The following is a 113,389-nucleotide window of genomic DNA, read 5'->3' as shown; positions in this document are numbered from 1 at the left end:
TCTTGGCCAGATGGCGGGCATAAAGCGTTTTTATGCCCGGAGTAGACGCAGAAGCTTCACGGTCGCCTGAGTGCACGGCTTGCCTCATTGTTGTTCGGGCTGCAGAGTCATGCGGATGCGTTGGGACTCCTGTCCTTCCACATCGGCGCGAGCCTGGATGACCTCTCGATCGATGAAGTATTCCAGGCGTCCCCCGGTGAAGCGGTCTCCGCCCTGAATCAGTTCGGCTTTATCGATCAGTTCCACCCGGCGTTCGGCCACGTGAAAGATGATCGTGCGGGCATAACCTTCCAGAGGTTGATCCTGGTCTTCCGGGTGGTGACGGAGATAGGCGCGATCTCCGGTGGCGATAGCACGCGACAGTTCGCCTGCCGCGTTACGCTGAATTTTGACACGATCGCCTCTCAGGCGCATTTCGCCCTGACGAACTTCAACGTTACCGGCATATACCGCAGTACCGGTACGTTGATCCAGATCAAGACGGTCTGCCTCCACTTCGACCGGTGGGGGCGCTTGCTGGCCAAGTGCCACTGCCGGCAACAGGGCCAGGCTCAGCAGCGTGGCTTGCAGAAACGTTTTCATGGGGTTTCCTCTTGCTCGTGCGTTGCCGCTGGGTGGTAGCCTTGCACATCGCCGGTCAGGCGAACCTGGCTATCATTCAACCAGGTATCCATGCGCAAGGCGCGCATATGCTGGGGGGGATGTTGCAGCACCACCGGGGCGTCACTCCAGGCGTGAGCCTGACGGCTGTCATAATGCAACACTTCGCTATCCAGTTGCCAGCCGCTCTCAGGAGCGACCAGCCGAGCCGAGCCGCTGAGGGTCAAGTGATGAGAGGCGATGTCGACAGTGCCGCTGTCGGCGCTGGCTAGCCATTCACGCCTTTGTTCGTCGAACAGCCTGGCTCTTGGCATCTCGACCTGGGTCAGGGAATCCTGGGGAATATGCACCAGATGGGGAGTGCGGATGGACTGCTGGATAAGCCCGTCGGCACCGAACAAGGTCATGTCGGCGCCTTCCAGTACATGGTTGGGTTCCTCGGCCTGGGCGGCGGGGTCCACCGCGACTTCCTGGGGCGCGCGAGGGTCCAGATAAACCAGCAACCCGCCGAGCAGGGCCACCATCCCGGCTATCCATAGCCAGCGCGGCAACAATGCTTGACGGATCATCTCAGCGACGGCCGTGCAGGTAGGTGTCGATGACTGCACCCCAGTGCCCCTGCGCCTCGAGCAGGGTGTCGCAGACCTCGCGCACTGCACCATGCCCTCCGTGGCGTTCGGTTACCCAGTCGGCATGTGACTGAATATAGGCAGGCGCGTGGGGTACGGTAATTCCGATGCCGGAACGTTTGATTGCCGCCAGGTCAGGCAGATCATCGCCACAGTAAGCTGCCTGATCGAGTTCGATCCCAAGGCGTTGGCAGAGGTGGCGCAAGGTGGCGAGCTTATCCTCGCATCCTTGGAACACATGAGAAATTCCCAAGGCGGCTGCACGCTGGCTGACCATTGGCGAATCGCGTCCGGTAATCAGGGCGACATGAATGCCTGCGCGCTTGAGCAGTTTGAGGCCATGCCCATCCTGGGTATGAAAGGCCTTGATTTCGATACCATCGGCCTGAAAGTAGAGCCGGCCATCGGTCAGAACGCCATCCACATCCAGAGCGAGCAAGCGCACGCGGCGCAGATGGTCGAGTAAAGCAGGCGATAGGGCCATGGAACCTCCGATTGAAACGCTTCCAGGTTGAAGCGCCTTTGAGTGAAAAAACCTTGTTTAAATCACACCGCTGGCTAGAAGGTCGTGCATATGCAATGCGCCTACAGGATGTTCATGCTGGTCGACGACGGCCAAGGCCGTGATGCGGTTGTCTTCCATGATACGTACGGCTTCGGCGGCCAGCAGGTCAGGTGAAATGCGTTTGCCCGGGCGGGTCATAACATCCTCCACGTTCAAGTTGCGCAGATCATGGTGTTGATCCAGAGTGCGACGTAAATCACCGTCGGTATAGACGCCGGCCAACCGACCTTCCTTGTCTACCACGCAGGTAAATCCCAGCCCTTGTCGGGTGATTTCAAGCAGAGCGTCACGCAGGGGGCTGCCCAGCGGCACCTGGGGTAAACGCGAACCGGCGTGCATCAAGTCCTTGACCCTGAGCAGGAGTCGCTTGCCCAGACTTCCGCCTGGGTGGGAAAGGGCAAAATCCTCGGCGGTGAAGCCACGGGCTTCGAGTAAAGCCACGGCAAGTGCATCGCCCAGGGCCAATGCCGCTGTGGTGGAACTGGTGGGAGCGAGATCCAGCGGGCAAGCTTCTCGTTCCACGCCGCTGTCCAGATGGGCGTCGGCATGCCGTGCAAGGGTGGAGCCGGGGCGCCCGGTCATGCTGATCAAGGGCGCGCCCATGCGCTTGAGCAAGGGCAGCAGAGCGGTCACTTCGCTGGTTTCACCGGAATTGGACAGGGCCAGTACGACATCACCACGGGTGATCATGCCTAGATCCCCATGGCTGGCTTCACCGGGATGAACGAAAAAAGCCGGGGTGCCTGTGCTGGCGAGAGTGGCGGCAATCTTGCCGGCGATATGCCCGGACTTGCCCATGCCGGTTACCACTACGCGTCCGGTACACGCCAGAATCAACTGACATGCCTGATCGAATCCGGTATCCAGTTTGCCGATCAAGGCACCGATAGCCGCCTGCTCCACCATCAGGGTGCGCACAGCGCTTTCGCGTAGCAAGGAAGTGAGGGGGACGGGCTGATTCATGGCGGATGGCTCAAGCAAGGGAATGAACGTCTGTGCACAGAATAACATCCTCGAGGTGTGATGCCCGAGACGTAATAGCCGGATGTTTATCGCTTGACGCTAGCTATAAGGGTTAGGATACGATGTTCGATAATGTTTTTGAAACTGATAGCGAGCGGTTTTCTCATGCGCAACTCTCTATTGTCGCCCTCGGGAACCGTCTATTGTCGACCTCAACTGCGCCACTTTCCGATAATGAGTCACCATGACTGACGTTCCTTTTGTTGAAATTGAAGACCTACACTTCACGTTCGGTGGGCGTGAAGTTTTTCGCGGCATCAACATGGCCATTCCCTACGGGCGTATTACCGCCATCATGGGGCCGAGCGGGACCGGCAAAACCACCTTGCTCAAATTGATCGGAGGACAGCTGACGCCGGATAGTGGGCGGGTGCTGATAGATGGCCAGGATGTACACCGCTTGTCACGCAAGGCCCTGTTCGAGCTGCGCAAGCGTATGGGCATGTTGTTTCAGAGCGGGGCACTATTTTCCGATCTGGACGTGTTCGAAAACGTGGCTTTCCCGCTACGGGTACATACGGATTTGCCTGAGCCAATGATCCGTGACCTGGTACTGCTGAAGCTTCAGTCGGTAGGCTTGCGTGGTGCCCGTACCTTGACTCCCGCTGAACTGTCGGGCGGCATGGCGCGTCGGGTCGCCTTGGCGCGGGCCGTGGCGCTGGACCCGGAATTGATTCTCTACGATGAGCCTTTTGTCGGTCAGGACCCCATTTCCATGGGGGTATTGGTGGAGTTGATCCGTCGGCTTAGTCAAGCGCTTGAACTGACGTCCATTGTGGTGTCTCACGACATCAAGGAAACCCTGTCGATCGCTGATTACGTTTACCTGATTTCCGATGGCAAGGTGGTGGCTGAAGGAACACCCAAGTCGCTGGATACTCACGCCGACCCTCGAGTGAGTCAGTTCGTGCATGGTGAACCCGATGGGCCGGTGCCGTTTCATTATCCGGCACCGGATTTCTATAGTGATATTCTTGACGATGCGACGGCATCTGGAGGCCATCCTTGAGTGAAAGTGGAATGACGAAAGGCATCGAAAGCCTTGCTCGCTGGGGTCGCAAGGGGTGTGATGCCTCCGAGTCGCTGGGCCGCGCGGGGATTTTTCTCGCCCAGTCGGCAGTGGCTGTGCCTTCGCGTGAGGGGCTGCGCCTATGGCTGCATCAAGTATATTTCGTCGGTGTATTGTCGTTGGCGATTGTGCTGGTGTCGGGGTTATTCATTGGCATGGTGTTGGCATTGCAGGGGTATACCATCCTGGTGGATTTTGGTGCCGAACAGGCGCTGGGGCAAATGGTGGCGCTGTCCTTGCTGAGGGAGTTGGCGCCTGTGGTCGCGGCGTTGCTGTTTGCCGGGCGAGCAGGGTCGGCCTTGACGGCGGAAATCGGCTTGATGAAAGCCACCGAGCAGCTCACCAGCATGGAGATGATCGGTGTCGACCCACTACGGCGTATCGTGGCTCCCCGATTGTGGGCCGGGTTCGTATCGCTACCCATACTTACCGTCGGCTTCAGTGTGGTCGGAATCTGGGGCGGATATTTGGTCGGGGTGGAATGGCTAGGCGTATTTGAAGGCTCTTATTGGAGCAATATGCAGGCCAGCGTTTCATTTCTTGATGATGTCGGCAACGGCATCATCAAAAGCCTGGTGTTTGCCTTGGTGGTGACCTGGATTGCCGTGTTTCAGGGCTACGATCTTGTGCCTACCTCTGAGGGTATTTCACGCGCGACGACACGTACCGTGGTGTATTCCTCACTGGCGGTACTGGGCCTCGATTTTGTGTTGACCGTGGTGATGTTCGGTGGTCTTTCTTGATTTTTTGGAGCATTTTTCAATGAAGCGCAGCAAGACAATGGAGTTAGGCGTGGGACTTTTCATGCTGGCCGGTATCCTTGGGTTAGTGTTTCTGGGGTTGCGCGTCAGTGGCGTGACGCTCTCCGCACCTGCCGAGTCCTTTCAATTGGAAGCCAACTTCGCCAATGTCGGCGGGTTGCGCCCGCGCGCACGCGTCACCATGGCAGGAGTGACCGTGGGCAGGGTCGAAGCTATCGAACTGGATACCGAATGGTTCGATGCGCGAGTGACATTGCGTCTGGATGGCGAGCTCGAGGGGCAGTTATCCCGTGATACCACTGCCGCCATACTCACTGCAGGCTTGCTGGGGGAGCAGTACGTGGGGCTGAGTGTGGGCGGCGACCCCGAAGTGCTGGAAGCCGGCGATACCATTACCGATACGCAGTCTGCGCTGGTGCTTGAAGAACTAATTCAACAATTTATATCCAATATGGTCAGTGGTTGAAATTACCTTGTTTGATTAGCTTGTGCCCAGGAGGGCTTATGAACATGAAACGTCATTTTTTGACCTTGCTCGCGATATTGCTGCTGGTAGTGCCATTGCACCTTCAGGCGCAAACGCCGAACCAGAGCCCGGAAGCATTGATTCGTGAAAATATTAACGATTTCATGAGCGAGCTAGAGGAACGAGAAGATTATTACGCTGACAATATCGATGAACTCAAGGAGTTGGTTGAATCGAGTCTCGAAGAAGTGGCGGATTTCCGCTATATCGGGGCCAGCGTGATGGGTAGGTATTATCAGAACGCCACACCAGAACAGCGCAGGCGCTTTGCCGACATCTTTCGTCAGACATTGATTGATACCTACACCAAGGGCTTGGTGACATTCGATTATGATGAGCTACGAGTGCTGGATACCCAGCAGCCGCAACGCCAAGAGGATCTGGCCAGCGTGGCAATGGAAATCGTGGCTACTGATGGCTCAGTATACCCGGTCAGCTACAGCCTGCGGCTTTCGAATGGCGAATGGCGTGTGGTGAATGTGATCGTCAATGGCATCAACCTAGGGTTAACATTCCGTAATCAGTTCGACCAAGCCATGCGTGACCATAATCGTGACTACGATGCGGTTATCAACAACTGGGCGCCTGAGCTTGCCGTGGAAGAGCTTGAAGAAGGGAGAGGTGCGTGAGCTTGCTTCTTGAAGAGCCCGCATTTCGCTTGAACGCACAAGGCAATACCTTGTGCGTTCAAGGTGAGGTTGATGTTTCGGTGGCAGCGCGATTGGCTACTGCTGGAAGTCAATGGTTGAGGCAGCAAGCAGCCGGTACTGAAGTTAGCTTCGATTTCACTCAAGTTGAAAAGGCCAGCAGTGCCGCCTTGAGCGTGTTGTTGCAATGGCTGCGAATCAGCCGTGATCAAAAGCTGCTTTTCCAGGAAGCTGCCTTGTCGCCGCCTCTGCGCCGACTGTCTGCCTTGGCTGAACTCGACAGCCTGATTGGCGTAACTGAACCGTCGGAATAATCCCGCCTGCCGGTGGCGTGGGCGGTTAATGTGGCTAACTATCCACATCGCCAAGCAAGGCGCTTTTCTTTATCATGGCCCATATTGATCTGCGGGTTCGTATTGAGCACGCAGCGTATCGTATTTTTTATTCCACCAAAGGAGTGTTGAATTCCATGCAACCCAATGAAGTCAAGTCACTGCTTGAGTCACGTCTGGATGGATGTGACGTCCACGTGCAAGGCGAGGGCTGCAACTTTCAGGTTGTAGCTGTGGGTGAGGCATTCGAAGGCCTGTCCCCGGTCAAGCGTCAGCAACTGGTTTATGCAGCGCTGAGCGATGAAATTGCTTCGGGCGCGTTACACGCCGTCAGCATCAAGACATATACACCGGCGCAATGGCAAACCGCGCCGGAAAATGCCCAATAAGGGCGGCTACCATGGATAAATTGATTATTACGGGTAGTGGCCGCGTCGACGGTGAGGTTTGGGTAAGCGGCGCCAAGAATGCCGCTTTGCCAATCTTGTGTGCCAGCTTGCTGGCTGATGGGCCGGTGGTCATCGGTAACTTGCCGCATCTTCAAGACATTACTACCACGCTTGAGTTGCTCGGACGAATGGGCGTTGAGCCGGTGATGGGCGATAAAATGACCATCCAGCTCGATGGTTCTCAGGTCAAGGATTGCCATGCACCTTATGAGCTGGTCAAGAAAATGCGCGCCTCCATCCTGGTGTTGGGGCCCTTGCTGGCGCATTTCGGCAAGGCGGATGTATCGCTGCCGGGTGGTTGTGCGATTGGCTCACGCCCGGTAGATCTGCATATTCGGGGTCTCGAGGCCATGGGCGCTGACATTCGTGTGGAAAACGGTTATATCCGCGCTCGGGTTGACGGTCGTCTTAAAGGCGCGACTATTTTCTTCGATACCGTAACGGTTACCGGTACCGAAAACCTGCTGATGGCGGCGACTCTGGCGGAAGGAACGACGGTGTTGGAAAATGCCGCTCGTGAACCTGAAATCGTCGATCTGGCGGAATGTCTGATTGCCATGGGCGCTGATATTCACGGCCATGGTAGCGATACCATTACCATCAACGGTGTCGACAAACTGCATGGCTGTGAGCATCAGGTCATGCCCGATCGTATCGAAACCGGTACCTTTCTGGTGGCGGCGGCCATGACCGGTGGGCGCGTCAAGGTTAAGCGCACGCGAGCCAATATTCTTGACGCCGTCCTCGCCAAGCTTGAAGAGGCGGGTGCCGAGATCACCACCGGAGATGATTGGATAGCGCTGGATATGCATGGTAAACGGCCTCGCGCGGTCAATATCCGTACCGCACCTTACCCGGCCTTTCCTACCGATATGCAGGCACAATTCGTCGCGATGAATGCGGTGGCCGTGGGCACCTCCCGAGTGGTCGAGACGATCTTTGAAAATCGTTTCATGCATGTTCAAGAGCTTAATCGCATGGGTGCCAATATCGCTCTGGAGGGTAATACGGCGATGATTACCGGCGTCGAGCGGTTATCCGGTGCCCCGGTGATGGCGACCGACCTACGCGCCTCGGCATCGCTGGTGATTGCCGCCATGATGGCGGAAGGCGAAACCCTGGTGGATCGCATCTATCACATTGACCGGGGCTATGAGTGCATCGAGGAAAAACTCCAACTGCTGGGTGCGCGTATTCGTCGTATTCCGGGCTGATCCGCTTTCAACCATTGGCGACGACATGAGCAAGCAACTGATTCTAGCCCTTTCCAAAGGGCGTATTCTCGACGAAACCTTGCCACTGCTGGCGGATGCCGGTATCACACCGATTGAGGACTTGGGCAAGAGTCGCAAACTGTTATTCGACACCAACTTGCCCGACGTCAAGCTGGTGGTGATCCGCGCAACCGACGTGCCGACCTATGTGCAACTGGGAGCTGCGGATATGGGCGTGGCGGGAAAGGACGTGCTGCTGGAACATGGCGCTGAAGGGTTATATGAACCCCTGGACTTGAATATTGCCCAGTGCAGGCTAATGACTGCCGGGATAGTAGGAGCGGCACCGGCCCGCGCCCGTCGCAGGGTGGCGACCAAGTTCGTCAATGTGGCGCGGCGTTATTATGCCGAGCAGGGCATCCAGGCCGAAGTTATCAAACTCTATGGTGCTATGGAGCTTGCGCCATTGATGAATCTTGCCGATGAGATCGTGGACATTGTCGATACTGGCAATACCTTGCGAGCCAATGGTATGGAACCGCGCGAGTTGATCGATATGATCAGTACGCGCCTGGTCGTCAACAAGGCGGCGATGACCATGAAACACGATAGGATCAAGCCTCTTATTGAGCGCTTGAGTGAGGCGGTAGCCAAGCGCCGGGCGTCACCCACTCCCGTTAACTGAATGATGCAAGGAGCACCTTCCCATGAGCGAGCAATTTCCCCCGGTAGCAATGACCCGTTTGGCCACCCAGGAAGCGGATTTCAATCAGCATCTTGACACGTTGTTGGCGTGGGAAGGGGTCTCCGATAGTACGGTTCAACAGCGCGTTCACGACATTCTGGCGGCAGTAAAGGAGCATGGCGACAGTGCCGTGATCGAAGCCACCAACCGTTTTGACCGCCTTGATGTAACGAGTATTGATCAACTGATGCTGTCGGCGGAACGCTTGCAGCAGGCCTACGAGGGGTTGCCGGTTGTTCAGCGGGAGGCATTGACCCAGGCAGCGGAGCGCATCCGTGTTTATCACGAACGGCAAAAACCCACGTCCTGGCAATATGAAGAGGCTGACGGCACTGTGCTGGGGCAAAAGGTGACCCCGCTGGACCGTGCCGGTATTTACGTGCCGGGAGGCAAGGCCGCTTACCCGTCATCGGTGCTGATGAATGCCATTCCCGCCCATGTTGCCGGAGTCCGTGAGATCGTCATGGTGGTGCCCACCCCGGACGGTATTCTCAATGAACTGGTGCTGGCCGCGGCTCACCTGGCAGGGGTCGATCACGTTTTCACTATTGGTGGGGCACAGGCGGTAGCCGCCCTTGCCTATGGTACCCAGACCGTACCGCGGGTGGACAAGGTGGTCGGCCCCGGCAATATCTACGTGGCCACGGCCAAGCGTGCCGTCTTCGGGCAGGTAGGCATCGACATGATCGCCGGGCCCTCGGAAATTCTCGTCGTGTCGGACGGCAAGACCAATAGCGACTGGTTGGCGATGGACCTGTTTTCCCAAGCCGAACACGATGAAGATGCACAGGCTATCCTGGTCAGTTGGGACGCCGCCCACCTGGATGCCGTGGCTGAATCGATCGAACGCTTGCTCCCTACCATGGAGCGCGAGGCAATCATACGGGAGTCCCTGGCTCGGCGGGGTGCCCTGATTCACTGCAATGACCCGGACGAGGCACTTATGCTGATCAACCGGATTGCGCCAGAGCACCTGGAGCTTTCCGTGGAAGCGCCGGAATCCTGGTTAAGCGAAGTCCGTCATGCGGGCGCAATCTTCATGGGGCGCTATACCGCCGAGGCATTGGGCGATTACTGTGCCGGCCCCAACCATGTGTTGCCGACCTCGGGGACCACGCGTTTTTCCTCGCCGTTGGGGGTGTACGATTTCCAGAAGCGCTCCTCGATTATTCATTGTTCGGCCGCAGGCGCCTCGGAACTTGGCAAGTTGGCCTCCACCTTGGCGCGTGGCGAATCGCTTACCGCCCACGCGCGCTCGGCCGAGTACCGTATTCGAAAGTAACGTAACGGCTCAGGGGGTGGACCTGTCTTGCTCCGCCCTGCGCTGTGCTCTCAGGGTGGGGACTGGGCGCTCGCCTACTTCAAGCGTTATCTGCAGGCGTTCGCCGTTACGTACCACGGTCAGTGGGAGCGTGGTGCCGGGGGGGATGGAGGCGACCTCGCTCATGGTCGTGGGGGCGTCCATGATGGGGCGACCATCCACTTCGAGCAGCACGTCCCCGGGTTGTAGGCCGGCTTCTGCGGCTGGGCCGCCTTCAACTACACTGGATACGATCACCCCCTGGGGGACGCGTAATCCGAAAGATGCAGCCAATTCGCGGGATAATGCCTGGGCTTCAATGCCCAGCCAGCCACGAATCACCCGTCCTTGAGTGACGAGTTCATCAAGAATGCTGTGGGCCAGGTTGGCCGGAATGGCGAAGCCGATACCTTGCGAGCCACCCGAGCGGGAGAAAATGGCGGTATTAATTCCGACCAGGGCTCCCTCAGCATTGACCAGAGCACCGCCGGAGTTGCCGGGGTTGATGGCCGCATCGGTCTGAATGAAGTCTTCGTAAGCGTTAAGCCCCAGATGGTTGCGCCCTGTTGCGCTGATGATTCCCATGGTCACGGTCTGACCGACCCCAAAAGGGTTGCCGATAGCCAAGGCAACGTCACCCACGGCCACTGCCGTGGAATCGGCCAATGTAATACTTGGCAAGCTCTCAAGGGGAATGCGCAACACTGCCAGGTCGCTTTCGGGGTCAGTGCCTATCACTTCGGCCAAGGTTTCTCTACCGTCACGCAGGGCCACCTGTATTTCATCGGCACCGCTGATCACGTGATGATTGGTCAATACATAACCATCTTGGCTGACGATGACGCCAGACCCAAGGCTTGACAGCATGCGTTGCTGATTAGTGGTGTCGTCACCGCCAAAAAACTGCTGGAAGAAAGGATCGGACATCAACGGATGCTGGTCGCGTTCAACGATACGTGAAGAATAGATATTGACCACCGCAGGCGCTGCCTGATTGACCGCATCGGCGTAACTAACAGGCCCTTGTATGCTGGACAGTGGTGCCGCTTGGCGGATTTCAGGAGCCGAGCGAGAAAGCTCCTGCTCCGCTGTAGGCACCAAAGAAAGCGGTGGAGACGAGGGCGTTTCGGGCCTGGTAGGGCTTAATGGCGAAGATAATTGCTCGGGAAAGGCGATAAGCAGCAGGCCGGCGAGCAGAACTCCGGCAATGACGGGCCAGATATAAGGCAGCATTAAACGTGGCATGCAACGTTTCCCTTGGTCCAGGCAATGGCTCACAGTAACCATGCCGATATTTTACAATGACGTTATCGTAACACTTTCAGTTCGACGCATTCAGATCGACGAACGTTAAACAAGAAAAGACTAACCTGAGGAGAAGGTGCATGGTGGAAAGCGCTAGGTTGGTGGCTGCCTGTGATAACGAGCTGCATATAAAGCGTTTCAAAGATTTCACTCTCAATGGGCTACAGGTGTCTGGGCGCGAGCATGTGACGCGTGTCATGACGGGAGTGACTGCCTGCCAGGCCTTGCTGGACGAGGCCGTAGCTTGGAACGCCGATATGCTGTTGGTACATCATGGATATTTTTGGAAAAACGAACCGCTGGCAATTACCGGTATGAAGCAACGACGCATCAAGACGTTGTTGACCCATGATATCAATCTGGTGGCTTACCACCTGCCTCTGGATGCTCACGCCGTTCTGGGTAATAACGCTGAATTGGCGCGTCATCTTGGCTGGCAAGTCGAGGGTTGTATTGATGCTGAGCTCGGGGAAGGTCTGTTATGGAAAGGGCGTCTGCCGCAGCCTATGACAAGCGGTGAGCTTGCGCAGCAGCTGACGCAAAAGCTAGGCCGTGAACCATTGTTGATTGAAGCATCTTCCGAACAGCCCATCGAGCGCGTGGCATGGTGCACAGGAGGTGCGCAGGACATGATCGGCGCAGCATATGAAGGCGGTGCCCAGGCGTTTATCTCCGGCGAGATATCGGAACGGACCACGCATCTGGCAAGAGAGATGGGGATTCATTATCTGGCTGCTGGGCATCACGCCACCGAACGTTACGGCATTCAGGCATTAGGCGAGTGGCTATCTCGCGAGTATGGCGTCATGCACCGTTTCGTGGACATTCCAAACCCCGCCTAAGCGGGGCTGGATAGTTTGGGGTGTCTGCTATAGATAGAAGGTGTCACGCTGGTAAGCGACGCTTGGCGCCAGACGCAAACGGCACTCGCTGTCACCGGACTCAATAGCGTGGCGGCTGTGGCGCTTCCTGGTTGTCTCTGAGGCCGAAGTCTTCGGAAAGCGTACCACTGCTGCCGTCCGCATAGTCGCGTGGCACGCTGGGCGGCGTTTCACCTGGAGTTGAGTCTGTCGGCTGAGAGCGCGCATCCTGTCCTGGTACGTCCAGGCGGGATGAAACACCTTCCAGTTGCCAGCGGCTGGCATCGTCATTGAGTTGATTTTCCAGTTGATCCGCTTCATGACGAATATTGTTGAGACGCTGTTGAATGCTGAGCAGGTTTTCCCCCATACCGCCCTTAAGTTCGGCTAGCTGGTGGTCTCGCTCCAGTAGTTTCTGCCTCATTTTCTGGATTTCACGGTGGCTTTTGCTAAATAAGCGATAGCCGACTATTCCAATCACAATACCGATTACGATGCCGATAATGGCAAACGTCAGCTGGGTGTTTGCTTCCACGTTATTCTCCCTGGCGCCTAAACATGCCGGATACTGGCGTAATGAATATCCCGATAAAAGGGCGTTAAGTAAACCCCGGCAACACCATTATAGAGGGCAGGTTGATAGTCGGGTCAATCCAATCATGCGCTTAGCATGCAGTCGGCGTATAATTACCGCCTCTTGAGGGCGCAGCCAGAGTGACTGCGCCATCTATATTTCACGCCGTCGGGGGAAGCTGGATGAACGCAACGCCAACGACCGAGCGGGGAGCGACCAGGCCCGCTACACCAGTAGAGCGCTATCGTGCCGATCTGGTGCGGGACGACTTTGCCTACGACCCAGCTCAGGAAGCTGCTGTTGCCCATTTGCAGCGATTGTACGATGAGTTGGTGGCGACGCCCGCGCCTACACCAAAATCCGTGGTGGCGACTAAAGGATTAAAGGCCCGCATGGCGGGGTTGTTGGGAAGAAAGCCTGATACGAACGGCGCTCTTTCGGAGCCCGCAATACGTGGCTTGTATTTCTGGGGAGGAGTAGGGCGGGGCAAGACCTATCTGGTGGATACTTTCTATGAAGCCTTGCCCTTTCCTGAGAAGATGCGCACGCACTTTCATCGCTTCATGCAGCGTGTGCATAATGAATTAGGCCATTATAAGGGAGAGAAGAACCCTTTGGCCTTGATTGCCGGAAAATTTGCCTCCGAGGCGCGTGTCATTTGTTTCGATGAATTTTTCGTCAAGGACATCACCGATGCAATGATTTTGGCAAATCTTCTGGAAGCATTATTCGAGCGTGGTGTGGTGCTGGTGACTACCTCCAATATCGTGCCTGATCAGCTCTACAAGGACGGCTTGCAGCGTGCCCGTTTTCTACCGGCAATCGAGCTGCTGAAGCGTCATTGCCGGGTAGTCAATGTCGACTCGGGTGTGGATTATCGGCTGCGAGCCTTGGAGAGGGCGGAAATCTTTCATTCGCCGCTGGATGAAGCGGCCGAAAAGGAATTGGCGCGCAGTTTTCGTGAAATTGCCGGTCACCCAGGGGAAGCTAATGCTCCTTTGGAAATCAATCATCGTGTTCTCACCGCGCGCTGTCTTCATGACGACGTAGTCTGGTTCGAGTTTGCCGAATTATGTGATGGGCCGCGAAGTCAAAACGACTATATCGAGCTTGCACGTGAGTTTCATACCGTACTGGTCTCCAATGTAAAACAAATGGATGCAAGCAAGGATGACCAGATACGGCGTTTCATCAATATGGTCGATGAGTTCTATGATCGGGGTGTCAAGTTGCTGATGTCGGCGGAAGTGCCGGTGGCGCAGCTATATCTGGATGGACGTTTGAAGTTCGAGTTCCAGCGTACGCTGTCGCGCTTGGAGGAGATGCAGTCCCATGAATATCTGGCTTTGGCTCACAAGCCTTGAGCGCCTCTCACCGTGACGACTGAAATGTTGCTGGTTGTGCTTAACTTGGGGAAAGGGTTGATGTAGAATGCCGCCTCGCATTACAGCATTACGTTGTTGGCTCTAATGGCGGCAAGCCAGCAGAAGTCGCAACCAAAAAAAATAGGGACGGTTTATCCTCAGTTTATCGAGGAAAGAACCCAATACACTTAATCTGGTGATTCCATCCATGAAGACGTTCAGTGCTAAGCCGCAGTCCGTCCAGCGCGACTGGTATGTTGTCGACGCTAAGGACAAGACGCTCGGTCGTCTGGCTACCGAAATTGCTCGCCGTTTGCGCGGTAAGCACAAGCCCGAATTTACCCCTCACGTTGATACTGGCGACTACATCGTCGTGATCAACGCCGAGAAAGTCCATGTGACCGGTAACAAGGCCAAGGCGAAAACCTATTATCGCCACACCGGTTATCCGGGCGGCCTGCGTTCCATGACCTTCGACAAGATGATTGCTTACGCTCCCGAGCGCGTTATCGAGTCTGCGGTCAAGGGCATGCTGCCCAAGGGCCCCATGGGCCGTGCCATGTACACCAAGCTCAAAGTATATGCCGGTGCCGAGCATCCGCATGCTGCCCAGCAGCCGCTTGAACTGAACCTCTGAGGAAAGCTTCGCCATGACTCAACAGTATTATGGTACCGGGCGCCGCAAGACTTCCACTGCCCGTGTGTTTCTGAAGCCGGGCTCCGGCAAGATCGTCGTCAATAATCACGACCTGGATTCATATTTCGGTCGGGTTACCGGTCGTATGGTGGTTCGTCAGCCGCTCGAATTGACCGACACTTTGAACCAGTTCGACGCCTACGTCACTGTCGCCGGTGGTGGTGGTTCTTCACAGGCAGGGGCTATCCGTCACGGCATAACACGTGCCTTGATGGTGTATAATGAGGACTTCCGTCCTGCCCTGCGTGAAGCTGGCTATGTAACGCGCGATGCGCGCCAGGTTGAACGTAAGAAAGTCGGCCTGCGCAAAGCGCGTCGCCGCCCGCAGTTCTCCAAGCGTTAATTTTACGCTATGCGGCAAAACGCCCGGGTCTATTTGGCCTGGGCGTTTTTGTTTTAATATCAATGAATTACGTTCTGTCTACCACCTTGGTCAAGGCTTGTTGTCCTTGTGCGAAGCGGCATGTTTTTTTAACATAGAACGCATTTGATATCCGTTGCCCCGGAACGCCTTCCTTGGGGTAATGTAACGGATAAGTTGATGGGAGAAACCTTAATGGCAGATAACGGCGTAAACAAAGGCCGGCGCCGTTTCCTCGTGGGCGCTACTACCGTGGTAGGTGCGGTAGGTGCTGTCGGGGTTGCGGTCCCCTTTGTGGCTTCCTGGCAGCCCAGTGCCAGGGCGAGAGCGGCGGGTGCGCCGGTTCGAGCAGATATTTCCAAGCTTGAGGCGGGGCAGCGGATGACCGTCGAATGGCGTGGACGTCCCATATGGGTTATCAATCGTACGCCCGAAATGCTTGAGCGTACCTTGGGTATCGAATCGGAGCGGTTGGCTGATCCAGATTCAAGTGTTCCACAGCAGCCTGCATATGCTTCTAGCGAGCTGCGCTCCATTCGTCCGGAAATCGGTGTTTTGATCGGTATCTGTACTCACTTGGGTTGCTCGCCCTTGTATCGCCCCGAACCCGAGGCGGCGGTAACCGATAACTGGCCGGGTGGTTTCTTCTGTCCATGCCATGGTTCCTACTTTGACCTGGCGGGCCGTGTGTTCGTCAATGTGCCGGCACCCACCAATCTGGAAGTGCCCCCGTACCGCTTTGAAGGCGACGACATTATCGTCGGCGAAGATGAGGAGGCTGCCTGATGGGTAACCCGAACAAAGCCAAGGCGGAAAGCGGCTTCATGCGCTGGATTGATGACCGCTTTCCCGCCACACAGATGGTTCAGGAGCACCTGACCCAGTATTACGCTCCCAAGAATTTCAATTTCTTCTATATTTTCGGTGTGTTGGCCATGGTGGTGCTGGTCAATCAGATACTCACCGGTGTCTGGTTGACCATGAGCTACAACCCTTCTGCTGAAGGCGCCTTTGCCTCCGTTGAATACATCATGCGGGATGTCGAATTCGGTTGGTTGATCCGCTATATGCATTCCACCGGGGCCACGGCATTTTTTGCAGTGATCTATCTACATATGTTTCGGGCATTGATGTATGGCTCCTACAAGGCGCCGCGTGAGTTGATCTGGATCTTCGGCATGGCAATTTACCTTGCCTTGATGGCGGAAGCTTTCATGGGTTACCTCTTGCCTTGGGGGCAGATGTCCTACTGGGGAGCCCAAGTAATCATTTCGCTGTTCTCAGCGATTCCGGTGATCGGTGGAGATCTTACCCAGTGGATACGCGGTGACTTTTTGATTTCCGGTATCACCTTGAACCGCTTCTTTGCCTTGCATGTGGTGGCGTTGCCCATCGTTATTCTGGCATTGGTAGTGCTGCACATTATTGCTTTGCATGAGGTGGGTTCCAACAACCCGGATGGGGTCAACATCAAGGCCAAGAAAGATGAAACCGGCAAGCCGCTGGATGGCATTCCTTTCCATCCTTACTACACCGTGAAGGACTTGGTGGGTATTGCCATTTTCTTGTTTGTCTTCGCTGTTGTAATCTTCTACTTTCCGGAAGGTGGGGGCTATTTCCTCGAGAAGCCTAACTTTGAACCTGCCAACCCGCTCGTGACGCCTGATCACATTGCACCAGTTTGGTACTTCACGCCTTTCTACGCCATCCTGCGCGCCATTACGTTCAGCCTGTTTGGCCTGGATGCAAAGTTCCTCGGCGTTCTCTTTATGGGTGGTGCCATTGCGGTTCTGTTCGTGCTGCCATGGCTGGACCGTAGCCCGGTTCTGTCCATTCGTTACAAAGGCTGGATGTCCAAGGTGGCGCTAGCGGTATTTGCCATCAGCTTCATCATCCTGGGAATTCTCGGGGCATTGCCGACAACAGCTGCACGCACTGTGGTGGCTCAGATTTGCACTGCCCTGTACTTCGCCTTCTTCCTGCTGATGCCTATATACACCAAGCTGGAGAAGACCAAACCCGTTCCGGAAAGGGTGACTGGCTAATGAAAAAGCAACTGTTTGTGCTGCTATTTGCCCTGATGCCTTTCATGGCATGGGGAGCTGGCGGAGAAGACGTTCCTCACTCGATGACGCCCGATCTGCAGGATCAGGATTCACTTCAGCGTGGGATGAAGCTTTATGTAAACTATTGCATGGGCTGTCATTCCTTGGAGCATCAACGCTTTGCGCGGGCTGCGGAAGATCTGGGGATGCCACAGGATCTGGTGGAAGATAATTTAATCTTCTCGTCCAGCCTGGCCTTCAATGACCAGATGCATAACGCCATGAAGAATGAAGATGGTGAAAACTGGTTTGGTGCGCCGCCGCCGGACCTGACGCTGCGCTCAAGGGTGCGAGGCACCGATTGGATTTATTCTTACCTGCTGAGTTTCTACAAGGATCCAAGCCGTCCTTTCGGGGTCAACAATTCAGTCTTCGAGTTGGTGGCCATGCCTAACGTGCTTGAACCCTTGCAGGGGGTTCAGGAGAAGGTCTGTGCCGCGGTGGATCGCCCTGTCGAAGGCGCTGAGCTTGACCCCTTGACGGGCAAGTACCAGGCCTGTGGCGTACTTCAAGTGACTCAGCCGGGCAGCATGGAGCCGGCTGAGTTCGAAGAAGTGGCCTACGACCTGACCAACTTTCTGGCTTACGTCGGTGAGCCTTCCAAGCTCCAGGCTCAAGCCTTGGCTCCTAAGGTGCTGATATTCATCTTTATTTTCGGAGTTATCGCTTATCTGCTCAAGCGCGAGTATTGGCGAGACGTACACTGATCATTGACTGATCAGATCATCAGGGCGCACGGTGAAAACCGCGCGCCCTTTGTGTTTTTATATAGAGTGAATGCTGGTACATGTCTTCGCCTAACTTGGTGTGGGCATGTTATTATCAACGCTTGATTTGATGCGAGGATGGTTTCATGGGTGTTGTGGCCAAACGGTCGTCGATGATTTTTTATTCAGGCAGTGATGATCATTTCAGTCATCGCGTGCGTATCGTGCTGGCCGAGAAAGGCGTCGCCGTGGATATTGTGGAAGTCAACGACGAACAACCGCCGGAAGAGTTGGCTGACCTGAATCCCTATAACAGTGTTCCGACACTGCTGGATCGTGATTTAGTGTTGTATGAATCCAAGGTGATGATGGAATACCTGGATGAGCGCTTCCCGCATCCTCCGCTGCTGCCGGTATACCCGGTGGCGCGAGCGCAAAGTCGTTTGTGGATGCACCGTATCGAGCGTGAGTGGTGCCCCATGGTCGAGCAGATCCGTACGGGTGGAAAAAAAGAAGCGGACAAGGCGCGCAAGGAGCTACGGGAGAGCCTGATCGGTATTTCACCTATTTTTGAAGACATGCCGTTTTTCATGAGTGAAGAATTCACTCTGGTAGATTGCTGCTTGACGCCGATCTTGTGGCGTTTGCCCGATCTCAATATCGAGTTGCCTGAAAAGCAGGTGCAGCCATTACTGAGCTACATGAAGCGCGTTTTTGAACGTGATGCCTTCAAGGCGTCGTTGAGTGAACGTGAAAAAGAAATGCGATCCTGAACCCGTCGGCCCCGGAGAGATTGGTATGAATCCGGGGCTTTCAACTCTAGGAAGGAGCGCGCGATGCATTCAAGCCGTCCTTATCTCGCCAGAGCGCTTTATCAGTGGCTACTGGACAACGAATTGACGCCTTATCTAGTGGTGGATGCGGACCTGCCCGGTGTCGAAGTGCCGCGCCAATTCGTTCAGAATGGGCAAATCGTGCTTAATGTGGCGCCTACGGCAGTGCGCGATTTCTTCATGGAAAACCAAGCCGTTGGTTTCAATGCGCGCTTTGGTGGCCAGCCGATGCAAGTGATGATACCCACTGAGGCATTGATTGCTATTTATGCGCGCGAGAATGGCGTAGGAATGGTCTTCGGTCATGAGCCGGTATTGACTCCTTCTGGCGAGACTAATGAAAGCGAGCCAGCATCTCGTGGAAACCGGCGCCCTGAGCTGAGCATTACCCAGCCGACCGAGGGGAATGAGGATCAAGAGGTACCCGAGCCTGCTGAGCCGAAGGATACGGGTAGCTCCGATAGCAAGCCTGGTTCGGATAGCAAGACATCCAGAAAACGCCCGACGTTGCGAGTTATAAAGTAATGGATGGAAGCTAGGATAGCTGAAAATAAAACGGGCCCTGGCAAACACATTGTCGGGGCCCGTTTGTTGTGCTGAGCATTATTGTCTAGTGAGGGCGCTATATCTGGAGATGTCAGTCCAGATAGTCGAATGCCTTGACGATGCGCTGAACGCCATTCACGTTCGAGACCGTCCGAACAATACGGTCCGCTTCTTCACGGCTGACAATGCCCATTAAATAAACACTGGCGTTTTCAGTGGTTACCTTAAGCTTGGAAGAGTCGATACGGTCGTTGGTGGCAAGTTGACTAATGACATTCGTGGTCAGCCAGGCATCCGTTAGCCGTTGGCTGGCCGACAGGTTGCCTGCCACAGTCAGCTCGTTGTGTACTTCATTCACACCGCGCAAGTTTCCGGTGACTTCCTCTGCGCGTTCCTTGAGTTCCTGGCTAGGTACTTGCCCTACCAGCAATACCTTGCCATTGAAGCTGTGCGGGCGGATGCGCGCATCGTCCAGGCGAGCATCGGCGCGTGCCAAGGCGCGGCCGACTTCGCGCTCCACTGTGCTGTCAATGGCTTCTACGTCCTCGCTGCGTTGGCCATAATTGGTTTGGTCGGCCATATTGGTGGCGCAGCCGCCGATCAACAGTGACAGGCAGACGCCGGCCACTGCCATCCATCTAGTACGTGATTGATAGCTCATGCATACACTCCTTGCTACAGCGATGTTCTTGGGATTTGAAGGCGGTGTGATCAACAAGCTAGTCGGTACCACCAAATAATTGTTCATCAATCAGGTCACACAGGCAGTGTATTACTAATAAATGCACTTCCTGGATGCGGGCGGTCGAGGTCGCGGGTACACGGATTTCACAGTCGTCCTGACCCAGCAAGGATGCCATGTTGCCACCATCTCTACCGGTCAAGGCAACCACCGTCATATCTCGGTCATGAGCGGCTTGAATCGCCTGAATGATGTTGCCGGAGTTGCCGCTGGTCGAGATGGCCAGCAGGACGTCGCCGGGCTGGCCCAAAGCGCGAATCTGTTTGGAAAACACCTCGTTGTAGCTGTAATCATTGGCAATCGACGTCAAGGTGGAAGAGTCGGTCGTCAGAGCCAATGCCGGAAGGCTGGGACGTTCACGCTCGAATCGGTTCAATAGCTCCGAGGAAAAATGCTGGCTGTCGCCTGCACTCCCGCCATTGCCGCAGGCGAGTATCTTGCCTTCGCTAACCAAGCTCTGCACCATCATCTGACTGGCTACTTCGATGAAAGGAGGAAGCACTTCGCTGGCGTAGGTCTTGGTATCAATGCTGGCATTGAAGTGCTCGAGTATACGTGTCTGAAAGTCCATGAGGGCTTCCTGGTCCAAAGGGGGTCAAAACGCATCGAAGGCTGCCTTGACCCAGGTAAAAGACAGGTCGGGGAGCGTGCCGGTGACGGCCAGGACATCGAAGCGGCAACCACATGATAGCTTGTTGCGCGCCAGATAAAAACGCGCTGCGCGCACCAGGCGCTGTTGCTTTCGCGGGGTGACGGTTTCCAATGGATGACCGTAACGACTAGTGACCCGATGTTTGACTTCGACAAACACCAGGGTTTCGCCGTCACGCATCACCAGGTCAAGCTCGCCGCCCTTGGCGTGCTGATTACTGGCCAGCAAGACCAAGCCTTGCTGGCCCAGCCACTGAGCGGCAATGCGTTCCATGGCCGCGCCTCGAGCGCGAGCCGTTCGTGAATCGGTTTTGGGATCAGTCGGCATGGTTCAAGCCGGGAGTCAGAATGGGGCGGGGTACGCCATTCTGGAATTTGGCCCAGGGTAGCTCACGGCGAATGCGTCCGTCAGCGGTGAGGCGCAAGGTGCCGGTGCTGCCCTGCAGGCCATTTTCCAATACGGCGGGAGTAGCAAGTCCCAAGGCGATTTCCAGGGCGTCCACTCCCATTGCCATCAAGCGAAACATGGAGGCATCGGCTTTGTCTTGCAGGCTCTGGTAGGTGTTATAAAACGGTAAGGCTTCTTTACCACCCACAGCAGCGTCCGGAATCTGCCAAGGAATATCCATGAACATCACGTCATCCAGATCTTTGTCCAGCCGTGGCTGCAGGCGGCCTTCGTGTAGATGGGATGTTGCGTAAATCGGCAGGTTTTGAGCGTAGTAATAATCCAGTGTAGGCGGTACCTGGCGGGCATACTCGGGCAGGGCGAGCAAGAACAGGATGTCGATATTGCCCAGGCGAGCGCGTTCGCCGCTGACATTCAGGGCGGTGCGTACCGCAGCGGAAACGGCATTATCGGGCTGATAGCGTATTGCATTGGTGATGTCGCCGCCTTGACGTTGCCATTGATTCCAGAAGGCTTCACCGACACGGCGCCCCCACTCATTGTCGGGGACCATGAGAGCAGCTTGGCGATGGCCGTCCTGCCAGGCGCGCTCAGCGGCTTGGCGTGCTTCGTCTTCAGCAGAAAGGCCGTATTGGAATAAACGGCGTGCCTGGTTGTGCTCGCCGCTGCCATAGTTCAATGCCAGTGTAGGCAGCGGAACGCTATCACGTTGCTCAAGCTGGCTGACTTTTTCCTTGTCGAGTGGACCGATCACCAGCTGGGCACCCATTTGGCGTGCGCGGTCATAGAGCGCATCCAAGCTTTCCCGAGAAGTATTCATGAAGCTTAACTGAACCGAGGTGTCGCTCAGCTGCTGATGGCGTTGCATGGCCATGGCAATCGTGTCGGCCACATTGGAAAGCGGGCCTGTTTCGGGTAGAAAGACCGCAATATGGCGAATTTCCTGGCCCTCTAATTCGGGCAATGCCAAGAGAGCAGGGTCTGGTTGATCCAGCACAGCTCTGGCCCAGTCTCGACGTTCAGCAAGGGTTCGTTGCTGGGCGGCACTCATAGGTAATTCATCATCCAGCACTTGCGTGGCTCTAAGAACGGCTCTGGGGTCGTCTTCGCCTCTAGCCAGTTCCGAAAACAGCAATGCCCAGCGCACGCGCGCTTGTTGGGCAAGGTTGCTTTCCTCGATGCTGTCGGCAATCTCGAGGGCCTGCTCCCGCCGGCCTTGGCGAGCGAGAATATCGGCTGCTTCCAGGCGAGTTATGGCTGCTTGCTCGGGGGCCTGCTGAGCGGCTTGTTCCAATAGCTGGTTGGGATCGCCTTCGGGAAGGCGATCTACGGGGAAGGGAGGTTGTAGGGTGCAACCGGCGACCAGCAAGGTAATTAGCGTGGTGGCCAACAGGCCACGCAATGAATGTTTCATGTATCCTTCCTCAATTCCCGTTTACGCTTTCGTTGGTAAGTCACCTGTTAGTGAGCTATTGCACAAGCATAGCGCACCGTTAGTGCAAGCCATCCACAAATCAGGAGTCATGATGACACACAAGAAGGCCGGCACATTGTACGTGGTTGCCACGCCAATTGGGAATCTGGAGGACATGACGCCCCGGGCCGCACGCATTTTGGCGGAAGTGGATCGAGTGGCAGCGGAAGACACGCGCCACAGCGGCCGGCTGTTGACGCATCTCGGTGTAAAGGTTCCCATGCTGTCGCTGCATGAGCATAACGAAGCCCAGCGTGTAGAAACATTGGATGCTTACTTGGAAGCCGGCGAAAATATCGCCTTGATCAGTGATGCCGGTACTCCATTGATCAGCGACCCGGGGTTCGTGCTGGTGCGTGAATTACGAGCGCGCAATCGTCATGTCGTGCCCCTGCCGGGTGCCTGTGCCTTGGTCACGGCACTTTCCGGGGCGGGGTTGCCTACCGACCGCTTCGTGTTCTGTGGTTTTCTTCCTGCCAAGCAAGGTGCGCGTCGCCAGCAGTTGGTCGAATGGAAAGCTCGAGCGGAAACATTGGTGTTCTATGAGTCACCGCATCGTATCCAGGCAACGTTGGAAGCCCTGCATGAACAGTTCGGGGGGCGACGCATCGTGTTGGCGCGAGAACTCACCAAGACGTTTGAAACCTTCCTGCAAGGCACCGCGAGTGAATTACTGGCAACACTCGAAGAAGATCCCAATCAGGCACGCGGCGAATTTGTAGTGATGGTCGAGGGCAACAAGGCCGAGATGGATTCGGAATGCCAGGAAATAAAGGCCCAGACGTTACTCGATGCCTTGCTTGCCGAAGGCGTTGGCGTCAAGCAGGCGGCCTCGGTGGCAGCTCGTTTGATGGGGGGGCGCAAGCAAGTCTGGTATGCGCGCCTGCAAGCAATCAAAAGCGGGGATTGAGGGTAAGCCAAGGCACTGGTATGCTTGCCGCCGGAGTTGGCCAGACAGTCGCCGCTGAGGTGTCAAAACCTCAGGGGAGGAAAGTCCGGGCTCCATAGGGCAGAGTGCCAGGTAACCCCTGGGCGGCGTGAGCCGACGGAAAGTGCAGCAGAGAGTAGACCGCCTAAGCCTTTCGAGGCCGGTAAGGGTGAAAGGGTGCGGTAAGAGCGCACCGCGCGCCTGGTAACAGTGCGTGGCATGGTAAACCCCACTCGGAGCAAGACCAAATAGGAACCCGTTGGCGTGGCCCGCGCTGGGTTCGGGTAGGTTGCTTGAGCATTGTGGTGACGCAATGCCTAGAGGAATGACTGTCCACGACAGAACCCGGCTTATCGGCCGACTCCCCCTCTTATCAGGGCTGCATGCTTGTGCACCCATTCAACCGTGTGAGATGTACATGCCTTCACCTGACGCTGAACAGGTCGTTTCCGGCTTTCGCCATGCCAGTGTGTTACTGGACGGAGCCGTGGAGGCACTGGTGAATGATCCCGAGGGTGTCTATCTGGATGGCACCTTTGGTCGTGGTGGCCATTCGCGTGCCATTCTGGCGCGCCTGGGGTCTTCCGGCCGGTTGTTGGCCATGGATCGTGACCCCCAGGCAATCGAAGAAGCACGACACCTCGATGATCCGCGTTTTTTCATTACCCAGCGCGATTTTGCCCGTTTGGGTGAGTTCGCAATGGAGCAGGGCGTGCATGGCAAGCTTGCCGGCGTGCTGCTGGATGTCGGTGTATCATCCCCCCAGTTGGATGACCCCGAACGTGGTTTCAGTTTCATGCGCGATGGCCCGCTTGATATGCGCATGGATCCCTCTCATGGGCAGAGTGCCGCTGATTTCTTGGTGCGTGCCAAGGAAGCGGAAATCGCTCAGGTATTCAAGACCTATGGTGAGGAGCGCTTTGCCAAACGCTTGGCGCGTGCGGTGGTGGAGCGCCGTAGTGAAAAGCCCTTTGAGCGTACTGTCGATCTGGCCGAGGTGTTGAAAGCCGCTCACCCGGCGTGGGAAAAGGGTAAACATCCAGCCACGCGGGCTTTCCAGGCTCTGCGCATTTATCTCAATCAAGAGCTTGAGCAGCTCGATGCCGCGCTTGAAGCCGCCCTTGAAGCGCTGGCTCCAGGCGGGCACCTTGTTGTAATCAGCTTTCATTCCCTGGAAGATCGCCGAGTAAAGCGTTTCATTCGCCGGCACGTACGTGGTGATACTGACGTGCCACGTGGCGTTCCGCTTCGCGATGATCAGCTCAACCGCCGCCTGGTAGGTCTGGGCAAAGGCCAGCGCCCCGGGCCGAGTGAAGTCGATGCCAATCCACGTGCGCGTAGTGCCGTCATGCGAGCGGCACGAAAACTGGCGTAAGCGGTCATGATGATACTTCTCCAGCCCGGACGTCTTCTTGCTTCCCTGCATAACGAGTGGCCTTTCAAGCTGCGGCTCAGTCTATGGTCGGCCATCATCACTGCCCTGTTCGTCGGCTGTATGGTGTCGGCCTTGGCAGTGGTGGCGACCAGCCATATGACGCGCACCCAATTTGCTCAATTGCAGCAACTAGAGCAGGAAAAAAATCAGTTGCAGACCGAATGGGGCCAGTTGCTGCTGGAAGAGGGGGCTTGGTCGACACCGGCACGTATCGAGCAGATCGCCACGCAGCGGCTGGGTATGCGTATTCCTGATGTCCATGATGTCGAGGTCATCAGGCCATGAGTATGTCGCGCCACAGCGTTACTTCCCGAGAGTCGTCGGTAGCGCCGCCGCTGGGCAGGGGTCGCATCATTCTGATGCTGGGGCTCATTCTGGTGGCGACAGCGGTATTGATGGGGCGTGTCGTGTTGCTGCAAGTGGTGGACCGGCCCTTCCTGCAAAGCCAGGGAGACGCTCGTACCCTGCGCCATGAAGCGATTCCCGCGCATCGCGGTATGATCACCGACCGTAACGGTGAGCCGTTGGCCATTTCCACGCCAGTGGTAACGCTCTGGGCCAATCCTCAGGAAATACCTGAGGATGCTATCCAGCGCATGATGCTGGCTCAGGCGCTGGGCATGTCACTAGAGAATCTCGATGCTCGGTTGGCACGCTATAGCGAGCATGAATTCATGTATTTGCGCCGGCAAATGACCCCCGATGATGCCCAGCGGGTGCTTAATCTACGCACGCCTGGGGTCTATCCTCAGCGTGAATACAAACGCTATTACCCGGCTGGCGAGGTGGCAGCCCAGTTGTTAGGGGTAACCAATGTCGATGATTTTGGTCAGGAAGGGCTAGAGCTTGCGTATCAATCTTACCTGGCAGGCCATGTGGGGCAGCGGCGAGTCATTAAAGATCGGCGGGGACGTCTGGTGCGCGAACTGGGCGTCGTTAAAGAAGCACAGCCGGGCGGTGAGCTGACGCTTTCCATCGATCAGCGTCTGCAATACATGGCCTATCGTGAACTGCGCTCGGCAGTGGCGGAGCATGACGCCGACGGCGGCATGCTGGTGATGATGGATGCGCACACCGGTGAAGTACTGGCGATGGCCAACCTGCCTTCCTACAACCCCAACAATCGCGCAGGGCTCGACCCGCGCGGGTTGCGTAACCAAGCCATTGTCGATGTGTTCGAACCGGGTTCGGTGGTCAAGCCTCTGGCTATGGCGGCGATTCTGGAAAGTGACGTCTTCGATCGCGACGTGGTGGTGGATACCTCACCTGGGTGGATGCGTATCGATCGGTTTACCATCCATGATATCCGTGATTACGGGGAGCTGGACTTGGCAGGCATTCTGGAAAAGTCTTCCAATATTGGCATGTCACGTCTGGCCTTGGAGTTATCCGATACCACTATCTGGGAAAAGTACAATCAACTGGGTCTTGGACAAAGCCCCGGTACCGGCTTTCCGGGTGAAGCCACGGGAAGTCTGCCGGCACCGGTGCGCTGGTCGCGCAGCGAGCGTGCTGCTCTTTCCTATGGTTACGGCTTGTCGGTGTCCGCTTTGCAACTGGCCAGTGCTTACACGGCGATAGCCAATGGTGGAGAACGTTTGCCGCCCTCTCTGTTGCGCCTGTCCCAAGCGCCTGCCGGGATACCGGCAATTGAGCCAGCGATTGCCCATGATCTCCTGCAAGTCATGGAAACCTCCGTGGGAGCTTCTTCAGGGGGGCGTCGGGCACGGGTCGATGGGTATCGGGTGGGAGGCAAGACCGGCACCGTTCGCAAGAATAACAGTCAAGGTTACGCAGAAAATGCCTACCGCAGTGTTTTCGTGGGTATCGCACCGATATCCGACCCACGCATCGTGACCGTGGTGATGATCGACAACCCCAAGGCAGGGGAATTCTATGGAGGCGCAGTGGCGGCACCGGTGTTTTCCAGTGTGACCGGCAATGCGCTTCGCTTGCTGGATGTGCCGCCGGACCAACAGACGCGTTAATATCGCTTCAGGAGAACTTATGCTGCCATCCCCTAATGACCTCTTAATCGCTTTACGCTCCCTATGGCCTACCGCCACCTTCCCTTCAACTCTTCCGCCGCTACCGGACAGGGTGCGCCTGGTGATGGATTCGCGCTGCGTTAGCCAAGGCGATGTGTTCGTTGCCGTGGCCGGCACTCAATATGACGGTCGTGAGTATATCGAGGCCGCCCTGGCGGCGGGAGCGGCATTGGTGCTGGCGCATGTGAAAAGTGGCGAGGTCAAGGTGGATGGATGCGTCATTCAGTTGCCCCATCTCGGCATGCGCCTGGGGGAGCTGGGACAGGTGCTATACAAGGTGGCCGATTCACTGGATGTCATGGCCGTCACGGGGACCAACGGGAAAAGTTCGGTCACGCATTATATCGCCGCTCTCAGCGAGCAGTTGGGCACGTCGGCGGGGGTAGTCGGTACCTTGGGTGTGGGTCGTCGGGGCGCTCTGGTAGACAGCGGATTAACGACCCCTGGTCCCTTGGCATTGCAGGCCAGGCTGGCGGAGCTTGCCGAACAGGGCGTGACACGCATCGCGCTTGAGGCTTCCTCTCATGCGCTCGATCAGCAGCGGCTCGATGCGGTGAATGTGAAAGTCGGTGTCTTCACCAACCTGAGCCGTGATCATCTTGATTATCATGGCAGCATGGCCGCCTATGCCGCCGCCAAAGCCAAGCTGTTTCGCCGCGCCGAACTGACGCTGGCGGTGGTCAATGCCGATGATCCTCTGGCGAGATTGATGCTGGCGGGCTGCTCTAAGGACGTCAGGGTGCTGGCCATCGGGCAGGACGAGGCCGTCACGCTACGGGTGTTGGACTGGCAGCCGCATGCGCTGGGTCAGCAGGCAATGGTGGCCACCCCGGAAGGCGAGATGGGGTTATCGCTCGCCTTGATGGGGCGCTTCAACCTGGATAACGTCTTGCTGGCGATGGCTACGCTTTATGGCTTGGGTGAGCCTTTGTCTTCGCTGTTTGCCGCTGCCGAAAAACTGTTGCCGGTACCCGGGCGCATGCAGTTGATATGTCAATCAGGCTCTCCTGGCGTGGTGATCGATTATGCCCACACGCCGGATGCGCTGGACAATGCCTTGCAGGCACTGCATGCCCATCTGGGTGACCAGGGCGCCTTGTGGTGTGTCTTCGGTTGCGGCGGTGAGCGTGACACGGGCAAGCGTGTGCAAATGGCCCGAGTTGTCGAGCAGTATGCTGACAAGGTAGTGGTAACCGACGATAACCCACGTGGGGAATCCGCTGCACAGATTCGCGAGCAGATCCTAGCAGGGTTCACCCCTGAGGCGCGGGAAAACGTGTTATCCATTGCCGGTCGCCGCGAGGCAATTGCTCAGGTGCTGGCTTTGGCGGCACCCGAAGACGTTGTGTTGATTGCTGGCAAAGGCCACGAAACCTATCAGGAAGTCGATGGCGTCCGTCACCCCTATTCCGATGACGAGCAAGTACAACAGGCGCTGGCTCGGCGGCGTGCATCATGAGATCGTGGACGCTTGCAGAGGTGGCTCAAGCGCTGGCTATACCACCGCCAGCGGAGGATCTGGCATTTACCGCTATCGTCACCGACACCCGCCGGGTGGTTCCTGGGTGCTTGTTCGTGGCGCTGAAAGGCGAGCGGTTTGATGCTCATGATTTCATTGCTCAAGCGCGCGAGCAGGGTGCCGCCGCCGCCCTGGTGGCAAGGCCGGTCGCAGACATATTGCCACAAATTCAGTGTAGCGATACGCAGCTGGCGCTGGGGCTATTGGGACGTTACCGGCGCGAGTGCTGGGGCAATTCGCTGGTGGCGGTGACCGGCAATAGCGGCAAGACCACGGTCAAGGAAATTCTTGCGGTACTGCTGGGCGGCCGCGAAACGACCCTGGCCACCCAGGGTAATCTCAATAATGCTATCGGCGCGCCACTGACCCTGCTGGAGCTTGATGAGTGTCATCAATCGGCGGTAGTCGAGCTGGGCGCCAATCACTTGGGGGAAATCGCCTGGACGACTGCCATGGCCAAGCCGCAGGTGGCAGTTATCACCAATGTTACCGGCGCCCATATAGGCGAGTTTGGCGGGATGGGGAATATCGCCCAGGCCAAAGGCGAGATACTCACAGGTCTCTCGGCGGATGGAGTGGCGGTGCTCAATCTGGATGATGTCTATTACCACTTCTGGGCGGCGCTTGCCGCGCCTCGCCAGGTATGGAGTTTCGGTCTGGATGAGCGTGCCCGGGTTCACGCTCGGGCGCTTTCCTGTGATGCCGTGGGACGCTATGCTTTCACGCTGGCGGCGGCGGGGTGCGAGCTTGGTCGGGTGTCATTGCCTTTATTGGGCAAGCATAATGTGAGTAATGCACTGGCCGCTTCGGCGGCTGCGCTGGCCTTGGGGGTCGAGCCCTCTCAGGTGATTTCCCGCTTGAGTCAGGTGAGCGCCTTGCCGGGCAGGCTGTGTGCGGTAGACGGGCCGCACGGTGCATGCATTCTGGATGACAGTTACAATGCCAATCCCGGCGCGATGCAAGCCGCTCTGGAAACGCTGGCAAGCCTGCCCCGCCCGCATTGGTGTGCCTTCGGCGCCATGGGTGAGCTGGGAAGCGAGGCTGAACGTCTGCACATCGAGGTCGGTGATCAGGCCCGTGCGCTGGGAATCGAGGTCCTGTTGACCTTCGGTGAGCCAGCACAGGCGGCTAGCCGGGCATTCGGCGCAGGAGGGCAACATTTCACCGATCATGCGGCGCTGGTGCGCCATGTCATTAATACTCTGCCGCCCGGAGCCAGTCTTCTGGTAAAGGGATCGCGTAGTGCGGCAATGGACACTGTCGTTGCTGCATTACGTTCGGATAAACCAAGGTAAACGCCGTTCATGTTACTTTATTTGGCGAATTTTCTAGCGCATTTTCAAAGTGCGTTTCAGGTATTCAATTATCTTACTTTGCGCGTCATTCTGGGTGCCTTGACCTCCTTGTTGATTTGCTTGTGGCTAGGGCCCTGGGTGATTCGGCGCCTGGTCGAGGGGCAGATCGGCCAAGCCGTTCGCGACGATGGTCCGCAATCGCACCTATCCAAGGCGGGAACGCCGACGATGGGCGGCGTCATGATCTTGTTGGCGATTGCCTTCAGTACGCTGATATGGGGCGACTTGAGCAATCACTATGTATGGATCGTGCTGGGCGTCACGCTCGGCTTTGGCGCAATTGGCTGGGTCGATGATTATCGCAAGGTGGTGGAGAAGAATCCCCGCGGCTTGCCGGCCCGCTGGAAGTATCTGTGGCAGTCTGTCGTGGGGTTGGGCGCTGCGGGACTGCTGTACTTTACAGCGGCAAGTCCGGTGGAAACCAGCCTGATCCTGCCGCTGTTCAAGGACTTCGTGCTACCCCTGGGGCTGTTTTATATCGTTCTGACCTATTTCGTGATCGTGGGCAGTTCCAATGCGGTCAACTTGACCGACGGCCTTGACGGCCTGGCAATCATGCCGACGGTACTGGTGGCCATGGGACTGTCGGTATTCGCCTATGTCAGCGGTAATAGCGTCTTTGCCGACTACCTGCACATGCCGTTTATTCCCGGTGCCGGCGAACTGGCGGTATTCTGCGGCACGATCGCCGGGGCCGGGCTGGGGTTTCTCTGGTTCAATACCTATCCCGCTCAGGTGTTCATGGGTGACGTAGGTGCTTTGGCGCTGGGGGCGGCGCTAGGTGTCGTGGCGGTGATCGTGCGTCAGGAAATCGTGCTGTTCATCATGGGTGGCATTTTCGTTGTGGAAACGTTGTCGGTGATACTGCAGGTGGGCTCTTACAAACTCACCGGGCGACGCATTTTCCGCATGGCCCCGCTACATCACCATTATGAACTCAAGGGCTGGCCCGAGCCTCGCGTGATCGTGCGTTTCTGGATCATCACCGTGGTACTGGTGCTGTTGGGCCTGGCGACACTCAAGCTTCGTTGAACCGCCTGTCGGGCGCCGTTCAAGGTGACAAGGAACCTTCGATGGTCAAGGTACCCAAGGGTTTGACACTGGTGGTCGGGCTTGGCATTTCCGGACGGGCGATCTGTCGCCATCTCGAACGTTGCCAGGTCGCTTTCATGGTGGCGGATACGCGGGCCACTCCGCCGGGCATTGACGATTTTCATGCCGCTCATCCCGGCGTGAAGGTGCATTGCGGCGCGCTCTCTGAACTGGATCTTTCCGAAGTGGAAGAAGTGGTGCTCAGCCCCGGCATTGACCCCATGGCACCGGGGCTGGAAATGTTGACGGAGCAAATCAATCCCGTTACCGGGGAGCCGCGTCTGGTGGGTGAAATCGCGCTGTTCGTACGCGCTGCCAAGGCGCCGATTGCGGCGATTACCGGATCCAATGCCAAGTCCACGGTGACCACCCTATTGGGAGAAATGGCGGTGGAATCCGGCATAAAGGCTGCCGTGGGCGGAAACCTGGGCACGCCGGCACTCGATCTGCTCGCCGATGAGCCCGAGGCACCGCTGTATATTCTGGAACTCTCCAGCTTTCAATTGGAAACCACGCCGCATCTGGGCGCGGCAAGCGCGGCCTTTCTCAACCTGAGTGAAGATCATCTCGACCGCCATGGGGATATGCAGGCATATCAGGCCACCAAGCAACGCATTTTTAACGGTGCCCAACATGGGGTGGTCAATGCCGATGATGCTTATACTTGGCCGTCTCGCCCGGTTGTTTCACAGGCGCGTTTTACCCTGAACCCCCCCGAGGGGAATCAATGGGGTATCGCCGACCAGGCAGGCGAGCCTTGGTTGATGCAAGGCGCCACGCCTTGGTTGTCGATAGCCGAGTTGAAAATGCCGGGACGCCATAATCAGGCCAATGCCTTGGCTTCTCTGGCGATGGGTCAGGCCCTGGGGTTCAAGCGCAATGCCATGCTCGAGGTGTTGAAGCGCTTCAAGGGGCTTGCTCATCGTACCGAGGTGGTGGGTGAGATCAACGGCGTCACTTGGATCAATGACTCCAAGGGCACGAATGTGGGCGCTACCCTGGCAGCCATCGAAGGGATCGGCGGTACTCTTTCCGGGCGGTTGATTCTCCTGGCGGGAGGCGTGGGCAAGGGGGCGGATTTCACGCCGCTTGCCGGCCCCTTGTCCCGCTGTGCTCGCTTGGTGCTGGTGTTCGGGACTGATGCAGAACATCTCTGCGCGGCCTTGAAAGACAGTGTCGTTGTTCAAAAAATGGACCAGATGCACCAGGCCATTCAAGCTGCCCATGCCGTCGCTGAGCCAGGAGATTGTGTGTTGCTGTCTCCGGCCTGTGCGAGTCTCGATCAATTTGCCAACTATCAGGAACGTGGCGATATCTTTCGCGGCGAGGTGTCCAGGTTGGCGACCCAGGCCAGCCAGCAGGAGGCGACATGAATCGCTGGAAACGTTTTTGCCAAGCGGTTTCAACCCGCCAACTTCCGTGCGATGTGTGGTTGATCTTGGCCGCGATATTGTTAGCGGGACTGGGCTGGGTGATGGTCAGTTCGGCTTCCATCGGCTTGTTGGAAGACAGTTATCACTACAGCAAGCAACATGGAGTATTCCTGGTAGTGGCCATCGGGGCGCTGTTTTTCACGCTCTGTGTTCCCCTTGAGGTCTGGCGACAGAATGCCAGCTTGTTGCTGGTCATCAGCATCGCCATGTTGCTCCTGGTCCTGGTGATCGGTCAGGAGATCAACGGCAGCAAACGTTGGATTGCCTTGCCCGGCCCACTACCCAGTTTGCAGGTCTCCGAGTTTGCCAAGGTGGGGGTGATTATCTACATGGCCGCGTTCATGTCGCGATTTGCCTATGAGCTACGCCATCGTGCCTTCAGTTTGTGGCGCCCTCTGGCGGTGCTCGCCGTACCTATAGGGCTATTGTTTCTGGCCCCGGATTTCGGGGGCATGGTGGTATTTACCGCTTGCGTGATAGGCATGTTGATGATGGCTGGCGCTTCCTTGACGTTACTATTGGGAAGCGGTGGATTTTTGGCTGCAGGCGCAGTGCTGCTGGTGGCCAATGAGCCCTATCGCTTGGCGCGTTGGACCAGTTTCCTCGACCCTTGGGCGGATCAATTCGCCACGGGGTATCAATTGACTCAGGCGCTGATTGCCTTCGGGCGTGGCCATGTGACCGGCACCGGCTTGGGTAACAGCGTACAGAAATTGCACTACCTACCCGAAGCGCATACCGACTTCATTTTCGCCGTGGTGGCCGAAGAGCTGGGTATGCTGGGGGCAATCAGCGTGGTGCTGCTTTTCGCCCTGCTGATTGTCCGGGCCATGTTGATCGGTCGGCGCGCGGAAATGGCCGGCCACCTGTTCGCCTCCTACATGAGTTACGGTATCGGTTTTATCATTGCCGCTCAGGCTTTCATCAACATGGCGGTGAGCTCAGGCCTATTACCTACCAAGGGATTGACGCTGCCGCTGGTGAGTTATGGCGGCTCGAGTCTATTGGTTACCGGCATCATGCTGGGACTTTTGCTGCGCGCCGATGCTGAAACTCGTCGTCAACCCCAGCGTGCATCCACCCCTTACAAGGCGCGTCATGAGCCTCGGCTGTCGCGGAGCGGTGTCAGGTCGCAATCGGTTCAAAGGAGCAAACAGTGATTACGACATCAGCTCGGCGCATTCTAATCATGGCGGGGGGAACCGGTGGCCATGTGATTCCCGCGCTTTCTCTGGCGCGCTCATTAAGCGCCCAGGGCGTTGAAGTGCAGTGGCTGGGAAGTCCAAAAGGGATTGAAAACCGTCTGGTGCCCGAAGCGGGTATCCCCTTGCATCATGTCGCTATCAGCGGCTTGAGAGGCAAGGGGCTGAGTGGTTGGCTCAAAGCACCACTCAATCTCAGCCGTGCGGTGTGGCAAGCGCGCCGAGTGATCACTGACTTCGACCCTCAACTGGTGGTGGGAATGGGAGGGTTCGCCAGCGGCCCCGGGGGGCTTGCCGCCTGGCTGTGTCGCAAACCGTTGGTGGTGCATGAGCAAAATGCCGTGGCCGGATTAACCAATCGCGTGTTATCACGTCTGGCTCGGCAAACCTATGCGGCTTTTCCTGACGCATTCGGTGACCGTGCAGAGGTCGTCGGTAACCCGGTGCGTGAAGACATCGCCGCATTGGGGAACAGTCCCCGTACGGTCGAGGAGATGCAGAAACGCCCCTTGCGCCTGCTGGTGGTCGGGGGGTCGCTTGGGGCGGTATCGCTAAATGAACGTCTGCCGCAGGCATTGGCCGCGCTTGCCACCGAGCAGCGCCCTGAGGTATGGCATCAGGCCGGACGTGACCGGGACGAGGATACCTTGGCGCGCTACCGGAAATATGGGATGCCGGCGAAGGTCAGCGCCTTTATCGATGATATGGCACAAGCCTACGCCTGGGCCGACCTGGTGGTGTGCCGTGCCGGTGCCTTGACGGTGGCGGAGCTGGCTGCCGCTGCCAAGCCCTCATTGCTGGTACCGTTCCCTTATGCCGTGGATGACCATCAGCGAATCAATGCCCAGGTATTGGTAAATGCCGGTGCCGCCGTCTGTGTGGTGCAATCGGCACTCTCTGAAGACGAACTCAAGAGGCAGCTGACTCAGCTGCTCAAACCAGAGACACTGGCCACCATGGCTGCCAAGGCACGCCAGGCCGCCCGCCTGGATGCCACCCAACGCCTGGCAACCGGCTGCATGGCCCTAGCATTTCAAGGAGACACCGCGTGACCGATTCTTCGATTCAGCCCCTTTCCCGGCCGATTCCCGCCACACCCCAAGGGCCGGGAATGCGCCGTATCCACCGCATTCATTTCGTGGGTATCGGCGGGGCGGGCATGTGCGGTATCGCCGAAGTTCTTGCCAACCAGGGGTATGCCGTCAGCGGCAGCGACCTCAAGGAGTCGGCGGTATTGCAGCGCCTGCGTGACTGCGCGGTTCGCGTGATGATCGGGCATGCGGAAACCCATGTCAGCGGTGCCGATGTGGTGGTGGTGTCGAGCGCGATCGATGAGAGCAATCCGGAAATACGTTGGGCCAATGAACACCGAGTGCCGGTAGTGCGCCGCGCCGAAATGCTGGCCGAACTGATGCGTTTTCGCCATGGTATCGCTGTGGCGGGAACTCATGGAAAGACCACCACGACTAGTCTGACGGCCACCTTGTTGGCGGAAGGTGGATTGGACCCGACCTTCGTGATCGGTGGCAAATTGACCAGTGCCGGGACCAATGCGCGCTTGGGAGAAGGCGATTACCTGGTGGCGGAAGCCGATGAATCGGATGCCTCCTTTCTGCATCTGCAGCCCATGATGTCGATCGTCACCAACATCGATGCCGATCACATGGCGACCTACGGCGGTGATTTCGAGCGCTTGAAAAGCACCTTCATCGAGTTTCTGCATAACCTGCCTTTCTATGGCCTGGCGGTGCTATGCATCGATGACCCCCATGTGCGCGGTCTTCGTGATCAGGTCAAGCGCCAGTTTGTTACCTATGGCTTTGACGAGGATGCCGATTATCGCATCGTTGATTTCCGCCAGGCCGGTGGCGAGGTGCAATTTACCGCCCTGCGGCCGGGGGGGGCTGCATCTCTTGACGTGCATTTGGCGATGCCGGGACGCCATAACGCCTTGAATGCCATGGCAGCGATTGTCGTGGCTACCGATGCCGGCGTGAACGACGTTGCGATCCTGCGGGGATTGGTAGGCTTTGCCGGTGTCGGCCGGCGCTTTCAGGTGCATGGAAACTTCTCCCTGCCGGGTGTCGAGGGCGAGGTCATGCTGGTGGACGACTACGGACACCACCCCCGTGAAGTGGACATGATTATCCAGGCGGTGCGCGCCGGCTGGCCGGAGCGTCGCCTGGTCATGCTGTACCAGCCTCATCGTTACAGCCGGACCCGAGATCTCTACGAAGATTTCGTGCGTGTGTTGTCGGGCGTGGATACCTTGGTACTGCTGGACGTATACAGTGCTGGAGAGGCGATGATTCCCGGCGCCGAGGGACGTACCCTGGCAGGCTCGATTCGTCAGCGTGGCGAGGTGGATCCCTTGTTTGTGGAACATAAAAACGAATTACCCCCGTTATTGGCGCGGATCTTGCGCCCGGGAGACATTCTTATCACTCAAGGCGCGGGGGATGTAGGAGGTATTGCCCAGCGCTTGGCGCAAGCGAAACTAATGATGGAGGAGGTGGTTCTGTGAGCAAATTATCGCGTTCTCAGGATTCAGGCTGGGGCGACGTCATGGTGATTTACGGCGGTCGCTCCGCCGAACGCGAGGTGTCGCTTAAAAGTGGTGCCGCAGTGCTGGAAGCGCTTCGTCGATCAGGGGTTTCAGCCTTTGGCTACGACCCGGTTGAAGGCGGCCTGGGAGGGCTGGAAACCCTGTCGCCTTCACGGGTTTTCATTGCCTTGCATGGCCGTGGCGGTGAAGACGGCACCCTTCAGGGAGCGTTGGAATTACTCGGCATTCCCTACACTGGAAGCGGTGTGCTGGCCTCCGCGCTGGGGATGGACAAGCAACGCACCAAGCAGATTTGGCAAGCACTCGGCCTGCCTACTCCGGAAAGCATCATGCTGCAGCCCGACTCGGATTGGAGCCAAGTGGTAGAGATGCTGGGCTTGCCCTTGATCGTCAAACCGGTACACGAAGGTTCCACCTTGGGAATCAGTATCGTGAAAAGCCAGGCTGCCTTGGAAGCCGCTTATCAGGATGCGGCTCGTTTCGATGCTCGAGTGATGGCCGAGCGCTTCATCCAGGGAGAGGAGTACACAGTGGCTCTGCTGGGTGATCAAGCGCTGCCGGCGATTCGAGTCGAGGTACCTGGCGGCTTCTATGATTACGAGGCCAAGTACGTTTCCAATACCACCCGTTACCACATACCCTGCGGGTTGAATGAAGCCGATGAAGCCGCGCTTGCGAGACTCTGCCAGGAGGCGTATGCCGCTACTGGCGGGGAAGGATGGGGGCGTGTGGATGTCATGCGCGATGCTCAGGGGCGCTTCTGGTTGCTGGAAGTTAATACCGTGCCGGGTATGACCGACCACAGCCTGGTGCCTCAGGCAGCCGCGCACGCCGGTATCGACTTTGATGCCTTGGTTTGTCGGATACTCGAGACAGCCGGGAAGCAGGGCGGACAATGACACGGCGTAATGCCTGGTGGGGCGTGTTATTACTGGGTCTGCTGCTAGGGGCTGGCGGCAGGGCGCTGTGGCTATGGCTGGATCGCCCGATCGAGCGAGTGTCCATTCACGGTGAATGGGAGCATGTCAGCGCAGATTATCTGCGAACCCAGCTTGCCCCCTTGGTGCAAGGGTCGACCTGGTTGTCGGTAGACTTGGGGGAACTGCGCGAGCAAGCGCTTGAGATAGGCTGGCTGCAAGAAGTCAGGTTGTCGCGAGAGTGGCCTGATGCCTTGGCATTCGAGCTGGTGGAACAACAGCCGGTGGCACGCTGGAACGATGACTTTCTACTCAATCCAGAGGGTGAGTCCTTTGCGTTTGCGCCCTTGACAGCGCCATCCGAACTGCCCGACCTAGCGGGGCCGGCGGGCAGCGGAAAAGAAGTGTTGGTTTATTATCAACGACTTGTTCCTAGGCTTGAGTCTTTGGCATTGAAGTTGACGCAGCTTAGGCTTGAGCCGCGTGGCGCGTGGCGCTTACAAATGGATGATCGCGTTTGGGTAATGTTGGGGCGTCGTCAACATGAGGTGCGTCTGGCACGTTTGTCGGCTTCCTGGGAGCGTGAACTGCATCGTCAGGCTACCCAGATACGCTACATAGACTTGCGCTATCCTAACGGGGTGGCTGTCGCTTGGCACGGAGAAAGCGAGTTTGATTCCATTGCTGCCTCAGAGGAGGCTGTGTCTAACGATCGATAATTTGAACGTTAGACGCTAAAAAGACTTAAGTATTTAGTGGGTAAAAAATTTTAGTATTGCTAATGAGAAAGTATGCATTGAAGCGAAAATTCGAGCCATAAATTCTGTTTACTTAAAAGTAAGCAGTTGCCAACGCCCTGCGCAGGGTTTTAATTGGCTTGAAGGATCAGTATTGTAGACCGAACTAGTCGTATAGCGTCTTGGGTTCCTATACTATGGTTCTTGCAAGTTGCAAAATCTGGGTGAATCTTGTAGGCCAAGTTTATTATTGCATTGATAAAAGTTGTGCTTATTTGTCGCTGGTTATTGGCCGCCTTGCCCTTGGGTGGTTCGTCAATGCAGGTAGCTGTGCAAAACGGCTGCTAAAAATGGCCGTTGAATATCTTGTGTTAAATAAATTGTTATATTTTGTTGTCGTTAGCATCAGGGGCTAAAGACTACTATTTTGAAGTAACCAGAAGGAGAATACCCGACTCATGGCAGGCTTACCCAACGCATCCAACATGGTAGTCGGGCTGGACATTGGTACGTCCAAGGTCGTCGCAATAGTCGGCCAACGAACCGATGACGGAGGAATTGAAATTGCCGGTATTGGTTCGCATCCTTCCCGGGGTATGAAACGTGGCGTTGTTATCAATATCGAGTCCACGGTTCAATCGATTCAGCGCGCGGTCGAGGAAGCAGAATTAATGGCAGGCTGCGACATTCACTCGGTATATGTCGGGGTCGCAGGTAGTCATATCAGCTCAATGAATTCCGATGGCGTGGTGGCGATCAAAGAGCGAGAGGTCACTCCTTCGGATATAGAACGTGTCATTGATTCCGCACGTGCGCGCGCCATTTCCGAAGGTCAGCGTGTCCTTCACGTCTTGCCTCAAGAATTTTCTATCGATGCACAAGGCGGAATCCGCGAGCCACTGGGGATGTCGGGAGTGCGTCTTGAAGCGCAAGTGCATCTAGTAACAGCGGCTATGAATGCCGTGCAGAATATTGAAAAATGCGTACGGCGCTGTGGGCTTGAGGTTGATGCGATTATTCTGGAGCAACTTGCCTCAAGCATGGCGGTATTGACTGAAGATGAGCGCGAACTGGGTGTCTGCATGGTGGATATCGGGGGCGGTACCACTGACATGGCGGTGTTCAGCGAAGGCGCCATTCGACATACGGCGGTGATTCCTATTGCGGGGGACCAAGTTACCAATGATATTGCCATGGCACTTCGTACACCGACTCAGCACGCTGAAGAAATCAAGGTTAAGTATGCCTGCGCTCTGACACAACTTGCTGCTAGTGATGAAATGATCAAGGTGCCGAGTGTGGGTGATCGACCGGCGCGGGATTTGTCGCGTCAAGCGTTGGCGGAGGTGGTCGAACCGCGTTATGAAGAACTTTTTACGTTAATTCGTGACGAACTGAGGCGTAGTGGTTACGAAGATATGGTAGCCGCAGGAGTCGTATTGACCGGCGGAACATCGCGGATGGAAGGTGTCAGCGAGCTTGCCGAAGAAATCTTCCACATGCCGGTGCGTATCGCGTCACCGCAGAATGTGAAAGGGCTTGCCGATGTGGTGCGTAACCCGATTTATGCCACGGGCGTGGGTTTACTGCATTATGCTCTTAAAGAAGGGCCTAATGAGCATAGTCGGCAAAGCCAAGTGGGAGTAAGCTCGGCATCAACGGGGCGTCATGACGTCTCTCGGCGCGATGACAAGAATGGCAATACGGCGCTGGCAAGAGTCAAAGGCTGGTTCAAAGGAAATTTCTGACAGGACCGCAAGCGCGGTTCAGGAGACGGGGCTTATGTTCGAATTGATAGATAACGCACCCTCGAGCAGTGCGGTCATCAAGGTAGTGGGTGTTGGCGGTGGCGGTGGTAATGCTGTCAATCATATGGTGGAAAGCAATATTGAGGGTGTGGAGTTCATTTGCTTCAATACAGATGCTCAAGCCCTTAAGCGTGTTTCCGCCAAGACTGTGCTGCAGTTGGGCAGTGAGATAACCAAAGGGCTTGGGGCTGGCGCAAATCCCGACGTGGGGCGCCAAGCCGCGATGGAAGACCGTGATCGCATTGCCGAACTCTTGAGCGGTGCCGACATGGTGTTTATCACAGCCGGTATGGGCGGCGGCACAGGAACCGGTGGTGCGCCGGTGGTGGCTCAGGTAGCCAAGGAACTGGGTATTCTGACGGTTGCCGTTGTGACCCGGCCTTTCCCGTTTGAAGGACCGAAGCGCATGCGTGCAGCGGAAGAGGGCATGAAAGAGCTCTCCGAGCATGTCGACTCCTTGATCACGATTCCCAACGAAAAGTTACTGTCGGTATTGGGCAAGAACGCAACCCTGTTGACCGCCTTTAGTGCTGCCAACGATGTATTGCTGGGTGCCGTCCAAGGCATCGCCGAGCTGATCACCAGCCCGGGCATCATCAACGTCGACTTTGCCGACGTTCGCACGGTCATGTCGGAAATGGGCATGGCGATGATGGGAACAGGCGGTGCGACCGGTGAAAATCGTGCCCGTGAAGCGGCAGAAAAGGCCATTCGCAGCCCATTGTTGGAAGATATCGATCTGCACGGTGCTCGAGGCATCCTGGTCAATATCACTGCCGGCCCAGACTTGTCGATTGGCGAATTCAATGATGTCGGTGCGACGGTGCAAGAATTTGCTTCGCAGGAAGCCACTATCGTTGTGGGTACTTCCATCGACATGGAAATGTCCGACGAACTGCGCGTTACCGTCGTGGCAGCTGGATTGGATGGTCAGCAGACCAAGAAAACAGCGCGTGAGCCTGTCCGGCGTACCGCTGCCGATTCATCGGATTATCGCAAGCTGCAGCAGCCTACCGTAATGCGTCAGCAGGCCACGGCACGTGCAGAGGCGAAAGAGCCGGCAAAGCCGCGCCCGGAAAAGCGGCGAGCCAGTGAGGCGGACGACTATCTGGACATTCCGGCGTTTTTACGCCGTCAAGCGGATTGATCTGAGTAAATTGATCCTTGCCAAGCAGTATATTGCAATAGCAAACGGGCGTTTCTTTTGTGGAAATGCTCGTTTGCTGTTAAAGTGAACACTGTTCGTTAAGTTGATTTTCCGTTTTTATGTCCATTTCGTCATCGTCACCAGAGTCCGGGTATCGCCCATGATCAGACAACGCACCCTGCAAAATGTCATCCGCGCCACTGGAGTGGGGCTGCACTCCGGAAAGAAGGTTCATCTGGCGCTGCGCCCTGCTCCGGTCAATACCGGTATCGTTTTCGTCAGGACCGATCTCGACCCTGTCGTTGAAGTGCCGGCACGGGCCGCACTGGTCGAAGACACCACATTGTGCACGGCTCTATCGCTTGAGGGAGTCAAGGTGGCAACCGTGGAGCACCTGATGTCGGCATTTGCCGGTTTGGGTATCGATAATGCTTATGTCGATGTGAGTGCACCTGAAATCCCGATCATGGATGGTAGCGCCAGTCCTTTTGTATTCCTGATTCAGTCCGCGGGTATCCTGGAGCAGGACGCACCTAAAAAATTCATCCGTATCAAGCGTAAGGTGACGGTCCAGGCGGATGACAAGGAAGCCACGTTCCTGCCTCATCATGGATTCAAAGTGTCGTTCGCGATTGATTTTGATCATCCTGTATTCGATCAGCAGAAGCAGACAGCGTTGATTGATTTCTCCACGACCTCCTTTGTCAAGGAAGTCGCGCGAGCACGCACTTTTGGTTTCATGCGCGACCTTGAGTTTCTGCGCGCCAATAACCTGGCGCTCGGCGGAAGCCTGGACAATGCCATCGTGATCGATGATTATCGCATCGTGAATGAAGGTGGGTTGCGCTACGAAGATGAGTTCGTCAAACACAAGGTGCTGGATGCCATCGGCGATCTCTACCAGTTGGGGTATAGTCTGATCGGCGAATTCCGCGGCGTGAAATCAGGCCATGCATTGAATAACCAGTTGTGCCGTGAATTGTTGGCGCAACCGGATGCCTATGAAATCGTTACGTTTGAAGAGGAAAAAGCCATCGCTCCAATTTCCTATTCAGCGCCGGCGATGGCATAAGATAGCGACTTGTTTTACACATGACGTTTAAAGGCACTGCGACTTTCGCGGTGCCTTTTGCTATGTGACATTCAAGGTGGTGGTCGAATCTATGCTATGGCGGAGTCATGGTGTCCGGGAGGATGTTGCGTGGCTCGCAAGTCGTTGCAATGCGTCTTTCAGCCCAGGGTCGGCCACATCATCGGCACAGCGCACCAAAGTATCGCCTGCTGTATCGGAAAGTGTGCGGGTGTTGCGAACAGGCGCTTTCGGCGGGCGAACAGGGCGTACCTTGAGGGTCAGGCCGGTGATCGATTCGAAGCCCGGTAGTTGATGAAGCAGGGAAATCAGGCGAGATTGTTCGAAACGTAGCCAAGTCAGCCAGACGGCACGGTTGGTAATCACGGTCAAGCGCCCTTGGCTATACCCCCCTACGAAGACATATTCCCGCATTTCCTCGGGCAGGTGGGCACGTAAATGGCGCTGGGCCAGATCAATCAGGCGCGACTGGCGCATCAAGTGGCCCAGCCCGCCTGGTTCGTTCAGGAGTCGGGAGATGGGCTGGGCGCGTGAGCGCTTAACCTTTATACTCATGGCCTTGATTCCTGAGGAAGCTCCCTCATCTTGTGTTCTCCGAGGTATTTTCCTGAATTTTTTTGTAGGATCTGCTTTCAGAGATAGTTCTTTGAGATAGTTCTTCGAGATAGTTCTTTCGGATTCAGATTGCTTCGGTTCGGCGTGTAGCGTCGCACCGGTATTCATTCAGCGCAAGAGCCTAACACGCTCAGGAGCCAGTCCACAGCATGTCGTTGCCTTCTGTCTTGCCGGCTGCCGCACCGAGGCGCCAACGTCGCCATGGGGTTGCCCGGTGGTGGTTGGCCGGCCTACTGGTTAGCTGTTTACTGCCTGCGGGGCTTGGCCAAACCGACACATTGCGTATTGGTGAACGCGTGGTCTCGGTATGTTTCTGGATGCCGGCTATCTTGCGGGCTCGTTCGCATTGGTTTGCCAAACGTCGCAAGGCGCATCCTCGCTCCCGTGTGTTGCGTATCCTTCCCGTACTGGCTGTGCGGCTTCCGCCGGCCTTCGGCCTCGGCATGAAATTGCCCATGCCCGCCGCTCATGATGTGTTGACACAACGCGGTCCTCCTGTCTCGACCTGATGCCATTCTGCAAAGTGACTACGACATACGAGGGTCACGGGCCATGCCTGGGACGGACATACGTGATTTACTGGATAGTTCATGATTAATAATTTATTACGCAAAGTGGTCGGCTCCAAGAACGATCGTGAAGTTAAACGCATGCACAAGAGCGTGCATCATATCAACGTTTTGGAAGCTGAACTCGAAGCACTGAGCGATGCCGACTTGCAGGCTAGGACGGGGGAGCTGCGCAAACGATTGGATAATGGCGAACCACTGGATTCGTTGCTTCCGGCTGCCTTTGCCATCGTACGTGAAGCCAGTAAACGTGTGATGGGAATGCGTCACTTCGATGTGCAGATGATCGGTGGCATGACCCTGAACAAGGGACGTATTGCAGAGATGAAAACCGGGGAAGGCAAGACCCTGGTGGCCACATTGGCGGTATATCTCAATGCATTGCCCGGAAAAGGCGTGCATGTAGTGACCGTAAACGACTACCTGGCCCGGCGTGATGCTGAATGGATGCGTCCCTTGTACGAGTTCCTGGGGCTCTCGATCGGCGTTATCTTTTCCGGCCAGAACGGTGATGAAAAGCGCCATGCTTATCGGTGCGATATTACCTACGGCACCAATAACGAATTCGGCTTCGATTATCTGCGCGACAACATGGCGTTTTCCCTGGAAGACAAGGTTCAGCGTGGCCTGCATTATGCCATTGTCGATGAAGTGGATTCCATTCTGATCGATGAAGCGCGCACCCCCTTGATCATTTCCGGTGCCGTGGATGAGAACACCGAGCTTTACAAGGTGGCTGACCGGCTGGCGCTGGAACTGGAAAAAGGCGAGGAAATAGAAGGCGACGAGCCAACCGTGGTGGGCGACTTTCTGCTGGATGAAAAGCAGAAGCAGGTCGAGCTCACCGAGGAAGGCCACAACAAGGTAGAAGACTTGATGCGCGCCGAGAAGTTACTCGGCGAAGACGAGTCGCTTTATGCCGCTCAGAACCTGAACTTGTTGCAGCACATCCATTCCGCACTGCGTGCCCGTCATCTTTATCATCGTGATGTGGACTACATAGTCACTGAAGGTCAGGTGGTGATCGTCGATGAACATACCGGCCGCAGCATGCCGGGACGTCGTTGGTCCGAAGGCTTGCACCAGGCAGTGGAGGCCAAGGAAGGCGTCACCGTCCAGCGCGAAAGCCAGACACTGGCTTCCACCACCTTCCAGAATTACTTCCGGCTTTACGAAAAACTGGCCGGTATGACCGGGACGGCGGATACCGAAGCGTTCGAGTTTCGTCAGATCTACGGTCTGGATGTGATCGTCATTCCCACCAACCGGCCGCTGACGCGTAAAGACCTCAATGATCTCGTGTTCTTGAGCGCTGAAGAAAAGTACGAAGCCATCATAAAGGATGTAAAGACCGAAACCGAAGGGGGTCGCCCGGTTCTGGTGGGTACTGCGTCCATCGAGACCTCTGAATACCTGGCTCGTTTGATGAAAGAAGCGGGTATTCCGTTCAATGTGCTCAATGCCAAACAGCACCAGAGCGAAGCCGAAATTATTGCCCAGGCCGGTCGGCCGGGCGCGGTGACCATTGCCACCAACATGGCCGGCCGTGGTACGGATATCGTGCTCGGGGGTAACTGGGAAGCTGAAGTTGCCAAACTGGACAACCCCACCCAGGCACAAATCGACTCGCTCAAGGCTGAATGGCAGGCGCGCCATGAGGCAGTATTGGCGGCGGGCGGCTTGCACGTGGTGGGTTCGGAACGCCATGAATCACGGCGTATCGATAACCAGTTGCGCGGCCGTGCCGGGCGTCAGGGTGATCCAGGCTCGACACGCTTTTTCCTGTCGCTGGAAGATAGCCTGATGCGGCTGTTCGGCTCGGATCGCGTCAAGCGCTTGATGCAGGCGATGGGCCTTGAGCGCGGTGAAGCCATCGAACATAAAATGGTCTCCAACGCGGTGGAGCGGGCGCAAAAGAAAGTCGAAGGACGTAACTTCGATATTCGCAAGCAATTGCTGGAATACGATGATGTGGCCAACGACCAGCGCCGTGTCATCTACGAACAGCGCAACGAAATCCTCGCTTCCGACGATGTTTCCGAAGCCGTGAAGGGCATCCGTGAAGAAGTCATGGAAGCTGCCATCAGCGATTTCGTGCCGCCGCAGAGTCTGGCCGAGCAGTGGGATCTAGCCGGGCTCGAAGCCTATCTCAAGAGTGAATTTAACCTGGATGCGCCGGTAGTGGAGTGGGCGAAAGAGGATGACCGTTTCCACGAAGAGCAGCTGCGTGAGCGCTTGCAAACCATGCACCGTGAAGCGTATCAGGCCAAAATCGATTCGGCGGGTGAAACGCTGATTCGCCGCTTCGAAAAGCAGGTCATGTTGCAAGTGCTGGATACGCGCTGGAAGGAACACCTGCAGTCGATGGATCACTTGCGTCGCGGGATCCATCTGCGCGGCTACGCCCAGAAGAACCCCAAGCAGGAATACAAGCGCGAATCCTTTGAACTGTTTCAACATTTGCTGACCAACATCAAGGTGGATATCACGCGTATCCTCAGCCATGTGCAAGTGCGCCAGCCGGAAGAGGTCGAAGCTATTGAGCGCCAGCGCCGTGAGGCGTTGGCACGCGAACAGGCGACCGCCGATAGCCGCCACGACGACCCGAACGCCACTCAAGAGAGTGGCGAAGCACAGCCTGCGCGTGAAACGGCGGGGGTTGATGCGCGTCCTGTGCGCCGTGAAGGTCCCAAAGTGGGGCGAAATGACCCCTGTGTGTGCGGTTCCGGTAAAAAATATAAGCAGTGTTGCGGTAAGTTGAGCTGATTGACGGCGTTATAAGCCGAGCTGCCAAATCTTGAGGAGAAACGTTCATGGCTGTGGGTAACGCTGATTTTCCCGATATGCCACCCCTGCAAGGGGTGCGCCTGGGGACCACAATGGCGGGTATCAAGAAAGCCGGACGGCGCGATCTGGTGGTCATTGAACTACCGGATAACGCCAAGGTGGCCGCTGTCTTCACGCGCAACGCCTTTTGTGCGGCCCCGGTCACGGTGGCGCGTGAACACCTTGCTGCTTGCCAAGCCACGAGCAAGGCACCACGCTACCTGTTGATCAATACCGGCAATGCCAATGCCGGCACCGGTGAGACTGGGTTATGCGATGCCCGCGCTAGCTGTGCCGAACTTGCCCGCCTAGCCGGTGTGGCCAGCGAAAGTGTGTTGCCGTTTTCCACTGGTGTGATCGGGGAGCCGTTGCCCATGGAGCGCCTACTGGCGGGGTTGCCGGCGGCGCTGGATGCCTGTGATAGTGCCGGCGCAGCCTGGCAGTTGGCCGGGGAGGGAATACTGACCACCGATACGCGCCCCAAAGGGGCAAGCCAGACAGTGGCTATCGGTGAACATCAGGTAACCATCAACGGCATTACCAAAGGCTCGGGCATGATCAAGCCGAACATGGCCACCATGCTGGGCTTTGTGGTGACCGACGCGGCCATCGAGCAGCCTTTGCTTGAGCAATTGCTTAAAGAAGCCGTCGATCGCTCGTTCAATTGCATCACGGTGGATAGCGACACCTCCACCAACGATGCCTGCCTGCTGGTGGCCACGGGTACCGGCGCCGCGGTGGTCACCGAGGAACAGGTGGCCGTCTTTCGCAACGCCCTGCAGCGAGTGATGACCGAGCTTGCCCAGGCGATCATCCGTGACGCCGAAGGCGCGACCAAATTCGTGACCCTGCAGGTAACTAATGCGGCCAGCCGCGAAGAAGCGCTGGAGGTTGCGTTTACCGTGGCTCATTCGCCGCTGGTCAAAACGGCGCTATACGCCAGTGATGCCAACTGGGGGCGCATTCTGGCGGCGGTAGGTCGGGCCGAGGTCAGCAATTTCGATGTCAGCCGAGTGGTGATCAATCTGGGTAACGTCCATCTGGTGGAAAATGGCGGTCGTGCCGAGGGCTACACCGAGGCGGCGGGCAGCGAGGTGATGGCCCGGGATGAAATCACCATTCATATCGGCCTGGGGCGTGGGGAAGAGGCCGCCACGGTGTGGACCTCGGACCTCTCGCATGACTATGTTTCAATCAATGCCGATTACCGTAGCTGACCTGCTTCGGCGGTGAGGCCGTCCAGGTTTATGTTAAAAAGTGGACAACACAGAATGAATGCAATGGTAAAACGACGGGTACACGTAGCAGCAGCCGCAATTGTTAGCGCCGATAAAAAACAGGTGCTTATCGCTCGCCGTCCTTCCAGTGTCGACCATGGCGGGTTATGGGAATTTCCCGGTGGCAAGCTGGCGCCCTATGAAACCGGGCTGGAAGGACTGAAGCGGGAGCTACATGAAGAGTTAGGTGTGGAGATCGTTCGCGCTCAGCCACTGATCCGTGTACACCATGAATATCCGGATAAGCATATCCTGCTGGATGTATGGCAGGTACATGAGTTCTCCGGAGAGCCTTTCGGTCGCGAAGGCCAGGCAGTACGCTGGGTGGCCATGCATGAGTTGGCCAACTATCCATTTCCCGCCGCCAACTTGCCGATTCTCCAGGCCGTCAAGCTGCCCACCGAATACCTGATCACCGCGGAGGAGGATGATGAGGCGCTGTTCGACAAGCGTCTGGAGCGAGCCCTGCGGGAGGACCAGGTACGCCTGGTGCAGTTGCGCGACAAGCATTTAAGTCGAGAGGCTTACCTGGCGCGAGCGGAACGCGCGCTTGCGTTGTGCAAGGCCTACGAGGCGCGCTTGTTGCTCAATGGCGAACCTGATCTGCTCGACGACGTGGATGCTGACGGCATTCACCTCACCAGTGAGCGTTTGATGTCACTGGAGCGTCGCCCGATTGCCGACGATAAATTGCTCGCTGCTTCGACACATGATCGTGAGCAATTGCGTCAAGCGGTGGTGTTGGGTAGCAATTTCGTCACGCTTTCGCCGTTGCGTACGACACCTTCCCACCCGGAAGTGGCTCCCATGGGTTGGCACGATTTCCAGCAGCTGGTCGAACGCGCCGGTATGCCGGTGTTCGCTCTCGGCGGCATGACGCGCTTCGATGCTCACCACGCCCGTGCCGTTGGCGCCCAGGGTATTGCCTCGATTCGTGACTTTTGGAAGTAGCTTTTGGAAGTAGCTTTTGGAAGTAGCTTCTGGAAATAAGCGACACGCAAATACCCCGCCAGCAACGCTGGCGGGGTATTTTGTTTTTCTCGGAGCGGTTTTTCGCGGAGCTTTTTTGCCTGAAATGGCTTAATCGCGGTAGCGTCGGCTCAGGTCCGCATAAGCATCCACGCGCCGGTCTCTTAGGTACGGCCAGATGCGCCGGACTTCTTCACTGCGCGCCAGGTCGACTTCGACTAACAGGCGTTCCGGCCCTTCTCCGGCATGCGCCAACAGCTCCCCCTGGGGGCCGCTGATGAAGCTGCCTCCCCAGAAATCTATCCCTTCTCCGACCGCTGATTGGTCGCGCTCATGGCCGGTACGGTTGGCGACCACCACGGGCACCCCGTTAGCCACCGCATGAGAGCGTTGGATCAATGTCCAGGCGTCTTTCTGGCGGTGTTTCTCTGCCGTGTCGTCGCTCGGGCTCCAGCCGATGGCGGTTGGATAAAGCAGCAGCTCGGCACCGGCGAGGGCCATCAAGCGGGCGGCTTCCGGGTACCATTGGTCCCAGCACACCAGTACCCCTAAGCGCCCCACAGAGGTGTCGATAGGGGTGAAACCTTGATGACGTGCGGCATCCACATCGCCCGGCGTAAAATAGAATTTTTCGTAAAAGCCCGGATCGTCGGGGATGTGCATCTTGCGATAATGCCCGACACGCCCCCGGTCACGGTCGTAGACCACGGCGGTGTTGTGATACAGCCCAGCCGCACGGCGCTCGAACAGCGACCCCACTAGAACGATATTCAGCTCCTGGGCCAGACGTGCCAAGAATTGCCCGGAAGGGCCATCCAGGGGCTCGGCCAGGTCAAACAAGGCGGGATCTTCGTACTGGCAGAAATAATGCGTTGTGTGTAGTTCCTGCAGCAGTACAAGCTCGGCGCCTTGGGCGGCAAGCTCACGGATGCCCGCTTCACTTTTCGCCAGGCTTTTAGCCTTGTCCGGCCAAGCAGGTTGCTGAACCAGGCCGACGCTGAGTGTTTTCGCCATGAATGAACTCCTTGGTGGGCAATCTCAGGTAAGAGGGAGCGGGCCTTCGACCAACGTTCCTTGAGGGAGTTGCATGGTCAGGCAATGCAGGCTGCCATGCTGACGGATGACGCTAGTGCAGTCGATCGGAATGATGTCACGCTCGGGAAATGCCGGGGCCAATGCCTTGAGGGCCGCGAAGTCGGCCGGGTCGGCATAGGTGGGCACCAGAACGGCGCCATTGATGATCAGGAAGTTGGCATAGGTGGCGGGTAGGCGATGGCCATCCTCAGGGTCGAAACATGCCTGGGGCCAAGGCAGGGGAATCAGGCGGTAAGGCTTGCCATCGACCTGACGAAAAGCCTGTAGTTCGGCTTCCATGGCTTTTAACGCCGGATAATGGGCATCGTCGGGGTCGTCGCATTGCACATAGGCGATGGTTGTCGGGTCGCAAAAACGTGCCAAGGTATCCACGTGACTGTCGGTATCATCGCCTTCCAGGTGCCCATGGCTCAGCCATAGAACACGCTGAATCCCCAATTCCCGACCAAGCCTGGCTTCGATGGCGGCGCGGTCGAGTTGCGGGTTACGGTTGGGGTTGAGCAGACAGGCCTCGGTTGTCAATAGCGTTCCCTGGCCGTCTGTTTCCAGAGCGCCGCCTTCAAGGATCAGCTCGCGTCGCTCCACCGGGCAGGCGAATACACCCGCCTTGGCCAGTTGCCCGGTCAGGCGGTTGTCATGCCCGGCGGGAAACTTGCCGCCCCAGCCGGTAAAGGTGTAATCCAGCAGCAACAGGCCATCCTCATGCGCGACCGCCAAAGGGCCGTGGTCCCGCGCCCAGGTATCGTCGGTCTCGGCCACGACGAGCTGAAGACGCTCGGCCGGTATGCGATAAGCCTCAAAGGTTTTTTCCAGGCGCTGGCGGATGGCGTTGTCGGGTACGCTGATCAGTACTTTCTGTCGGCGGCTGATCGCCAGCGTCATGCGTTCCAGTGTCGCTTCTATACGGGCCAATAGCGTGGCCCAGTCGCCGTCGGGGCGTGGCCAGGTGAGTTGCACGCCGTCTTGCGGGTGCCATTCGGGAAGCAAGCGATAGGTCATGATGTTCCGTACTCAGGAAAACGCCGTCCGGCGATCAGGGAACCCTCGCGCCAGGCAGGGATCGAAAACCGGCGCAATGTATGTGCTGTGCTGGTGAGTTGCAAGTAAATCCCCCGCCAACCCTCGCTATTTCTCATGCAGGCCATATCAAAAAAACGTACCATGGCCGCTCGTTGACAAGGAATGACCTCCATGCTTGATCGTTTACCTTTTCTGGTTGGGTTGCGCTATGTGCGAGCCGAACGCCGGAACCATTTTATTTCGTTTATTTCCCTGACGTCCATGCTGGGTTTGATGCTGGGCGTGGCGGTATTGATACTGGTACTGTCGGTCATGAACGGCTTTGACCATGAACTGCGTACCCGCATCCTGGGGATGGTGCCGCATGCCAAGATCGAAGCCCGTGACGGCCTGGTCGAATGGGAAACACTTGCCGAGCGTCTGGTGCAGCGTGAGCGAGTGGTCGGCGCTGCCCCCTTCATCGAGCAGCAGGGCATGTTCTCGATGGGGGGTCGCAATGAAGGCGTCATGGCCTATGGCATCCATCCCGACTGGGAGGATCAGGTCTCCATCATCGGTCAGCACATGCTTGAAGGTGATTTGAGCGACCTGGTGCCTGGAGAATGGAATGTGGTGCTGGGCGCCATGCTGGCCCGCAACCTGGGGGTGGGTGTCGGTGATAGAGTGACCTTGTTGGTTCCTGAGGCGTCGATCACACCCGCCGGCGTCTTTCCACGCTTCAAACGCTTTACCGTGAGCGGCATTTTCAGCGTGGGAGCGGAGCTGGATGCCAACCTGGCCTATGCCCATCTCGAAGACATGCAGACGCTTGCGCGTATGGGTGATGCGGTGGATGGGGTGCGCCTGGAGCTGGATGATCTGTTCGCTGCCGGTAGCGTAACCCGGGCCATCATCAATGAGCTGGGACCCAACTACCGCGGCAGCGACTGGACGTTTTCCCATGGCAACCTCTTCCAGGCCATCCAGATGGAAAAGCGCATGATTGCCTTGCTGTTGACCGTGATCATTGCCGTCGCCGCCTTCAATATCGTTTCCACCTTGGTGATGGTGGTGACCGATAAACGCGCTGATATCGCCATTTTACGCACCATCGGGGCCACACCGCGTTCGATCATGGGTATTTTCATTGTCCAAGGTCTGGCGATCGGGGTGATCGGCATTGCGGTGGGAGTGACGCTGGGGGTGGTTCTGGCGTGGACGATTTCCGATTTGATCGGCTGGGTGGAAAGCACCTTGGGTATTCAGTTCCTGGATGCCGGGGTGTATTTCATCAGTGATCTGCCGTCACGCCTGCACTGGGCGGATGTCCGCGATATCGTGTTGGCGGCCTTCGGCCTAACCTTCCTTTCCACCCTGTATCCGGCCTGGCGCGCAGCGCGTGTTCAGCCGGCCGATGTTCTGCGCTATGAGTGAGGGTGCCATGACTCAGCCAACTACCGCCACGCCGACGGCCGCTGTGCCAAGTGCTTCCAGTCAGCCGAGCATCATGCTGGACTGCCAGGGCTTGACGCGCATCTACCATGAAGGGCCTCAGGATATTAGCGTGCTGGATGGGCTTGATCTTCAAGTGCACGCCGGCGAGCGTGTCGCCATTGTGGGAAGCTCCGGTTCGGGCAAGACCACGCTGCTTAATTTGCTGGGCGGCCTTGATCGGCCCAGCGCCGGTCGTGTGATGATTGGCGGTGAACCCTTGGACAAACTGAAGGAGGCGGCTTTAGGCCGTTTTCGCAATCGCTATATCGGTTTCGTCTATCAGTTTCACCATCTGCTGGCGGAGTTTACCGCTGTGGAAAATGCCGCCTTGCCGTTGATTGTGCGAGGCCTGCGTAAAAAAGACGCCGAAAAGCGCGCCATGGCAATACTCGAACGAGTGGGGATGCAGGCGCGCGCCGAGCACAAGCCTGGTGAGCTTTCCGGCGGTGAGCGTCAACGTGTAGCAATTGCCCGTGCCTTGGTCACCGACCCAAGCCTAATGCTTATGGATGAGCCTACCGGCAACCTGGATCAGACCACGGCGTCGAGCATTCTGGCGATGATGGACGAGTTGGCCCGTGAAATTGCCTGTGCTTTCGTGATCGTCACCCATGACGTCAGCCTGGCGGCGCATCAGGATCGAGTGCTCAAACTCGATGGTGGAAAGCTGGTGGAAGAAATTGGTTAATCGTCGAATTCCGATTCGATGCACGCTCGACGTTGCTGGCGCTTCAGCCGGCGACGTTTCCAATGTCGCGTGACATGCCAGCGCCAGATCAGGCGTATGCTGACGTTGGCGGCCACGGCCAATAGCAGGGCGGTGGCTGCCGAACCCAGCAGGAGTGCAGGCATGATGTCGGCCATCTGCTCGGCAATCCATTGAGTCGATACACGACTGGGCGCCTCTCGCGGCGGAGTATCGAGTAACCAGGCTCCCAGACGATAGTTGCCGAAAAAAATCAGCGGCATGGTCAGGGGGTTGGTGATCCATACCAGCCCCACGGAAAGTGCCAGATTGCAGCGACTCCACCTTGCACCCAATGCGGCCACCACCATCTGGAAGGGAATGGGCAGCATTGCGCAGAACAACCCGACGCTGAATGCATTGGCCACGCTGCGTCGCGAGAGCACCCAAAGCGCTGGCTCGGCAATCAACGGCGCCATGAAGCGCAGCGAACGTTGGCGGCTGAGCGTGTCGGGTCGGGGCATGTAGCGCTGCAGGAACCGGCGCGGCATGTCAGTTACTCGCGTAGGGTGGTGGGAGCCATTATCCATATAAGGTAGGGCAACCGCCATGGATGGGATTTAACCCAGCCAGGATGCCAGGGAGGGCATATGTATATTGGATTGGCGTTGCCCCTCGCGCTGGCGGTTTTGGTAGGCAGCTGGCTAGCTTCATGGGGCAATGCCTATTGGGCACCGCCGGTACTTGTCACCGCTTTAGGGGTCGCGGCATTGGGTGTGGTTGCTTGGCGCCCGCGTAGCGGGTGGATACTGGTTATCGCAGGATTGGTGTTCGTGAGCGTTCAATCTCAGCGTGCGGGTACCTTGGTAGCTGGGCTAAGTGGCGAGAGCCTGGTGGTTGACGCTCGGGTATTGGCGGTCACGCCGCAACCCCGGCATTCTCGACTATTGCTGGCCGTCGAGCACTGCCAGGCACCCGCCGAACGACCCGGTTGCGAGCACTTGCGCAAGATCAGGGTCAGCGCCTATGCCATGCCCGAGATCCGGGCGGGAGAGCGCTGGCGCATGACGGTGCGTTTGCGTCCACCTCGAGGGTTTCGCAATCCCCATACCTTCGATTATGCCGACTGGCTGCGGCGCGAGGGCATACAGGCCACCGGCTATCTACGTGCCGAACCGGCGCCACAACGCCTTGAAACCGCCTCTTTCTCTTTACGTCGCTACGCCCTGCAGTATCTCGATGCTCAACCCTTGCCGGAGCGCACGCGTCGCTGGCTGGCTGCCTTGACCTTGGGCGAAAGCGAGCGCTTGAACACCGACGACTGGGCACTGCTCAATGCCAGCGGCACCACGCATCTTGTGGTGGTTTCAGGCCTGCATGTCGGCTTGGTTGCAGCCTTCGTGCTGCTGCTGGGGCGGGGTGCGGCCCGCATGATATCGCCACTTCGCTGGCGCATGCAGGCCTGGCCCTGGTGGTTGGCGGCATTCGCTGCGGTAAGCTATGCCCTGCTGGCGGGCATGGCGCCGCCCGCCATGCGTGCCATGGTCATGACGCTAGTGGCATTATGGGTCGCCAGGGGACGTCATGCACCAGGGCCGTGGCAAGGCTGGTGGTTGGCATTGGCGCTCGTGGTACTGGTCGACCCCTTGTCGCTATGGCGCCCAGGGTTATGGCTCTCATTTCTTGCCGTCGCCTGGCTGATCATGATCTGGCAAGGGCGTACTCGGCCGCGTGGGCTTCGAGGCTGGCTATGGGGACTCACGCGAACTCAACTGTTGCTGGCTCCGCTGATGGCTGCTGCGGTATTGCTGGCCTTTGCCCGCCTGGCACCGGCAGCGCCGCTGGTAAATTTGATTGCGGTGCCCTGGGTCAGCATGGTGCTGGTGCCCACGGCATTGCTGGGCTGGTTGCTGATGCCGATTCCGGGCCTGGGACAGCTGTGTTGGTGGTTGTTCGATCAAGGCTTGTCGGTATTGATCAGCTGGCTTTCCCTGGCAACTTATCTATTACCGTTATGGGCGCCCTCTCATGAAACAGTCACGCCGCTGGCATGGGGGCTGGCCTTACTGGCACTGTGCTGGGGCTTGCCCGGGTTACCGTCCTGGTTGCGGTTGGGCGTCAGTGCTGCTCTGGTGATGCTGGTACCGTTGCACAGCCCGTCTCCCTGGCCTGAAGGGCAGCTGCGTGTCACCGTGCATGACGTGGGGCAGGGGCAGTTGATCGAGCTGCGCAGTGCAGGTTATCGCCTGCTGTATGATACTGGCCCGCGATTTCGTTCAGGCTTCATGCCGCTTACCACCTTGTGGCCACCGGGGCAGCACTTTGACAGAGTGATCGTAAGCCATGCCGATAACGATCATGCCGGTGGCGTTGCCGCCTTGTCCGACGATCATCGAGTGGCAGACTTTCTGGCGCCGCAAGGCGAAACCATCGATGTGGATGACGACGCTTGCATGAGCGGACAAACCTGGCAGCGTGATGATGTGACGTACCGCTTGCTATGGCCGCCTCGGGCAGGCAATGACTTCTCACCCAATGATCGCTCCTGTGTGCTGGAAGTCAGCGTGGGTACGCATCGGTTGCTGATCACCGGCGATGTGACTTCATCGATCGAGCGTCGCTTCTTGCTCGAGGTCGGCGGCAAGGTGGATATCCTGCTGGCCGGCCATCATGGCAGCCGCTCAAGTTCCGGGGTGCAATTCGTGCGAGAGGTGTCGCCCGAGCATGTGATGTTCAGTGCCGGCCGCGATAATGCCTTCCAGCATCCGGCGGATGAGGTGGTAAGACGCTTTCGTCGACAGGGGAGTTGCCTGTGGAGTACTGCGCAGGATGGCGCCTTGCGAGTATGGCTGGGTGGCGACGAAAAGCTTGAGGTCACGCCGATGCGCGAGGTGCCCGGCAGGGCGGAGCGGTGTTGATGGAAGACGCCATGAGGTAGAATCGCGCGCAATGAACATCAAACGTCGGGAGCCTATGTGACTCACCAATCTGGTTGGACACTCTACAAACGCCTGCTGAGCTATGTGAAGCCGCATTGGCGTGCATTTGCGCTGGCCATTGTGGGGTATGTCATCTACGCCGGTTCCTCGACGGCCTTGGCGGAAATGATGAAGCGCCTGATTGACGGCATCCAGAATCCCGATGCCGGTTTTCGCCTGTTCCTGCCGCTGTTCGTGATAGGGATGTTCGCCGCGCGAGGCCTGGGCACCTTCCTGGGCACCTATTTCATGACCTCAGTGGCGCGGCATGTGATTCATGCGCTGCGTTGCAATGTTTTCGACCACTTGCTGCATTTGCCCGGTGATTTCTTCGACCAGCATTCCAGCGGCCATCTGGTTTCAAGGGTTACCTATCATGTGGAGCAGGTGGCCGGTGCCGCGACCAAGGCTGTCACCATCATATTGCGCGAAGGGTTGTTCGTGTTGGGGTTGCTGGCGTACCTGCTCTGGACGAACTGGATGTTGACGCTGTTGTTCGTGGCGGTAACCCCGCTTATCGGTGGCGTGGTCAGGTACGCCAGCAAGCGCTTTCGGCGTATTTCCCGGCGCATCCAGCACACCATGGGCGATGTGACGCATGTGGCTTCCGAAGCCCTTTCGGGATATCGGGTGGTGCGCACCCATGGTGCGGAAGCCTACGAAAAACAACGCTTTGCTCGAGTCAGTGAAGAAAATCGTCGCCAGAGCATGAAAGAGGCCATGACCAAGGCCACCAGTACGCCGGTCATTCAGCTACTGGTCGCGCTATCTTTGGCCCTGCTGGTGTGGGTGGCGATGGCACCGAGCTTACTGGATAACATGACGCCGGGAGAGTTCGTGGCATTCATTACCGCTGCCGCCTTGATGGCCAAACCGATACGTCAGCTCACCGAAGTCAACAGCGAAATCCAGAAGGGGATTGCCGCGGCGGACGAGTTATTCGGTCTACTAGGCATAATGCCGGAGCAGGACGAGGGCGATTACGTCGTTGAGCGGCTGCAAGGAAACCTGGTGCTCAAGGACGTCGGCTTTCGTTATGCCGAAGAGAAACCCGAGGTGCTCAATCACATCGACCTTGAAGTGAAACCGGGGGAGATGATCGCCATCGTCGGACGTTCCGGCAGTGGCAAGTCCACCTTGGTGAGTTTGCTGCCGCGCTTTTATCGGCCCAGCCAGGGCGAGATCTACCTGGATGGTGTCGCATTGAACCGCTATCGCCTGGGACCATTGCGCCGGCAGATCGCCCTGGTGTCCCAGCAGGTTACCTTGTTCAATGCCTCGGTCGCCGACAACATTGCCTACGGTGTGGAAAACCCCGATCCAGCCGCCATTGAAACAGCGGCACGTGCCGCTTATGCCGATGAATTCATCGAACAGCTGCCGCAGGGCTACGCGACCATCGTAGGGGAAAACGGCGTCATGCTTTCCGGCGGACAACGCCAACGGCTAGCTATCGCTCGGGCGATTTTCAAGGATGCCCCGATCCTGATTCTTGACGAGGCCACTTCAGCGCTGGACACCGAGTCGGAGCGCTATATTCAAAAGGCGCTGGAAGAGGTTTGCCGGGGGCGTACTACCCTGGTGATCGCCCATCGCCTGTCAACGATTGAGCGGGCGGATCGCATTGTGGTGATGGAGCAAGGCAAAATTGTCGAACAAGGCTCGCATCATGAATTGTTGGCCAGACAAGGTGCCTATGCGGCGTTGCATCAGTTGCAGTTTCAGGACGTATCGTGAATCTGGCCGAGCGTTGGTTGCAAGCCGCTTATCAGGGGAGTCGCTGGCTGGTGGCGTTGCGCCCCTTGGCCGCTGTATACCGCCAAATTATCGCTCGCCGTGCTCAGGCTTATGCGGTGGGGCGTAAACCCATATGGCGGGCACCGGTACCGGTGATCGTGGTCGGCAATATCACTCTGGGCGGTACCGGCAAGTCACCGCTGGTGGCTTGGCTCGGGCGTTGGTTGACCGAGCAGGGTTACAAGCCGGGCATCGTTTCGCGCGGCTATGGTGGCAAGGCGCCCACCTATCCGCTGGAGGTCATCCCCGATACCTGCGTTAGCCACAGTGGTGATGAGCCATTGATGCTGGCACAGCAAACCGGGCTGCCGGTAGTGGTTGACCCGCAACGCGCCCGCGGTGCTGAATACCTGGTAGAGGCCGGCTGCACTATCATTATCAGTGACGACGGCTTGCAGCATCTGGCGTTGGGGCGGGATATCGAGCTGGTGGTGATCGATGGTGCTCGAGGGCTGGGGAATGGACAATGTCTGCCTGCCGGTCCATTACGAGAGCCGGTGACACGCCTGGCCGGGGTGGACAAGGTCATCATTAACGGTAATCAAGGCGAAGCCGGCCGCAGCAAGATCGACAATGCCCTGGAGGCAAGTGCCCAGCCTGTGACGATGAGTTTGGCGCCGAGTGCCTGGCGCAGGCTCAGTGATGGTAGGCGCCTGCCGTTATCACCGTTACCGTTTGAGTTGCCAGTATATGGGCTTGCCGGCATCGGCAATCCGCAGCGATTTTTCTCTACTCTGGAAGCCTTGGGTATAGAGGGCAGTTGGCACCCGTTGGGGGATCATCACCGTTTCAGTGCGGCTGACTTTGACTTCGGTGAGCCGCGGCCGGTGGTGATTACCGCCAAGGATGCGGTCAAATGTCATGATGTGGCTGGTCCCGAGACCTGGGTGCTGGAAGTCGAAGCGGTACTTCCGGCAGATTTTGAACATTGGCTGGCAGCGCGACTGCTGAGTATTACCTGAACTGGAGAATCACCGATGGATAAGGAACTGCTGGCGATGCTGGTTTGCCCTCTCTGCAAGGGTAAGCTGAAATACGATCGCGAAGCTCGCGAATTGCGCTGTCATTATGACGGTCTGGCCTATCCCATTCGGGACGACATTCCGGTCATGCTGCCGGAAGAGGCGCGTGTGATGGATGTCGATGAAAAGCTGCATACCTCCCCGGGACGTACAGGAGAGGCGTGATGGCCCAGGCGGATTTTATTGCCCATGCGGATTTTATTGCCGTAGTGCCGGCGCGCTATGCTTCCACTCGGTTGCCGGGCAAGCCGCTACTGCAAATTGCCGGTGAACCCATGGTGGCGCATGTATGGCGGCGTGCCTGTGAAAGCGCCGCCAGCCGCGTGGTAGTGGCCACCGACGATGCACGCATTGAGCAAGTAATGCGCGCTTATGGGGCCGAAGTTGTGATGACGCGCGCGGATCATCCTTCAGGTACGGACCGGCTGGCTGAAGTTGCCGCTACGCTGGGGCTGGCCGATGAGGCCTTGCTGGTCAATGTGCAGGGTGACGAGCCATTGATTCCCCCTGCTCTGATCAACCAGGTCGCGGCCCGTCTGGCGGATGACGACGCGGCTTCCATTGCCACGCTTGCCGAACCCATCAGCGATATCGACACGCTATTCAATCCCAATGTGGTGAAAGTGGTGCGCGCCCTCAGCGGACGGGCACTGTATTTCTCCCGAGCCCCAATACCCTGGGATAGACAGCATTTCCAGGCTCGCCCCGAGCTTTTACAGACCGATGCCTGGCTGCGCCATATCGGGCTCTATGCCTATCGTGCCGGGTTTCTGCGCGATTACCTTGACTGGCCGTCGGCGCCGCTGGAGCAGCTGGAGCAGTTGGAGCAACTGCGGGCGCTTCATCACGGTCATGGCATTCAGGTGGCGCTGGCCTGTGAGGTGAATCCCGCCGGTGTCGATACCGCCGAAGATCTGGTGCGGGTAAGAGCCTTGCTGGAAACATCATCCTCTTATGGAAGGCCCCTATGACTAGGCGTCTTATTTATCATGAGCGTTAACGTGCGTCAGCGAGTTTGCCTGGCACAGGCCAATACCTTGCAACTGCCCTGTGTGGCGGAGTATTTCGCTGCCCCACAAACGCTCAGCCAGCTTCGCCAGCACTTGGCGCAGGCAAGAAAAGCTGGCCAGCCGGTCACGGTATTAGGTGACGGTAGCAATGTATTGCTTCCCGAGTTTCTGCCCGGCCTGACAGTTGCCCCGGCGATGCAACAGTGGTGGCTGGAGACCGGGGAAGACGAGGTTTATCTGCATGTAGGTGCAGGAGTTGCCTGGCATCCGCTAGTGATGGAAATGGCGGCGCGAGGATTGTGGGGTATCGAAAACCTAGCGCTTATTCCCGGGCGCTGCGGGGCTTCCCCGATCCAGAATATCGGCGCCTATGGCGTCGAGTTGGCGGATGTGCTCGAAACCGTTCAAGTCATGGATATCCGCAGCGGAAAGTTGAGCTGGCTGACCCATGCGCAATGTGAGTTCGGCTATCGTGACAGCATTTTCAAGCGTGCCTTGGCTAACCGGGTGGTGATTACACGGCTGATTGTGCGGTTGTCCCGCACACCGTTCCCTCGGCTGGGCTATGGCGATCTGGCGGCATGCCTGGGAATGCAACCTACGGCATTGGAGGTGGCTCAGGCGGTGAGTGATATTCGTCGCGAAAAGCTACCCGACCCTCAAGCGCTTGCCAATGCCGGCAGCTTTTTCAAGAACCCCTTGGTGAGTGCCGGGCAGGCCAAGTGCCTGCGTGCCAAGCACCCGTCATTACCTTGCTTTCCTCAAGCGGATGGACGCGTCAAACTGGCTGCCGGCTGGCTGATCGAGCAGTGCGGCTTGAAAGGCAGGCGCAGCGGGGCGTTCGGTGTGCATGAACGCCAAGCCTTGGTATTGGTACATTTTGGCGGAGGAACTCGCAAGGAGTTGCTTGAAGTGGCCGCCTGGGTGAGCGGTGAGGTGGAGGCAACTTTCGACGTCGCGCTTGAGCCGGAGCCACGCTTTATCGGTTGATGTCTTGTTGAACAATACCGTAAGAGTGATGCAAAAGAGCCCGCAAGCAGTGCTTGCGGGCTCTTTTTCTTTCTCTTGCTGGGTATTCTAACTATTCAGCTGAATCATGCCTAGTCAGACGACCCTTCCTGCTGTTGGCTGCGCTGTACGCGCGGGTCGTTATGCGCACGCCGGCGACGGCGAGGCGGCTTGCTTTCAGTGGGCTGAGTCATTTCGCCAGACTCTATGTTGGTGCCGGCTTCGGCCTTTTCCTCCGCAGGCTTTTCCACTTCGGCAGTGGGTGCAGCTTCTGATGTTTCCTGAGTTGGCGACTGCTTAGCCTCGGCACTTTCAGGAATAGTCATTTTAGCCGCCGGTGTTTCAGTCTTGGCAACGGTCTCTTCAGGAACGGCCTCTTCAGGCATCTTTTCAGCAACAGATTCTTCCGGTGCCGCTTTTTCGCCAGCTGGCGCCAGCTGGTCGGCAGAAGGCTCTTCAGTCCTTTGCTCTGAGTTTTTTTCTGGCTCAGGTTCAGACGTTTTTGGAGCGTCAGCAACCGGCGCAGGTTCCGGCGCTACTTCTGGCTTCTCGCTAACCGATTCCGGTTCAGCTGTTTCGGCAACCGGCTCAGGAACTGTCTTAACCGCTTCTTCTGCGGCTTCGGTAGTTTCTGAGGGTGCTTGCGACGCCTCGACTGCGGTTTCACTTGGCTTTACTTCGTGCTGGGGCTCGGATGCTTCTACGGGCGTTTGCACCTCGGGCCCAGCGCTTTTCGCAGCCTCGGTTTCAATGCTGGCTTCAGCGTTGGTTTCAGCGTTGGTTTCAGCGTTGGTTTCAACTTCGGTTTTGGTTTCCGTTTCAACCTCGGTTTCAGCCTGGGGTGCCGTTTTGGGCTGGGTGTCCCCGGCGGCTTTCTCGGCTGTTGCCGGTTGCGGGGTTACAGCTGCTGCGGGTTCAGCCGGGGCGCTTTCCGTTGCCGGACTTGCTGCGGCTGCCTTGGCAGCTTCCGCAACGGCCTGAGCCTGAAGTTTTTGCTGTTCGCTTTCAGCTTCAGGGCTAATGGCGTGCTTGCGCGTACGATTACGTGGGTTGTTGCGGGTACGCTTGGGCTTGTCATCGACCTGCTTGGCTTTCGGCTCCGGCTTCGGCTGTTGCGTATGAGTCGCCTGAGCATCGGCCGCTGCAGCCTGGGGCTCGTTTTTGCCGCCGCGTGCACTTTTGTCCCGTCCAGCACTGTCCTTGGAGGTATCACGACCAGGCGCTGCACGAGACGTTTCACCACGTGCACTGTCACGCCGTGAGGTATCACGCTCCTTGGGAGCGTCGCTCTCTTTGCGCACACTCTTGGGCGTGGCGTCCTGAGCCGCTTTGGGTTCTTCCTGGCGTTGCTGGCGCGCGCGGTTGTTACGTGTCCGGGCCGGACCGCTTCGCTCATCGCTGGTTGGCTTGTCAACGCGCGCTGCAGGTTGGCGCTGTTCGCGGCTGGCCGGTTGAGCCTTGGCATTGCGCTGGGTGCCCTCGCGTGAGCGCTCGGCGGGCTTCTGGGTACGCTGACGGTCTTGTTTGGCAGCGCTCTCCTGAGGAGCGGAAACGTCGGTTTCTTCGCTACCCAGGAATTTTGCCATTCCTCGAATCAAGCGGCTGAGAACGCCGGGAGAGGCTTCGTCGCGAGATGCGGGTGTGGATGGTGCGCTAGGCGCAGGGGTTCGCGACCTGCTGGGCGTGGCTACCGGAGGAGTCGGTTCCGGGGCTGGAGCCGGGGCTGGAGCCGGTGTTGGAGCCGGTGTTGGAGCCGGTGTTGGAGCCGGTGGATGATCCTTTTGCAGGGACGTCGGGGCGGGGGCACTATGCACCACACTTTTGACGGCTGCTTCGTCACGCATGGCCGGCGGGGTAAAGCCGGGGTCCGGCTCCTTGCCGACTTCGGTGTCCGTGGAAAGCTCGAAGCTTGACAGGGAAGCGCCTTCTTCGTCCATGTGATCATCGCGCAGACGTTGGACGTCGTAGTGCGGGGTGTCCATATCCGGGTTGGGCAGCAGCAAAACGCGCACGTCCTGACGTGCTTCGATATCCGCCAGAACGCTGCGTTTTTCGTTGAGCAGGTAGGTCGCTACCGGGACCGGCAGGATGGCGCGGATCTGGGCGCTACGCTCTTTCATGGCTTCTTCTTCGATCAAGCGCATGATCGAAAGCGACAATGAGCGCACGTCGCGGATGGTGCCCTGGCCGTTACAGCGTGGGCAGACCACACCGCTGGTTTCACCCAGAGAAGGCCGCAGGCGTTGACGCGACATTTCCATCAGGCCGAAACGTGAGATGCGCCCGATCTGAACCCGGGCGCGATCCAGCTTCAATGCATCGCGCATGCGATTTTCAACTTCGCGCTGGTTACGCGCCGGCCCCATGTCGATGAAGTCGATCACTACCAGGCCGCCGATATCACGCAAACGTAGCTGGCGGGCGATCTCGTCGGCCGCTTCGGAGTTGGTCTGAAGGGCAGTTTCTTCGATGTCACTGCCGCGAGTGGCGCGCGCCGAGTTGATGTCGATGGAGACCAACGCTTCGGTATGGTCGATCACGATCGAACCACCGGAAGGCAGCTTGACTTCACGCTGGTAGGCGGTCTCGATCTGGGATTCGATCTGAAAGCGCGAAAACAGCGGTACTTCGTCGACGTACAGCTTGATCTTTTGTTGATAGGAGGGCATTACCTGGCGAATGAACGCCAAGGCCTCCGCGTGTACTTCGGGGCTGTCGATCAGGACTTCGCCAATATCCTGGCGCAGGTAGTCGCGCATGGCGCGAATGATGACATTGGATTCCCGATAAATCAGGAAAGGTGCCGAGCGCTTACTGGCTTCAGCGGTGACCGAATCCCATACCTGGGACAGGTAATCGAGATCCCACTGCAGCTCTTCGGGACTTCTACCGATACCGGCGGTGCGTACGATCAGGCCCATCTTGTCGGGCACGGCCAGATCGCCCATGGCTTCCTTGAGTTGAGCCCGCTCTTCCCCTTCAATACGCCGCGAGATACCGCCGGCGCGAGGGTTGTTGGGCATCAATACCAGAAAGCGCCCAGCCAGGCTGATGAAGGTGGTCAGGGCGGCGCCCTTGTTGCCGCGCTCTTCCTTGTCTACCTGAACGGTAACTTCCTGGCCTTCCTTGAGAACTTCCTTGATGCTGGGTCGGCCGGAAACATCCTTGAGGAAGTATTCGCGGGAAATTTCCTTGAGGGGCAAAAAGCCGTGACGCTCCGCACCGAAGTCGACAAAGGCGGCTTCAAGAGAAGGTTCTACCCGGGTAATCTTGCCACGATAGATATTGGCTTTTTTCTGTTCCCGCGCCCCGGATTCGATGTCCAGGTCGTATAGGCGTTGACCATCGACAAGCGCGACGCGCAGCTCTTCGGGCTGGGTCGCATTGATAAGCATCCGTTTCATGTTGTCTCGCATGACGTTACGTGTCGGCAGGTGCTTCCATACCGGTCATGTGTACCTGTATAGAAGAGGCCGCGCAGACGAGTCGCTGGATGCTATGTGCTTGTACTGTCATGTCGCAGATGCAAAAGCATCCGACAGTGAAGAGACATGGCGTCTTTTCAGTGCCTGATCATGTTGAGTACATGGCAAAGGCAGGACATGTTTCGGTGGGTGTCACGCCCATCCGGCCCTGCTGACTCCGCCCACACCTGGCATTCAACAACTCGCCAACGCCGGCCACCGGCACGATGTTGAGTGTGTCACCTGGCACGGACATCACCTTGTGACGTGAAGGTGGCGCCGTTCCGGGCGTTGCGTTAATCAATGACCGAGACGTTGTCAGGGTCACATAAACTTGCCGTCTGTCTGTCTTCGCTGAATCTGTTGACAGCGGGGATGGCGACATGACGGCAGACTTTACTGCATTTCGTGCTGTGTATTTTTCTATAATATACTGACACCAACGTTTGGATTACTATCCAATCACGTTGTTATCCAATGCTGCTATCCAATTACTCTTGCTCCGGCCTGCGTGTTGGTCGGGCAGGCGCGTTCTCCAGCGATGGTTTTACAACTAGCATCGCATGGAGTTAAAGCGGTTTGGAATATAACAGTAAAGCCTGTCACCAGCAATTGACGCATTACGTCGGGCACTACGTTAGAATGCCGTTTTCAGCGTTGAAGCAGGAGAGTTCGGCATGGCCGAAGGGCGTGAAGTGCAGTGGGTGGAAATCGCCCCGGAACAGGCGGGTCAACGCATTGATAATTTCTTGCTGACGCGTCTGAAAGGGGCGCCACGTGCCCTGATTTATCGGATTGTGCGTAAAGGCGAAGTGCGAGTTAACAAAAAGCGCATCAAGGCTGACTATCGGTTGGTAGCGGGTGATCTATTGCGCATTCCGCCCTTGCGTCTGGCGCCTCGGGAGGCGGTAAAGGAAGTCAGTGACAATCTGCGAGACCTTCTCGTGGGCAGTGTGATCATGGAAGGTCCACAGTGGATGGTGCTCAATAAGCCTTCGGGTCTTGCCGTGCACGGTGGCAGTGGAGTCAAGATCGGTTTGATTGAAGCCTTGCGCCAGGTGCGCGACGATCTGGATTTTCTGGAGTTGGTGCATCGTCTGGACCGAGATACCTCGGGATGCCTGCTATTGGCCAAGTCGCGCGACGCTCTATTGACGCTCAATGAAGCGTTGAAAAAGCATGCCATGGACAAGCGTTATCTTGCCCTGGTTGCAGGGCGCTGGCCGGCGCGCAAGAGTTATGTCAGCGGACGTCTGGAACGTTTTGAATTGGGTAATGGCGAACGCCGAGTGCGTGTCGACCCCGAGGGCAAGGTGGCGCGCACCCACTTTGCCGTGGTGGAAACCTTCGAAAATGCCACCTTGGTGGAAGTGGAGCCGGTGACGGGGCGTACCCACCAGATTCGAGTGCATGCCGCTCACGCTGGCTACCCCTTGTTGGGGGACAGCAAGTACGGCGTTCGGGGTAGTGAGCAAATAGCCGCGCGACTGGGAGTGGACCGCTTGTTCCTGCATGCGCGTTCCTTGACCTTTCCTGAGCCCAATAATGGACGCCCGGTCACTGTGAAGGCGCCATTGCCTGAAGTGCTGGAATCGGTTCTGACACGGGCACGCGGCAAGCAAAGGATCTGATATGCGCTATGAACTGATCATCTTCGACTGGGACGGTACCCTGATGGATTCGGTGCCGCGTATTGTTTCCTGCATGCAGGCCGCTGCGCTTGAAGCCGAGTGGGGCGAGTTGGAAAGTGCGGCGGTGCGCGACATCATCGGCCTGGGTCTGCCGGAAGCGATTGCGATTCTATGCCCGGGCATTCAGGCTGCGCAAGCGCAATGTCTGCATGAACGTTATGCGCAACATTTCGTTGAACTCGATACGACCCCCATGGCGTTTTTCGACGGCGTGACGACCGGGGTCGCGCGGCTTCGCAAGCGCCAGCAGCAGCGTTTGGCCGTGGCCACGGGCAAGAGCCGGCGCGGGCTTGACCGGATATTTACTGAGACCGCCAGCGGAGGCTGGTTTCATGGGAGCCGCACAGCGGATAAAACCCGTTCCAAGCCACATCCGCAAATGCTTGAAGAACTCCTCGATGAATTGGCGGTTCCGGTGGAGCGTGCGGTGATGGTCGGCGATACTGAATATGATCTGGAAATGGCGCGAGCCATGGGAATGGATCGTGTCGCCGTCACTTACGGGGTGCATGCGCCGGAACGTTTGGCCGTCAGTCGTCCGGTATATGTGGCGGAAAGTGTGGGTGAGCTGTTCGATTGGCTGCATGGCTGATGCCGGCTCGTTTCCTCTGATTCGATAAGGATATTTCATGAGCGACGATACCTCGACCGTAGACGATGCCCGTAACCGTAAAGACACCGACCGCGCAACAGAGATGGACGATGGCAATGAAGATCCGTGGACTGAAGGCCCTCAGGTGTCGCTGAAAAACTCGCGCAAGGGAAAATCAGGCAAGTCCGATGAGGCGACCGGTTTTCCTGGCGATGACGCTGAAACGCTGCGTGAGCGCCAGCGTCTGGCTCAGTTGGGTATGCTCGACCATTGGATTGGAGGCGTGCTCGCCGAGCAGCGACGCAGTCGCCGCTGGAAGTTGTTTTTTCGTTTCTTGTTGGTCGCGTTGGTCGCAGCCCTGTTGTTCGCTCCTTTTTACCGCTTTTTTTGGGAAGGGCCGGGAGGCCCGGAATTCGGTCGCGACCATTTGGGCGTGGTGGAGATCCAGGGGGTCATTGCCAGAGATTCACCGGCCAGTGCCGAGCGCATCATCGAAGGGATGACGCGTGCCTGGGAGGCGGAAAATAGCGTTGCGGTAATATTGCATATCGATAGCCCGGGAGGCAGCCCTGTGCAGTCTCAGCGTGTCTACGCTGAAGTGATGCGGCTGCGTGAGGCGGGAGACAAGCCGATCATGGCGGTCATCGAGGATATCGGGGCCAGTGGCGGTTATTATATTGCCTCTGCCGCCGATGAAATCGTGGCATCTCCAGCCAGTTTAGTGGGTTCCATCGGCGTAGTTTATTCCGGGTTCGGCTTCGAAGAGGCCATATCCGAGCTGGGTGTCGAGCGTCGCTTGTTGACAGCCGGAGAAAACAAGGGGTTTCTCGACCCTTTTCAGGCGCTCGAGGAAGAAGACAAGCAATTCTGGCAAGCGGTGCTGAATGATACGCACCAGCAATTCATCAATGCCGTTCGCGCCGGCCGCGGTGACCGCTTGAGTGACAACGAGGCGCTGTTCTCCGGTCTGGTCTGGAGCGGCTCTCAGAGCCTCGAATTAGGCCTGATCGATACACTGGCCACCATGGAAGAGGTAGGTCGCCAGCTTTTGCCTGAGCCTCAGTGGGTGGATTATACGCCTCAGCTTGACCCCTTCGAGCGTTTCACGCGTGGCTTTACCCGCACTGCCGCCCAAGTGCTGGGGCTGGAAGTATCCGCGTCACCGTTACGCTTTCAAGCCCGTTAAAACCTCAGGGATCATCTGCGCCAAGGGGGTCGAGCCCGGCTTGGCGCAGCATGTCGCATAGTGCGATCAACGGCAGGCCGACTAATGCATTGGGGTCGCGCCCTTCCAGCTTTTCAAACAGAGCGATGCCCAGTCCTTCCATGCGAAAACTGCCGGCGCTATCCAAGGGCTGTTCTTTCTCGACATAACGCTGAATCTCAGCCTCTGTGAGGTTGCGAAACACCACCTCGAATGGCTCGACATGTATCTGATGGCGTGAGTGGCGCGTATCCAGCAGCGCCAGTCCCGTGAGAAACGTCAACCTTTGACCGGAAAAGCGCGCCAGGTTGTTTCGGGCGCGTTGCTGGGTGTGCGGTTTGCCCAGAATCTCGCCCTCGAACACCGCGACTTGGTCAGAGCCGATGATGCAATGCGCGGGATAGCGTTCGGCAACAGCATGCGCTTTGCTCATTGCCAGGCGGTGGACGAGTGCCCGTGGCGTTTCCCCTGGATGGGGCGTTTCGTCGATATCAGGGCTATGGCACTGATAAGGTAGCCGCAGGCGATCGAGTAAGCCGCGTCGCCAGGGCGAACTGGAGGCGAGTACCAAGGGTGGATTGGGCAAGGGCTGGGTGGAAGACAAGGCGAACCTCCTGAGAATAAAAGGATAGCGTCAAGCGCATCAGGATAAGGGGCGAGGCGAATTGGCGATAGTCTATCTCAAGATTTGTCCGCGATGGCTTTGACAGGGGAAGGGTGAGTGCCTATCATTGCGCGCCTATGTTGACCTCACAACTCCCCAGCCGGGTTGAGCCTTATAAGCTTGCAGCCCGCCGCGAACGACTGGAAGGCAGCGTGGCAATGAATCAGTTGCCACGTCTTGCCGATGAAGTCGGCCCTCAAACCGGCGACTGTCATGTCGTACTGGAATTTGGTGCTGATGCCCAGGGACGCCGCGAAATACGTGGACACCTTCAAGCGACGTTGGCATTGCCTTGCCGCCGTTGCATGGAGCCTATGGCCCAAGCGGTCGAAAGTGACTTCCTGTTGGGGATGGTGACCAGCGATACGCTTGCTGCTGACTTGCCTGCCAGTCACGAACCAGTGCTGGTGGAAAACGAACAGCTGGACCTGCTGACGGTAATCGAGGATGAACTTATCCTCAGTTTGCCGCAGGTGGTTTATCACGATGAGGCTGATTGTCATGTCTCGGCGGAGCAGTTGGTCAGCAAAACGGACAGCGAAGTGGCGAAGCCGGCTGCCGAAAATCCATTTGCGGTACTCAAAGCCTTGAAAGACAAGAACTTGAAAGGCAAGAAGTAACGCATTTTTACGCTATATATCTTGGAGTAATGACTCATGGCAGTTCAAAAGAACCGTAAAACCCGTTCCAAGCGCGGCATGCGTCGTAGCCACGATGCGCTGAGCGCACCGACCCTGTCCCAGGACAAGGAAACCGGTACGACTCACCTGCGTCACCATGTTGCCTCGGACGGCTTCTACCGCGGTCGCAAGGTAGTTGAGGTCTAAGCCTCTCTTCAGAATGGCCGATTGCAGGGGTTGAATCGTGCGCATCGCTATTGATGTCATGGGGGGTGATGAAGCGCCTCATGCCACGATCGTCGGAGCCGCCCGAGCTGCCCTGGATAATCCAGCGCTGGAGCTTTTGCTGTTCGGCCCTTTTCAGCGCTTGCACGCCGAACTTTCACGCTTGCCGCGGCCCATGGCCGCGGCAACGTCACGTCTGGTGCTGTGCGATGCCCCCGATGTTATCGGTCAGGGGGCTACTGCTGCTTGGGCGTTACGCCATGGCAAGCAGACAAGCATGGCGCGAATGCTGCAAAGCCTGGCTGATGGCCAGGCCCAGGCCGGCGTCAGTGCGGGCAATACAGCGGCACTGGTAGCTCTTTCGCGGCAGGCACTGGGTACGGTAGCTGGCATTTCCCGGCCGGCAATCAGTACAGCGATTCCCGCCCGTGGTGATAGGCGTTGTTATCTGCTCGACTTGGGGGCGAACGTCGATTCACCGGCGACCCGCCTTGTCGACTTTGCCTTGATGGGGGCAGTCATGGCACGCCATGTGGATGCTGTCGCCATGCCGCGGATCGCCTTGCTCAATGTCGGGGCGGAGGCAACCAAGGGCAGTGCCAGTGTACGCCAGGCAGATACGCTGCTAAGGGCTTATCCAGCTGAGGGGGCTTTTACCTACCAAGGCTATGCCGAGGGCGGCGACCTGTTTAGTGGCAAGCTGGACGTGGTTGTGTGCGATGGTTTTGTGGGTAATGCCGTGCTCAAGGCCAGTGAAGGATTGGCGGGTATGTTAGTAGAGCGTGTCCAGGCAGCCTTTGATGCCCATTGGAGTGGCCGTCTGGCGAGCCTGCTGGCGCGCCCGGTATTGAAGCGCCTCAAGCGCGAGCTGGACCCGGTGCGCTATAACGGTGCCAGTTTGCTGGGGCTTGATGGCATCGTAGTGAAAAGCCATGGGGGTACGGGTGCCGATGGATTTCACTATGCTATCAAGCGCGCCGTGCAAGAGGTTGAACAAAACTTGCCTGGTCAGTTGGCGACACAATTAATGGCGCATTCGGCTACCTTGAATTGAACGGTAACCGATGACGCTTTTGCATTTTTTTCGATTTTTTTAATGGAGTTGACTCTGCGGTGCAGGAATACCGCGGTCAGGTCTTATCGCTCACAAGAGCAAATGCTAACAAGAGCAAAGGTGATCGACATGTCTCAACCCCTTGCCCTCATCTTTCCCGGGCAGGGCTCTCAGCAGCTGGGAATGCTGCGGGAGCTGGCCGAGCGCTATAGCGTAGTAGGTACGACCTTCGAAGAAGCATCGGAGGCATTAGGCTACGATTTGTGGAAGCTCGTGCAGGAAGGTCCGGAAGAGAGGCTCAATGCGACGGCCTGCACCCAGCCGGCGCTATTGACGTCCAGTGTTGCGATCTGGCGGGTCTGGCAGGAGCTTGAAGGTCCACGGCCGGGAGTAATGGCTGGACATAGCTTGGGGGAATACAGCGCCATGGTCTGTGCCGGCGTGCTGGGCTTTGCTGAAGGCGTTCAGCTTGTCAAGCTGCGCGGTGAAGCCATGCAGCAAGCCGTGCCGGCAGGAGAAGGGGGCATGGCCGCTATCCTGGGGCTTGAAGGTGCTGTGGTTGAAGAGGCTTGCGCCAAGGCCGCTCAGGGCGAGGTGGTGGCCGCGGTCAATTACAATGCGCCAGGCCAGGTAGTCATCGCCGGCACCAAGGCGGCTGTGGAGCGGGCGATTATCGCTTGCCAGGAAGTGGGCGCCAAACGTGCGCTACCCTTGCCGGTCTCTGTGCCTTCGCATTGTGAATTGATGCGCCCGGCAGCGGAACAGTTGGCGCAAGCGATGGTGGGTATCAATATGCGTCCGCCACGCTATGCCGTGATCCAGAATGTCGATGCCCAGGCGCATGCCGATGTCGAAACATTGCGTACGCGTCTGGTCGAGCAGCTGTATCAGCCGGTACGCTGGACTTCTTGCGTGGAAGCGATGGCCGAGCAAGGTGCCCGTGTGTTTATCGAATGCGGTCCCGGCAAGGTGCTTACCGGCCTAAATAAGCGCATCGTGCGTGGCAGCAAAGGGTTGGCGGTCAATGATCCGGATAGCCTGGAAGCTGCATTGGAACTGGCCCGTGAAACGTTGGCTGGGGACGCCTGATCGGCATGGCTGTTAAGCTATGCTTGCTTGTTCATCCCGTTGAAGGCAGTAAATTATGACACAGGAATGTAGGGTCGCTCTGGTGACCGGGGCCAGTCGTGGTATCGGCCGCGCCATTGCTCATGAGCTCGGGCGCCAGGGGCGTATCGTTATCGGTACGGCGACCAGTGAATCCGGCGCCGAAAAAATCGAGGCGGATCTCAAGGAGCAAGGCATCCAGGGCGGTGGGCGCTGTCTGAACGTGACCGACCAGGCGAGTATCGACTCCCTGCTCAAGGAAATCGGCGAAAGCTTCGGCGCGCCTACCATTCTGGTCAATAATGCCGGCATTACCCGCGATAATCTGCTTATGCGCATGAAGGAAGATGAGTGGGATTCTGTGATGGACACCAATCTCAAATCAGTCTATCGCGTGAGTAAGGCTTGCCTAAGGGGGATGACCAAGGCACGCTTCGGGCGTATCGTGTCGATCAGTTCGGTGGTGGCGACCATGGGCAATTCAGGCCAAACCAATTATGCTGCCGCCAAAGCAGGCATGGAAGGCTTTAGCCGGGCATTGGCTCGGGAGGTCGCTTCACGGGCCATTACGGTCAATGCGGTGGCGCCGGGCTTCATCGCCACCGACATGACTCAGGCGCTGCCGCAAGCACAGCACGATATGCTGATCAATCAGATTCCGCTGTCGCGTCTGGGAGCACCGGAAGAAATCGCTGCCGCCGTGGGTTTTTTGACCAGTGAAAGCGCTGGCTATATCACCGGCGAGACATTGCATGTCAATGGCGGCATGAATATGCGTTGATGGCCGACGGTTGCGTCGACCTGAGGGCGTCTATAAACTACCCCGCAGCTTTTGGCTTGCGGTTTCCAAACGGCTCGTTATCAAAACGACTTGTGTGAACGACTGGAGTACGTCAATGAGTACCATCGAAGAGCGCGTGAAGAAGGTTGTGGCTGAGCGCCTGAACGTCAAGGAAGAGGATATCCAGAACAGTTCTTCCTTTACCGAAGACCTGGGTGCCGATTCTCTTGATACCGTTGAGCTGGTCATGGCTCTGGAAGAAGAATTCGATACCGAAATTCCTGATGAAGAAGCAGAAAAAATCACCACGGTTCAAGAAGCAATCGATTACGTGAACACCCACCAGTAAGGGCTGTGACGACTGCGTCTAACCATTGTGGGCCATTTTGGTCTGCAACCAGAGGGCCGTCCTGCATGCAGGGCGGCCCTCTGCTTTTACGCTCACAATGAACCCAATGACGATTGTTCGTTATAATGGGCAGCAAATGACCCTGCCGGGTCGTGTCACCAAGGATGCCTGGAGGAAAAATGATGGGGCGAAAAAGGGTAGTGGTAACCGGGCTAGGCCTGGTAACCCCAGTGGGCAATACCGTCGACGAGTCATGGTCGAACATCGTGGCGGGCAAGAGCGGTATCGCAACGATCGAGGATTTTGATACCAGCGGTTTCAGCACGCGTTTCGGTGGGTCGGTCAAGGACTTCGATATTCGTCCTTATCTCAATCCCAAGGAGGCCCGCAAGATGGACATGTTCATCCAATACGGCATGGCCGCGGGCGCCCAGGCGATCAACGACTCCGGTATTGAATGCACCGATGGTAATGCCGACCGTATCGGCGTTGCCATCGGTTCCGGCATCGGCGGCCTATCGATGATCGAGCATAATCACAATGCCATGCTCAAGGGCGGCCCGCGGCGCATTTCACCGTTTTTCGTGCCCGGTTCGATCATCAACATGATTTCCGGCAACCTGGCTATTCAGCATGGCTTTCGCGGACCTAACATCGCCATTACCACTGCCTGCACCACCGGTACCCACAACATTGGCTACAGCGCACGTACCATCGCCTATGGCGATGCCGATGTGATGGTGTGTGGCGGCGCTGAAATGGCCACCACCCCGCTGGGCCTGGGTGGGTTTGCGGCAGCGCGAGCACTCTCCACGCGCAACGATGATCCTGAAGCCGCTAGCCGTCCCTGGGACCGGGATCGCGATGGTTTCGTGCTTTCCGACGGGGCAGGCATCCTGGTGCTGGAAGAGTATGAGCACGCCAAGGCGCGTGGCGCCAATATTTATGCCGAGCTGGTAGGGTTCGGTATGAGTGATGATGCCTATCACATGACAGCACCCCCGGAAGATGGCAGCGGCGCGGCATTGTCGATGAAAAATGCCATCAAGGATGCGCAGCTCGATCCCACCCAGGTGGATTATATCAATGCTCATGGTACCTCCACCGCCGCTGGAGATTTGGCGGAAAGTCGCGCCATCGAAAGACTCATGGGCGATGCCGCTCAACAGGTAGCGGTGAGTTCGACCAAATCGATGATCGGTCATCTGCTGGGTGCTGCCGGCGCGGTGGAAGCGATTTTCAGTGTACTGGCCATTCGTGACCAGGTAGCGCCACCGACCATCAATCTGGACAACCCGCAGCAAGGTTGCCGGTTGGACTACGTGCCGCATACGGCGCGTGACATGCCAATCAACGTAGCGCTGTCGAATTCCTTCGGGTTTGGTGGCACTAACGGGTCGCTGCTGTTCAAACGGGTCTAGACTCGGGATGGAAGTGCCTCAGGTACCCTTCGACGACCGCGGCCTGGCTTATGGCGATGGCCTGTTTGAAACCGTGTTGCTGCGTGACGGTAGGCCGTTGCTGTGGGATTACCATCTCGCCAGGTTGAAGCGAGGCTGTCGCCTTCTCGATATTCCATGCCCGGCTCAAGGTGCATTGGAAGCTGACATACGTGTGGACGGTGAAGGGCTCGAAGTGCTCAAGTTGATCGTTACCCGTGGCAGTGGCGGGCGAGGGTATGCCTGTCCTGAAAAGGTGGTTCCGCGACTGCTCAGCAGCCGGACACCGTTTCACGCCCAGGAGCAGCACTGGCGCAACGGCGTCCGGGTTCGGTTGTGCGAGTTGCGCCTGGGGCATCAACCCAGGCTGGCGGGCATCAAGCATCTCAATCGGCTGGAAAACGTATTGGCCAGAAACGAATGGCAGACCCCTGATATTGTCGAAGGCTTGGTCGCGGACCATAACGGCCGTGTGATAGAAGCGACCAGCATGAATCTGTTCTGGTGCCACAAAGGACAATATTTCACCCCGTACCTGGACCAGTGCGGCGTGGCCGGCACCTTGCGTGAGGCCTTGCTCGCTGCCGGTGAGGTAACCCAAGCGCACCTGGATATCGAAGAGCTGAGTGATGTCGAGGCATTATGGATCGGCAACTCCGTCCAGGGGATGTGGCCGGTGGCCGAATTGTTGGATACTCAAGGTGCCCCTTGGCAACGTTGGTCGCTGGGGACGGCGTCACGTCGGCTTCAAGCGATGGCAAACCGTCTGCTCGGCTATCCCCAATTCAGTTGAAAAAAGTTCGGTTGAAAGAGTCTAGTTGAGAGAGCTCAATTGAAAAAGCCGGGTGCCGAGCATAGGCAAGGCGTCTGAGAAAACGAGGTGGAATGGTGAAACGGTTATTGACCGTACTGGTCGTCGTGGTAGGGGTGGCCGGTATAGCGGCGTTCGGTGGGTACCGCTACTGGCAAGACCGCCTGGATGAACCGTTGGCACTGGATGCTCCTTATTTGTATGAGGTGTCGCCGGGTGCCGGTTTCCATCAGGTGGTGGGTGAACTTGCCGAGCAAGAGATAATCGAGGGCGTCTGGGCGTATCGCCTGTTGTCGCGGTTGGAGCCTGAGACCGTGCCACGTCTGCGGGTTGGCGAGTATCAGCTGGAACCCGGCATGAACGGGCGCGAGCTGATGGTGTTGCTGGGTAGCGATCAAGTGGTCACCTATTCGCTGACCGTCCCCGAAGGCTGGACTTTTCGCCAGATGCGCAGTCTCTTGAATGCTGCGCCCAAGCTGGATAAGCGTACCGCCGAGATGAGCGATGCAGAAGTCATGGCATTGCTGGGACGCGAAGGAGAGCATCCGGAAGGCTGGTTCTTCCCCGATACTTACCGTTATCACAAGGGCGTGAGTGATGTGGAACTACTGCGTCAGTCGCTCCAACGCATGGAAACTGTCCTTGAGCAGGTGTGGGCAGAGCGTCAAGACGACTTGACCATCGACTCTCCCTACGAGGCGCTGATCATGGCCTCATTGATCGAACGTGAAACCGGAGCGGCGCAAGAACGGCGCGAAATTGCCGGGGTGTTCAAGCGGCGAATGGAAAAAGGCATGCGGCTGCAAACGGATCCCACCGTGATTTACGGTATGGGCGAACGCTATGAGGGTAGTATCACCCGGGCGGACCTGCGCCAGGCCACGCCCTACAATACCTATGTGATCGATGGCATGCCGCCGACACCCATTGCCATGCCGGGGCGTGCTGCGCTGGAAGCTGCGGTCAACCCTCTGCCCGGTGAAACGCTTTATTTTGTTGCGCGTGGCGATGGCACGCACCACTTCTCGCGTACCCTGCGTGAGCATAACAATGCCGTGAATCGTTATATTCGCAATCGCTAACTTTTGAACATCCGGAATCTTTATGCATGAGCGTGGGCGCTTTATCACTCTGGAAGGCGGCGAAGGCGTCGGCAAGTCGAGCAACCTCGGCTGGGTCGTGGCATGGCTGGAATCGCAGGGAATCGAGGTGGTGCAAACTCGCGAGCCGGGAGGAACGCCGCGCGCCGAAGCCATTCGGCAATTATTGCTGGATCCCTCTCCGGTCGAACCGTTAGATGCCGATGCCGAACTGTTGCTGATGTTCGCCGCCCGAGCCCAACATCTCGCCCAGAAAATTCGTCCGGCCCTGGCGCGTGGTGCCTGGGTGGTTTGCGATCGCTTCACCGACGCCACCTTTGCCTACCAGGGAGGCGGGCGCGGGATTGCCGAGGCCCGCATTGCCACCTTGGAAACCTTCGTGCAGCAAGGGTTGGCCCCTGACTTGACCTTGCTGTTCGACATGACACCAGAGGCCGCCCGTTGGCGTCTAGAGACCCGGCTGCAGACAAGAGGCGAACAAAAAGATCGCTTTGAACGTGAACAGACGGCATTTTTCGATGCGGTACGCCGCGGCTATCTCAAGCGCGCCCTGGCAGAACCTGAGCGGTTTGCCGTGATCGATGCCGAGCCCGCCTTGAAAGAGGTGCAGGCTCAATTGGCAAGCGTCCTGCAAGAGCGGGTGCACGCATGGCGCTAGCCTCGGCATTACCTTGGCATCAGTCGCTATGGGCGCAGCTGAGCGCTTTGGCGAATAGCCAGCGCCTGCCCCATGCGCTACTTTTCAGTGGTCCTCATGGTGTCGGCAAGCAACAACTCGCCGATGCCTTGGTGGCAGGAGCGCTCTGTACCCGACCCGGTCTTCAGGCATGTGGCCAATGCCATGGCTGTCATATGCTGGCTTCGGGCTATCATCCCGATCTGATGCGTGTGTCGCCGGAAGAGGGCAAACGCCAGATACGCATCGACCCGGTACGCGAAATCAATCGGTTTGTCTCGCAAACAGCACAGCAGAGCGGCTATCGCGTCATCGTGATTACCCCGGCGGAAGCCATGAACATTGCCGCGGCCAATGCGCTGTTGAAAAGTCTGGAAGAGCCGGGTGCCAATACTTTATTCATCTTGTTGGCGGATAGCCCCTCACGAGTATTGCCGACCATTCGCTCGCGCTGCCAGCACTGGCCATTGCCCAGGGTATCGCTTTCAGCGTCTCGCGCCTGGTTGAGCGAACGTCTGGGCAGTGAAGAGGAGGCTTGCTTCTGGTGGCAGGTTGCTGGTGGGTTGCCGTTGTTAGCGGTAGAACTGGCGGCGCCGGAGGCGCGTGCCTTGCGACATCAGACCCACGACTGCTTTGAGCAGCTGGTGCGTGGTGCCGAGCCGGTTTCAGAGGCCGCCCGGCTGGACCGCCAAGCGATAGATGCCATCTTGTGGTACGGTATCGCCTGGCTGGAGGACTTGATTAGGCTGGGACTTTCCGGCGACGCTGGCACCCTGCATAACCCCGATTTGCTGCCTCTCTACCGTCAGGCGGTGAAAAATGCCCGCGTCCAGGACTGGTTTCGTTTGCTCGATTACGCCCGTGAACAACGACGCTTGCTGAGTTCAGGCGCTAACCCCAACCCTCAGCTGGTATTGGAGGCATGGCTGGTGCGCTGGTCCGCGTTATTGCGCTCTTGATGTACTCAGTATCCGCTTTGCAAGGAGATCATGATGGCGACTCAGAAAGCGCTTTCACTGACCATCAAGGATGTGCCGACGCTGCTTTTAGCTTATATGCCCTTTCTTGACCGGGGGGGAATGTTCATTCCCACTCGCGAGCGTTACAGTCTGGGACAGGAAGTGTTTCTTTTGCTCCTGCTGCCGGGAGAAAGCGAGCGCTTGTCGGTATCTGGTCATGTCATTTGGGTGTCGCCCGAAGGGATCTCGGGTCGTCGGGTTCCCGGCATCGGGGTGCATTTCAGCCAGCAGGATTATACGGTCCGCGACCGCATAGAAACCTTGTTGGCCGGCCAGCTAGATAAGAGCGCGCCAACCTATACCCTCTAATTAGTCGATTTTTCCGTGCGGCCGTTAGTGGCTGCATTTTCGCTGTTTTCTGCTGTCGAGATTAGCATGTTCGTCGATTCTCATTGTCACCTGGACCGTCTCTCGGAAACCACGCATGGGGGGAGCCTGGCGGCTGCTCTGGACGCTGCCCGCGCTCGGCGGATTACCCAGTTTCTGGCGATCTCCGTGACGCTGGAAGAGCTGCCCGGGCTTGCCGAGATTGCTCGCGCTCATGCGGATGTAGTGATCTCCGCGGGTGTGCATCCGCTGCATACTGTGGTCGAAGAACCTGGCGTCGAGGCAATCAAGACCGCTGCCGAGCGATTCGACGCCGTGGCGATCGGCGAGACCGGGCTGGATTACCATTATCTGGGCAAAGATAACGTGCCCGGCCGTGAGTGCCAGCATGAGCGCTTTCGAAGCCATTTGATCGCCGCCCGTGAACTTGAACTTCCGGTCATCGTGCATACGCGGGATGCCAAGGCGGATACCCTGGCGCTGTTGCGGGAATATACCGACCCACGTATCGGCGGTGTACTGCATTGTTTTACCGAAGATATCGAGATGGCGCGTGAAGCGGTACGCCTGGGCTTTTATATTTCGCTTTCGGGCATCGTCACCTTTGCCAATGCCGAAGCGCTGCGTGACTTGGCGCGCCAGTTACCACTGGATCGTTTATTGATCGAAACCGACAGCCCTTACCTTGCGCCGGTTCCTCATCGGGGCAAGCCCAACGAGCCGGCTTGGGTGGTGGAAGTCGCTGAATGTATCGCTCAGGTACGCGATATCAGTGTGGATGAAGTCGCCATGCAGACTACCGCCAATTTCTACCGCCTATTTCAGCAAGCCGCTCCGCAGGCAAGCCCCGAGGTACGTGATGCGCTCACGCAAGCCGGGCTGCTATAGTCCTTGAAGAACGGTCCTTGAAAAACAGCCCTTGAAGAACGGTGCTTGGAGACAAGCCTTGTTGAATGCTACGCAGCAGAGGAGAGGTCGATGAATTTCGATAGATTGTTGGGTCAGTTGGGTCCCGCTGACCGTATTCCTCCTCTGGAATCCTGGCAGCCGGCGCTTTCCGGTGACATGGATCTATGCATTGCCGCCGACGGCCGCTGGTGGCACGAGGACGAGCCCATCTCAAGACCTAAGTTGGTGCGCCTTCTGGCCACGTTGTTGCGTCGTGACCCGGAAGGCTATTGCCTGGTAACCCCGGTGGAGCGCTGGCGTATCCAGGTGGAAGACCTGCCGCTGGTGATTGTCGAGGCGAACCTTGAAAATGGTGACTGGTGGTTGACCACGCAATTGGGCGATCGCGTCCGATTAGACAGCGAGCATCCTTTGCGAGTCACTCAAACCCCCCAGGGCGAGTGGGTGCCGGAAGTGCCGATACGTTACGGGCTTTCCGCACGGCTCAATCGCAACGTCTACTATCAACTGGTGGAAGCCGCTACCTTGCGTTCGCACGATGAAGGAAGCAGCGAGCTAGGCGTGGAAAGCGCCGGCCACTGGCATCCGGTGGGCTGGATAGATGACGAAACATCTTCCAGCGAGGCACTGTGAAATTAACCGCTGAACAACGCGCGGTCATTGCCCATGGCCACGGCCATGCGCGGGTGGCAGCAGTGGCGGGAGCGGGCAAAACCACCACGATGGCAGCGCGCGTGCTGCATCTACTTGATCAGGACGTGCCCGCCAAGCGCATGCTGGTGCTGATGTTCAATCGTGCCGCCCGGGAGGATTTTCAAAGCCGTTTACAGCAAATGGCCCAAGCCCGCCAGACGCTACCCGATGTACGCACTTTTCATTCCCTAGGGCATCGCTTGACCCAGAGCCTATGTCGGTGGGGCGCCTTGACGCCTCGTCAGCTACTCTCGGCCGACTGGCAAGTGGAACGCCTGTTGCGCCAGGCCACGCTCAATGTACTGGCACATAGCCGTGAACGTCGCGATGCTGCGCTGGAAGGCGAGCGTCTGGAAGCCTTGGCGCATTATTGCGGGTTGATCAAGGCGGAAGTGGCCGAGCCCGGCGAGCTTTATGCTCGCCTGGATTTCGATGCCGATACCGATTATTTTCCTGCCGCCTTCGAGGAAGCCGAACGTCTGCTGGCTCAGGAAAATGTCATGACCTACGCCGATCTTCTGTACCGGCCACTGCTGGCGCTCGAAGCCAGTGAGTCATCTCAAGCGCGGGTGCAAGGCTTTCTCGATCACGTGATCGTGGATGAGTACCAGGACATCAATACCGCGCAACAGCGCTTGTTGGCGGTACTGGCAGGCAAGCAGGCGGCAGTGATGGCGGTAGGTGATGCCAACCAATGCATCTATGAATGGCGCGGCGCTCGCCCGGATACCATGCTGGAGAATTTCACCGCCACCTTCGGTGATGCAACCGATTACCCGCTTTCCACGACCTTTCGTCATGGCCATGCGCTGGCACTGGCGGCCAACCATGCAATTGCCGCCAATCAGCGTCGCCCGGACCAGCTTTGCCTGGCGGCTCCCGGCAATCCTGTTACCCGGATTGAGGTAGGCCAAGGCAACCGGGCATTACTCGAAACCTTGAGCGAATGGCAACAGCAGGGGCGCGGGCTGAATGAAGCCTGCCTGCTGGTGCGCAGCTGGGCGCTCTCCGTGCCGGTGCAGCTGGCGTTGCTGCAAGCGGGGCAGCCGTTCCGGCTATCTCGCGATGACCGTTTCGTGTTTCGCTTACCGTTGGTGCAGGCGCTTGCCGGCTACCTCAAGTTGTCGCGTTATCCGGCACTGCTCCAAGATCCCGCTCACCTTGCCTTATTGTTCTCGCAGCCCACTCCTTTTGTCGCCCGTGACCGCCTCGTCAGCCTTGCCCGGCAACTGGCCCAGACGCAGCATTGGCCGGAGCGCCATGATCCCGCACTGGCCGATCTCAAGCCTCTCCAGCGACGTAATCTCAAGCGCCGCTGGGAGCTGCTGTGTGAGTTGCCTAAACTGGGCGCTTGGCCGCCGGCCAAATTGCTGGCTCATGTGGTGAAAGCCATCGACGCCGAGAAGATACTCAAGCGTGCCGCGGCGCGTCGCGACAAGGGTGAGGAAGACGTACGGCTGCTGGATGTACTGATCGAACAGGCCCAGGACGTCAGCGATCCGGATGCCTTCATCGAACTGCTCGAACGGCCGGTCGAAAACCATGCCGAGGGGATACTGATTACCACGGTACACGGCGCCAAGGGATTGGAGTGGCCGCTGGTGGCGGTGGCGGGCGTCAACGAAGAGGACTTTCCGCATTACAGCCGGGACAACCCCTTGAACGAGGCGCGTTTGGAAGAAGAACGCCGTTTGTTCTACGTAGCGATCACCCGGGCGCGCGAGCGCTTGTTGCTGCTGCATGATGGCGGAGAGCATCGTCCCAGTCGGTTTGTTGCGGAAAGCGCCTGGCAGGATAGCGTCTGTGTGGCTGAAGCCTTGCAAGCCTCGGAATACAGTCGCCCCGTCCCGGTACGTTCGGTGGCTTTGGTCGAGCGCTATCTTGATGGCGTAGGGGCCGAGCTGAAGGTAGAGGTCGCCGCACCGCCAGCGATAGCTGAGCCGGGCGCAGGGTATGGGCCCACCACTACTTTTCGGGTAGGCCAACGCTTGCATCATGCGGTATTCGGTGAAGGCGCGGTGCTTAGCGTGGAGAACGCGCCGGATAATCCTGTTCTAGAGGTACAGTTCGTCAAAGCCGGCAAGCGTCGTTTGGTGGCCAATCGCGCGCCTATCGAACCCCTGAATGCCGAGCGGGCATGAAGGACAGTTAGGCATCTTTTCTGACAGACAGCCGCTACGACTGCCACTACGCTTACGCTAAAGGGACAAGCGAAGCCGAGGAGGGCAGGGATGAATTTTGCGTTGATTGGAGTGGCCGGCTACATCGCACCACGCCACATGCAGGCGATAAAGGACTGCGGCCATAATCTGGTCGCCGCCTATGATCTCAATGATTCAGTCGGCATTGGGCGTCGTGACTGAAATCGGCATCCATTTTTTCGACATGCTGCATCAGGTTTTCGGCAAGCTCGAGAAGCAGGTGCTTCACTATCGTGATGATCATAAAGCCGCCGGTTATCTGGAGTATGAAAAAGCCCGCGTACGTTGGTTCTTGTCTATCGATGCTGAAGACCTGCCGGAGAATGTCCCTGAACAGCAGTCGACCTATCGCAGCCTCACTTGCGATGGACAGCAATTCGAGTTTTCCAGTGGCTTTGCCGAACTGCATACGGTCAGCTATCGCGAAATACTCGACGGGCGCGGTTTTGGTATCGATACCGTGCACCACTGCTTGGAAACCGTGGCAAGCCTGAACCGTGTACAACCCGAAACGCCGCGTCAGGACCAGATGCATCCTCAGCTGCTGACGATGGGCGTCGGCTCTGGAGAAGGATAAAATATACAGTCCATTGATCTGGCCGCTCAGCAAGCCCGGTTGGGAACACGGCTTGAAAATGCCATCCAGACCGTGCTCGCCCATGGCCGTTTTGTACTCGGCCCGGAGGTGGAAACCCTGGAGCACCGCCTGGCGGCGCGGGTGGGCGTGGCCCATTGCATCAGCTGTGCCAGCGGTACCGATGCCTTGCAGATTGCCCTGATGGCGCTGGATATCGGTCCCGGTGACGAGGTCATCGTGCCTGGGTTCAGCTTCATTGCTACTGCCGAGAGTGTGATGCTGACCGGCGCCACGCCGGTCTACGTGGATATCGAACCGCATACCTGCCTGATTGACCCTTCGGCGATTGAAGCGGCAGTCACACCACGTACCCGGGCTATCATGCCGGTATCGCTGTTCGGTCAATGTGCTGACATGCAGGCAATCGAGGCGATTTCCGAGCGCCATGGACTGGTGGTGATTGAGGACGGTGCGCAAAGCTTCGGTGCCGCCCGCAATGGACGTGTATCCGGTGCACTGAGTCGCATCGCTTGTACCAGTTTCTTTCCCAGCAAGCCGCTAGGCGCCTACGGTGACGGTGGGGCATTGTTCACCGACGATGATGACCTGGCCGAAACGTTGCGGCTGATTGGGCGTCACGGAGAAGCGAGGCGCTATCATCATGTTCGCTTGGGCATGACCAGTCGTCTGGATACGTTGCAAGCGGCGATCTTGCTGGCCAAGCTGGAACTTTTCGATGAAGAAATCATCTTGCGCCGAACAGTGGCCGAACGCTATGACCGGCTGCTGGCACCGTTAGCGATCGAGTGTCCGATGCTTTTGGAGGGCAATACCAGCGTTCATGCCCAATATAGCATCCAGCTATCCGAGCGTGACCGCATTCAGGCGCGGCTGAGTGAGACCGGTATTCCTACCATGATCCATTATCTTGTACCGTTAAATCGCCAACCCGCCGTAGCTGATACGTCTTGCTCGCTGCCTGTCTGTGAAACGGTTTGTGAGCGTATTCTCAGCTTGCCCATGCATCCTTATCTGCAGGACGCACAACAACGCCAAGTGGTAAAAGCGCTCGAAAAGATACTGTAAAAATAGCCGCCGCTGTCATCAACATGAGGCTAAAAAAATAAGGACATGCCGTGGCATGCCCTTTTTGCAGCTTGGTAAAGGCGCTCTTACATATTGGGGTAATTCGGCCCGCCGCCGCCTTCCGGCGCGATCCAGTTGATGTTCTGGGCCGGGTCCTTGATGTCGCAAGTCTTGCAATGCACGCAGTTCTGGAAATTGATCTGGAACTGCGGCTTGCCGCGTTCGTCCTCGACGACTTCATATACCCCGGCCGGGCAGTAGCGCTGTGCCGGTTCGGCGTAAATGGGCAGGTTCTCGCGAATGGGTAGCTCGGGATCCTTGAGCTTCAAGTGACAAGGTTGGTCTTCTTCATGGTTGGTATTGGACAGGAATACCGAGGAGAGCTTGTCGAAGGAGAGCTTGCCATCCGGCTTGGGATAAGTAGTTTTTTCAAATTCCGCCGCAGGCTTGAGGGCGCCATGGTCGGTGGTGGTGTCATGCAGGTCAGGTAGTTTGCCGCCCAGCAGTTGATCGACGAAATTATAGGCGCCACCCCCCACGGTGCCATACTTGTGAAGCGCCGGACCGAAGCTGGCGCTTTCCTCAAGCTCCTGGTAAGCCCAGCTTTTCTCCCACTGTGCGGTGAAATCCGTCAATTCCTTGCCGCCTTCGTCACCGGTCTTGATAGCGTCGAACACAGCGTCAGCCGCAACCAGGCCGGATTTCATGGCCGTGTGAAGGCCTTTGATCTTGGAAAAATTCAGCGTGCCTGCATCACAGCCGATCAATAGGCCACCCGGAAACGTCATCTTGGGCAGGCAGTTCAGGCCCCCCTTGGTGATGGCTCGCGCCCCGTAAGCCACGCGCTTGCCATCCTTGAGGTGCTGGCTAATCACAGGGTGGTGCTTCATGCCCTGGAATTCATCGAACGGCGATAGCCAAGGATTCTGGTAGGAGAGATCCATGATCAGACCCACTACCACCTGCTGGTTTTCGGCATGGTAGAGAAACCAGCCGCCGTGGGTGTGTTTGTCCAGCGGCCAGCCGGAACCGTGCAGTACCAGGCCCGGTTGGTGTGTTTCGGCGGGCACGTCCCACAGCTCTTTCAAACCGATGCCGTAATGCTGGGGATCCTTGTCTTCGTCGAGATGAAAAGTACTGATCAAATGCTTGCCTAAATGGCCGCGTGAGCCTTCGGCAAAAAGGGTGTACTTGGCGCGCAGCTCCATGCCCGGCATATAGCTGTCCTTGGGCGTGCCATCTGCGGCAACCCCCATGTCGCCGATAATGATGCCGCGCACGATGTCACTTTCATCGATAATGGCTTCCTGAGCCGCAAAACCAGGGAAAATTTCCACACCCAGTTCTTCGGCCTGCTCGCCAAGCCAGCGGCACAAGTTGCCGGCGCTTATCACATAGCGGGCCTGGTCGCCGCCGGTGTTGTGCATGCTTTTGGGAACCAGGGCGTTAGGTATCTTTTGGGCCTTTTGGGCATCCTTGAGAAGATAGACCTCATCACGCGTGGCCGGGGTGGTTAGTGGAGCGTCACGGTCTTTCCAGTCGGGAAAAAGCTCGTTCAAGGCGCGTGGCTCGAATACAGCCCCGGAGAGAATATGGGCGCCCACTTCGGAGCCTTTCTCGACGACACAAACCGTCAGTTCCTGTTCAGCGTCGTTGGCTTGTTGCATCAAACGACAAGCAGCGGAAAGCCCTGCCGGTCCTGCACCGACAATGACCACATCAAAATCCATCACATCGCGTTCAACGTTTTCCACCCTGGCTTCTCCTCATTCGGTACGCACCGCATGGAAGTGATGCGTCGACAAATTTAAAACGGTCGTTTGCTTCTGGTTGTCTCCCATAATAGGCATAATACCCTTGTAAGGTCACCCCTACGATGCCAAAAACCGCTTCGGTGCTGCCAATTTTAGCTGATCGAACCATGGTCTCGAGGCAGGATGATGCGTTGGCGATTATGTTTAAATATGATCTAAGACCAAGGCCGTACTTGCCGGGTGTTGTTGGAAGTATGGTGCTTATGGCAGATTAGAAGAGTTTTTTACTTAAGCACCTATCAAACGCTTGCATGAATTCATGTGTTGGGCAACAAACATCGTTGATGTCTGGCGTTGCCGATTTTTTTTCACCACGAGGCGCTCGGTAGTTGTTGCCGAGATACTCATCAGGTTAAAGGCTCTGAAACGAGCCAAGCGAGGAAAGCATGAAAGTACTCGTCGCGGTCAAACGCGTCATCGACTACAACGTCAAGATCCGGGTCAAACCGGACCACAGCGATGTCGACCTCACCAACGTCAAGATGGCCATGAATCCCTTCTGCGAAATTGCCGTAGAAGAAGCCGTGCGCCTGAAGGAAAAAGGCGTGGCCACGGAAGTGGTGGCAGTGACGATCGGCCCCAAGGCTGCCCAGGAGCAACTGCGTACTGCCTTGGCGCTGGGCGCGGATCGCGCGATTCATGTGCAGACCGACGAACGCGTCGAGTCGCTTGCCGTGGCCAAGCTGCTGGCCAAGGTGGTCGAGGACGAGCAGCCGGGCCTGGTGATTCTCGGCAAGCAGGCCATCGACACCGACAACAACCAGACCGGCCAGATGCTGGCCGCCCTGACCCATCTTCCTCAGGGCACCTTCGCCTCCGAGGTGGTGGTGGAAGGCGACAAGTTGCAGGTGACCCGGGAGATCGACGGTGGCCTCCAGACCCTGGAGCTGTCCTTGCCTGCCATCATCACCTCGGACCTGCGCCTGAACGAGCCGCGCTACGCCAAGCTGCCCGATATCATGAAGGCCAAGAAAAAGCCCATGGACATCAAGACGCCGGAAGAGATGGGCGTCGAGATAGCCTCCCGGGTTAGCCTGGTCAAGGTCGAATCCCCAGCCGAGCGCAAGGGCGGCATCAAGGTGAGCTCGGTGGACGAGCTGGTCGATAAACTCAAGAACGAAGCCAAGGTGATCTCATGAGCATTCTGGTCCTTGCCGAACATCACGACGGCCAACTGGCCGCTGCCACCGCCCATGTCGTGGCCGCAGCGCAACAGATCCAGCAAGCTGGCGGCGGTGATATCGATGTCCTGGTGGCGGGTGAAGGCGTCGACGCCGTGGCCCAGGCCGCTGCGAAGCTCGACGGCGTGGCCAAGGTGCGCGTCGCCGATCATGCGGTCTACGCCCATCAGCTGGCCGAGCCGCTGGGTGACTTGATCACCCAGCTGGCTGGTGATTACAGCCACGTCCTGGCGGTAGCCTCGACCACAGGCAAGAACGTCATGCCACGTGTCGCCGCGCTCAAGGACGTGTCGCAGCTGTCCGAGATCGTCGAAGTCGACGATGCCGACACCTTCAAGCGGCCGATCTATGCCGGTAACGCCATTGCCACGGTCAAGAGCGCCGATGCTCTCAAGGTGATCACCGTGCGCAGCACCGGTTTCGATGCCGTGGCGGAAGGGGGCAGTGCCGCCATCGAAGCGGTGGATAGCGTGGTGGACAACACCCAGTCGCGCTTCATCAAGGAAGAACTGGCCCAGAGCGACCGGCCGGAACTGGGGGGCGCCAAGGTAGTGATTTCCGGCGGCCGCGGCATGGGCAACGGCGAGAACTTCAAGCTGCTCGACGGCATCGCCGACAAGCTGGGCGCAGCGGTAGGGGCTTCGCGGGCGGCAGTGGACGCAGGCTTCGTGCCCAACGACATGCAGGTCGGCCAGACCGGCAAGATCGTCGCGCCGGACCTGTACATCGCCGTGGGCATCAGCGGTGCCATTCAGCACCTGGCGGGCATGAAGGACTCCAAGGTGATCGTGGCGATCAACAAGGACGAGGAAGCGCCGATCTTCCAGGTGGCGGATTACGGTTTGGTGGGGGATCTGTTCGAGATCCTGCCGGAGCTTGAAAGCAAGTTGTGAAAATGCGCTAAGTAAGACAGGCGGTACTCGCAGCAGCCGGCATCTTGAAGATGCCGGCTGTTTTCGTATGCTTGAGTAGTTTTTGTATGCTTGAGTAGTTTTTGTTAGCGTAGTCGTCAAACAGCTGCCATCCTGAGAAATGCTTGAAACGCTATTATCACTGTGAGTGATTAATCAAAGGAGGAGTAATCATGCCGCATACACTTCCCGAATTGCCCTACGCTTACGACGCGCTTGAACCGCACATTGATGCGATGACCATGGAAATTCACCATTCGCGCCACCACCAGACGTATGTTGACAAGCTCAACACTGCGCTTGAAGGCACCGGTCTGGAAGATGTGCCGGTGGAAGAGTTGATGGCGAATGTCGATCGTGTGCCGGAAAGCAAGCGCCAGGCGGTTATCAACAATGGCGGCGGCCATGTCAATCATTCCATGTTCTGGCAAATGATGTCTCCCCAGGGTGGCGGTAAGCCCAAGGGTGAGGTTGCCCAGGCAATCGACAATGAGTTGGGTGGTTTTGACGCCTTCAAGGAAGACTTCAAGCAAGCCGCACTGGGTCGCTTCGGTAGTGGCTGGGCTTGGCTCAGCGTGACCCCACAAGAGAAACTGGTGGTGGAAAACACCCTCAATCAGGACACCCCGTTGATGCACGGCAATACACCGATTCTGGGGCTGGATGTGTGGGAGCATGCCTACTACCTCAAGTACCAGAATAAGCGTCCCGATTACGTGGAAGCTTTTTTCAATGTGATCAACTGGGATGATGTCGAGCGTCGTTATCAGCAAGCCCCCTGATAAGCCTTATGATTTGATTGCTGATAAAAGCCGCGCCTTGCAAAGGCGCGGCTTTTTTGCGTGCAAAAGGACTGTGCACAAAGGATATAAGGCTCCCAGGAGGTGTTGCAGTCTGGAGTTAATGATAAGTATTGTCATTTATTGGTTTGCTGTTACCCTAGCTGCCTGCTAAAAATGAATGCCAATCATTCCTGTTTTCCTTTTGATGGAAATGTCGCCGCCCTGGGATGGGTAACTTGGTGTGTTGCCCGGATTATTAATGTGATTTATTAACATGGGTTATTGCTATGAGCTTTTGGAGAAATTCCTCGCGGGCCAGGCGGTTGTTGCCTACTTATGGGTTGTTACTCGCCATGCTGTGGGTGTTGCCGTTAGCCGCGCAGGAAGAATCCGTCATTGGTGAGGCGCTGGATGCTCAGCAAGCCCAAACTGCCCTGCAAGAACGTATTGATGCAACAGACGAGACCACGCGCGAAATGCTCGAGGAACTTCGTCGCCTTGAAAAAGATACGCAGCAGCTGGAGCGGCAAAATTCCCAGCTAGCGGCTCGGTTGGTGGAGCAGGCACAAAGCCAGCAGCAGCGAGAAGCGGCGCTTTCCACGCTGGCGCAAACGCGTCAGGCCCTGCCAGGTTTCGAACGTGAGATCGCCGCTCAGTTGCAGCGTTGGGTGGAACAGGATCTGCCCTTCTTGCAGGACCAGCGTCTTGCACGTGCGGCGAGTTTACAGCCGGACGGCACAGCAATCTTTTCAAGTGCCGAGCGCATCGAGCGCTTGCTTGAAGCATGGCGAACCGAACTCGAGTATGGCCGTGAAGTGGACGCCTGGCGTGGGAGGATTGTCAGCGAAGAAGGCGGCGCGCGGGAAGTGGACTACCTGAGAATCGGCCGTGTGGGATTGTATTATCTTACCCCGAGCGGCCGTCAAGGCGGCGTGTGGCAGGCCGAATCCGGCCGTTGGGAAGCGCTGAGCGATTCGCAGCGCAGCCAAGTGCGAGAAGGGCTGCGTCTGGCGCGTGACCAACGCGCGCCAGAGCTTCTGACGCTGCCGATCTCCCAGCCCTTGACTGCTCCGGAGACGTCCGCATGACGATTGGACAACGCCTGAAAGCATTGGCCCTGGTCAGCTTGATCATGCTGACAGCGGGCAGTGTTCATGGTGACCCCTTAACCACCTTGCGTGAAGCTCGGGAAGCTGCGCAAGCCCGGGATAACGCTCGCTTGAGTGCGCTGCTGGAAGATCGGGAGGCCTTGCAAGCCGCCCTGGGCGAGGCTCGGGAAGCACATCAAAAAGCCCAGCGGGAACAGCAAGCCCTGGCGGCTCAACAAGCGCAACAACAGGCGCTGGAACAGGAGCTGGACGCCCTCCAGCAAGAGCAAGGGGCGGATTTCGATCGTATCCTGTCCGCCCTGTCACAGCACAGTTCCGGGCTTCGTGACAGCTTGAATGATAGCTGGATCACGCTCGGCGAGACCTCCTTGCCCCCACGACTGGATGAAAACGAGGTGCTGGAAAGCCGGCACATCGAGCAAGTGGTCGACAGCCTGATGGCGTTGACCGCGGAAACCGCCAGGGTGGTGCGCCTCGAGGCCGAGGTGGCGGATGCCGACGGCATGATCTCGCAACAAGAGATCATCCGCTTGGGTGACTTTGCCGCTTTCAGCGAAAGCGACCTGTTGCAGCGAGGCGAGGGGGAGGGAACGCTCTCCGTCGCGCCTCGCACACCGCCGGACGTGGCTGAAACCTTGGCTGCCTTTCATGCCGGTGAGAGCCGCACTCTGGCAATCGATCCTACCCAGGGCCAAGTGATAGCGGCCATGGCCCAACAGCCAAGTTTGCTAGAGCGGTTTCATCAAGGTGGGGCCGTTGGTTATGTGGTCGTAACGCTGGGTATCTTCGGGTTGTTGGTGGCCTTGTTGCAGTACGTTTATCTTCTGGGGGTCACGTTCAAGGTGCGTCGTCAACGCCGGCAACTGGATGCGCTGAGCGATAACAATCCTTTGGGTCGCGTCCTGTTGCGCTTTCAAGCCATGGACAGTCATCAGGTGCCCGAAGCACTCGAGGCTCGCCTGGATGAAGCCGTGCTCGCGGAATTGCCGCGCCTGGAACGCGGTCAGCCCATTGTCAAGCTGCTAGCGGCCGTGGCGCCGCTGTTGGGGCTATTAGGCACGGTCACCGGGATGATCGTCACTTTTCAGGCGATTACCGTGTTCGGTACCGGTGATCCGCAAATGATGGCGGGCGGTATCAGCCAAGCCCTGGTGACGACCGTGCTGGGTCTGGTGACCGCAGTGCCCTTGCTGTTCGCCCAGACGGCGCTTTCCGGGCGTAGCCGGTATCTGGCCAATGTGGTGGAAGGTCAGGCCAGTGCCACGCTAGCCGAGCATCTGGAGGCGCGTTTGCCACACCAGCCTCGAACGGTGAACGAAGATGCAAACGTTAATGCAATGGCTTGAGCCGCTGGCACGTTTGCTCGATGCCGGAGGCTGGGTATTGGTGGTGTTGGCGGTGGTCGCGGTGGTGTTGTTTGCCATGGCGTTCGAGCGCTGGTGGTACTACCGCGTAACCTGGCGCCTGGCGCGTCGTTCCCTGCTCAAGCGCTGGACGGCACGCGAGGAGCACCGTAGCTGGAGCGCCGGGATTCTCCGCCAGGTATGGGCCGATGAGTTGATCATGCGCTTGCGTCGCCCCTTGCCATGGTTGAAGTTGCTGGTCGCCCTGTGCCCGTTGTTGGGTCTGTTGGGGACGGTCACCGGCATGATCGTGGTATTCGATAGCCTGGCGCTGAGCGATACCCACCAGGCCCGGGCCATGGCCGACGGCGTGGCGCGGGCAACCTTGCCTACCCTGACCGGGATGGCCGTGGCCGTGGTGGGGTTGCTGTTCATCAGCCGACTGGAACATGTCATCCGACGAGAGGACCAGCGTCTTCACGACCGTTTGGCACGCGCTGTGGAGGATACCCATGCGTAGACGTCGCACCAGTGCGAACAATGATGAAAGCAATGAAATCAACCTGACCCCCATGCTGGACGTGGTATTCATCATGTTGATATTTTTCATTGTGACCACCAGCTTCATCAAGGAAAGCGGTATCGAGATTCAGCGTCCCGAGTCCAGTGCCGCCACGCCTCGCCCGGATGCTCAGGTGTTGGTGGCGATTACCCCGGAAGGAGCGGTCTGGGTGGATGGACAGCCGATAGACATGCACCGATTGGGTGGAGCGGTTGCCGATCTGGTCAGCGATGATGGCTCGGTGGTGATACAGGCGGATCGTGACGCCACCACAGGAATATTGATCGAAGTGATGGATCGGCTGCGGGAGGCAGGCGTCGACCAGGTTGCCGTTGCGGCTAGCCGGAGCGCCTCATGACGCGGGTGCCTTTTTCGTTGCTGGGTGGAGCCGGGTTGGCGCTGGTGCTGTTCTGGTTGCTGGCGGTACTGGTGTCGCCTCCGGAGAATCCCCTCGAAGAACCGGAAGTGCCGATTAGCATGACAATGGTGGAAGCACCCGAGGTAGTGGAGGAGGTGACGCAGGAGACCGCCGAACCGGTTGCCCGGCCTCAGGCTCTGCCGGAAACGGCGCCGCCACCTTCAGCGCCTGAACCCTTACCCGAGATCGACAGCTCCATCACCATGCCGGAACCTGAGCTGCCACCGGAGGAGATGGTGCTTGCTGAACTGGACAGCAGCTTGCCCGAGCTATCCGAAATAGAGCCCCAGCCGGAACCGAGGCCGGAGCCCGAGACCACTCCTGAGCCTGAACCCGCCCCTGAGCCTGAAACTGAGCCTGAAACTGAGCCCGCGCCGGTAGCCCCGTCGCAGCCAGTGCAGGCCCCTAATGATGCCTCGAACCCAGCAGCGACATCAAACGAGATGGAGAATGCCCAAGCCAGTCAGGAACCTGTGGATGTAGGTTCGCCTACACCTCTGAACCAGGTCCCGCCGGAGTATCCTTCTCGAGCGCAACGCCGGGGCCTGGAGGGGCATGTGGAGCTTGAGTTCTTGATTCGCCGGGACGGCAGTGTCGACGCCTCGTCCATTGAAGTGGTGGCTGCCCAGCCGCGCAGGGTCTTCGACCAGGCTGCGCGCAAGGCGGTAGCGTCTTGGCAGTTCGAAGCCGCTTCCCAAGTGCGTCGGGCGCGCCAGCGTGTCGAATTCCAGCTGAGGTGAGAACATGAATGCATGGCGGCAAACATTATCGCGGCTGATGCGAGCAGGTTCGCGCTTGTTGCTTGTGGCTATTCTAGGTGCAGCGTCTCTTGTTGCCGCAGCAGCACCGGCCTTGCCGGCGGATATCATCGCCGACCTCAGTTCGCTGCAGAAGCGGCTCGAGCAAGGCGAGTATCAGGACGTCAGCCGTGTAGCCCTTAGCCAAGCCGAGCGCCTTGAAGAGGGGAACGCTAGCGATCGTTGGGCAAGTGCACTTTATCTTCAGCTTGCCGCAGGTGCCGAGGCCAGGCTGGAGCATCATGAAAACGCAGCTGATCTCCTTTATCGCGCCAGGCAAACCCCGGGGCTCGAATCGCAGCAATATGATCGTTGGCTCTACGAGGAAGCGAGCTCGCGTCTTTCGGCAGGGCAGATCGAGCTTGCCACCCAGCGGCTGGCTGAATGGCTTGAGACTCACCCCGAACAAGAGCGAGAGATATGGCTGATGGTGCAGTTGTTGGTCCGTCAGGAACGATGGGATGACGCTGCCTCTTGGGTTGATCGGGCGCTGGATGAGACGGCCACCCTGGATTCGCAGCAATCGGCGCTTGCGGTGACGGTCTATCAGCGGGCCGGTAATATCGACAAGGCCTTGGTGGTCCTCGAACCTGGGCTGGATAGCGATGCACCGTCTGTTGAATGGCGACGTGCCGCGGCCATGGCGCAACAGCTTGAGCAGTTTGCCTTGGCTGCCGCGATCTGGGACGCCGGTTGGCGTATCGGGGCGCTCGAAGGTGCGGAAGACTTGCTCACCCTGGTGCAGTTGCATTTACGCGTAGGCACGCCGGCCCGGGCAGCTGAATACTTAGAGCAAGCGTTGAGCCAGGGTTTGGTGAAGCAAACGCCCGCGCATCAACGCCAGTTGGCCCAGGCTTGGCAAGCGGCGAAGGATCAAGCACGGGCGCTTGAGGCCTGGCAAACCGTGGCCGAGCGCAGTGGCATGGCTGAGGACTGGTTACGATTGGGCCAGCTTGCCCATGGGTGGGGCAAGACCGACGCCACGAGGCACGCTTGGGAGCAGGCCGCGGCACTGGGGGCTGAGCAAGCCAGACGGTGGCTGGCTCGGTTGGAGTAAGTTTTCTGTGCTAGCTATTTGGCGTTGTTTCCCGCTCTGTTATTTGTTTAGCGAAAGCGCCAGTTCGGTCCATACTGGGGCGTGATCCGAGGGCTTTTCCATGGCGCGCAGGTCGTAATCGATCCCGGCATCGCCGACATATTCTGCCAAGGGCTGGGTCACCAGAATATAATCGATGCGCAGACCGCGTTTGGGGTCGCGCTCGAAGGCTCGCGAGCGATAGTTGAACCAGCTGAAGCGGTCGTCTATCTGGGGATAGCGGACACGGTAGCTATCCACCAGGCCCCAGTCCTTGATTGTTTGCAGCCATTCACGCTCGATGGGCTGAAAGCTGGTCTTGCCTTCGCGCAGCCAGCGCTTACGGTTGGCCTCGCCGATACCGATGTCGATGTCTTCCGGCGAGACATTGAAATCTCCCATCACCGCCAAACGCTCGTCAGGTGCGTGTTGCCGGGTAAGCAAGCGCGCAAGCTGGGCGTAAAAATGACGCTTGTTGGGAAACTTGGTGGGGTGGTCGATATTTTCCCCTTGGGGAAAGTAGCCATTCCATACGGTCAGCGCCTGGCCGTCATCACAACGCAGGCGCACCCCGATCATGCGGCGCTGGGCGCCGTCCTGGTCGTCGGGAAAGCCGTGAAACACCTGTTCGGGTTCCTGGCGGGACAGGATAGCCACCCCGTAATGGCCTTTCTGGCCATGGAAGAAGACGTGGTAACCCATCGCCTCCAGCGTTTCGCGGGGAAACTCACTGTCCTGCACCTTGGTTTCCTGCAGGCCGATCACGTCCGGCTGGTGCTGATCGATCACCGCCTGCAACTGGTGAAACCTGGCGCGCAATCCATTGATGTTGAATGACACCAGACGCATCAGTCATTATCTCCCTTGCCGCGTGAAGAATGAGAGTCACCGGCGGGGTGAATGCTGATCGACTGGCCGGATTGCTGGCGCTCCTGCTTGCGTACCGCTTGCAGTTTGCGTTGTTGCTGTTTCTTGGCCACAAGCCGCCGAGAAGGGGTCACTTGATCGGGGTTGTCGTGGCGCCACTTCTTGTAATCCTTGCGCCGTCCGGTACGAATGGTCACCTTGTCGGCGATTGAACGGGTCTTTTTCTTACGCGTCATGTCGCGCTCCTTTCCGAATATGGTGCTTATACTAACAGTCCTGTCGGCTCCTTCGACAGCTGAACGCGCCCTTGGCGCCAAGGGCTGGTACAATAGCCTTTTCTTGAAGCCCAACATCCACTGCAACGGATAGATAGATAGCCTATGAGCGAGTCGGAACAGACCACAGCATCGGCCCAGAACCGCAAGCCCAAGCGCCGCCGTCGGAAGCCGCGTCGCCGCCAGTCCAACTGGGATCTCCGTCAGTTTCAGGTACCGGCCGTGGCCGGAAAGTGGCGCTTTCATGACTTTGACCTGCCACTGCCCTTGATGCGTGCCATTCATGCCCAAGGCTTTGAGTATTGTACGCCGATACAAGCAGAAGCCCTGCGTCAGACCCTCCTGGGTGGCGATATCGTGGGCAAGGCGCAGACAGGTACCGGCAAGACGGCTGCTTTTCTGATTTCCTTGATGGCCTATTTCCTGGAAGAACCGGCACCCGAGGGTCAGAAACCTGGCGCTCCGCGTGCCTTGATCATTGCACCAACGCGAGAGCTGGCGCTGCAGATCGAAAAGGATGCCAAGGCGTTGGCCCGCTTCACATCGCTGAGCGTATCAAGCGTCGTGGGCGGTATGGATTATCAGAAACAGCGCGATGGGCTGGGCAAGAAAATCGATATTCTGGTGGCGACACCGGGGCGTTTGCTGGACTTTCACCAGAAGCGAGACATCGACCTTTCCGAGCTGGAAGTGCTGGTACTGGATGAGGCCGATCGAATGTTGTCGATGGGCTTCATTCCCGATGTGAAGCGTATTATCCGCTATACCCCCAAGAAGGAAGAGCGTCAGACGTTCTTGTTCTCCGCCACTTTCACCGAGGACATTCTCGAACTGGCTAGCCAGTGGACGCAGAATCCTGCGCATGTCGAGATTGAAAATACGGTAGAGAATCAGGCGGACATCGACCAGCGCGTCTATCTGGTGTCGGATGACGACAAGCAACGCCTATTGGTCAATCTTCTTGAGCAGGAAAACTTCGACCGAGTAATGGTGTTCGGCAACAGGCGTGACTTGGTACGCAAACTTGATGAGGCCTTGAAGAAAGCCGGAATCAATGCAGCGATGCTTTCCGGCGATGTGCCGCAGAATCAGCGCATCAAGACTCTGGAAAGTTTCCGCGAAGGCGAGCTCCAGGTACTGGTGGCAACGGATGTGGCCGGGCGTGGCATTCATATCGAAGATGTCAGCCATGTGATCAACTACACCTTGCCGGAAGACCCGGAAGATTACGTTCATCGTATCGGGCGTACCGGCCGTGCCGGCGCCAAGGGCGTTTCGATCAGCTTCGTCGGAGAAGAAGATGCGTTTTCGTTACCCGAGATCGAACGTTATCTGAATGCCAAATTGCCTTGTGAACATCCGCCGGAAGGGCTCTTGTAAGCCGCATGCTGGACAAGACGCTCAAAGACGAGATCCAGGCAGCCTACCGCCAGGTAGTGGAACGGCTGGATTTGACGCCACGTTACGGGCAACGGCTGATGATCGCCGAAATTGCCCGTACGCTGGGGGAGATTCAAAGTGATGATGACGGCAAACGCACCAACGACACCCATGTGTGCGTCCTGGAAGCAGGAACGGGCACCGGCAAGACCCTAGCCTATCTGCTGGCGGCGCTACCGATCGCCAAGGCGCGTGGCAAGCGCTTGGTGATTTCCACCGCCACCGTGGCACTTCAGGAACAGGTGCTCAATCAGGACCTGCCTTCCTTGGCACAGCATAGCGGTATTGCATTTCGCTACGCTTTGGCCAAGGGGCGTGGGCGTTATGTATGCGTTGCCCGTCTGGACCAGGCGTTGGATGGCGTGGTGCCCAACCCGACGTTGTCGCTTTTCGAGCAGTCACTGCAGGAGCAGAGTGCCGACTTTACCGGGTTGGCGACGCGCATGGGCGAGGCTTACGGTCAAGGTGAGTGGGAAGGCGACCGAGATACGTGGCGTGAAGCCATCGATGACCAGTATTGGCGTCGTTTGACCGTGGACCATCGCCAGTGCACTGGGCGTCGTTGTGGTCATTTCGCTGCCTGCGCTTTTTTTCGTGCCCGCCGTGAACTGGAAAATGCCGATATCATCGTGGCCAACCATGACCTGGTACTGGCTGACCTTGCCCTGGGTGGCGGAGCGATACTCCCCGATCCGGCGGATTGTGTGTATGTGTTCGATGAGGGGCATCATCTGCCGGACAAGGCGCTTTCGCACTTTGCCTATCGTTTTGCGGTGAATGGCTGCTTGCGCTGGTTGCAGACCTTGAAGAGCAGCTTGACGGATCTCAATCAGGCCTTGGCGGTACAGCCGACGATCGCGCGCCTGCTAGCGGGCTTTCCTGAGCTGTTTCACGCCCTGGAGCCGGCCCTGGGAGATGTCTTCAGTAGTGGCCATCAACTGACGCAGCGCCCCAATGGGTTGTCCGAAGGCGAAACCACCTGGCAGCAACGCTTTGCCAAGGGAGAAATCCCTGACGGCCTGCATGAACAGGCGACGCAGCTGGTGGTGATGTTTGCCCAGCTATCGCGCAATCTTGAAAGCATCAGCGACATACTGCGTGAAAGCCTGGACCCGGATAAAGCCACGGGGCTCGATCGGGAGCAGGCCGAGGATTGGTTGCCGTTGATTGCGCTGGTGCATGGAAGGGCGGTAGATGCTCATGCTCTCTGGCAAGCCTACAGCGAACGTGACCCCGAGAACGAACCGCCGCGGGCGCGCTGGTTGACTCTGACCCGTGTCAATGGCGAAGCTGAATTGCAGCTTTCCGCAAGCCCGGTGTCGGCGGCGCATACGCTGGCCAAGAATCTCTGGGGGCGTTGCTATGGCGCCGTGGTCACGTCAGCCACCTTGACCGCCCTGGGGCGCTTCGAACGCATTCAGGAGCGTGCCGGACTGGCGGGGCGCTACCGTTACCAGTCATTGCCCAGCCCCTTTGATTACTCGAATGCGGTGTTAAGCATTCCGGCCGAGGCCATGGACCCTAGCGATCGCGATGCTCACGAGCAGGCTATCGTGCGCTTCGTGACCAAGCTTGGTGAGAGTGAGGCGGTGCTGGTGTTGTTTTCGTCGCGAGCGCAGTTGCGTGCGGTGGAAAAAGCCTTGCCCGAATCACTCAAGGTGCGCGTCCTGGCTCAGGATGCATTGCCCAAACGTGAGCTTATCGAGCGTCATCGTGCTGCCGTGGATCGCAGTGAAGGCAGCATCATCTTCGGCTTGGCAAGCTTTGCCGAAGGGATAGATTTGCCGGGCGATTACCTGACCCATGTGATCATTACCCGGTTACCGTTCGCCGTGCCGGATGACCCTGTCGGGGCAACGCTGGCGGAGTGGATCGAGAGCCAGGGCGGCAATCCTTTCATGCGGATCAGTGTGCCTGACGCCTCGATCAAGCTGGTGCAGGCGTGTGGCCGACTGATTCGCAAGGAAACCGACATCGGGCGTATCACCTTGCTAGACCGGCGCGTGTTGACGCGCCGCTACGGCCAGGCGCTGTTGGATGCGTTACCCCCGTTTCGGCGTGAGATCGGTGCATGAGAGCGGTGAAAGGTGTCTTGCGACTACCATGAATGCACAGCGCCCGCACGAGGCGGGCGCGCTGAAGGTCATCAAGAGCACTGTATTCAAGAGTGCCGTTCAGGCTGGCTGGGAGGCCTCAGGGGTATGACGCTTTGCCAGAACCGGCGCCAACTTCTCATTCATGCGCTTGAACGAGTCGACGGTGGTGTCCCAGTCGATGCAGGCATCGGTAATCGAGACGCCGTAAGTCAGTTGGCTCAAATCGTCGGGCACCTTCTGGTTGCCCCAGCCGATGTTGGATTCCACCATCAACCCGATGATTGTGGTATTGCCTTCGAGAATCTGGTTGGTGACGTTTTCCAGCACCAACGGCTGCAAGCCGGCATCCTTGTTCGAGTTAGCATGCGAGCAGTCGATCATGATGTTGGCGGAAATCTTGGCTTTTCTAAGCTCTTGTTCCGCCAATGCGACACTGACACTGTCATAGTTGGGTTTGCCGTTGCCGCCACGCAGGACTACATGGCCGTAAGCATTGCCGCGTGTACGAATGATGGCCACTTGGCCTGACTGGTTGATGCCCAGAAAATTGTGCGGGTGAGCCACAGATTGCAGGGCATTGATGGCCACATCCAGGCTGCCGTCGGTACCGTTCTTGAAGCCTACCGGGCAGGAAAGGCCGGAGGCCATCTCGCGGTGGGTCTGGGATTCGGTGGTACGTGCCCCGACCGCCGACCAGCTGATGCAGTCCTGCATGTACTGCGGGGAAATGGGGTCAAGCGCTTCCGTTGCTAACGGCAAACCCATTTCCGACAGATCAACCAATAGCTTGCGGGCGATATGCAACCCTTCCTCGATTTCAAACGAATCATTGAGATGGGGATCGTTGATCAGGCCTTTCCAGCCGACGGTGGTGCGTGGCTTTTCAAAATAGACGCGCATCACGATGTACAGGCTGTCCTTGACCTCATCGGCCAGGCGACGCAGACGGCGGGCGTAATCGAGGGCGGACTCGACATCGTGAATCGAACAGGGGCCGACCACCACGAGAAGGCGAGGATCTTTGCCATCGAGTATGTTCTGTATGGTATTGCGTCCCTCGATCACGGCATGCTCGGCGGAATCGGTCAGGGGTACGGCTTCCTTGAGGGATTCCGGCGTAATGAGCACATCCTGTGCGAGAACGTTAAGGTTGTTGACCTGCTGTTGGGACATCTTGCTACCTGTAGGCTTGCGCGAGTGGCGATTATAAGGTCCTACTATGGCGCGCTCGGGTGGTAAAAATCAATTCTCATCCCACTATAGAATAACCGCGACGGTAGAATAATAGGTGCAGGCAGATAGCGATGAGAAGTCACCATTTGGCACACAGAGAGCCACCTTGCGCTTGATGAGTCGTCGGGAACACGTAACACTTGTAGATATTTTGCTATTGGCGGTTTGTGGTTACACCACATTTTTCATTTGGTAAGTCTTGTCGCATTGCTATGCGCTTGAAGTTCAATTACCGCTTCGTTACCCACTGGATGCCCAAGGGACACTATGCTGCATGCTGCAATTGCCCATCTTTCAGGGCCAACAGGAACATTGTCCGACGCCCAGCGTCGAGCCGAAGGGAGCGCGTGAATGAGCACTCGGGAAACGGACCAACAGCTTGTCGAACGTGCTCAACAAGGGGATACCCGCGCTTTTGATTTATTGGTGAAAAAATACCAGCACAAGATCATCGGCCTTATCGGGCGCTATGTGCACGACCACTCCGAGGTTCAGGATGTCGCTCAGGAAGCGTTTATCAAGGCATACCGTGCCTTGGGGAGCTTTCGCTCCGAAAGTGCGTTTTATACCTGGATGTATCGTATCGCTATCAATACTGCGAAGAACTACCTGGTATCCAGGGCGCGCCGCCCACCGGGCAGTGACCTGGATATCGGGGATGCTGAAGTACTCGATCAGAGTGGCCGCCTGGCTGATCCGGAGTCGCCGGAATCGGCAATGGCGCGCGATCAACTGGAAGCAGCGGTTTTCGATGCTATCGAAAAACTACCGGAAGATCTGCGCACAGCCATCACGCTGCGTGAACTCGATGGCTTGGCCTACGAAGATATCGCCCAGATCATGCAGTGCCCGGTGGGGACGGTACGGTCACGCATCTTTCGCGCCCGAGAGGCGGTCGATGAGCATATCAAGCCGTGGATATCCACTGCCCGTAACAGCCGCGAACTTTGACTGAACGAAACCGGGTGATAAATTGTGCCAGATCACATATTGCGGCTGTTTTTGATCGATGCGCTGAACTGTCCGGCGCGCATGACGTCAGAGCAATATGAGTCAGCCCGCACAGTAATCGGGTTGTTGTTGACGCGACACAGGCATTGGCCTTATCGAGTGTGAGGGTGTGAAGTATGAGTCATGACACACGGGAATCGCTTTCCGCCTTGATGGATGATGAAGGTGACGAGCTAGAATTGCGGCGGGTGCTGAAAGCATTGCCGAGCGATACAGACGCCGCGGATACTTGGCGACGCTACCATCTGGCACGTAGCCTGATGCAGCGCGAACATGGCGTGGATGTGTCCACCGACCTTTCCGCGGGCATCATGGCACGTTTGCAAGAGGAGCCTGCTCCGGCCGCACAGGCGCCGCCGCAGACTGGCCATCGTGTTTCCTTTGTTCGAGGCGCTGGCGTTGCTGCGGCGGTCTCGTTGATGGTGTTGGCTGGGGTGCAGTTCTATGGAGGCGGCGCATCGGAAGATGGCGACAATCTGGTGGCTTCTTCGCCGCAGTCTCCTTACTTGCCTTCAGGGGACGCCGAACGCCAGGTGCGGCCCGTCAACCTGGGCACTGCTTCCGGGGCGCAATCCGCCGGAATGGCAAACAATGTGCCCATGTTCGAGCAAACCCCCTTCCGTGTGAGTGGGCAAGCAGGTCGCAGCGGCTTGATGAATGTCACCGAGAGTGGTTTTTCCGTTTCTCAGGCACCTCAAGGTCTATCGCGCCGGCAGGCGGAGCAGAGTGACATCGAACAGATCAGGTTGCTGCAATCCTACCTTGATCGCCATGCGCAAGGCGCCGCCTATGGTAGCGGTGACAGCTGGATGCCATTGCTGCGCGCCTCCTCTTCGAGCATTGAGCCGCAGAGCCAGCGTTGATGATTTTTATGGTAAGCCGTGCTTCTCTTGCTTGGCCGCAATAAAAGCCGCACCAGAAAGAAAGGAGAATGCCGGATGAGAATGCGCTTGGTGAGAGCCGTGCTGACAGGAATTGCCGTCTTTATCATGGTGTCTCAGGGGGTTGCTGCCCAGGAGGCCGAGCAAGCATTTGATTGTGAAATGCTACGTGAGATGGAAAAAGCGACAACAGAAGAGCAATGGCTTGAACGTACCCTGTGGGCGAGTCATTGCTATATCTTTCAGGCGCGCGCGGTCAATATCAGCGATGTAGGAGTGAGAACGCTAGCACTTTCCCATCAGATCCAGGACGGTTTGCAGCAGCAGGTCGTGCAGTTTCTGGATGGTCCCTCGGTCAATTTCGAACGTCAGGGACGTGTGGGCCTCGTCCGTTGGGCCAAAGGCTCGGATGATAGTGTAAACGCTTCTCCCACCGGCCTCGTCAATCATATAAACGATCATTACAGGCTCTCCCTGATGGGAGAGGAGCGCATTGCCGGGCGTCAGGCCGTTCGCTTGGATATCACGCCTCACGATGATTTGCGCTTTGCGCATCGTTGGTGGCTGGATAAGACAAGTGGCCTTGTGTTGAAGCAAGTGTTGGTAGATCACCAGAACCGCTTGCTGGAAACCTTTCAAATCACCCAGCTCCAGTCCCCTCGCCTTTACGAAGGCAAGGTAAAACTAGATGAACCGCGCACGAAGTTGGAGCGTTCCTGGCGCCCTCAATGGCTACCCCCGGGTTTTGTCGCTCAGCCGGTCAATACACATTCGGATCCTGACGCCTTGCTGAGGCATCAGGTATTCAGTGATGGCTTGGCAGCTATAAGTATTTTCGTTGAACCGCTTGCCGAGCAGAGTGCTCTTGCGCCCGGGCGTCATCGTCTTGGGGTTTCCATTGCCACTGTGCATCAACGCGAGCATCAAGGTGATGTCTGGCAACTGGTGGTGATAGGAGAGGTACCTGTCCCTGTACTGGAACGTGTGGCGCAATCCATCGAATTATCCGAATCAGTGACACCCCCATGAACAGTGCGCCTCATGGCAACCCCGGCCAGGAGAACCTTGAACCTGCTGTGGGTATCGCCCGCTGCCAGGGTTCACTCCTGGTGCGGGCGGCTCAGGTGGTGGAATGCAAGGGGAATAGGGTAATCGTCGAGGTGATGGGGCAGGAAGGCTGCGCGCGGTGTGAGCAAGGCGGTGGCTGTGGAGCGGGCCTGTTCATTCGCTCGCAACGCTGGCATCTGGAAGTGGTTGCACCGAAACCGCTCGCAATCGGGGAGGTGGTAAGCCTGGCCCTGCCACGCAAGACGCTTTCTCTGCTGGCAGCCACCGTCTATGCGCTACCGCTGGTATTCGCCTTGATTATTGCTGGAGTGGGGCAGGGCCTGTTCGAAGCTCCCTGGATGGCGCCTGTCGGTTTCTTTGTCGGTTTGCTGGGTAGCATCTTGGGACTACACTATTTCCTGAAGGAACAAAGGGAACGTTTCCGGCCGCGATTGGTTTTTTGAGATTGTCCTCCGGAGCCGTATTTTCTCCGAGACTGTATTTTTCCAAGACACTGTCTTTTCAAGGCAACCCTCTGCTCTGGAAAGCGTCTTGGGGACTAGGTCCAATCATGAAAAGGAGCTTTACATGAGCATAAAGCGTTTGATTTACCCCTCAGTTTTCTGGGTCTGTCTTGTCGCGCTGCTACTGATGGGGCAAGGTGTCCAGGCCCAGGAAACCGGTAGCCTGCCCGACTTTACCGAGCTGGTCGAAGAAGCCGCGCCGGCGGTGGTGAACATTTCCACCAGCCGTACGGTGCAACGCCAGGGCGGTCCCATATTCCATGGGTTTGGAGGGCAGGAAATTCCTGAAATCTTCCGGCATTTTTTTGGTGACCGCTTTCCAATGCCACCGGGTGGAGAAGGGGGTGGCCAAGGCCGTGGTTATGAGCGCCAATCCCTGGGATCCGGCTTCATTATCAGCGAAGACGGTTACATCATGACCAGTGCCCATGTGGTGGAAGGGGCGGATGAAATACTGGTGCGCTTGGACGATCATCGTGAACTGGAGGCGACGCTGGTGGGGAGCGACCCACAGACTGACGTGGCGGTGGTGAAGGTGGAAGCGAGCGGTCTTCCGATGCTCCCGATGGGGGATTCCGACAAGATGCAAGTCGGTGAGTGGGTGGCGGCGATCGGTTCTCCGTTTGGTTTCGATCACTCGGTTACCGCAGGCATCATCAGCGCGATCAATCGCACCTTGCCGCGTGATGCCTATGTGCCTTTCATTCAGACCGACGTGGCGATCAACCCGGGCAATTCCGGTGGGCCGCTGTTCAATCTCGATGGCGAAGTGATTGGTATCAACTCCCAGATATTGACTCGCAGCGGTGGGTTCATGGGTCTGTCGTTCACCATCCCCATCAATGTCGCCATGGACGTGGCCGAGCAATTGCGCGAGGAAGGCCGTGTCGAGCGTGGCTGGCTAGGGGTTATGATTCAGCCGGTATCACGTGATCTGGCTGAATCCTTTGGTATGGAAAGTGCCAGTGGTGCACTGATTGCCGATCTGGATCCTAATGGACCGGCAGCTCAGAGCGGTTTGCAAGCGGGCGATGTGATCCTTGAAGTCGATGGCGAGGAAGTGGAGCGTTCCAGCAGCTTGCCGCGCCTGATCGGTCGTGTCGACCCAGGTGAAGAAGTCACCCTGACGTTGATGCGTGATGGGGAACAGATGACTCAAGAAGTGACACTGGGCGAATGGCCGCGCGAAGAGGAAGCTGCGGCCACCACCGGCGGGGAAGACAGCCCGGCGCGCCTCGGAATTGTCGTGGCCGAACTGGATGACGCCCTGCGTGAACGCCTGGGGATTCCCGGCGGCGTTCTGGTGCGTCAGGTTGAGCCGCAAGGTGCCGCGGCGCAGGCTGGGATACTTGCAGGTGATATTCTGGTAAGTATCGATAACCGTCCGGTGTCGACCCCTCAAGAGCTTGCTGAAGTGGTTGAGAACTTGCCCACAGACAGAGCGGTACCGATTCGCCTATACCGTGACGGCCGTTCGCTGTTCGTGGCATTACGCCTGAATGGTGAATAGTCGCTGCCAAACGTGCCGATGAACCGGCATTACTTACCTTGATAACGAGATCCGGCGGCCTTGTGCCGCCGGACTGCTGTTCCTATCACGCGCATATCGCTACAATGGCGCCATTCTTTCGCCGGTAATGTGACGCCATCCCCTGGTAGCCTTTCCGAGCTTCGAACCTATTACCCCCGACCGTCGGATTTGGCCGGTGGTGAACTGACAAGGTAGAACAGATTCGATGTCCCACGATGCATCCAAAGGCAAACTTAGCCACATTCGCAATTTTTCGATCATTGCCCACATCGATCATGGTAAGTCGACCCTCTCGGATCGTTTGATCCAGACCTGCGGTGGCTTGACCAATCGCGAGCTGAAAGAGCAAGTGCTTGATTCCATGGATATCGAGCGTGAGCGAGGTATCACCATCAAGGCGCAGTCGGTCACCCTTGATTACAAGGCACAGGATGGGCACACCTACCAGTTGAACTTTATCGATACACCCGGGCACGTGGATTTTTCCTACGAAGTGTCACGTTCGCTGTATGCCTGCGAAGGGGCCTTGCTGGTGGTCGATGCCGCCCAAGGCGTGGAAGCTCAGTCGGTGGCGAACTGCTATACCGCCGTCGAGCAGGGTCTTGAAGTGTTACCCGTGCTCAACAAGATCGATCTGCCCCAGGCGGATCCGGATCGGGTGGCCCAGGAAATCGAGGAAATTATCGGCCTTGACGCCGTCGATGCCTGTCAGGTCTCCGCCAAGAGCGGTATCGGTATCGATGCACTGCTGGAACGGCTGGTGCGTGATATTCCACCGCCCCAGGGCGACCCCGAAGCGCCGCTTCAGGCACTGATCATCGACTCCTGGTTCGATAACTATCTGGGTGTGGTGTCTCTGGTACGGGTGTTTGACGGCACCTTGCGCAAGGGCGAGAAGATTCGCATCGTTTCCACCGGGCGCGACTGGGGGGCAACCGAAGTGGGTATCTTCACCCCCCTGCGCAAGCAGACCGACATTCTGCGGGCGGGAGAAGTCGGGTTTCTGGTGGCGGGTATCAAGGAAATCCACGGCGCACCGGTGGGCGATACCATCACCCATACCAAGACGCCTGATGTCAAACGCCTGCCGGGCTTTCAGAAGATCAAGCCGCAAGTCTACGCGGGGATGTTCCCGGTTAGCGCCGATGACTACGAAGACTTCCGCGATGCCTTGGAAAAACTCGCCCTCAACGATGCTTCGCTGCAATATGAGCCGGAAAACTCCGACGCTCTAGGCTTCGGCTTCCGGGTGGGGTTTTTGGGCACCTTGCACATGGAAATCGTTCAGGAGCGGCTGGAGCGTGAATACAACCTGGATCTGCTGACCACTGCACCCACCGTGGTTTACGAACTGGCCATGAAAAATGGCGAGGTGGTCTACGTTTCCAACCCGTCCAAGTTGCCCGACATGGCAGATGTGGACGAAATGCGAGAACCGGTGGTGAGAGCGGGTATCCTGGTGCCTCAGGAATATGTCGGCAACGTGATTACCGAGTGTGAGCAGCGTCGTGGCACTCAGCTCGACATGCAGTTTTTGGGTAATCAGATTCAACTGGTCTATGAATTGCCCATGAGCGAAGTAGTCATGGACTTTTTTGATCGATTGAAATCGATTTCCAAGGGTTATGCCTCACTGGAATATAATTTTGAGCGCTTCGAAGCCGCCAAATTGGTACGTCTGGACGTACTGATTAATGGTGACAAGGTAGACGCCCTGGCGGTCATCATTCACCGGGACCATGCACATGGACGTGGACGCCTGCTGGTCGAGAAAATGAAGGAGTTGATTCCACGCCAGATGTTCGATGTGGCGATTCAAGCCGCCATCGGCGGACAGGTGGTGGCGCGCGCCACGGTCAAGGCATTGCGCAAGAACGTCACCGCGAAATGTTATGGTGGCGATGTCTCGCGCAAGAAAAAGCTGCTGGAAAAACAAAAAGCTGGCAAGAAGCGCATGAAGCAGGTCGGCCGGGTGGAAATTCCCCAGGACGCCTTTCTGGCCGTACTCAGGGTCAACGACTAGGGAATCTCATCAACCATGGATTTTTCACTTCTTCTGGTTCTGGCAGTGGCCGTTTCGGGGATTGTTTATTTACTCGATGTTGTATGGTGGCGTCCCAAGCGTCGCCGAGAGCTTGCCATTGCCGAGACGGCCACCACGGAAGGCCTGGATCAACCCACGCGGGAAAAACTGCTCAAGGAGCCGTGGCCGGTCGATTACTCGCGCTCATTCTTTCCAGTATTGCTGGTGGTGCTCGTGGTGCGCAGTTTTGTCGTGGAGCCCTTTCAGATACCGTCCGGCTCGATGCGCCCCACGCTGGAAATAGGCGACTTCATCTTGGTCAACAAGTATGCCTACGGCTTACGGTTGCCAGTATTGCATACTCGCATCCTGGAAGTCGGTGACCCCGAACGGGGCGATGTGATGGTGTTTCGTTTCCCCGACCAGCCTTCGGTCAACTTTATCAAGCGCGTTATCGGTATGCCGGGAGACCGGATTCGCTATGAAGGCAAACAGCTATATATCAACGGTGAGCCGGTCCCCAAGCAGTTGTTGGAAGAAGGTCCGCCGCTGGCGCCGCGTGAATTATTACTTGAAGAGTTTCTCGATGAAACGCCTCACAACATTTATAACAACCCGCGTGATCCCGGCCCGCAAATGCGTGAGATCGTAGTGCCTGAAGGGCATTACTTCACCATGGGTGACAATCGTGACCATTCCAACGATAGCCGCTACTGGGGCGTGGTTCCGGAAGCCAACATTGTTGGCCGTGCCTTTGCTGTCTGGATGCACTGGGATGATGGTTTGCCCAGCTTTACCAGCGTGCGACGCATACAATGATCGCTTATGTTTTTCACTCTTTTTTATTGTCGAGAATGACCCAGGAGCCCCGTGAGTAACTCCCTAACCCCTTTTTGCCGACGAATCGGCTATACCTTTAGCGATGATGCGCTATTGGAACTGGCCATGACCCACCGTAGCTTTGGGGGACGTAATAATGAGCGCCTGGAGTTTCTAGGAGACTCCATTGTCAATTTCGTGATTGCCGAAGCACTTTACCAACGTTTTCCGCAAGCTCGCGAAGGTCAGTTGTCGCGCTTGCGTGCCCGTCTGGTGAAAGGCCAGACCTTGGCGGAACTGGCGCGTGAAATGTCGTTTGGTGAGTGTTTGCGCCTGGGTTCCGGCGAAATGAAAAGCGGTGGGCATCGGCGAGAATCGATTCTCGCCGATGCCGTCGAAGCAATAATTGGGGCTATCTATCTGGATGCGGGCATGGACAGTGTGCGAGAGCGCGTACTGGCCTGGTACGCCGAGCGTCTGGAAAATATTTCCCTGCAAGATACGCAGAAAGATCCCAAGACCCGGCTGCAGGAATTTCTGCAGTCGCGTCAAGCCGGTTTGCCGCGTTACGACGTGGTTCTAGTGAAAGGTGAGGCACACGCCCAGATGTTTACAGTGGAATGCTATATTGACCTGCTCGACGAGCACACCACCGGCAAGGGGCCGAGCCGCCGCCATGCTGAACAACAGGCTGCCGAGGATGCCCTCTTGCACCTGGAAACCAGCAAGGGAGACAAGCAATGACGCAGACCTGTGGATTCGTGGCGATCGTTGGACGTCCTAACGTAGGCAAATCGACGTTGATGAACCGTATCCTGGGGCAAAAGGTGTCGATTACCACGCGCCGCCCCCAGACGACCCGGCATCAGGTCAGAGGCATCAAAACCCAGGAAGACGCCCAGTTCATTTACGTCGACACGCCGGGCATGCACATCATGTCGAAGGATCGCAATAAGGCGATCAATCGGTTCATGAACCAGGCAGCCACCCAGGCATTGCGTGATGTAGATTGCGTGGTCTTCATCATCGACCGCACCCGCTGGTCGGAGGAGGACCAAGCTGTCCTTGCGCGTCTTGAACACGTCAAGGCACCGGTGATCCTGGCGGTCAACAAGGTGGATCGCCTGACCGATAAAAGCGGTCTCATGCCTTGGTTGGCTGAAGTGGGCGCACGACGCGATTTTGCCGCGATCGTGCCGATTTCCGCCAAGCACGGCACCAATGTCGATGAGCTTGAAGCAGAAGTGGCCAAGCACCTGCCGCAAAGCGAGCATTTCTTCCCGGAAGATCAGATCACCGACAAGAGCATGCGCTTTCTGGCCGCGGAACTGGTACGTGAAAAAGTCATGCGTCAGTTAGGCGATGAGCTACCTTACCAGATGACCGTGGAAATCGAGGAGTTTCGAGAAACCGAGCGTGTCACGCATATCAGCGCCTTGATTCTAGTCGAACGCCAAGGGCAGAAGATAATTCTGATAGGCGAGAATGGTGAGCGGATCAAGAGTATTGGACGTGAAGCGCGTCTGGACATGGAGCGCGCGCTGGATACCAAGGTGATGCTGAATCTCTGGGTCAAGGTCAAGCGCGGCTGGTCGGATGATGAGCGTGCCCTCAAGAGTTTGGGCTACGACCTCGACTGAGGTATGGCTCAAGACCGAGGTATCGCATGCAACCGGAGCCCGCTTTTCTGCTTCATCGCAGACCCTATCGGGAAACCAGCGCCCTGGTGGATCTTCTTACTCTCGACCAGGGGCGCATACGCGCCGTAGCCCGAGGCGCTCAGCGACCGAGCTCGCGTAGCCGTCAGCGTTTGCAGCCATTCACGCCGCTGTATGTGAGCTGGCAAGGCAAGCATGAACTCAAGCGTCTGGTAGTGATGGAATCGCGGGGGCAGACAGCGTTACTGGTGGGAGAGGGCTTGCTTTGCGGGTTTTATGCCAATGAATTAGCCACTCGACTGCTGCCCAACGAGCTGCCGGTCCCCGAAGTGTTTGCATTTTATTCAGCGCTACTCGAAGCATTGCCGGTGCCTGCCGAACGGGCGCCGGCTTTGCGTCGCTATGAGTTTGCCTTGCTTGATGCTCTAGACGCTACTCCCCGTTTCACGACCCCGGACGGTGGCGCCCTGGATATGCCGGTGCGTTATCGGTTCGAGCCCGTCAGCCGAGCGTTTATTCCCGGTTCTCGCGGTATCGATGGCCGCACGTTGCGGCTGGTTGCCCAGGGAGACTGGCAAGTGCCGGGCCTGGCAGGGCCGGTCAAGGCGGTGATGCGGGCGGCGTTGGCGCCCTTGTTAGGCGCCCGCCCGCTACGCTCGCGCGAGCTGATGATGGCACTGGCCCGACGCCGTCATCAATCCACTTAAAAAGGAGTTTGTATGCATCCCCCACGTATTCTTTTAGGTGTCAATATCGACCATATCGCCACGTTGCGTCAGGCACGTGGGACGCGTTATCCGGACCCTGTCCAGGCGGCGATGTTAGCCGAAGAGGCGGGTGCCGACGGCATCACGGTGCATCTGCGCGAAGACCGGCGCCACATCCAGCCGCGTGATGTGCACCTGTTGGCTGAGATATTGGCCACACGCATGAATCTGGAAATGGCGGTGACCGAAGAGATGCTGTCGTTGGCTGAAAGCTTGCGCCCGGCGCACGTGTGCCTAGTACCGGAAAAACGTGAAGAACTGACCACCGAGGGCGGGCTGGATGTCGTCGGTGGGTTCGATGCCCTGGCTTGTGCCTGTGAGCGTTTGAAGGCCGCCGGCTGTGATGTGTCCTTGTTTATCGACCCTGACATTGAACAGATCGATGCCGCCGCCCGCCTTGGGGTACCGACCGTTGAATTGCATACCGGTGCCTATGCTGAAGCTGTGGTGGGTAGCACAGACGCTATCCAGGAATATCATCGTCTGAGCGATGCCGCCATTCATGCGGTAGCGGTGGGACTGGTGGTTAATGCCGGCCATGGGCTGAATTACCATAACGTGGAAGCGGTTGCCGCGATTCCCGGCCTCAATGAGTTGAATATCGGTCATGCGATCATCGCGCGTGCGATGTTTGTGGGATTGAAAGAAGCGGTACGCGAGATGAAGCGATTGATCATTGCCGGTCAGGAAGCCGGTCTGGTGGCCTCGCTTGAAGTTCACGACCACGACCACGACCACGATCACTGAGCGCGACGATGATTAGTGGCATCGGCTCTGACATTGCCCGGATAGAACGCTTTTCCCTGGCCCTTGAACGCCACGGCTCACGTTTCGCCAGGCGTATTCTGGGACCTCTCGAACAGGCGTACTATCCTCACAAGGTGCCACCGGCGGCCTTTCTGGCCAAACGCTTTGCTGCCAAGGAGGCATTTGTCAAAGCGCTGGGTACCGGCTTGCGCCACGGCATGTGCTGGAACGAGATTCAGGTAGTCAATGACGACCGAGGCAAGCCTTGTCTTCAGCTGAGTGGCCAAGCTGAGGTGCTTTATCAGGCAGCCGGTATTACCGGCTGCCATCTTTCCTTGAGTGATGAAGATGCCTATGCTCTGGCGTTCGTGGTGTTGGAATGCGCGCCCTGAGCGTTTTAGTCGCACCGTTATCACTGCTACGGAGCTATAAGTCGTCCCCCTGAGCGCGTAGCCGCGTCATGGCTGAATAAAGATCGTCGAGTAACGTCGCAGCACTTTCGATGCCGCCTGATCGCAGGCGTGTTTCCAGGGTTTCCACCAACAGCGCCAATTCCGGTGCGCCACAATAGCGACTCGCACCGTTAAGTGCATGCACGGCATCCAACAGAGCGGCCGCGTCTGATGCGGCATAGGCGTGTCGAATGGCATCTTCCGTGTCATCGAGACTATTAATCAAGCCGCGGAGTTGCTCCCGAGCAATACTTTCCCGGCCTCCCGCCAGACGGGTGCCGAGTGCCAGATCAACCACGGCCAGGCGTGATGGGAGAGGGGTGGGTAACCCAGCCTGGGCCCGTGAAGAGGGCGAGGGCAAGAGGTCGGGTTGGGCGGCGCCTAGAAAGCGTTGGACTAAATGGTGTAATTGAGTTTCATCAATGGGCTTGATCAACACCTCATCCAGGCCATCGGCCAGCCATTGCTGACGCTCGGGCAACATGGCGTGTGCGGTAACGGCGACAATCGGACAACTGGCCCAGCCATTGCCCAGTCGTCGCAAAGCCTGGGTGGTCTGCACGCCATTCATGCCCGGCATGCGAATATCCATCAGCACGAGATCAAATAGTCTGCCACGGGCAAACTCCAATGCCTGTTCGCCACTTTCCGCCAAGCTTACCGTTACGCCATCAGTTGTCAGCAGTGCCTTGAGAAGTTGACGGTTGGGCGCGTTGTCATCCACGACTAGCAGCTGCAAGGGCTGTGCTTGATGAGGCGTGGTCAATGCGGTGTCTTGCTTGGATGGCGTTAGCGGAGCGGTAACCAGGTGGCGTTTGACGGCAGCAGCCAGCTTTGCTCGGGGAAGTGGTTTGCACATGATCTCCCCGCCATGCGGCAGCGTGAAGGAGGGAAGTTCAAAGGGGGTAAGGTTGACCAATACCAAGGCGGGAGAAGCGGCATTGTTGATGGCTTCTTGCCAGCGTTGTTGCTGCTCTCGGGAGAGTGTCTCGTTACTTAATCCAATCACTAGCAGTGAGGCCGATTCCACAGCGGCCAAGCTTGAGACCTCAGCCCCCCAACGTCTCAGTAGATGTTCGTAGACATGATGAGTGAGGGTGTGCGCTTCGTGAAGGCATATCCGTTGCCCGCTTAATATCAGCTCAGGAGGGCGCTCTAAAGCGGCATGAGCTAGAAGCGGCAGGGCGAAAGAGAATGTCGCGCCTTGATCGAGCTGACTCATTACGCTGATCTCCCCTCCCATCCGCTCTACCAATTGGCGACAAATACTCAGCCCCAGTCCGCTGCCCCCAAAATGGCGACTGTGGCTGGGTTTGGCTTGAGAAAATGCCTTGAATAGCTGTTCCTGTTGGGCATCGCTCAGGCCGATGCCGGTGTCGCTGACATTGACACGTAACATCAGACGCTGCTCTTCATGGGTTTCGAGCATCACCCGGACGACTACGTCGCCCTCTGAGGTGAACTTGATGGCATTGCTTATCAGATTGCTGAGAACCTGATGAATGCGCAGGGGATCGCCACTGAGAGGGGTGGGAATATCGTCATAGACCAAGGCCAGCAGATTGAGCTGCTTGCGCTGGGCCTCCGGTGCATGTAAACCCAGTACTTCATCCACCAGGGCGACAATATCCACATCGACCTGCTCGAGTGTGAGCTGGTTGGCTTCAAGCTTGGAAAAATCGAGAACATCGTTGACCAACATCAGCAGGTTGTCACAGGCGCGATGCACGTGTTGCAGCCATTCGCGTTGGCGCGTGTCCAGGGAGGAGCGACCCAGTAGACGGCAGAAACCGATAATACCATTCAGTGGGGTGCGGATTTCATGGCTCATGTTGGCGAGAAACTCTGACTTGACCGCATTGGCCTGCACCGCTGTACGATGCGCGAAGTCCAGTTTTATATTCTGTTCTTCGATGGTTTCCATGGACTCTTCCAGCTCGCTGGTGGTCTGTTCTATCTGGGTCTGCATATCCACTTGCGCTTGGTGAAGATGAGTGGCCAAGGCATTGATTCCATTAGCCAGCCGCTGTTGCTCAGGCGGGGTCGGTGATGCCAGTCGATAGCGATAATCGCCCTTGGTGAGGCGATAGAGCATGGCATTGGCCTCTTCCAGGGGGCGTGTCACGTACCGGCTGAGAGTGAAAGCCACCAGGAACAGGAACAGCCCCAGCAGCAGGCCGCCCAAGCTCAGGCTGGCTATCAATTGGTAGCGCTGAAGTGTCAGGTTACGGGTGTCGAATTGTGCTTCCAGCCAGCCTTGGGCCGCAGCAGGGGAGTTGTCATTGGTCAATATCGCCTGAGTTGGTTCAAGAGGTACCTGCAGGCGCCACACGTTCTGTTCGGTGGCTAATCCCGGGGCTATCGACGAGGCCTGCTCGGGAGCGGGTAGCGTGGGTCGGCCCAAGGAGAGCAAACGGTTGTGCTCAGCGTCGTAGAGGGTCACGGCAAGTAGCCCTTCACGTTCGAGTAAACGACGCGCCGTGGCTTTCATGTGCTGGTTGTCTTGCGCCAGGATGGCATTGCCCAGTTCCGGAGCTAATAAGTTGCCTGCGCTCTCCAGTCGGTACTGCAAGGCTTGACGCGACTGATGATGGTCCTTGATCACCAGCAATGTCGCCATCAGGGCGTAGACCAGCAATGGAATGCCCAGCAAGGCAAGCAGGAGTCGAGTGTTGAGTGACATGGGTGCGCCTTCAATATTCAAATGGTGTGCCTGTCCAGTCTGCACCGGCGTCGATATAATGCAGCACAATGGTCACTAGAAGGAATGCGTTATGGATTTTTCCACTCTGGAAGATGTGGTCGGCAATACGCCGCTGGTGCGCTTGAAGCGAATCAGTGCAGGGCGTAACAATACCCTGTTAGCCAAGTTGGAAGGCAATAACCCGGCGGGGTCGGTCAAGGATCGTCCGGCACTTTCGATGCTGACTGAAGCCGAGGCGAGAGGTGACATCGCGCCCGGAGACACCTTGATTGAAGCAACCTCGGGCAATACCGGTATCGCTCTGGCCATGGCGGCGGCGATCAAGGGCTACCGCATGGTGTTGATCATGCCGGAAAACGCTTCGAGTGAACGCAAGCAAGCGATGGCTGCCTATGGTGCCAAGCTGATTGGCGTGAGCAAGGAAGGCGGGATGGAGGAAGCGCGTGACGTGGCGGATGCCATGATTGCGCGAGGTGAAGGCAAGCCGCTGGATCAGTTCGCCAATCCGGATAACCCCCTGGCGCATTACCGCACCACCGGCCCGGAAATCTGGCAGCAAACCCAAGGTCGGGTGACGCACTTCGTCAGCTCCATGGGCACCACAGGCACTATCATGGGCGTCTC

At 57.5% G+C, this 113,389-nt stretch carries 113 protein-coding genes and 1 other RNA gene (2 of these 114 cut by a window edge); 92 read left to right on the top strand and 22 right to left on the bottom strand.

Annotated elements, in window-relative coordinates; all coding sequences use genetic code 11:
- The 5 genes in view from lptB to GPM19_RS01275 are tightly spaced (at most 57 nt apart) and all read right to left on the bottom strand, a layout consistent with a single transcriptional unit that may run on beyond the window.
- Positions 1–34: the 5' portion of an LPS export ABC transporter ATP-binding protein gene (gene lptB / locus GPM19_RS01295; RefSeq protein WP_160417261.1), read on the bottom strand. 692 nt of this gene lie to the left of the window's left edge; the window shows 34 of its 726 coding nt (coding positions 1–34); the start codon lies at positions 32–34; its stop codon lies beyond the left edge, outside the window.
- A 50-nt stretch (positions 35–84) separates the two neighbouring features.
- Positions 85–582 (bottom strand): lipopolysaccharide transport periplasmic protein LptA, encoded by a 498-nt coding sequence (gene lptA / locus GPM19_RS01290; RefSeq protein ID WP_160417072.1) that lies wholly within the window; start codon positions 580–582, stop codon positions 85–87.
- Positions 579–1,208, bottom strand: a complete 630-nt coding sequence (lptC, locus tag GPM19_RS01285) for an LPS export ABC transporter periplasmic protein LptC (RefSeq protein WP_319928075.1) — start codon at positions 1,206–1,208, stop codon at positions 579–581. Before lptC ends, lptA begins: the two co-directional genes overlap by 4 nt.
- Entirely contained in the window at positions 1,171–1,713 is a 543-nt protein-coding gene (locus GPM19_RS01280; RefSeq protein WP_160417071.1) for a KdsC family phosphatase, read from the bottom strand. The genes lptC and GPM19_RS01280 overlap by 38 nt, the downstream gene beginning before the upstream one ends.
- A gap of 57 nt (positions 1,714–1,770) precedes the next feature.
- Complete coding sequence (locus GPM19_RS01275; RefSeq protein WP_160417070.1) at positions 1,771–2,757, bottom strand: KpsF/GutQ family sugar-phosphate isomerase; 987 nt, start codon at positions 2,755–2,757, stop codon at positions 1,771–1,773.
- Positions 2,758–3,001: 244 nt separating this feature from the next.
- Between GPM19_RS01275 and GPM19_RS01270 the strand changes: the two genes are divergently transcribed.
- From GPM19_RS01270 to hisD, 9 genes are all read left to right on the top strand, one after another.
- Positions 3,002–3,826, top strand: coding sequence for an ABC transporter ATP-binding protein (locus tag GPM19_RS01270; protein ID WP_160417069.1), 825 nt, complete (start codon positions 3,002–3,004; stop codon positions 3,824–3,826).
- 11 nt (positions 3,827–3,837) lie between these two features.
- The gene (gene mlaE / locus GPM19_RS01265; protein WP_160417068.1) at positions 3,838–4,629 is read left to right on the top strand and encodes a lipid asymmetry maintenance ABC transporter permease subunit MlaE; all 792 of its coding nucleotides are present in this window, start codon (positions 3,838–3,840) and stop codon (positions 4,627–4,629) included.
- A gap of 19 nt (positions 4,630–4,648) precedes the next feature.
- On the top strand, positions 4,649–5,113 hold the full coding sequence (gene mlaD / locus GPM19_RS01260) for an outer membrane lipid asymmetry maintenance protein MlaD (RefSeq protein WP_160417067.1): 465 nt from the start codon (positions 4,649–4,651) through the stop codon (positions 5,111–5,113).
- 44 nt (positions 5,114–5,157) lie between these two features.
- Positions 5,158–5,802 (top strand): MlaC/ttg2D family ABC transporter substrate-binding protein, encoded by a 645-nt coding sequence (locus GPM19_RS01255; RefSeq protein ID WP_160417066.1) that lies wholly within the window; start codon positions 5,158–5,160, stop codon positions 5,800–5,802.
- Entirely contained in the window at positions 5,799–6,134 is a 336-nt protein-coding gene (locus GPM19_RS01250; protein ID WP_160417065.1) for an STAS domain-containing protein, read from the top strand. Before GPM19_RS01255 ends, GPM19_RS01250 begins: the two co-directional genes overlap by 4 nt.
- 155 nt (positions 6,135–6,289) lie before the next feature.
- Positions 6,290–6,541 (top strand): BolA family protein, encoded by a 252-nt coding sequence (locus GPM19_RS01245; protein WP_160417064.1) that lies wholly within the window; start codon positions 6,290–6,292, stop codon positions 6,539–6,541.
- Positions 6,542–6,552: 11 nt separating this feature from the next.
- The gene (gene murA / locus GPM19_RS01240) at positions 6,553–7,815 is read left to right on the top strand and encodes a UDP-N-acetylglucosamine 1-carboxyvinyltransferase (RefSeq protein WP_160417063.1); all 1,263 of its coding nucleotides are present in this window, start codon (positions 6,553–6,555) and stop codon (positions 7,813–7,815) included.
- Between the two features lie 25 nt (positions 7,816–7,840).
- Positions 7,841–8,500: an ATP phosphoribosyltransferase gene (hisG, locus tag GPM19_RS01235; protein WP_160417062.1), complete on the top strand. Its 660-nt coding sequence runs from the start codon at positions 7,841–7,843 to the stop codon at positions 8,498–8,500.
- 22 nt (positions 8,501–8,522) lie between these two features.
- Positions 8,523–9,842 carry a histidinol dehydrogenase gene (hisD, locus tag GPM19_RS01230; protein ID WP_160417061.1) on the top strand — a complete coding sequence of 440 codons (1,320 nt, stop codon included), beginning with the start codon at positions 8,523–8,525 and terminating at the stop codon, positions 9,840–9,842.
- A gap of 9 nt (positions 9,843–9,851) precedes the next feature.
- Here hisD and GPM19_RS01225 read toward each other — a convergent pair whose 3' ends face one another.
- Entirely contained in the window at positions 9,852–11,105 is a 1,254-nt protein-coding gene (locus tag GPM19_RS01225) for a Do family serine endopeptidase (RefSeq protein WP_160417060.1), read from the bottom strand.
- 140 nt (positions 11,106–11,245) lie between these two features.
- Here GPM19_RS01225 and GPM19_RS01220 point away from each other — a divergent pair, with 140 nt between their 5' ends.
- Positions 11,246–12,007: a Nif3-like dinuclear metal center hexameric protein gene (locus GPM19_RS01220; protein ID WP_160417059.1), complete on the top strand. Its 762-nt coding sequence runs from the start codon at positions 11,246–11,248 to the stop codon at positions 12,005–12,007.
- A 100-nt stretch (positions 12,008–12,107) separates the two neighbouring features.
- Here GPM19_RS01220 and GPM19_RS01215 read toward each other — a convergent pair whose 3' ends face one another.
- Positions 12,108–12,560, bottom strand: coding sequence for a ZapG family protein (locus GPM19_RS01215; RefSeq protein ID WP_160417058.1), 453 nt, complete (start codon positions 12,558–12,560; stop codon positions 12,108–12,110).
- 221 nt (positions 12,561–12,781) lie between these two features.
- On the opposite strand from GPM19_RS01215, the gene zapE reads away from it, so the two are divergent.
- The 8 genes from zapE (at position 12,782) to GPM19_RS01175 (ending at position 19,191) form a co-directional block, all read left to right on the top strand.
- Positions 12,782–13,963: a cell division protein ZapE gene (zapE, locus tag GPM19_RS01210; protein WP_160417057.1), complete on the top strand. Its 1,182-nt coding sequence runs from the start codon at positions 12,782–12,784 to the stop codon at positions 13,961–13,963.
- A gap of 208 nt (positions 13,964–14,171) precedes the next feature.
- Positions 14,172–14,600, top strand: coding sequence for a 50S ribosomal protein L13 (rplM, locus tag GPM19_RS01205; RefSeq protein WP_114487672.1), 429 nt, complete (start codon positions 14,172–14,174; stop codon positions 14,598–14,600).
- A gap of 13 nt (positions 14,601–14,613) precedes the next feature.
- Positions 14,614–15,003 (top strand): 30S ribosomal protein S9, encoded by a 390-nt coding sequence (gene rpsI / locus GPM19_RS01200; RefSeq protein ID WP_114487671.1) that lies wholly within the window; start codon positions 14,614–14,616, stop codon positions 15,001–15,003.
- A gap of 213 nt (positions 15,004–15,216) precedes the next feature.
- Positions 15,217–15,807: a ubiquinol-cytochrome c reductase iron-sulfur subunit gene (petA, locus tag GPM19_RS01195; protein ID WP_160417259.1), complete on the top strand. Its 591-nt coding sequence runs from the start codon at positions 15,217–15,219 to the stop codon at positions 15,805–15,807.
- Positions 15,807–17,066: a cytochrome b gene (locus GPM19_RS01190; protein ID WP_160417056.1), complete on the top strand. Its 1,260-nt coding sequence runs from the start codon at positions 15,807–15,809 to the stop codon at positions 17,064–17,066. The genes petA and GPM19_RS01190 overlap by 1 nt, the downstream gene beginning before the upstream one ends.
- Positions 17,066–17,833: a cytochrome c1 gene (locus tag GPM19_RS01185; RefSeq protein ID WP_160417055.1), complete on the top strand. Its 768-nt coding sequence runs from the start codon at positions 17,066–17,068 to the stop codon at positions 17,831–17,833. The genes GPM19_RS01190 and GPM19_RS01185 overlap by 1 nt, the downstream gene beginning before the upstream one ends.
- A gap of 146 nt (positions 17,834–17,979) precedes the next feature.
- The gene (sspA, locus tag GPM19_RS01180; protein WP_114487668.1) at positions 17,980–18,606 is read left to right on the top strand and encodes a stringent starvation protein SspA; all 627 of its coding nucleotides are present in this window, start codon (positions 17,980–17,982) and stop codon (positions 18,604–18,606) included.
- A 63-nt stretch (positions 18,607–18,669) separates the two neighbouring features.
- On the top strand, positions 18,670–19,191 hold the full coding sequence (locus GPM19_RS01175) for a ClpXP protease specificity-enhancing factor (RefSeq protein ID WP_160417054.1): 522 nt from the start codon (positions 18,670–18,672) through the stop codon (positions 19,189–19,191).
- Positions 19,192–19,303: 112 nt separating this feature from the next.
- Here GPM19_RS01175 and GPM19_RS01170 read toward each other — a convergent pair whose 3' ends face one another.
- Genes GPM19_RS01170 through GPM19_RS01155 form a run of 4 tightly spaced genes read right to left on the bottom strand, consistent with a single transcriptional unit; the run spans position 19,304 to position 22,428 of the window.
- Positions 19,304–19,873 (bottom strand): BON domain-containing protein, encoded by a 570-nt coding sequence (locus tag GPM19_RS01170; RefSeq protein WP_160417053.1) that lies wholly within the window; start codon positions 19,871–19,873, stop codon positions 19,304–19,306.
- A 58-nt stretch (positions 19,874–19,931) separates the two neighbouring features.
- Complete coding sequence (locus GPM19_RS01165; protein WP_160417052.1) at positions 19,932–20,525, bottom strand: phosphoheptose isomerase; 594 nt, start codon at positions 20,523–20,525, stop codon at positions 19,932–19,934.
- Positions 20,526–20,549: 24 nt separating this feature from the next.
- Positions 20,550–20,933: a YraN family protein gene (locus GPM19_RS01160; protein WP_160417051.1), complete on the bottom strand. Its 384-nt coding sequence runs from the start codon at positions 20,931–20,933 to the stop codon at positions 20,550–20,552.
- Positions 20,923–22,428 (bottom strand): penicillin-binding protein activator, encoded by a 1,506-nt coding sequence (locus tag GPM19_RS01155; protein WP_160417050.1) that lies wholly within the window; start codon positions 22,426–22,428, stop codon positions 20,923–20,925. Before GPM19_RS01155 ends, GPM19_RS01160 begins: the two co-directional genes overlap by 11 nt.
- 112 nt (positions 22,429–22,540) lie before the next feature.
- Here GPM19_RS01155 and rsmI point away from each other — a divergent pair, with 112 nt between their 5' ends.
- The 17 genes from rsmI to lpxC all read left to right on the top strand — a co-directional run bounded on the left by rsmI (position 22,541) and on the right by lpxC (position 41,747).
- Positions 22,541–23,398 carry a 16S rRNA (cytidine(1402)-2'-O)-methyltransferase gene (gene rsmI / locus GPM19_RS01150; RefSeq protein ID WP_160417049.1) on the top strand — a complete coding sequence of 286 codons (858 nt, stop codon included), beginning with the start codon at positions 22,541–22,543 and terminating at the stop codon, positions 23,396–23,398.
- 32 nt (positions 23,399–23,430) lie between these two features.
- An RNA gene (rnpB, locus tag GPM19_RS01145) (RNase P RNA component class A) lies at positions 23,431–23,785 on the top strand.
- A 49-nt stretch (positions 23,786–23,834) separates the two neighbouring features.
- Complete coding sequence (gene rsmH / locus GPM19_RS01140; protein ID WP_160417048.1) at positions 23,835–24,791, top strand: 16S rRNA (cytosine(1402)-N(4))-methyltransferase RsmH; 957 nt, start codon at positions 23,835–23,837, stop codon at positions 24,789–24,791.
- Between the two features lie 9 nt (positions 24,792–24,800).
- Positions 24,801–25,136 (top strand): cell division protein FtsL, encoded by a 336-nt coding sequence (gene ftsL / locus GPM19_RS01135; RefSeq protein WP_160417258.1) that lies wholly within the window; start codon positions 24,801–24,803, stop codon positions 25,134–25,136.
- Positions 25,133–26,839: a peptidoglycan D,D-transpeptidase FtsI family protein gene (locus GPM19_RS01130; RefSeq protein WP_160417047.1), complete on the top strand. Its 1,707-nt coding sequence runs from the start codon at positions 25,133–25,135 to the stop codon at positions 26,837–26,839. Before ftsL ends, GPM19_RS01130 begins: the two co-directional genes overlap by 4 nt.
- A gap of 19 nt (positions 26,840–26,858) precedes the next feature.
- Positions 26,859–28,358 (top strand): UDP-N-acetylmuramoyl-L-alanyl-D-glutamate--2,6-diaminopimelate ligase, encoded by a 1,500-nt coding sequence (locus GPM19_RS01125; RefSeq protein WP_160417046.1) that lies wholly within the window; start codon positions 26,859–26,861, stop codon positions 28,356–28,358.
- Positions 28,355–29,713, top strand: coding sequence for a UDP-N-acetylmuramoyl-tripeptide--D-alanyl-D-alanine ligase (locus tag GPM19_RS01120; protein WP_160417045.1), 1,359 nt, complete (start codon positions 28,355–28,357; stop codon positions 29,711–29,713). The genes GPM19_RS01125 and GPM19_RS01120 overlap by 4 nt, the downstream gene beginning before the upstream one ends.
- A gap of 9 nt (positions 29,714–29,722) precedes the next feature.
- The gene (gene mraY, locus GPM19_RS01115; RefSeq protein ID WP_160417044.1) at positions 29,723–30,805 is read left to right on the top strand and encodes a phospho-N-acetylmuramoyl-pentapeptide-transferase; all 1,083 of its coding nucleotides are present in this window, start codon (positions 29,723–29,725) and stop codon (positions 30,803–30,805) included.
- A gap of 41 nt (positions 30,806–30,846) precedes the next feature.
- A complete protein-coding gene (gene murD, locus GPM19_RS01110) occupies positions 30,847–32,238 on the top strand; it encodes a UDP-N-acetylmuramoyl-L-alanine--D-glutamate ligase (RefSeq protein ID WP_160417043.1) in 1,392 nt (463 codons plus the stop codon).
- The gene (ftsW, locus tag GPM19_RS01105; protein ID WP_160417042.1) at positions 32,235–33,458 is read left to right on the top strand and encodes a putative lipid II flippase FtsW; all 1,224 of its coding nucleotides are present in this window, start codon (positions 32,235–32,237) and stop codon (positions 33,456–33,458) included. The genes murD and ftsW overlap by 4 nt, the downstream gene beginning before the upstream one ends.
- Positions 33,458–34,552, top strand: coding sequence for an undecaprenyldiphospho-muramoylpentapeptide beta-N-acetylglucosaminyltransferase (murG, locus tag GPM19_RS01100; protein WP_371829345.1), 1,095 nt, complete (start codon positions 33,458–33,460; stop codon positions 34,550–34,552). Before ftsW ends, murG begins: the two co-directional genes overlap by 1 nt.
- A gap of 59 nt (positions 34,553–34,611) precedes the next feature.
- Positions 34,612–36,024 (top strand): UDP-N-acetylmuramate--L-alanine ligase, encoded by a 1,413-nt coding sequence (gene murC, locus GPM19_RS01095; protein WP_160417257.1) that lies wholly within the window; start codon positions 34,612–34,614, stop codon positions 36,022–36,024.
- Between the two features lie 41 nt (positions 36,025–36,065).
- The gene (locus GPM19_RS01090; protein ID WP_160417256.1) at positions 36,066–36,965 is read left to right on the top strand and encodes a D-alanine--D-alanine ligase; all 900 of its coding nucleotides are present in this window, start codon (positions 36,066–36,068) and stop codon (positions 36,963–36,965) included.
- A complete protein-coding gene (locus tag GPM19_RS01085) occupies positions 36,962–37,702 on the top strand; it encodes a cell division protein FtsQ/DivIB (RefSeq protein WP_160417040.1) in 741 nt (246 codons plus the stop codon). The genes GPM19_RS01090 and GPM19_RS01085 overlap by 4 nt, the downstream gene beginning before the upstream one ends.
- Before the next feature lie 476 nt (positions 37,703–38,178).
- A complete protein-coding gene (ftsA, locus tag GPM19_RS01080; RefSeq protein WP_160417039.1) occupies positions 38,179–39,468 on the top strand; it encodes a cell division protein FtsA in 1,290 nt (429 codons plus the stop codon).
- A 34-nt stretch (positions 39,469–39,502) separates the two neighbouring features.
- Positions 39,503–40,675 carry a cell division protein FtsZ gene (gene ftsZ, locus GPM19_RS01075; RefSeq protein ID WP_114487651.1) on the top strand — a complete coding sequence of 391 codons (1,173 nt, stop codon included), beginning with the start codon at positions 39,503–39,505 and terminating at the stop codon, positions 40,673–40,675.
- Positions 40,676–40,835: 160 nt separating this feature from the next.
- Positions 40,836–41,747 carry a UDP-3-O-acyl-N-acetylglucosamine deacetylase gene (gene lpxC / locus GPM19_RS01070; RefSeq protein WP_160417038.1) on the top strand — a complete coding sequence of 304 codons (912 nt, stop codon included), beginning with the start codon at positions 40,836–40,838 and terminating at the stop codon, positions 41,745–41,747.
- 105 nt (positions 41,748–41,852) lie between these two features.
- Here the strand turns inward: lpxC and GPM19_RS01065 are convergent, their stop codons facing one another.
- Positions 41,853–42,320: a DUF721 domain-containing protein gene (locus GPM19_RS01065; protein ID WP_160417037.1), complete on the bottom strand. Its 468-nt coding sequence runs from the start codon at positions 42,318–42,320 to the stop codon at positions 41,853–41,855.
- 209 nt (positions 42,321–42,529) lie between these two features.
- Here GPM19_RS01065 and GPM19_RS01060 point away from each other — a divergent pair, with 209 nt between their 5' ends.
- From GPM19_RS01060 to GPM19_RS01045, 4 genes are all read left to right on the top strand, one after another.
- A complete protein-coding gene (locus GPM19_RS01060; RefSeq protein ID WP_160417036.1) occupies positions 42,530–42,889 on the top strand; it encodes a hypothetical protein in 360 nt (119 codons plus the stop codon).
- Positions 42,890–42,970: 81 nt separating this feature from the next.
- A complete protein-coding gene (secA, locus tag GPM19_RS01055) occupies positions 42,971–45,715 on the top strand; it encodes a preprotein translocase subunit SecA (RefSeq protein ID WP_160417035.1) in 2,745 nt (914 codons plus the stop codon).
- A gap of 47 nt (positions 45,716–45,762) precedes the next feature.
- The gene (argJ, locus tag GPM19_RS01050; RefSeq protein WP_160417034.1) at positions 45,763–46,992 is read left to right on the top strand and encodes a bifunctional glutamate N-acetyltransferase/amino-acid acetyltransferase ArgJ; all 1,230 of its coding nucleotides are present in this window, start codon (positions 45,763–45,765) and stop codon (positions 46,990–46,992) included.
- Positions 46,993–47,046: 54 nt separating this feature from the next.
- Positions 47,047–48,003: a Nudix family hydrolase gene (locus GPM19_RS01045; protein WP_227842045.1), complete on the top strand. Its 957-nt coding sequence runs from the start codon at positions 47,047–47,049 to the stop codon at positions 48,001–48,003.
- Between the two features lie 129 nt (positions 48,004–48,132).
- Here the strand turns inward: GPM19_RS01045 and GPM19_RS01040 are convergent, their stop codons facing one another.
- Together GPM19_RS01040 and GPM19_RS01035 are read right to left on the bottom strand one after the other, a co-directional pair.
- Positions 48,133–49,035: a carbon-nitrogen hydrolase gene (locus GPM19_RS01040; RefSeq protein ID WP_160417033.1), complete on the bottom strand. Its 903-nt coding sequence runs from the start codon at positions 49,033–49,035 to the stop codon at positions 48,133–48,135.
- Between the two features lie 24 nt (positions 49,036–49,059).
- Positions 49,060–50,115 (bottom strand): agmatine deiminase family protein, encoded by a 1,056-nt coding sequence (locus GPM19_RS01035; protein WP_160417032.1) that lies wholly within the window; start codon positions 50,113–50,115, stop codon positions 49,060–49,062.
- A gap of 192 nt (positions 50,116–50,307) precedes the next feature.
- On the opposite strand from GPM19_RS01035, the gene GPM19_RS01030 reads away from it, so the two are divergent.
- The gene (locus tag GPM19_RS01030; protein ID WP_160417031.1) at positions 50,308–51,549 is read left to right on the top strand and encodes a lipoprotein-releasing ABC transporter permease subunit; all 1,242 of its coding nucleotides are present in this window, start codon (positions 50,308–50,310) and stop codon (positions 51,547–51,549) included.
- A gap of 7 nt (positions 51,550–51,556) precedes the next feature.
- Complete coding sequence (locus GPM19_RS01025; RefSeq protein WP_227842043.1) at positions 51,557–52,297, top strand: ABC transporter ATP-binding protein; 741 nt, start codon at positions 51,557–51,559, stop codon at positions 52,295–52,297.
- On the opposite strand, the gene GPM19_RS01020 is transcribed toward GPM19_RS01025, so the two are convergent.
- Positions 52,294–52,845 (bottom strand): DUF2062 domain-containing protein, encoded by a 552-nt coding sequence (locus tag GPM19_RS01020; protein ID WP_160417029.1) that lies wholly within the window; start codon positions 52,843–52,845, stop codon positions 52,294–52,296. The two genes, GPM19_RS01025 and GPM19_RS01020, sit on opposite strands and share 4 nt — an antisense overlap.
- 99 nt (positions 52,846–52,944) lie before the next feature.
- Here GPM19_RS01020 and GPM19_RS01015 point away from each other — a divergent pair, with 99 nt between their 5' ends.
- From GPM19_RS01015 to murB, 6 genes are read left to right on the top strand one after another with little or no spacing between them, the layout of a single operon-like run.
- Positions 52,945–55,212 carry a DNA internalization-related competence protein ComEC/Rec2 gene (locus GPM19_RS01015; RefSeq protein WP_160417028.1) on the top strand — a complete coding sequence of 756 codons (2,268 nt, stop codon included), beginning with the start codon at positions 52,945–52,947 and terminating at the stop codon, positions 55,210–55,212.
- A gap of 57 nt (positions 55,213–55,269) precedes the next feature.
- Positions 55,270–57,009: a lipid A export permease/ATP-binding protein MsbA gene (gene msbA, locus GPM19_RS01010; protein WP_160417027.1), complete on the top strand. Its 1,740-nt coding sequence runs from the start codon at positions 55,270–55,272 to the stop codon at positions 57,007–57,009.
- Positions 57,006–58,031: a tetraacyldisaccharide 4'-kinase gene (gene lpxK, locus GPM19_RS01005; protein ID WP_160417026.1), complete on the top strand. Its 1,026-nt coding sequence runs from the start codon at positions 57,006–57,008 to the stop codon at positions 58,029–58,031. Before msbA ends, lpxK begins: the two co-directional genes overlap by 4 nt.
- Positions 58,032–58,046: 15 nt before the next feature.
- Positions 58,047–58,256 (top strand): Trm112 family protein, encoded by a 210-nt coding sequence (locus GPM19_RS01000; protein ID WP_114488064.1) that lies wholly within the window; start codon positions 58,047–58,049, stop codon positions 58,254–58,256.
- On the top strand, positions 58,256–59,062 hold the full coding sequence (gene kdsB / locus GPM19_RS00995; RefSeq protein WP_160417025.1) for a 3-deoxy-manno-octulosonate cytidylyltransferase: 807 nt from the start codon (positions 58,256–58,258) through the stop codon (positions 59,060–59,062). The genes GPM19_RS01000 and kdsB overlap by 1 nt, the downstream gene beginning before the upstream one ends.
- Before the next feature lie 18 nt (positions 59,063–59,080).
- Positions 59,081–60,091 (top strand): UDP-N-acetylmuramate dehydrogenase, encoded by a 1,011-nt coding sequence (gene murB / locus GPM19_RS00990; protein ID WP_160417024.1) that lies wholly within the window; start codon positions 59,081–59,083, stop codon positions 60,089–60,091.
- Between the two features lie 110 nt (positions 60,092–60,201).
- Here murB and rne read toward each other — a convergent pair whose 3' ends face one another.
- Complete coding sequence (rne, locus tag GPM19_RS00985; protein ID WP_160417023.1) at positions 60,202–63,513, bottom strand: ribonuclease E; 3,312 nt, start codon at positions 63,511–63,513, stop codon at positions 60,202–60,204.
- 737 nt (positions 63,514–64,250) lie between these two features.
- Here rne and GPM19_RS00980 point away from each other — a divergent pair.
- The 3 genes from GPM19_RS00980 to sppA are packed head-to-tail and all read left to right on the top strand — an operon-like array spanning position 64,251 to position 67,042.
- Positions 64,251–65,204, top strand: a complete 954-nt coding sequence (locus tag GPM19_RS00980) for an RluA family pseudouridine synthase (RefSeq protein ID WP_160417022.1) — start codon at positions 64,251–64,253, stop codon at positions 65,202–65,204.
- Between the two features lies 1 nt (position 65,205).
- Complete coding sequence (locus GPM19_RS00975; RefSeq protein ID WP_160417021.1) at positions 65,206–65,856, top strand: HAD-IA family hydrolase; 651 nt, start codon at positions 65,206–65,208, stop codon at positions 65,854–65,856.
- 37 nt (positions 65,857–65,893) lie between these two features.
- On the top strand, positions 65,894–67,042 hold the full coding sequence (sppA, locus tag GPM19_RS00970; RefSeq protein ID WP_227842042.1) for a signal peptide peptidase SppA: 1,149 nt from the start codon (positions 65,894–65,896) through the stop codon (positions 67,040–67,042).
- A gap of 4 nt (positions 67,043–67,046) precedes the next feature.
- Here the strand turns inward: sppA and GPM19_RS00965 are convergent, their stop codons facing one another.
- Positions 67,047–67,664, bottom strand: a complete 618-nt coding sequence (locus GPM19_RS00965) for a Maf family protein (protein ID WP_319928074.1) — start codon at positions 67,662–67,664, stop codon at positions 67,047–67,049.
- Positions 67,665–67,801: 137 nt separating this feature from the next.
- Here GPM19_RS00965 and GPM19_RS00960 point away from each other — a divergent pair, with 137 nt between their 5' ends.
- The 18 genes from GPM19_RS00960 (at position 67,802) to GPM19_RS00880 (ending at position 82,698) form a co-directional block, all read left to right on the top strand.
- Complete coding sequence (locus GPM19_RS00960) at positions 67,802–68,344, top strand: YceD family protein (RefSeq protein ID WP_160417020.1); 543 nt, start codon at positions 67,802–67,804, stop codon at positions 68,342–68,344.
- Between the two features lie 36 nt (positions 68,345–68,380).
- Positions 68,381–68,551, top strand: coding sequence for a 50S ribosomal protein L32 (gene rpmF / locus GPM19_RS00955; RefSeq protein WP_114488056.1), 171 nt, complete (start codon positions 68,381–68,383; stop codon positions 68,549–68,551).
- Between the two features lie 37 nt (positions 68,552–68,588).
- Positions 68,589–69,623: a phosphate acyltransferase PlsX gene (plsX, locus tag GPM19_RS00950; RefSeq protein ID WP_160417019.1), complete on the top strand. Its 1,035-nt coding sequence runs from the start codon at positions 68,589–68,591 to the stop codon at positions 69,621–69,623.
- Between the two features lie 129 nt (positions 69,624–69,752).
- Positions 69,753–70,712, top strand: coding sequence for an ACP S-malonyltransferase (gene fabD, locus GPM19_RS00945; RefSeq protein ID WP_160417018.1), 960 nt, complete (start codon positions 69,753–69,755; stop codon positions 70,710–70,712).
- A gap of 55 nt (positions 70,713–70,767) precedes the next feature.
- The gene (gene fabG, locus GPM19_RS00940) at positions 70,768–71,511 is read left to right on the top strand and encodes a 3-oxoacyl-ACP reductase FabG (RefSeq protein ID WP_160417017.1); all 744 of its coding nucleotides are present in this window, start codon (positions 70,768–70,770) and stop codon (positions 71,509–71,511) included.
- A 115-nt stretch (positions 71,512–71,626) separates the two neighbouring features.
- On the top strand, positions 71,627–71,860 hold the full coding sequence (acpP, locus tag GPM19_RS00935) for an acyl carrier protein (RefSeq protein WP_083005609.1): 234 nt from the start codon (positions 71,627–71,629) through the stop codon (positions 71,858–71,860).
- 182 nt (positions 71,861–72,042) lie between these two features.
- A complete protein-coding gene (gene fabF / locus GPM19_RS00930; RefSeq protein ID WP_160417252.1) occupies positions 72,043–73,281 on the top strand; it encodes a beta-ketoacyl-ACP synthase II in 1,239 nt (412 codons plus the stop codon).
- A gap of 7 nt (positions 73,282–73,288) precedes the next feature.
- A complete protein-coding gene (gene pabC / locus GPM19_RS00925) occupies positions 73,289–74,092 on the top strand; it encodes an aminodeoxychorismate lyase (RefSeq protein ID WP_160417016.1) in 804 nt (267 codons plus the stop codon).
- A gap of 92 nt (positions 74,093–74,184) precedes the next feature.
- Complete coding sequence (gene mltG / locus GPM19_RS00920; protein WP_160417015.1) at positions 74,185–75,192, top strand: endolytic transglycosylase MltG; 1,008 nt, start codon at positions 74,185–74,187, stop codon at positions 75,190–75,192.
- A 22-nt stretch (positions 75,193–75,214) separates the two neighbouring features.
- A complete protein-coding gene (gene tmk / locus GPM19_RS00915; protein WP_160417014.1) occupies positions 75,215–75,868 on the top strand; it encodes a dTMP kinase in 654 nt (217 codons plus the stop codon).
- Positions 75,859–76,845: a DNA polymerase III subunit delta' gene (locus tag GPM19_RS00910; protein ID WP_160417013.1), complete on the top strand. Its 987-nt coding sequence runs from the start codon at positions 75,859–75,861 to the stop codon at positions 76,843–76,845. The genes tmk and GPM19_RS00910 overlap by 10 nt, the downstream gene beginning before the upstream one ends.
- Before the next feature lie 33 nt (positions 76,846–76,878).
- A complete protein-coding gene (locus tag GPM19_RS00905) occupies positions 76,879–77,214 on the top strand; it encodes a PilZ domain-containing protein (protein WP_160417012.1) in 336 nt (111 codons plus the stop codon).
- 66 nt (positions 77,215–77,280) lie between these two features.
- Positions 77,281–78,120, top strand: coding sequence for a TatD family hydrolase (locus tag GPM19_RS00900; RefSeq protein WP_160417011.1), 840 nt, complete (start codon positions 77,281–77,283; stop codon positions 78,118–78,120).
- A 90-nt stretch (positions 78,121–78,210) separates the two neighbouring features.
- Complete coding sequence (locus GPM19_RS00895; RefSeq protein ID WP_160417010.1) at positions 78,211–78,774, top strand: DUF1285 domain-containing protein; 564 nt, start codon at positions 78,211–78,213, stop codon at positions 78,772–78,774.
- A complete protein-coding gene (locus tag GPM19_RS00890) occupies positions 78,771–80,975 on the top strand; it encodes an ATP-dependent helicase (protein ID WP_160417009.1) in 2,205 nt (734 codons plus the stop codon). The genes GPM19_RS00895 and GPM19_RS00890 overlap by 4 nt, the downstream gene beginning before the upstream one ends.
- 90 nt (positions 80,976–81,065) lie before the next feature.
- Entirely contained in the window at positions 81,066–81,197 is a 132-nt protein-coding gene (locus GPM19_RS15565) for a hypothetical protein (RefSeq protein ID WP_319928073.1), read from the top strand.
- The gene (locus tag GPM19_RS00885) at positions 81,157–81,612 is read left to right on the top strand and encodes a Gfo/Idh/MocA family oxidoreductase (protein WP_319928072.1); all 456 of its coding nucleotides are present in this window, start codon (positions 81,157–81,159) and stop codon (positions 81,610–81,612) included. Before GPM19_RS15565 ends, GPM19_RS00885 begins: the two co-directional genes overlap by 41 nt.
- Positions 81,613–81,651: 39 nt before the next feature.
- Positions 81,652–82,698 (top strand): DegT/DnrJ/EryC1/StrS family aminotransferase, encoded by a 1,047-nt coding sequence (locus GPM19_RS00880; RefSeq protein ID WP_227842041.1) that lies wholly within the window; start codon positions 81,652–81,654, stop codon positions 82,696–82,698.
- 86 nt (positions 82,699–82,784) lie between these two features.
- On the opposite strand, the gene GPM19_RS00875 is transcribed toward GPM19_RS00880, so the two are convergent.
- A complete protein-coding gene (locus tag GPM19_RS00875; protein WP_160417008.1) occupies positions 82,785–84,452 on the bottom strand; it encodes an electron transfer flavoprotein-ubiquinone oxidoreductase in 1,668 nt (555 codons plus the stop codon).
- A gap of 446 nt (positions 84,453–84,898) precedes the next feature.
- Between GPM19_RS00875 and GPM19_RS00870 the strand changes: the two genes are divergently transcribed.
- The 9 genes from GPM19_RS00870 (at position 84,899) to GPM19_RS00830 (ending at position 92,672) form a co-directional block, all read left to right on the top strand.
- The gene (locus tag GPM19_RS00870) at positions 84,899–85,651 is read left to right on the top strand and encodes an electron transfer flavoprotein subunit beta/FixA family protein (RefSeq protein WP_160417007.1); all 753 of its coding nucleotides are present in this window, start codon (positions 84,899–84,901) and stop codon (positions 85,649–85,651) included.
- A complete protein-coding gene (locus tag GPM19_RS00865) occupies positions 85,648–86,586 on the top strand; it encodes an electron transfer flavoprotein subunit alpha/FixB family protein (protein WP_160417006.1) in 939 nt (312 codons plus the stop codon). Before GPM19_RS00870 ends, GPM19_RS00865 begins: the two co-directional genes overlap by 4 nt.
- Before the next feature lie 191 nt (positions 86,587–86,777).
- Positions 86,778–87,386, top strand: a complete 609-nt coding sequence (locus GPM19_RS00860; protein WP_160417005.1) for a superoxide dismutase — start codon at positions 86,778–86,780, stop codon at positions 87,384–87,386.
- A 287-nt stretch (positions 87,387–87,673) separates the two neighbouring features.
- The gene (locus GPM19_RS00855) at positions 87,674–88,474 is read left to right on the top strand and encodes a DUF3450 domain-containing protein (RefSeq protein ID WP_227842039.1); all 801 of its coding nucleotides are present in this window, start codon (positions 87,674–87,676) and stop codon (positions 88,472–88,474) included.
- Positions 88,471–89,841, top strand: coding sequence for a MotA/TolQ/ExbB proton channel family protein (locus GPM19_RS00850; RefSeq protein ID WP_160417004.1), 1,371 nt, complete (start codon positions 88,471–88,473; stop codon positions 89,839–89,841). Before GPM19_RS00855 ends, GPM19_RS00850 begins: the two co-directional genes overlap by 4 nt.
- A complete protein-coding gene (locus tag GPM19_RS00845; RefSeq protein ID WP_160417003.1) occupies positions 89,816–90,358 on the top strand; it encodes a MotA/TolQ/ExbB proton channel family protein in 543 nt (180 codons plus the stop codon). Before GPM19_RS00850 ends, GPM19_RS00845 begins: the two co-directional genes overlap by 26 nt.
- Positions 90,351–90,758 carry an ExbD/TolR family protein gene (locus GPM19_RS00840; protein ID WP_160417002.1) on the top strand — a complete coding sequence of 136 codons (408 nt, stop codon included), beginning with the start codon at positions 90,351–90,353 and terminating at the stop codon, positions 90,756–90,758. The genes GPM19_RS00845 and GPM19_RS00840 overlap by 8 nt, the downstream gene beginning before the upstream one ends.
- Positions 90,755–91,558 carry an energy transducer TonB gene (locus GPM19_RS00835; protein WP_160417001.1) on the top strand — a complete coding sequence of 268 codons (804 nt, stop codon included), beginning with the start codon at positions 90,755–90,757 and terminating at the stop codon, positions 91,556–91,558. The genes GPM19_RS00840 and GPM19_RS00835 overlap by 4 nt, the downstream gene beginning before the upstream one ends.
- A gap of 4 nt (positions 91,559–91,562) precedes the next feature.
- Positions 91,563–92,672, top strand: a complete 1,110-nt coding sequence (locus GPM19_RS00830) for a tetratricopeptide repeat protein (RefSeq protein WP_160417000.1) — start codon at positions 91,563–91,565, stop codon at positions 92,670–92,672.
- Between the two features lie 39 nt (positions 92,673–92,711).
- Here the strand turns inward: GPM19_RS00830 and xthA are convergent, their stop codons facing one another.
- Both xthA and GPM19_RS00820 read right to left on the bottom strand, forming a co-directional pair.
- Entirely contained in the window at positions 92,712–93,539 is an 828-nt protein-coding gene (xthA, locus tag GPM19_RS00825) for an exodeoxyribonuclease III (RefSeq protein WP_160416999.1), read from the bottom strand.
- Positions 93,539–93,793: a hypothetical protein gene (locus tag GPM19_RS00820; RefSeq protein WP_160416998.1), complete on the bottom strand. Its 255-nt coding sequence runs from the start codon at positions 93,791–93,793 to the stop codon at positions 93,539–93,541. Before GPM19_RS00820 ends, xthA begins: the two co-directional genes overlap by 1 nt.
- Before the next feature lie 144 nt (positions 93,794–93,937).
- On the opposite strand from GPM19_RS00820, the gene rhlB reads away from it, so the two are divergent.
- Positions 93,938–95,212 carry an ATP-dependent RNA helicase RhlB gene (rhlB, locus tag GPM19_RS00815; RefSeq protein WP_160416997.1) on the top strand — a complete coding sequence of 425 codons (1,275 nt, stop codon included), beginning with the start codon at positions 93,938–93,940 and terminating at the stop codon, positions 95,210–95,212.
- A 5-nt stretch (positions 95,213–95,217) separates the two neighbouring features.
- Positions 95,218–97,347, top strand: a complete 2,130-nt coding sequence (gene dinG, locus GPM19_RS00810; protein ID WP_160416996.1) for an ATP-dependent DNA helicase DinG — start codon at positions 95,218–95,220, stop codon at positions 97,345–97,347.
- Between the two features lie 99 nt (positions 97,348–97,446).
- On the opposite strand, the gene GPM19_RS00805 is transcribed toward dinG, so the two are convergent.
- Positions 97,447–98,541, bottom strand: coding sequence for a 3-deoxy-7-phosphoheptulonate synthase (locus tag GPM19_RS00805; protein WP_160416995.1), 1,095 nt, complete (start codon positions 98,539–98,541; stop codon positions 97,447–97,449).
- Positions 98,542–98,952: 411 nt separating this feature from the next.
- On the opposite strand from GPM19_RS00805, the gene rpoE reads away from it, so the two are divergent.
- From rpoE to acpS, 12 genes are all read left to right on the top strand, one after another.
- Complete coding sequence (gene rpoE / locus GPM19_RS00800; protein ID WP_160416994.1) at positions 98,953–99,552, top strand: RNA polymerase sigma factor RpoE; 600 nt, start codon at positions 98,953–98,955, stop codon at positions 99,550–99,552.
- A gap of 176 nt (positions 99,553–99,728) precedes the next feature.
- Entirely contained in the window at positions 99,729–100,475 is a 747-nt protein-coding gene (locus GPM19_RS00795; protein ID WP_160416993.1) for a sigma-E factor negative regulatory protein, read from the top strand.
- A 75-nt stretch (positions 100,476–100,550) separates the two neighbouring features.
- Positions 100,551–101,522 carry a MucB/RseB C-terminal domain-containing protein gene (locus tag GPM19_RS00790; RefSeq protein ID WP_160416992.1) on the top strand — a complete coding sequence of 324 codons (972 nt, stop codon included), beginning with the start codon at positions 100,551–100,553 and terminating at the stop codon, positions 101,520–101,522.
- Entirely contained in the window at positions 101,519–102,004 is a 486-nt protein-coding gene (locus tag GPM19_RS00785; RefSeq protein WP_160416991.1) for a SoxR reducing system RseC family protein, read from the top strand. Before GPM19_RS00790 ends, GPM19_RS00785 begins: the two co-directional genes overlap by 4 nt.
- Before the next feature lie 130 nt (positions 102,005–102,134).
- Positions 102,135–103,574 (top strand): DegQ family serine endoprotease, encoded by a 1,440-nt coding sequence (locus GPM19_RS00780; protein WP_160417249.1) that lies wholly within the window; start codon positions 102,135–102,137, stop codon positions 103,572–103,574.
- 226 nt (positions 103,575–103,800) lie between these two features.
- Entirely contained in the window at positions 103,801–105,618 is a 1,818-nt protein-coding gene (gene lepA / locus GPM19_RS00775) for a translation elongation factor 4 (protein WP_160416990.1), read from the top strand.
- Positions 105,619–105,633: 15 nt separating this feature from the next.
- A complete protein-coding gene (gene lepB / locus GPM19_RS00770; protein ID WP_160416989.1) occupies positions 105,634–106,437 on the top strand; it encodes a signal peptidase I in 804 nt (267 codons plus the stop codon).
- 51 nt (positions 106,438–106,488) lie between these two features.
- On the top strand, positions 106,489–107,181 hold the full coding sequence (rnc, locus tag GPM19_RS00765) for a ribonuclease III (protein WP_160416988.1): 693 nt from the start codon (positions 106,489–106,491) through the stop codon (positions 107,179–107,181).
- On the top strand, positions 107,178–108,077 hold the full coding sequence (era, locus tag GPM19_RS00760; protein ID WP_160416987.1) for a GTPase Era: 900 nt from the start codon (positions 107,178–107,180) through the stop codon (positions 108,075–108,077). Before rnc ends, era begins: the two co-directional genes overlap by 4 nt.
- Before the next feature lie 26 nt (positions 108,078–108,103).
- Positions 108,104–108,802 (top strand): DNA repair protein RecO, encoded by a 699-nt coding sequence (gene recO / locus GPM19_RS00755; RefSeq protein WP_160416986.1) that lies wholly within the window; start codon positions 108,104–108,106, stop codon positions 108,800–108,802.
- A gap of 12 nt (positions 108,803–108,814) precedes the next feature.
- On the top strand, positions 108,815–109,609 hold the full coding sequence (pdxJ, locus tag GPM19_RS00750; RefSeq protein ID WP_160416985.1) for a pyridoxine 5'-phosphate synthase: 795 nt from the start codon (positions 108,815–108,817) through the stop codon (positions 109,607–109,609).
- Positions 109,610–109,617: 8 nt separating this feature from the next.
- On the top strand, positions 109,618–110,001 hold the full coding sequence (acpS, locus tag GPM19_RS00745; protein ID WP_160416984.1) for a holo-ACP synthase: 384 nt from the start codon (positions 109,618–109,620) through the stop codon (positions 109,999–110,001).
- Positions 110,002–110,035: 34 nt separating this feature from the next.
- On the opposite strand, the gene GPM19_RS00740 is transcribed toward acpS, so the two are convergent.
- Complete coding sequence (locus GPM19_RS00740; RefSeq protein ID WP_160416983.1) at positions 110,036–112,744, bottom strand: ATP-binding protein; 2,709 nt, start codon at positions 112,742–112,744, stop codon at positions 110,036–110,038.
- Positions 112,745–112,835: 91 nt separating this feature from the next.
- Between GPM19_RS00740 and cysM the strand changes: the two genes are divergently transcribed.
- On the top strand, positions 112,836–113,389 hold the 5' portion of the coding sequence (gene cysM, locus GPM19_RS00735) for a cysteine synthase CysM (protein WP_160416982.1). The gene runs 343 nt beyond the window's last position; 554 of the gene's 897 nt are visible here — the first part of the coding sequence; the start codon lies at positions 112,836–112,838; its stop codon lies beyond the right edge, outside the window.

This window comes from Vreelandella zhuhanensis, from assembly GCF_009793355.1.
GTDB lineage: Bacteria > Pseudomonadota > Gammaproteobacteria > Pseudomonadales > Halomonadaceae > Vreelandella > Vreelandella zhuhanensis.
Note: the sequence above shows the minus strand (reverse complement) of the source record. Positions and strands in the feature narration are given on the sequence as shown.

Bases quoted from the DNA above. Each gene is read 5' to 3' on its own strand.
- lptA (WP_160417072.1), bottom strand. From the start codon at position 582: ATGAAAACGTTTCTGCAAGCCACGCTGCTGAGCCTGGCCCTGTTGCCG.
- GPM19_RS01280 (WP_160417071.1), bottom strand. From the start codon at position 1,713: ATGGCCCTATCGCCTGCTTTACTCGACCATCTGCGCCGCGTGCGCTTG.
- GPM19_RS01275 (WP_160417070.1), bottom strand. From the start codon at position 2,757: ATGAATCAGCCCGTCCCCCTCACTTCCTTGCTACGCGAAAGCGCTGTG.
- GPM19_RS01270 (WP_160417069.1), top strand. From the start codon at position 3,002: ATGACTGACGTTCCTTTTGTTGAAATTGAAGACCTACACTTCACGTTC.
- mlaE (WP_160417068.1), top strand. From the start codon at position 3,838: ATGACGAAAGGCATCGAAAGCCTTGCTCGCTGGGGTCGCAAGGGGTGT.
- mlaD (WP_160417067.1), top strand. From the start codon at position 4,649: ATGAAGCGCAGCAAGACAATGGAGTTAGGCGTGGGACTTTTCATGCTG.
- GPM19_RS01255 (WP_160417066.1), top strand. From the start codon at position 5,158: ATGAAACGTCATTTTTTGACCTTGCTCGCGATATTGCTGCTGGTAGTG.
- GPM19_RS01245 (WP_160417064.1), top strand. From the start codon at position 6,290: ATGCAACCCAATGAAGTCAAGTCACTGCTTGAGTCACGTCTGGATGGA.
- murA (WP_160417063.1), top strand. From the start codon at position 6,553: ATGGATAAATTGATTATTACGGGTAGTGGCCGCGTCGACGGTGAGGTT.
- hisG (WP_160417062.1), top strand. From the start codon at position 7,841: ATGAGCAAGCAACTGATTCTAGCCCTTTCCAAAGGGCGTATTCTCGAC.
- hisD (WP_160417061.1), top strand. From the start codon at position 8,523: ATGAGCGAGCAATTTCCCCCGGTAGCAATGACCCGTTTGGCCACCCAG.
- GPM19_RS01225 (WP_160417060.1), bottom strand. From the start codon at position 11,105: ATGCCACGTTTAATGCTGCCTTATATCTGGCCCGTCATTGCCGGAGTT.
- GPM19_RS01220 (WP_160417059.1), top strand. From the start codon at position 11,246: ATGGTGGAAAGCGCTAGGTTGGTGGCTGCCTGTGATAACGAGCTGCAT.
- zapE (WP_160417057.1), top strand. From the start codon at position 12,782: ATGAACGCAACGCCAACGACCGAGCGGGGAGCGACCAGGCCCGCTACA.
- rplM (WP_114487672.1), top strand. From the start codon at position 14,172: ATGAAGACGTTCAGTGCTAAGCCGCAGTCCGTCCAGCGCGACTGGTAT.
- rpsI (WP_114487671.1), top strand. From the start codon at position 14,614: ATGACTCAACAGTATTATGGTACCGGGCGCCGCAAGACTTCCACTGCC.
- petA (WP_160417259.1), top strand. From the start codon at position 15,217: ATGGCAGATAACGGCGTAAACAAAGGCCGGCGCCGTTTCCTCGTGGGC.
- GPM19_RS01190 (WP_160417056.1), top strand. From the start codon at position 15,807: ATGGGTAACCCGAACAAAGCCAAGGCGGAAAGCGGCTTCATGCGCTGG.
- GPM19_RS01185 (WP_160417055.1), top strand. From the start codon at position 17,066: ATGAAAAAGCAACTGTTTGTGCTGCTATTTGCCCTGATGCCTTTCATG.
- sspA (WP_114487668.1), top strand. From the start codon at position 17,980: ATGGGTGTTGTGGCCAAACGGTCGTCGATGATTTTTTATTCAGGCAGT.
- GPM19_RS01175 (WP_160417054.1), top strand. From the start codon at position 18,670: ATGCATTCAAGCCGTCCTTATCTCGCCAGAGCGCTTTATCAGTGGCTA.
- GPM19_RS01170 (WP_160417053.1), bottom strand. From the start codon at position 19,873: ATGAGCTATCAATCACGTACTAGATGGATGGCAGTGGCCGGCGTCTGC.
- GPM19_RS01165 (WP_160417052.1), bottom strand. From the start codon at position 20,525: ATGGACTTTCAGACACGTATACTCGAGCACTTCAATGCCAGCATTGAT.
- GPM19_RS01160 (WP_160417051.1), bottom strand. From the start codon at position 20,933: ATGCCGACTGATCCCAAAACCGATTCACGAACGGCTCGCGCTCGAGGC.
- GPM19_RS01155 (WP_160417050.1), bottom strand. From the start codon at position 22,428: ATGAAACATTCATTGCGTGGCCTGTTGGCCACCACGCTAATTACCTTG.
- rsmI (WP_160417049.1), top strand. From the start codon at position 22,541: ATGACACACAAGAAGGCCGGCACATTGTACGTGGTTGCCACGCCAATT.
- rsmH (WP_160417048.1), top strand. From the start codon at position 23,835: ATGCCTTCACCTGACGCTGAACAGGTCGTTTCCGGCTTTCGCCATGCC.
- ftsL (WP_160417258.1), top strand. From the start codon at position 24,801: ATGATACTTCTCCAGCCCGGACGTCTTCTTGCTTCCCTGCATAACGAG.
- GPM19_RS01130 (WP_160417047.1), top strand. From the start codon at position 25,133: ATGAGTATGTCGCGCCACAGCGTTACTTCCCGAGAGTCGTCGGTAGCG.
- GPM19_RS01125 (WP_160417046.1), top strand. From the start codon at position 26,859: ATGCTGCCATCCCCTAATGACCTCTTAATCGCTTTACGCTCCCTATGG.
- GPM19_RS01120 (WP_160417045.1), top strand. From the start codon at position 28,355: ATGAGATCGTGGACGCTTGCAGAGGTGGCTCAAGCGCTGGCTATACCA.
- mraY (WP_160417044.1), top strand. From the start codon at position 29,723: ATGTTACTTTATTTGGCGAATTTTCTAGCGCATTTTCAAAGTGCGTTT.
- murD (WP_160417043.1), top strand. From the start codon at position 30,847: ATGGTCAAGGTACCCAAGGGTTTGACACTGGTGGTCGGGCTTGGCATT.
- ftsW (WP_160417042.1), top strand. From the start codon at position 32,235: ATGAATCGCTGGAAACGTTTTTGCCAAGCGGTTTCAACCCGCCAACTT.
- murC (WP_160417257.1), top strand. From the start codon at position 34,612: ATGCGCCGTATCCACCGCATTCATTTCGTGGGTATCGGCGGGGCGGGC.
- GPM19_RS01090 (WP_160417256.1), top strand. From the start codon at position 36,066: ATGGTGATTTACGGCGGTCGCTCCGCCGAACGCGAGGTGTCGCTTAAA.
- GPM19_RS01085 (WP_160417040.1), top strand. From the start codon at position 36,962: ATGACACGGCGTAATGCCTGGTGGGGCGTGTTATTACTGGGTCTGCTG.
- ftsA (WP_160417039.1), top strand. From the start codon at position 38,179: ATGGCAGGCTTACCCAACGCATCCAACATGGTAGTCGGGCTGGACATT.
- ftsZ (WP_114487651.1), top strand. From the start codon at position 39,503: ATGTTCGAATTGATAGATAACGCACCCTCGAGCAGTGCGGTCATCAAG.
- lpxC (WP_160417038.1), top strand. From the start codon at position 40,836: ATGATCAGACAACGCACCCTGCAAAATGTCATCCGCGCCACTGGAGTG.
- GPM19_RS01065 (WP_160417037.1), bottom strand. From the start codon at position 42,320: ATGAGTATAAAGGTTAAGCGCTCACGCGCCCAGCCCATCTCCCGACTC.
- GPM19_RS01060 (WP_160417036.1), top strand. From the start codon at position 42,530: ATGTCGTTGCCTTCTGTCTTGCCGGCTGCCGCACCGAGGCGCCAACGT.
- secA (WP_160417035.1), top strand. From the start codon at position 42,971: ATGATTAATAATTTATTACGCAAAGTGGTCGGCTCCAAGAACGATCGT.
- argJ (WP_160417034.1), top strand. From the start codon at position 45,763: ATGGCTGTGGGTAACGCTGATTTTCCCGATATGCCACCCCTGCAAGGG.
- GPM19_RS01045 (WP_227842045.1), top strand. From the start codon at position 47,047: ATGAATGCAATGGTAAAACGACGGGTACACGTAGCAGCAGCCGCAATT.
- GPM19_RS01040 (WP_160417033.1), bottom strand. From the start codon at position 49,035: ATGGCGAAAACACTCAGCGTCGGCCTGGTTCAGCAACCTGCTTGGCCG.
- GPM19_RS01035 (WP_160417032.1), bottom strand. From the start codon at position 50,115: ATGACCTATCGCTTGCTTCCCGAATGGCACCCGCAAGACGGCGTGCAA.
- GPM19_RS01030 (WP_160417031.1), top strand. From the start codon at position 50,308: ATGCTTGATCGTTTACCTTTTCTGGTTGGGTTGCGCTATGTGCGAGCC.
- GPM19_RS01025 (WP_227842043.1), top strand. From the start codon at position 51,557: ATGACTCAGCCAACTACCGCCACGCCGACGGCCGCTGTGCCAAGTGCT.
- GPM19_RS01020 (WP_160417029.1), bottom strand. From the start codon at position 52,845: ATGCCGCGCCGGTTCCTGCAGCGCTACATGCCCCGACCCGACACGCTC.
- GPM19_RS01015 (WP_160417028.1), top strand. From the start codon at position 52,945: ATGTATATTGGATTGGCGTTGCCCCTCGCGCTGGCGGTTTTGGTAGGC.
- GPM19_RS01000 (WP_114488064.1), top strand. From the start codon at position 58,047: ATGGATAAGGAACTGCTGGCGATGCTGGTTTGCCCTCTCTGCAAGGGT.
- kdsB (WP_160417025.1), top strand. From the start codon at position 58,256: ATGGCCCAGGCGGATTTTATTGCCCATGCGGATTTTATTGCCGTAGTG.
- murB (WP_160417024.1), top strand. From the start codon at position 59,081: ATGAGCGTTAACGTGCGTCAGCGAGTTTGCCTGGCACAGGCCAATACC.
- rne (WP_160417023.1), bottom strand. From the start codon at position 63,513: ATGAAACGGATGCTTATCAATGCGACCCAGCCCGAAGAGCTGCGCGTC.
- GPM19_RS00980 (WP_160417022.1), top strand. From the start codon at position 64,251: ATGGCCGAAGGGCGTGAAGTGCAGTGGGTGGAAATCGCCCCGGAACAG.
- GPM19_RS00975 (WP_160417021.1), top strand. From the start codon at position 65,206: ATGCGCTATGAACTGATCATCTTCGACTGGGACGGTACCCTGATGGAT.
- sppA (WP_227842042.1), top strand. From the start codon at position 65,894: ATGAGCGACGATACCTCGACCGTAGACGATGCCCGTAACCGTAAAGAC.
- GPM19_RS00960 (WP_160417020.1), top strand. From the start codon at position 67,802: ATGTTGACCTCACAACTCCCCAGCCGGGTTGAGCCTTATAAGCTTGCA.
- rpmF (WP_114488056.1), top strand. From the start codon at position 68,381: ATGGCAGTTCAAAAGAACCGTAAAACCCGTTCCAAGCGCGGCATGCGT.
- fabD (WP_160417018.1), top strand. From the start codon at position 69,753: ATGTCTCAACCCCTTGCCCTCATCTTTCCCGGGCAGGGCTCTCAGCAG.
- fabG (WP_160417017.1), top strand. From the start codon at position 70,768: ATGACACAGGAATGTAGGGTCGCTCTGGTGACCGGGGCCAGTCGTGGT.
- acpP (WP_083005609.1), top strand. From the start codon at position 71,627: ATGAGTACCATCGAAGAGCGCGTGAAGAAGGTTGTGGCTGAGCGCCTG.
- fabF (WP_160417252.1), top strand. From the start codon at position 72,043: ATGGGGCGAAAAAGGGTAGTGGTAACCGGGCTAGGCCTGGTAACCCCA.
- pabC (WP_160417016.1), top strand. From the start codon at position 73,289: ATGGAAGTGCCTCAGGTACCCTTCGACGACCGCGGCCTGGCTTATGGC.
- mltG (WP_160417015.1), top strand. From the start codon at position 74,185: ATGGTGAAACGGTTATTGACCGTACTGGTCGTCGTGGTAGGGGTGGCC.
- tmk (WP_160417014.1), top strand. From the start codon at position 75,215: ATGCATGAGCGTGGGCGCTTTATCACTCTGGAAGGCGGCGAAGGCGTC.
- GPM19_RS00910 (WP_160417013.1), top strand. From the start codon at position 75,859: ATGGCGCTAGCCTCGGCATTACCTTGGCATCAGTCGCTATGGGCGCAG.
- GPM19_RS00905 (WP_160417012.1), top strand. From the start codon at position 76,879: ATGGCGACTCAGAAAGCGCTTTCACTGACCATCAAGGATGTGCCGACG.
- GPM19_RS00900 (WP_160417011.1), top strand. From the start codon at position 77,281: ATGTTCGTCGATTCTCATTGTCACCTGGACCGTCTCTCGGAAACCACG.
- GPM19_RS00895 (WP_160417010.1), top strand. From the start codon at position 78,211: ATGAATTTCGATAGATTGTTGGGTCAGTTGGGTCCCGCTGACCGTATT.
- GPM19_RS15565 (WP_319928073.1), top strand. From the start codon at position 81,066: ATGAATTTTGCGTTGATTGGAGTGGCCGGCTACATCGCACCACGCCAC.
- GPM19_RS00885 (WP_319928072.1), top strand. From the start codon at position 81,157: ATGATCTCAATGATTCAGTCGGCATTGGGCGTCGTGACTGAAATCGGC.
- GPM19_RS00870 (WP_160417007.1), top strand. From the start codon at position 84,899: ATGAAAGTACTCGTCGCGGTCAAACGCGTCATCGACTACAACGTCAAG.
- GPM19_RS00865 (WP_160417006.1), top strand. From the start codon at position 85,648: ATGAGCATTCTGGTCCTTGCCGAACATCACGACGGCCAACTGGCCGCT.
- GPM19_RS00860 (WP_160417005.1), top strand. From the start codon at position 86,778: ATGCCGCATACACTTCCCGAATTGCCCTACGCTTACGACGCGCTTGAA.
- GPM19_RS00855 (WP_227842039.1), top strand. From the start codon at position 87,674: ATGAGCTTTTGGAGAAATTCCTCGCGGGCCAGGCGGTTGTTGCCTACT.
- GPM19_RS00850 (WP_160417004.1), top strand. From the start codon at position 88,471: ATGACGATTGGACAACGCCTGAAAGCATTGGCCCTGGTCAGCTTGATC.
- GPM19_RS00845 (WP_160417003.1), top strand. From the start codon at position 89,816: ATGCAAACGTTAATGCAATGGCTTGAGCCGCTGGCACGTTTGCTCGAT.
- GPM19_RS00840 (WP_160417002.1), top strand. From the start codon at position 90,351: ATGCGTAGACGTCGCACCAGTGCGAACAATGATGAAAGCAATGAAATC.
- GPM19_RS00835 (WP_160417001.1), top strand. From the start codon at position 90,755: ATGACGCGGGTGCCTTTTTCGTTGCTGGGTGGAGCCGGGTTGGCGCTG.
- GPM19_RS00830 (WP_160417000.1), top strand. From the start codon at position 91,563: ATGAATGCATGGCGGCAAACATTATCGCGGCTGATGCGAGCAGGTTCG.
- xthA (WP_160416999.1), bottom strand. From the start codon at position 93,539: ATGCGTCTGGTGTCATTCAACATCAATGGATTGCGCGCCAGGTTTCAC.
- GPM19_RS00820 (WP_160416998.1), bottom strand. From the start codon at position 93,793: ATGACGCGTAAGAAAAAGACCCGTTCAATCGCCGACAAGGTGACCATT.
- rhlB (WP_160416997.1), top strand. From the start codon at position 93,938: ATGAGCGAGTCGGAACAGACCACAGCATCGGCCCAGAACCGCAAGCCC.
- dinG (WP_160416996.1), top strand. From the start codon at position 95,218: ATGCTGGACAAGACGCTCAAAGACGAGATCCAGGCAGCCTACCGCCAG.
- GPM19_RS00805 (WP_160416995.1), bottom strand. From the start codon at position 98,541: ATGTCCCAACAGCAGGTCAACAACCTTAACGTTCTCGCACAGGATGTG.
- rpoE (WP_160416994.1), top strand. From the start codon at position 98,953: ATGAGCACTCGGGAAACGGACCAACAGCTTGTCGAACGTGCTCAACAA.
- GPM19_RS00795 (WP_160416993.1), top strand. From the start codon at position 99,729: ATGAGTCATGACACACGGGAATCGCTTTCCGCCTTGATGGATGATGAA.
- GPM19_RS00790 (WP_160416992.1), top strand. From the start codon at position 100,551: ATGAGAATGCGCTTGGTGAGAGCCGTGCTGACAGGAATTGCCGTCTTT.
- GPM19_RS00785 (WP_160416991.1), top strand. From the start codon at position 101,519: ATGAACAGTGCGCCTCATGGCAACCCCGGCCAGGAGAACCTTGAACCT.
- lepA (WP_160416990.1), top strand. From the start codon at position 103,801: ATGTCCCACGATGCATCCAAAGGCAAACTTAGCCACATTCGCAATTTT.
- lepB (WP_160416989.1), top strand. From the start codon at position 105,634: ATGGATTTTTCACTTCTTCTGGTTCTGGCAGTGGCCGTTTCGGGGATT.
- era (WP_160416987.1), top strand. From the start codon at position 107,178: ATGACGCAGACCTGTGGATTCGTGGCGATCGTTGGACGTCCTAACGTA.
- recO (WP_160416986.1), top strand. From the start codon at position 108,104: ATGCAACCGGAGCCCGCTTTTCTGCTTCATCGCAGACCCTATCGGGAA.
- pdxJ (WP_160416985.1), top strand. From the start codon at position 108,815: ATGCATCCCCCACGTATTCTTTTAGGTGTCAATATCGACCATATCGCC.
- acpS (WP_160416984.1), top strand. From the start codon at position 109,618: ATGATTAGTGGCATCGGCTCTGACATTGCCCGGATAGAACGCTTTTCC.
- GPM19_RS00740 (WP_160416983.1), bottom strand. From the start codon at position 112,744: ATGTCACTCAACACTCGACTCCTGCTTGCCTTGCTGGGCATTCCATTG.